Below are 111,894 nucleotides of genomic sequence, written 5' to 3' on the forward strand. Positions count from 1 at the left end.
TCGGGCGCGCCTTCGACCACGGGGACCGGAAGCGGGGAAGGCGGGCTTGTCTCTTGTCTGTTCATTGGTTTTGTCTTGGTCATGTCTTCTTGACGCGGCGGATCGTATCAAGGCATATTGATAATGGAAATTAAACAATACGACATCAATTGATATTCATATTGCAATGTCAGATGCCGACCCTTCTTCCTGGAGACGTTCTGTGAATCCCCCGAAGCTCTCGATCCACCCCAGCCTGCAGGGTCGCACGGTGTTCGTCACCGGTGGCGGCAGCGGCATCGGCGCGGCCATCGTCGCCGCGTTTGCGGCGCAGGGCGCGCGCGTGGCCTTCGTCGACATTGCCGAGGGCGCCAGCGCGGCGCTCGCTCGGCAGATCGTCGAGGCCGGCCATGCGGCGCCGTGGTGGCGTGCCTGCGACGTGCGCGACATCGCCTCGCTGCAGACGGCCATCGCCGATGCGGCCGCCGAACTCGGCGACTTCGCGGTGCTGGTCAACAACGTGGCAAGCGACGACCGCCATACGCTCGAATCGGTCACGCCCGATTACTACGACAACCGCATGGCCATCAACGAACGGCCCGCGCTGTTCGCGATCCAGTCGGTGGTGCCGGGCATGCGGCGCCTCGGCTTCGGCTCGGTGGTCAACCTGGGTTCCACGGGCTGGCAGACCAAGGGCTCGGGCTACCCCTGCTACGCGATTGCCAAGTCGTCGGTCAACGGGCTCACGCGCGGGCTCGCGGTCGACCTGGGCAAGGACCGCATCCGCATCAACACCGTCTCGCCCGGCTGGGTGATGACCGAGCGGCAGGTCAAGTTGTGGCTCGACGACGAAGGCGAGCAGGCGCTCAAGCGCAACCAGTGCTTGCCCGACAAGCTGATGCCGGAAGACATCGCGCGCATGGTGCTGTTCCTTGCGTCGGACGACGCGAAGATGTGCACGGCGCAAGAGTTCACGGTGGACGCCGGTTGGACCTGAAGACGCGCCGGGCGGCTCGTCAGTCGATCTCGAGCTTGCGTCCGTAGACGCTCATGCTGGCCGTCTTCAGCGCCTTCATCATCACCTTCGCGGCCGGCGACAGCAGCCGGTCGGTGCGCGTGATGATGCCGAAGGCGTCCATGTGGCAGGGCATGTCCAGCGGCAGCAGCGACACGATGCCGTGCGATGCGTAGTAGCGCGCCACGTCGGTCGCCAGCACCGCGACCATGTCGCTCTGCTGCAGCATGCGCGTGATGAAGAGCAGGGCCGAGCTCTCGATGGTGTTGGCCGGCGGCGCCAGGCCTTCTTCCTGGAACATCAGCTCGAAGCGGTGGCGCAGCACGCTGCCGGCGGGCGGCACGATCCAGCCGGCGCCCACCACGTCGCGCAACGTGAGCCCGCTCACGCCGAGCAGCGGATGGCCGGGGCGCACCAGCGCGCACACCGGCTCTTCGCTCAGCGCCTCGTAGCGCAGCTGCGACTTGTCGTGCTCGGCGAACAGCCGCGCCACGAGGATGTCGAGCTTGCCCTGCTCGAGCCGCTCGATCAGCACCGGGCTGGTCTCGATCTCCAGCGACACGCGCAGGTCGGGCTGCTCGCGCTTGACCATCGCCACCGCGGGCGGCATCAGCGTGAGGCCGGGCGCGGTGATGGCACCCACGCTCACGTGGCCGAAGCGGCCCGCCTTGAGCGCGGTGAGTTCGTCGTGCGCCTGGTTCAGGCTGGCCAGCGCCACGCGGGCGTGGCGGATCATCGTCTCGCCGTACCAGGTGGGCCGCATGCCGCGCGGCAGGCGGTCGAACAGTGGCACCTCCAGCACATCTTCGAGGTCTTTCAGCAGCTTGGAGGCGGCGGGCTGCGTCATGTTGAGCACCTGCGCCGCGCGGTGGATGTTGCCTTCTTCGGCCAGCGCCACGAGCAGCAGCAGTTGGCGGGTCTTCAGGCGGGCGCGGATGAACCAGTGGTTGTAGTTGGTCATGGCTCTTCTCTTGTTTTTGGAAACCAAGGGCTGATCGGGTTTTCCAGAATCCGGCGATCGATATGCATTTTGTCTAAAAAACGATTGGATCGATATCGATTCTGTTCCTAGACTGCCCGCACCCCACATCCAAGAGACAAGGTCGGCGCCCGGTGATTCATGGCGAGATCCATCAGAACGTGCGGCAGTACATCAACGGCCGCTGGGAGACCAGCGCGACCACCGGTGTGAGCGCCAATCCATCGGACACCAGCGAGGTGGTTGCCGAGTACGCACGTGCCGACCGCCGCCAGGTCGAGACCGCCATCCGCGCCGCCACCGAAGCCTTTCCGCACTGGAGCCACAGCACGCCGCAGCGGCGCGCCGACGTGCTCGACCGCATCGGCGCCGAGCTGCTCGCACGCAAGGACGAGCTGGGCCTGCTGCTGGCGCGCGAGGTCGGCAAGACGCTGCCCGAAGCCGTGGCTGAAGCAGCGCGCGCGGGCCAGATCTTCAAGTTCTTCGCGGGCGAAGCCTTGCGCGGCGGCGGTGGCGAGAACGTGGCCTCGGTGCGCGCCGGCGTGCAGGTCGACGTGACGCGCGAGCCGGTCGGCGTGGTGGGCCTCATCACGCCGTGGAACACGCCCTTCGCGGTGCCGGCGTCGAAGATCGCGGCAGCGCTCGCGCATGGCAACAGCGTGGTCTTCAAGCCGGCCGAGCTGGTGCCGGCCTGCGGCTGGGCGCTGACGGACATCATCAGCCGCGCGGCCCTGCCCGCCGGCGTGTTCAACCTCGTGATGGGCAGCGGGCGCGAAGCGGGGCAGGCGCTGGTCGACAGCGCGCTGGTCGATGCACTGAGCTTCACAGGCTCGGCCGCCAACGGCGAGCGAATTTTGCAGGCGGCCACCGCACGGCGCGCCAAGGTGCAGCTGGAGATGGGCGGCAAGAACGCGCTGGTGGTGCTGGCCGATGCCGACCTCGACCGCGCCGTCGATTGCGCGGTGCAGGGCGCCTACTTTTCGAACGGCCAGCGCTGCACCGCGTCGAGCCGGCTCATCGTCGAGGCCGCCGTGCACGACGCCTTCGTCGCCAAACTTCGCCAGCGCCTGAAGACGCTGAAGATCGGCCACGCGCTGGAGCGCGGCGTCGACATCGGCCCGGTGGCCGACGAAGAACGGCTGGCGCAGAACCTCGCCTGGGTCGGGATTGCGCGCGAAGAAGGCGCCGAGCACGTGTGGGGCGGCGAAGCGCTGCAGCGCGCCACCACCGGCCACTACATGAGCCCCGCGCTCTTTCTCGCGAAGCCCGCGCACCGCATCGCGCGCGAGGAAATCTTCGGCCCGCTGGCCTGCGTGCTGCGCGCCGACGACTACGACGAAGCGCTGGCGCTGTGCAACGACACGCCCTTCGGCCTGTGCGCGGGCCTGTGCACCAACTCGCTGAAGCACGCGATGCATTTCAGGCGGCATGCCGTGGTCGGCATGACGATGGTCAATCTGCCGACCGCGGGGGTGGACTTCCACGTGCCCTTCGGCGGCCGCAAGGGGTCGGGCTACGGGCCGCGCGAACAAGGGCGCCACGCCGCGGAGTTCTACACGACGGTGAAGACCGGCTACATGCTGGCCTGACCGGACGGGGTTTCGTTCACCACACCAACAGCCAACAGCAAAGTCCTCGTGACATCAAGAAGGAGACATCCCATGACCATGAATCGTCGCACCCTTAACACCGCGCTCGCCGCCGCAGCCCTGGGCAGCATGCTGCCCGTGTCCGTCTTCGCGCAGAAGAAGCTCGTGCTGGGCTTTGCGCAGGTGGGCGCCGAGAGCGAATGGCGCACCGCCAACACCGAGTCGATCAAGTCGTCCGCCAAGGATGCCGGCATCGAGCTGAAGTTCTCCGACGCACAGCAGAAGCAGGAGAACCAGATCAAGGCCATCCGCTCCTACATTGCGCAGAAGGTCGACGTGATCGCCTTTTCGCCCGTGGTCGAGTCGGGCTGGGAGACGGTGCTGCGCGAAGCCAAGGCCGCCAAGATCCCGGTCGTGCTGACCGACCGCTCCGTCAACACCAAGGACGACTCGCTCTACGTGACCTTCATGGGCTCCGACTTCATCGAGGAAGGCCGCAAGGCCGGCCGCTGGCTGGTCGAGAAGATGAAGGACCAGAAGGGCGACGTGAACATCGTCGAGCTGCAGGGCACCGTGGGCTCGGCCCCGGCCATCGACCGCAAGAAGGGCTTCGAGGAAATCATCAAGGCCGACCCGAAGTTCAAGATCATCCGCTCGCAGACCGGCGACTTCACGCGCGCCAAGGGCAAGGAGGTGATGGAAGCCTTCCTGAAGGCCGAGGGAAAAAAGATCAACGTGCTCTTCGCGCACAACGACGACATGGCCATCGGCGCCATCCAGGCGATCGAAGAAGCGGGCCTGAAGCCCGCGAAGGACATCACCATCATCTCCATCGACGGGGTGAAGGGCGCCTTCGAAGCCATGATCGCCGGCAAGCTCAACGTGTCGGTGGAATGCAGCCCGCTGCTGGGGCCGCAGCTCATGCAAGCGGTGAAGGACATCAAGGACGGCAAGACGCTGCCCAAGCGCATCGTGACTGTCGAGAGCATCTTCCCCATGGAAGTCGCGGCCAAAGAATTTCCCAATCGCAAGTACTGAGGAGCCCCGTACATGAAACGCAACTTTCTCAAGGCCTCGCTGGTCGGCCTGGCCGTCGTGCTGGTGGGCATCGCGCCGCTGGCCTACGCGCAGGACAAGGGCCTGATCGCCATCTCGATGCCCACCAAGTCGTCGGCGCGCTGGATCGCCGACGGCGCCAACATGGTCAAGTACTTCAAGGACAAGGGCTACAAGACCGACCTGCAGTACGCCGACGACGACATCCCGAACCAGCTCGCGCAGATCGAGAACATGGTGACGAAGGGCTCGAAGGTGCTCGTCATCGCGGCCATCGACGGCACCACGCTTTCGGACGTGCTGCAGAAGGCGGCCGACAAGGGCGTGAAGGTCATCGCGTACGACCGGCTCATCAAGGGCTCGAAGAACGTCGACTACTACGCCACCTTCGACAACTTCCAGGTCGGCGTGCTGCAGGCGCAGTCGATCGAGAAGGCGCTCGACCTGAAGGGCGGCAAGGGGCCGTTCAACATCGAGCTGTTCGGCGGCTCGCCCGACGACAACAACGCCTTCTTCTTCTACAACGGTGCGATGTCGGTGCTCGACCCCTACATCAAGAGCGGCAAGCTCGTGGTGCGCAGCAAGCAGATGGGCATGGACAAGGTCGGCACGCTGCGCTGGGACGGCGCGGTGGCGCAGGCGCGCATGGACAACCTGCTGTCGGCCTACTACACCAAGGACCGCGTCGATGCGGTGCTGTCGCCTTACGACGGCCTGTCCATCGGCATCCTGTCGTCGCTCAAGGGCGTGGGCTACGGCTCGGCCTCGCAGCCGATGCCCATCGTGTCGGGGCAGGACGCCGAGGTGCCGTCGGTCAAGTCGATCCTGCGCAAGGAACAGACCTCCACCGTGTTCAAGGACACGCGCGAGCTGGCCAAGGTGACGGTGGCCATGGTCGACGCCATGCTCTCGGGCAAGACACCCGAGGTGAACGACACCAAGACCTACAACAACGGCATCAAGGTCGTGCCCTCCTACCTGCTCAAGCCGGTGAGCGTGGACGCCTCGAACTGGAAGGTGGTGCTGATCGACAGCGGCTACTACAAGGAAAGCCAGGTCAAGTGAGCGTTGCCATGGGAGCGGAAGACAACAAAGAAGGCGGCAGCGACAGCGGTGGCGGCAAGGCGCGCACGATCCTGGAGATGCGCGGCATCACCAAGACGTTTCCCGGGGTGAAAGCCCTGAGCAACGTCAACCTGGCGGTGCGCGCGGGCGAGATCCACGCGGTGGTCGGCGAGAACGGCGCGGGCAAGTCGACGCTCATGAAGGTGCTGAGCGGCGTCTACCCGTGCGACTCGTACACCGGCGACATCCACTTCGAGGGCGAGGTGCGCCGCTTCAAGGGCATCGCCGACAGCGAGAAGCTCGGCATCATCATCATCCACCAGGAGCTGGCGCTGGTGCCGCTGCTGTCGATTGCCGAGAACATCTTTTTGGGCAACGAGATCGCCAGCGGCGGCGTGATCGACTGGTTTGCCGCCTATGCGAAAACCCGCGAGCTGCTCGCCAAGGTGGGACTGAAAGAGCCGCCCACCATGCTGGTGACCGACCTGGGCGTGGGCAAGCAGCAGCTGGTCGAGATCGCCAAGGCGCTGGCCAAGGAGGTGAAGCTCTTGATCCTCGACGAGCCCACCGCCAGCCTCAACGAGAACGACAGCGACGCATTGCTGATGCTGCTGATCGAACTGCGGCGCCAGGGCATTGCGTCGATCCTCATCTCGCACAAGCTCAACGAGATCGCCAAGGTGGCCGACTCGGTCACCGTGCTGCGCGACGGCGCCACCGTCGAGACCATGGACTGCCGCACGCAGCCCATCAGCGAAGATCGCATCATCCGCGGCATGGTCGGGCGCGACATGGAGCACCGCTACCCGCAGCGCACCCCGAAGATCGGCGAGACGGTGTTCGAGGTGCGCGACTGGCACGTGCACCACGCACTGCATGCCGACCGCGAACAGATCAAGGGCGTGAGCCTGAACATGCGCCAGGGCGAGATCGTCGGCATTGCTGGCCTCATGGGCGCGGGCCGCACCGAGCTGGCGATGAGCGTGTTCGGCCGCTCCTACGGCCAGCGCATCAGCGGCACGGTGCTGATGCACGGCCAGCCGGTGGACGTGAGCACCGTGCGCAAGGCCATCGACCACGGCATCGCCTATGTGACGGAAGACCGCAAGGGCCTGGGGCTGGTGCTGGAGGAAGACATCCGCAAGAACATCAGCCTGGCGAATCTCGATGCGATTGCCGAGCGCATGGTGATCGACGACGGCCGTGAGTTCAAGGTGGCCAGCGACTACCGCAAGGCGCTCAACATCCGCTGCTCGGGCGTCGAGCAACTGGTGGTCAACCTCTCGGGAGGCAACCAGCAGAAGGTGGTGTTGAGCAAGTGGCTCTTCACCAAACCCGAACTATTGATTCTTGACGAGCCCACGCGCGGCATCGACGTGGGCGCCAAATATGAGATCTACACCATCATCGACCAGCTCGCGAGCGAGGGCAAAGGCATTCTCATGATCTCTTCGGAACTGCCGGAACTGCTCGGCATGTGCGACCGCATCTACGTGATGAACGAGGGCCGCTTCGTGGCCGAGTTCCCCGCCGCCGAGGCCTCGCAGGAACGCATCATGCATGCGATCGTGAGCGCAGGGAGCACCGTTCATGTCGCAGCCTGAAGCCAACGCGGTGAAGGCCGCCGTGCCGGTGGCGGAAGGGCCGAAGCTGCACGCGGGGTTCCTCAAGAACAACCTGCGCGAGTACGGCATGCTGATCTCGCTGGTCGCGATCATGGTGCTGTTCCAGGTGCTGACCGGCGGCACGCTGCTGCGGCCGCTGAACCTCACCAACCTGCTGCTGCAGAACAGCTACGTGGTCATCATGGCGCTGGGCATGCTGCTGGTGATCGTGGCGGGGCACATCGACCTGTCGGTGGGCTCGGTCTGCGGCTTCATCGGCGCGCTGGCGGCGGTGCTGATGGTCGAGTACGAGTGGCACTTCGTGCCGACGGCCATCGTCAGCATCGCGGCGGGTGCGCTCATCGGCGCGGCGCAGGGCTGGTTCGTGGCGTTCCGAAAGATCCCGTCGTTCATCGTCACGCTGGCCGGCATGCTGGTGTTCAAGGGGCTCACGCTGGCCTTGCTGGCGGGGCAGTCGGTGGGGCCGTTTCCGGTCGAGTTCCAGCGGCTCAGCTCGGGCTTCATTCCCGATCCGCTGGGTGGCGAGGCACTGCGCACCACTTCGCTGGTCGTCGGCGCGCTGGCCGCCGCGGCGCTGGTGTTCTTCAAGCTGCGCGGCCGCGCCAAGCTGGCGGCGCACGGCATGGAGACCGAGCCCTACGCCTTCTTCCTCGTGAAGAACCTGTTCTTTGCCGCGGTCATCCTGTTCTTCAGCTACCTGCTGTCGACCTACAAGGGCCTGCCCAACGTGCTGATCGTGATGGCGGTGCTGATCGTGGTGTACGACTTCGTCACCAATCGCACCACCATCGGCCGGCGCATCTACGCGCTGGGCGGCAACGAGAAGGCCGCGCGGCTGTCGGGCGTGAAGACGCAGCGGCTGGCCTTCCTCACCTTCGTGAACATGGGCGCGCTGGCCGCGTTGGCCGGCCTCGTGTTCGCGGCGCGGCTCAACACGGCCACGCCCAAGGCGGGCCTGGGCTTCGAGCTGGACGTGATCGCGGCCTGCTTCATCGGCGGCGCCTCGGCCTCGGGCGGCGTGGGCCGCGTGATGGGCGCGGTGATCGGCGCCTTCATCATGGGCGTGATGAACAACGGCATGTCGATCCTGGGCATCGGCATCGACTACCAGCAGGTCATCAAGGGGCTGGTGCTGCTGGCGGCGGTGTTCATCGACGTCTACAACAAGAACAAGTGATGGCTGCTGCGCATGGCTGACGACACTCTTTCGCCCGTACTGGAGCTCAAGGGCATCCACAAGCAGTTCGGCGGCATCCCGGTGCTGAACGACGTGCAGCTGAAGCTGTACCCCGGCGAGATCCATGCGCTGATGGGGCAGAACGGCGCAGGCAAGTCGACGCTCATCAAGGTGCTGACGGGCGTGCTGCCGTCGAGCGGCGGCGAGATGTTTCTCGATGGCCAGGCCATTCGCCCCGCCTCGCCGCTGGAAGCGCAGAAGCTGGGCATCAGCACCGTCTACCAGGAGGTGAACCTGTGCCCGAACCTCTCGGTGGCCGAGAACGTGTTTGCCGGGCGCTATCCACGCTGCGGCGTGGCACAGGGTTTTCGCATCGACTGGGCCGAGGTGAACCGCCGCGCCGCCGAACTGCTGGCGCGCATCGGGCTCGACATCGACGTGACGCGGCTGCTGTCGAGCTACTCGGTGGCGGTGCAGCAGATGGTGGCGATCGCGCGCGCGCTCGGTGTGTCGTCGAAGGTGCTGATCCTCGACGAACCGACATCGAGCCTCGATGACGACGAGGTGGAAAAACTGTTCGAGGTGCTCCGGCGTTTGCGCGGCGAGGGGCTGGCCATCGTCTTCGTGACGCACTTTCTCAACCAGATGTATGCGGTGTCGGACCGCATCACCGTGCTGCGCAATGGCCAGTGGGTGGGCGAGTGGCGCGCGGGCGACCTCGGGCCGCAGGCGCTGATCGCGGCGATGCTGGGGCGCGAGCTTGCGGCGCAGTCGGCACGCCCCGCTGCATTGCCTGCTTTCGATGAAGCTGCACCCGCATTGCTGCAGGCCGATGGGCTGGGGCAGGCGGGGCAGTTGCAGGCGACCGACCTGCGCGTGCGTGCCGGCGAGGTCGTCGGCATCGCGGGCCTGCTGGGTGCGGGCCGCACGGAACTCGCGCGCCTGCTGTTCGGGTTGGAGTCGCCCGACCGGGGCGAGCTCAAGATGGACGGCCGCACGGTGAGCTTCTCGAACCCGGCGGATGCGATCCGCGAGGGGCTGGCGCTGTGCCCCGAGGAACGCAAGACCGATGGCATCGTGTCGGAGCTGTCGGTGCGCGAGAACATCGCGCTCGCCTTGCAGGCGCGTCTGGGCACGCGGCGGTTTCTGTCGCACGTCGAGCAGACCGAGATGGCCGAGCGCTTCGTCAAGTCGCTCGGCATCAAGACGGCGAGTGTCGAAACGCCCATCGGCCTGCTCTCGGGTGGCAACCAGCAGAAGGCCATGATCGCGCGCTGGCTCGCGACCGAGCCGCGTTTGCTGATCCTCGATGAGCCCACGCGCGGCATCGACGTGGCGGCCAAGCAGGAGATCATGGAAGAGATCCTGCGGCTCGCGAAAGCGGGCATGGCGGTGATCTTCATCTCGTCGGAGATGAGCGAAGTGGTGCGCGTGGCGCATCGCATCGTGGTGCTGCGGGACCGGAAGAAGGTGGGCGAGCTGCCGGGTGGTTCGTCCGAGGATGAGGTGTACGAAATGATTGCCGCCGCATGACGTACCTCTTTTCTTTCTCCCTCCCCCTCTGGGGGAGGGCAGGGGTGGGGGCTGGCGGCCGCCACCGCCGCGCGGCATTCGAGGCCGCTTGCCCCCATCCCAGCCTTCCCCCAAAGGGGGAAGGAGCAAGGCAGCACACATGAACCGCCTTTCGTCTCTCATGCGCCATCGCCTCGCGTGGCCACTCATCACGCTGCTGCTTCTGCTCGCGGTCAACACTGCCTTCAACGCCAGCTTCCTCCACCTCGAATGGCGTGACGGCCATCTTTACGGCAGCCTGATCGACATCCTGAACCGCGCCGCCCCGCTGGTGCTCGTGTCGCTCGGCATGACGCTGGTGATCGCGACGCGCGGCATCGACATCTCTGTCGGCGCAGTGGTCGCGATTGCCGCAGCGCTCGCGGCATGGATGATCGGCGGCTCGGTCGCGAGCGACGTGAGCCGTTTCCCGATGTGGCTGGCGATCGTGGCCGCCATCGCCATCGCGCTGGTGTGCGGCCTGTGGAATGGCCTGCTGGTTGCCAAGGTGGGCATGCAGCCGATCATCGCGACGCTGATCCTCATGGTGGCGGGGCGCGGTATCGCGCAGCTCATTGCCGACGGCCAGATCATCACGATCTACTACAAGCCCTTCTTCTTCCTCGGCAGCGGCTACCTGCTGGGCCTGCCGTTCTCGCTGTTCATCGTGGCGGCGGTGTTCGTGCTGCTGTACCTCGCGATCACGCGCACGGCGCTCGGTTTGTTCATCCAGGCCGTGGGCATCAACCCGACGGCGGCACGCGTGGCCGGGGTGCAGGCGCGGCGGTTGGTGGTCGGGGCCTATGCGTTCTGCGGCGCGTGCGCCGGCGTGGCGGGCCTACTGATCAGTTCCAACGTGAAGAGCGCGGACGGCAACAACGCGGGGCAACTGATCGAGCTTGATGCGATCCTTGCCGTCACGCTGGGCGGCACGGCATTGACCGGCGGGCGCTTCAGCCTCGTGGGCAGCGTGATCGGCGCGCTCATCATCCAGACCCTGACCTATGCGATCTATTCGCTGGGCGTGCCGCCGGAGATCAACCTCGTGGTGAAGGCGGGCGTGGTGTTCGCGGTAATGCTGCTGCAGTCGCCGGAGTTCCGGGCGCAGGTGCGCACGCTGGTGAAGCGGCCGGCGCATGAAGGGGGACGGGCATGAGCGCGGTGATGGACGCGGCACCCTCGCCCCAACCCTCTCCCGCGCGCGGGAGAGGGAGCAGGAAGGGGCTCAACCCGAAGTACCTGCCGCTGGTGGCGACGGTCTCACTGTTCGTGCTGGTCGCCACGCTGGGCTCGGTCTTCTACGACGGCTTCTTCTCCGCGCAGGTGTTCCTCAACCTGCTGATCGACAACGCCTTCCTCATCGTCGTGGCCGTGGGCATGACCTTCGTGATCCTTTCGGGCGGCATCGACCTGTCCGTCGGCTCGGTGATCGCGTTGACCACCATGGTCTCGGCCTCGCTGGTCGAAAACCACGGCTGGAGCCCGGCCATCGTGATTCCGCTGGTGCTGCTCATGGGCACGGCCTTCGGCGCGTTCATGGGGCTGCTGATCGAGCGCTTCCGGCTGCAGCCCTTCATCGTCACGCTGGCGGGCATGTTCCTGGCCCGTGGCCTGTGCTATCTCATCAGCATCGATTCGATCAGCATCACCAACGCGTTCTACTCCGAGGTCTCGCAGATCCGCATTCCGATCTGGGGCGAGGCTTCGGTGTCGATCAGCGCGGTGATCGCCGTCGTGGTGCTGCTCGCGGCGGTGTTCATCGCGCACTGCACCCCCTTCGGCCGCGCGGTGTACGCCATCGGCGGCAGCGAGCAGTCGGCGATGCTGATGGGCCTGCCGGTGCGCCGCACGCTCATCGGCGTGTACACGCTGTCGGGCTTCTGCTCGGCGCTGGCGGGCGTGATCTTCACCTTCTACATGCTCTCGGGCTACGGCCTGCATGCGATGGGGCTGGAGCTCGATGCGATTGCGGCAGTGGTGATCGGCGGCACGCTGCTCACGGGCGGCGTGGGCTATGTGGCGGGCACGCTGTTCGGCGTGCTGATGCTCGGGATCATCCAGACGCTGATCTCGTTCGACGGCACGCTCAGTTCGTGGTGGACGCGCATCGTCGTCGGCGCGCTGCTGTTCGTGTTCTGCCTGCTGCAGCGCTTCTTCACTTCGCGCGCACCCCGGCGCTGACTTTCTCTTTTCTTTCCCAGGACACCTCGCATGCCGGATACCCCTCCGAAGAAACTGCGCTCGACCGAATGGTTCGGCTCGGCCGACAAGAACGGCTTCATGTACCGAAGCTGGATGAAGAACCAGGGCATTCCCGACCACGAGTTCGACGGCCGGCCGATCATCGGCATCTGCAACACCTGGTCGGAGCTGACGCCGTGCAACGCGCACTTTCGCAAGATCGCCGAGCACGTCAAGCGCGGCATCTCGGAGGCGGGCGGCTTTCCGGTGGAGTTTCCGGTGTTCTCGAACGGCGAGTCGAACCTGCGGCCCACCGCGATGCTCACGCGCAACCTCGCGAGCATGGACGTGGAAGAGGCCATTCGCGGCAACCCGGTCGATGCGGTGGTGCTGCTCACGGGCTGCGACAAGACCACGCCCGCGCTGCTGATGGGCGCCGCGAGCTGCGACATCCCGGCCATCGTGGTCACGGGCGGGCCGATGCTGAACGGCAAGCTCGACGGCAAGGACATCGGCTCGGGCACGGCCGTGTGGCAACTGCACGAATCGCTGAAGGCGGGCGAGATCAACCTGCACCAGTTCCTCTCGGCCGAAGGCGGCATGTCGCGGTCGGCGGGCACTTGCAACACGATGGGCACGGCCTCGACCATGGCCTGCATGGCCGAGGCGCTGGGCACTTCGCTGCCGCACAACGCGGCGATTCCTGCAGTGGATGCGCGGCGCTACGTGCTCGCGCAGATGTCGGGCATGCGTGCGGTGCAGATGGCAAAAGAAGGGCTCACGCTGTCGAAGATCCTCACGCGCGAGGCTTTCGAGAACGCCATTCGCGTGAACGCGGCCATCGGCGGATCGACCAATGCGGTGATTCACCTGAAGGCGATCGCGGGGCGCATCGGTATCGAGCTCGAGCTGGAAGACTGGACGCGCATCGGCAGCCACACACCCACCATCGTCGACCTGATGCCCTCGGGCCGCTTCCTGATGGAGGAGTTCTATTACGCCGGCGGCCTGCCCGCCGTGCTGCGCCGCCTCGGCGAAAACGGGCTGCTGCCGCACCCCGGTGCACTCACCGTCAACGGCCATTCGATCTGGGACAACGTGCGCGAGGCGCCGAGCCTGAACGACGAGGTGATCCGCCCGTTGAGCAATCCGCTGATCGCAGATGGCGGCATCCGCATCCTGCGCGGCAACCTTTCGCCGCGCGGCGCGGTGCTCAAGCCCTCGGCCGCAACGCCCGCGCTGCTCAAGCACCGTGGCCGTGCGGTGGTGTTCGAGAACCTGGAGCACTACAAGGAGCGCATCGTCGATGAAGACCTCGACATCGATGCGAGCTCGGTGATGGTGCTCAAGAACTGCGGCCCCAAGGGCTACCCCGGCATGGCCGAGGTGGGCAACATGGGGTTGCCGCCGAAGCTGCTGCGCCAGGGCGTGAAGGACATGGTGCGCATCTCGGATGCACGCATGAGCGGCACGGCCTACGGCACGGTGGTGCTGCACGTCGCGCCTGAAGCGGCCGATGGCGGCCCGCTCGCGGCGGTGCGCGACGGCGACTGGATCGAGCTCGATTGCGATGCGGGGCGGCTGCACCTGGACATCAGCGATGAAGAGCTCGCGTCACGCCTGGCATCGCTGAGCGCAAGCGATGCGCAGCCCATGAGCACGCGCGGCGGCGGCTACCAGAAGCTGTACGTCAACCATGTGCTGCAGGCCGACGAAGGCTGTGACTTCGACTTTCTCGTCGGCTGCCGCGGCGCGGCCGTTCCTCGCCATTCCCACTGATGACTGATTCATTGAAGCCATGACTCCCAGATACCGCGGCATCTTCCCGGTGGTGCCGACCACCTTCACCGAACGGGGCGCGCTCGACATCGAGAGCCAGAAGCGTTGTGTCGATTTCATGATCGACGCGGGCTCTGACGGGCTGTGCATCCTCGCGAATTTCTCGGAGCAGTTCGTGCTGTCCGATGATGAACGCGAGGTGCTGACGCGCAGCATCCTCGAACACGTCAAGGGCCGCGTGCCGGTGATCGTGACGACCACGCACTACAGCACCAAGGTCTGCGCCGAACGCAGCCGCCGCGCGCAGGACATGGGCGCGGCAATGCTGATGGTGATGCCGCCGTACCACGGCGCGACCTTTCGCGTACCCGAGCCGCAGATCTACGAGTTCTATGCGCGGCTGTCGGACGCGGTGGGCATCCCCATCATGATCCAGGATGCACCGGCCAGTGGCACGGTGCTGTCGGCGCCATTCCTTGCGCGCATGGCCAGGGAGATCGAGCATGTCGCGTATTTCAAGATCGAAACGGCGGGCGCGGCCGCGAAGCTGCGCGAGCTGATCCGCCTGGGCGGCGATGCCATCGAAGGCCCGTGGGACGGCGAAGAGGCCATCACGCTGATGCCCGACCTCGATGCGGGTGCGACCGGCTCGATGACCGGCGGCGGCTACCCGGATGGCATCCGCCCGATCATCGAAGCGCACCGCGCGGGCGACCGCGACAAGGCCTTTGCGCTCTACCAGCAGTGGCTGCCGCTCATCAACTACGAGAACCGGCAGGCCGGCCTTCTGGCCTGCAAGTCGCTCATGAAGGAGGGCGGCGTGATCGCTTGCGAGGCGCCACGGCATCCGCTGCCGGCGATGCACCCCGAGACGCGCGCCGGCCTGATCGAGACGGCGAAGCGGCTCGACCCGATGGTGTTGCGCTGGGGCCGCTAGCCTTGCCGGCTTTCTCGACGAAGTAGGGCGCGACGATCTCGCCCAGCCAGTCCATCACGGCCAGCACGCGCGGCGCGAGCTGGCGGCGGTTGGCGTACAGCAGCGACACCGGCATCGGGCGTGCGTCGAACTCCGGCATCACGCGCACGAGCGCGCCCGAGGCGAGGCTTGTCGCCATGCCCGCGACCGGCGCCTGGATCAGGCCCAGGCCGGCGAGCGCGGCGGCCTGGTAGGCCTCGGTGCCGTTCACCGTGATGGTGGCGCGCACGGGGTGCATCTTGTAGAGGCCGTCGGCGGGGTCCAGGTATTCCCAGCCGGCGTTGGAAGAAAGCGTTTGCGCGAAGTGCACGACGCGGTGCTGCGCAAGGTCGTCCAGCGTGCGGGGTGTGCCGTGCGCGCGCAGATAGTCGGGGCTCGCGGCGTTGGCCATCTGCATGGCGCCCAGCGGCCGCGCCACCAGGTCCGAGTCGCCGAGCATGCCCACGCGCAGCACGCAGTCGAAGCCCTCGTGCACGAGGTCGACACGGCGGTCGGTGGTGCTGATGCCGATTTCGAGCGCCGGATGCCGCGCAAGAAATTCGGGCAGGCGCGGAATGACGAGGTCGCGCGCCACCACGTTCGGCAGGTCGATGCGCAGCCGTCCCGTGAGGCCGCTGGCGTGCGTGCGGAACATGGTGGCGAGCTGTTCGCCTTCGGCCAGGTAGTCCTTGCAGCGGTCGAGAAAGCGTTCGCCGTCTTCGGTGAGGCGCACGCTGCGCGTGGTGCGCTGCAAGAGCCGTGTGCCGAGCCGTTCTTCGAGTTGCTGCACGGCCACCGACACCCGTGCGCGGGTCAGCCCGAGCTGGTCGGCGGCGCGGCTGAAGCTCGCGAGTTCGGCCACCCTGGAAAAGATGCGGAGTTCATCGGCGTTCATGGCGGTGGATTGTTATTTTTTCAAATAACAGTGTGCAGCGTTTCGAGGGATTTATCTGCATGCCGGTAATTTTTAAAGTCCAGCCATCGATTCACCGATCAACCGATCAACCACCAAGGACTTTGAAATGACCGCTTCCCGCACTCCCCAACCCTCCCGCATCGCACTCATCACCGGCGGTGGCCGCGGCCTCGGCCGCAGCGCCGCGCTGGCGCTTGCCGCCGACGGTGTCGACGTGATCCTGACCTACGTGTCGAACGAAGCCAGCGCGCACGCGGTGGTGTCCGAGATCGAGGCGAAGGGGCGCCGCGCCGTCGCGTTGCGGCTCGACGTGGGCGACAGCAAGACCTTTCCCGCGTTCGCGGATTCAGTGAAGGCGGCGCTGGCGGCCACGTGGCAGCGCGAGCGCTTCGACTTCCTGGTGAACAACGCGGGCGTGGGCCTGCACGTGAATTTCGAGGACACGACCGAAGCGCAGTTCGACACGCTCTTCAACGTCCACTTCAAGGGCCCGTACTTCCTCACGCAGAAGCTGTTGCCGCTGATCAACGACGGCGGGCGCATCGTCAACCTGTCGTCGGGGCTGACCCGCTTCGCGATGACCGGCGCGTCCGCCTATGCCGCGATGAAGGGCGCGGTGGAAACACTCACGCGCTACCTGGCCAAGGAGCTGGGCGCGCGGGGCATTGCAGTGAACACGATTGCGCCGGGTGCGATCGAAACCGACTTCAGCGGTGGCATGGTGCGCGACAACCCGCAAGTGAACGCGATGGTCGCGGGCTTCACCGCGCTCGGTCGCGCGGGCCGGCCCGACGACGTCGGTGGCGCCATCGCGAGTTTGCTCAGGGAGGGCAATGGCTGGGTCAACGCCCAGCGCATCGAGGTGTCGGGCGGGATGTTCGTCTGAACATCCGGTGCGCGCCCGACGGGCGTTCAGCTCTTTTCGAGCTCGGTGACTTGCAGGGACAGGTCGAACAGCTTGGACTTGCTGGCGTAGTAGCGGTCGAGCCGCCATTCCTTCAGGATGTCCATCGCGAGCTGGAAGCTCTTGTAGTCGAGGTTGTAGAGCGTGATCAGCTCGAAGCTGCGTTCGGATTCGAGCGCCAACACGAGCTGGGCCAGGATCTTGGCCGATTCGTTGGCCGGGTCCGTTTCTATGAATCGGCGAGCGACCTTGATGGCATTCATGGGGGAGGGTTCCTCGGTAGGCAGGGAGCGAGAACTATAGCTAGCACCGTCTCACCTTTTATGACAGTCTTGTGACAATCGAGGCTATCAATGCGGGTTTTCCCTGGGCCGCCGCCTGTTTCGGGGGCAGCGGCTTTTTTTCTCGCGGACCGGCCTGGCGAGCGGCCCCGTCCCGTCAGCGCATGGGCGCGGGGGCCCGGCCCGGCGCCGGCACCATGGTCGTGGTGACCGATTCGCGGATCACGCCGCCGCCCATCACGCTGCCGTCGACCCGGCTGTCGGTGTTGCCCATGCTGCCGAGCACGCGGGCCTCGCAGGCGGAGCGGTCCGACGGCGGTTGCAGGTTGCAGCGGGCCAGTGCATTGGCGCGGTAGTCGGGGGCGCTGGTCAGGCCGCCACGGGCCGCGGCCTGACGGGCGGCGCCGGCTTCGCGGATGCAGGCGGCACGGTCTTGCTGGTTGTGGCCGCAGACCGCGAGTTCCCGCTGGTAGGTGCTGTCGGACTCCCCGCGCCGCGGCGTGGCCGCCGAGGCGATGGTGGTGGCCGCCAGCCCGCTGATGGCCAGCAGGGCGAAGATCATCGAACGCGCGTTGCTTGTCATGGATGGCTCCTTGAAGTGACGGGTAAAGACCTGGATGTGTTGGACATGCCGTGCATGGCCGGGTTCATTCAATCAACGTGCGGGCTGCACGGGCTGAGCCGGCAGGGGCGTGACGGTTTCGCGCAGGATGCCGCCGCCCATCACGCTGCCTTCGACGGTGGTGTGCGAGCCGCCCTTGACGCGGGCCTCGCACCCGGCCTGGTCGCCGGCCGGTTGCTCGTGGCAGCGCGTGAGTGCGTTGATGTCTTCGCGCCCGGCGCTGGGGCTGGTGAGGCCGTTGCGGCCTGCTTCCTGGCGCGCCGCGCGGGCTTCACGCAGGCACGAGGCCCGGTCTTGCTGCACGCCGTCGCAACTGGCGCGTTCCTTCTGCATCCGTGCGTCGGGTGCCTGGGCATTGGCCATGGGCGCCCCGAGGACGAAGAACCCTCCGGCCGCAATGAGGGCGGCGGCGGACAGGACGGAACGAACTCTTGTTGTCATGCGGACTCCTTGGTTGGGCCGCGTCCTCCGTGTGGGAAGTGCGCGACCGGAGCCACAGTGTGATGCCGCCGGGAGCGGTGGGCCTGTGGGACAGCCGCACAGAAAGCGCGGGCTGTACGCGCCGTTCCGTGTGGGACTCGTCCCGCAGCACGGGCGCGGCGCGCGCCCTTCAGCCTGCCGCGATGCGCTGCGCGAGGTGAGCGAGCGCTTCCTCGACCTGATCGACCAGGATCAGCGAGAGGTCGCCTGGCTGCAGGCGGGCCAGCGCGGTGTCGATGGCGACGAATTCGCCGCGGATCTCGTCGATGTAGCGCGTGCGCGCCGCACCCTGCAGGCCCTGGCGCAGCAGCGCCATGACTTCGCCGTCGGCACGGCCCCTTTGCGCCGCGTCCTGGTAGAGGATCACGTCGTCGAAGGCTTCGCCGAGGATGGCGGTCTGGTCGCGGATGTCGGAGTCGCGCCGGTCGCCCGCGCCGCTGATGACCACCGAGCGCTTATTGGCCGGCATGGTGTCGACGGCCGAGACCAGCGCGCGCATGGCGTCGGTGTTGTGGCCGTAGTCGGCGATCACGGTGGCGCCGCGGTAGTCCATGACGTTGAAGCGCCCCGGCACGCCGGCCGCGTCGTTCATGAAGCTCGCCAGGCCGCTGCGGATGGTGTCCCAGTCGAGGCCCACGGCCCAGGCCGCGGCCACCGAGGCCATCACGTTGTCGACCTGGAAGCCGATGGTGCCGTTGCGCGTGATCGGCACGTCGCGCAGCGCGATGCGCTCGCGCCACGAGCCTTCGGCGGCGACCAGCGTGTCTTGATCGACGTACACGGTGCGCTTGCCTTGTGCGCGGTGCGTGGCCATGACCGGGTGCATGCGGTCGGCGGTGAAGAAGATCACCTCGCCGGGGCAGCCCGACGCCATGGCCGCGACATTCACGTCGGCCGCGTTGAGCACCGCGTAGCCGTCGGCCGCCACGTTGCGCACGATGACGCGCTTGAGCACCGCGAGGTCTTCGACGGTGGTGATGTAGTTCAGGCCCAGGTGGTCGCCGCTGCCGATGTTGGTGACCACGGCCACCTGGCAGCGGTCGAAGCCGAGGCCTTCGCGCAGCACGCCGCCACGGGCGACTTCGAACACGGCCGCATCGACGTCGGGGTGCATCAGCACGTTGCGCGCGCTCTTGGGGCCGCTGCAGTCGCCGCTGTCGGTCTGCCGGCCGTCGACGTACACGCCGTCGGTGTTGGTCATGCCGGTGCGCAGACCGCTCGATGCAAGCAGGTGGTTGATGAGGCGCGCTGTGGTGGTCTTGCCGTTGGTGCCGGTGACCGCGACCACGGGGATGCGGCCGTCGTCGCCATGGGCGAACAGCGTGTCCATCACCGCTTCGCCCACGGCGCGGCCACGGCCGAACGAGGGCGAGATGTGCATGCGCAGGCCCGGCGCGGCATTGACTTCGACCACGCCGCCGTGTTGTTCTTCGAGCGGGCGCAGCACGTTCTCGCAGACCATGTCGACGCCGCAGATGTGCAGGCCGACCATCTGCGCCGCATCGACCGCGCGCGCGGCCACTTCGGGGTGCACGGTGTCGGTCACGTCGGTGGCGGTGCCGCCGGTGGACAGGTTCGCGTTGTTGCGCAGCACCACGCGCTGGCCGCGCGCGGGCACGCTGTCGGGCGTGAGGCCCTGGGCTTCGAGCCGGCCGATCGCGATGTCGTCCAGGCGGATCTTGGTGAGCGACGTGGCGTGGCCCTCGCCGCGGCGCGGATCGAGGTTGACCGTGTCGACCAGCTGGCGCACGGTGGCGCTGCCATCGCCGATCACCTGCGGCGGATCGCGCCGTGCGGCGGCCACGAGGCGGTCGCCGACCACCAGCAGGCGGAAGTCGAAGCCGGGGAGAAATTTCTCGACCATCACCTCGCCGTACACGGCGGCCGAGTCGTAGGCCGCGAACAGCGCTTCGCGCGTGGTGATGTTGACCGTGACGCCCTTGCCCTGGTTGCCGTCCTGCGGCTTGACCACGACCGGCAGGCCGATTTCTTCGGCGGCGACCCAGCCGTCTTCGGCGCTGCTGACGGGGCGGCCCAGCGGCACCGGCACGCCGGCGGCGTTGAGCAGCTGCTTGGTCAGTTCCTTGTCTTGTGCGATCGACTCGGCCACGCCGCTGGTACTGTCGATTTCGGCGGCCTGGATGCGGCGCTGCTTGGAGCCCCAGCCGAACTGCACAAGGCTGCCGCTCGTGAGGCGGCGATAGGGAATGCCGCGCGCCACGGCCGCATCGACGATGGAGCCGGTGCTCGGGCCCAGGCGCTCGGATTCGTCCAGGTCGCGCAGCTCGGCAATGGCGGCGTCGGCGTCGAAGGGGGTGTCGGCCTGCGCGGCGGCGATCAGCGCTTCGGCCAGCGCCAGCGCGCGGCGGCCCACGGCCTCTTCGCTGTACTGCACGGTGACCTGGTAGACGCCTTCGTCCGTCGTGGGGGCTGTGTGGCCGTAGTTGATGGCACAGCCGGCCTGGGCCTGCAGCGCCACGGCGGCGTTTTCGAGCACATGGGCCAATGCCAGCGGCTGGCCCAGCACCATCGGGTGCAGCTCGCCGATGGTCGGGAAGCGGGCGCGCAGGCGGGCTTCGAAACCGGCCAGCTTGCTGATGGCGTTTTCATCGCCTTCGCAGGCGACGACCGCCTCGACCGCGGTGTGGCGGCTCCAGAGATTGGGCCCGCGAAGGGCGCGGATGCGGGTGACTTTCATGGGGCTACGGCTCGGTTCGCGGATTCTGTGGGGCGGCGGCTGCCTCGGGCGAGGCGGCCGCGCGCGTCATGCAAGTTGGTGTTGAAGGGGGTGCTGCGACATCGGCTGCGTCTGCGACAGCTGTAGCGACGCCAGTGCGGCCTGCAGGTCGGCCTCGAAGGCCTCGACGCCGGCGCCGATCAGGTTCAGCGGAATGCCCATGGCCCAGGCGGCGGCCACGGCGGCCAGCAGGCTTTCGAGGCTCACGCCGGCGTGGGTCGCGCGCCAGACCGTCAGTCGGCCCAGGCCCGGCAGGAAGGATTCGCTGTGGCCGCTGGCCAGTACCACGCGGTCTTGCCGCACCAGCACGGCCTTGCCGCCGGCGGCCTGGTGCGCGGTCAGGGCGGCGGCCTGCGGGTCGGCGCCATACAGGATGACGGCGCCGTCGCACAGCGGCGCAAGGCCGGCCACGCGCGCGTCGTCGGCGTTCAGCACGGCCGTGCCTTCGCTGAGCACCACGTCGACCTGCGTGCGCAGCACCTTCACCATCTGGTCGCTCTCGGTGATGTCGTAGTCGGCCAGCGCTTCGGCGCCTTCGAGGTCGGTCACGACGCCGACTTCGCAGCGGTCGTAGGCCAGGCCGTCGCGCAGGATGGTCTCGGCGCCGTTCTCGATCACCACGGCCTCGACGGCGCGGTTCACCAGCAGGCGATGGCCGGCGTCCCAGTTGGCGCTGTCGCGCGCATCGACGCGGCGGCGTTCCAGGAAGAGGCCGTCGCGGCAGGCCAGGCCGGTGTGGCGGCCGCCCAGGTTGATCAGCCAGGCGATCAGGCGCGCCAGCACGGCGGTGTCGCGCGAGCCGGCCACGCCGACCACGGGAATGCGGCCGGGCGCGTCGTTGGGGAACAGGTGGTCGCAGATGGCGCGGCCCACCGGGCGCGGCGAACCGACGGCCGGCTTCAGGTGCATCAGCAGGCCGGGGCCGGCGTTGACTTCGACGATCGCGCCGCCCTGCGGACCCAGCGGCTTGCTGATGTCGAGCGCCACCATGTCGATGCCGGCGATGTCCAGGCCGACCACGCGGGCGGCCAGCACGGCGGCGTGCGCGACTTCAGGGTGGACCTGGTCGGTGCAGTCGTTGGCCATGTTGCCGTTGCGCTGGATCGTGACCACGCGGCCGGCGGCGGGCACGGCCGCGCCGTCGAGGTCCTGGCGCTTGAGTTCGAGCTGCAGCTTGGCGTCGGTGGCCAGCACGATCAGGTCGAGCGGGAATTCTTCTTCGGCGCCGCGGCGCGGGTCGCTGTTGAGCTGCTTTTCGATGAGCTCGGCCACGGAGCTCTTGCCGTCGCCGGTCACGGTGATGATCTCGCCGCGCGCGGCCGCCACCACTTCGCCGCCCACCACCAGCAGGCGGTGCTCGTGGCCGCGGATGAAGCGCTCGACCATCACGTCGCTGCCTTCGGGCTCGGCGACCGCGAAGGCGGCGATGACTTCCTCGCGCGTGGTCAGTTCGAGCGACACGCCGCGGCCATGGTTGGCGTCCGACGGCTTCACGACCACGGGCAGGCCGATGTCTTCGGCGGCTTCCCAGGCTTCTTCGGCATTGGCCACCACCTGGCCTTCAGGCACCGGCACGCCGCAGCTGGCCAGCAGGGACTTGGTCAGCTCCTTGTCGCTGGCGATCGATTCGCCGATGGCGCTGGTGTAGTCGGTCTCGGCGGTCCAGATGCGCTGCTGGTTGGCGCCGTAGCCCAGTTGCACGAGGTTGCCGCTGTTCAGGCGCATGTGCGGGATGCCGCGGTCGGTGGCGGCGCTCACGATGGCGGCGGTGCTCGGGCCGAGGTAGCAGTCTTCGACCTTGGCCTTGACCGCATCGACCGCCTTCTGCACGTCGGCAGCGGTGAACGGATCGTTGTTGATGGCGGCCATCAGCAGGCGGTGGCCTTCGGCCAGCGCCACGCGGGCCACCTGCTCGTCGCGTGCGCGGAACACCATGCGGTAGACGCCGTGCTCCGAAGTACTGCGGGTTTGCCCGAAGCCGGTCGGCATGCCGGCCAGGTTCAGAAGCTCGATGACGACGTGCTCGAGCACGTGGCCCGACCAGGTGCCTTCGGTCAGGCGCTGGATGAAGCCGCCGCGTTCACCCACGCCGCAGTGGTGCTCGATCAGCGCCGGCAGCAGGCCGGTCAGGCGGTCGGTGAAGCCGTCGATCTTGTTGGAGGGGTAATCCTCCAGCAGGCCCAGGTCGAGCCAGACTTCGAGCACCGGACGGTAGGTCCAGAGGTTGGGGCCGCGCAAATAATTGATGCGCAGCAGGCGGATGTCGTCGAAACGGGTCATGCAAACGTTCGATGTGCTTTGGCCGAGCACCACGGCGCCTTCAAGCGCGCCCATGGCGATCGGTCAGAATCGGCGCCCGACAAAGGGCGCCATGACGCGGTCCATGCGGCCCGCGACGGGCAAGAGTCAGAGAAACACAATGCAACATCACGATCCAGTCGGCACCCGGGAGGGCGGAACAGAGACGGCTTCAGAAGCTCTGAAAAACCGGCTCGCAGTCGCGGAAAACGTTCTGGTAATACTGTCGGTTGACCTCGACGACCAACTTCGCTTCGCTTCCGGCTTAGTCGCGCTGACTGACCAGCGGCTGATCGCCTGCGAACCCGGTGGCGAGTGGCGTGAGTGGCCGCTCACCGATCCGGCTCTCGAACTGCGCCTTTCCGACCACTCCGGGGTCGGAACCCTCGATCTGACGGGGCCTGCCGGCCGGTTGGGCCGCTGGCGCTACACCCTGGCCAGCCAGGTGGCGGCCCTGCGCCTGCTCAAGCTTTTCGGCCAGCGCACCACCGGTGTCGCCAAGGAGACACCCGAGGTCATCGACACCGTGGACGGCGACGACCCGGCCGCCGCCGATGCCGAACGCCAGTCCCCGCCCTCGACCTGGGTTTTGTTACGCCTTGGCCGTTTCGCAAAGCCGTACCGCAAGCAATTGATCGCCGGGTTTGTACTGACCCTGATCTCGACCGCCGCCACGCTGGTGCCGCCGTACCTGACCATCCCGCTGATGGACGACATCCTGATCCCGTTCCAGAACGGGCAGCAGATCGACTCGGGGCGCGTCGGGCTCTACCTGGGCGGCCTGCTGGGCGCCGCGCTGCTGGGCTGGGGGCTCGGCTGGGCCCGCACCTATCTGCTGGCGCTGGTGTCCGAGCGCATCGGCGCCGACCTGCGCACCACCACCTACGAACACCTGCTGACGCTGCCGCTCGACTATTTCGGCGGCAAGCGCACCGGCGACCTGATGGCGCGCATCGGCTCCGAAACCGACCGCATCAACGTCTTCCTGTCGCTGCACGCGCTCGATTTCGCCAACGACGTGTTGATGATCGTGATGACCGCCGGCATCCTGATCTCCATCAACCCGCTGCTGGCCATGGTCACGCTGGTGCCGCTGCCCTTCATCGCCTGGATGATCCACGTCGTGCGCGACCGCCTGCGCACCGGCTTCGAGAAAATCGACCGCGTCTGGTCCGAGGTGACCAACGTGCTGGCCGACACCATCCCCGGCATCCGCGTGGTGAAAGCCTTCGCACAGGAACGCCGCGAAGCCGAGCGCTTCCGCGTCGCCAACGCCTACAACCTGCAGGTCAACGACAAGCTCAACCGCACATGGTCGCTGTTCACGCCGACCGTGTCGCTGCTGACCGAAATCGGCCTGCTCGTGGTCTGGGCCTTCGGCATCTGGCAGGTGGCGCGCGGCAGCATCACCGTGGGTGTGCTCACCGCGTTCATCGCGTACATCGGGCGCTTCTACACGCGGCTCGACTCCATGAGCCGCATCGTGTCGGTCACGCAGAAGGCGGCGGCCGGCGCCAAGCGCATCTTCGACATCCTCGACCACGTGAGCAACGTGCCCGAGCCGGCCAACCCGGTGAAGGTCGAGCGCGTGCAGGGCCGCATCGAGATGAGCGGGCTGGGCTTCCGCTATGGCTCGCGCGCCGTCATCCACAACCTCGACCTCGTGATCGAGCCCGGCGAGATGATCGGCCTTGTGGGCCACAGCGGCTCGGGCAAGAGCACGCTGGTCAACCTGATCTGCCGCTTCTACGACGTGACCGACGGCGCCATCAAGGTCGACGGCACCGACATCCGCCGCTTTGCCGTGGCCGACTACCGGCGCCACGTGGGGCTGGTGCTGCAGGAGCCCTTCCTGTTCTTCGGCACCATCGCGCAGAACATCGCCTACGGCAAGCCCGACGCCACGCGCGAAGAGATCGTGGCGGCCGCGCGCGCCGCGCATGCGCACGACTTCATCCTGCGGCTGCAGCACGGCTACGACTCGCTGGTGGGCGAACGCGGGCAGGGCCTGTCGGGCGGCGAGCGCCAGCGCATCAGCATTGCGCGCGCGCTGCTGATCGACCCGCGCATCCTCATCCTCGACGAGGCCACCTCGGCCGTGGACACCGAGACCGAAAAAGAAATCCAGAAGGCGCTCGACAACCTCGTGCAGGGCCGCACCACCATCGCCATCGCGCACCGCCTGTCGACGCTGCGCAAGGCCGACCGGCTCGTGGTCATGGACCGCGGCGAAGTGGTCGAGGTCGGGCCGCACGACGCCTTGATGGCGAAGCAGGGCGCCTACTGGCGGCTCTACCAGGCGCAATTGCGCCAGGGCGACGACGATGCAAGCGAAGGCGCCGCCGACGAGCGCGCGGGCGCGCAGGCGCCGCTGGTGATCAGCCACGCAGCCCATCCGGCGGGGGACGCATGACCGACATCACCACCACCAACAACACCACACAGGCCTTCGAACTCGACCGCGATGCCTTCGGCCGCCTCGTGCTGACCGACGCGCAGGGCGAGCGCCATGTCGGCGTGACGCCCGTGCGCGCCTTTCCGCTCAGCGCGCCCGGCGAGGGCTTGTCGCTGGTCGGCAGCGATGGACGCGAACTGGTCTGGATCGACCGCGTCGAGCTGCTTGCGGCACCGGCGCGCGCGCTGCTCGAACAGGAGCTGGCGGTGCGCGACTTCGCGCCCACGCTGCTGCGCCTGCATGGCGTGTCGAGCTTCGGCGTGCCCAGCACCTGGACCATCAGCACCGACCGTGGCGACACCACGTTCGTGCTCAAGGCCGAGGAAGACATCCGCCGGCTCGAAGGCGGTGCGCTGCTGATCGCCAGCGCGCATGGCGTGCAGTTCCGCATTCCCGATGTGAAGACGCTCGACCGGGCTTCGCGCAAGCTGCTCGAGCGCTTTCTCTGACCCTCCAACAAAAAAGCCCCGAGCCCTTTCAGGGGCCGGGGCCATGCGCGAAACACCGCGCAACACCATGCAATCGGGGCTGAACCCGGTCAGTCGAGCAGGTCGGAGTAGTCGCCGCGCTCGTAGCCTTCCACGGCCTTCCACGGCAGTGTCTTTGGCGCGGGGATGACCGAGGCGGTCATCACATTGATCGACGTGCCGCGCGCATTGCGCTGCTCGATCTTGCGCGCGTAGCGGCCGGCCGTGTCCCAATCGATGCGCAGCGTGCCCGCGCCCTGCTGCAGCTCGTAGCGCTGCACGCCCTTGCCGGCCGTGCCGAGATTCTTCATGCGCGCCAGGCTGGCCGGATCGACCAGCCAGTACGAGTTGGCCCACGAGCCGCTGTAGCCGACGTTGCCGTAGTTGGCGGCATCGATCTCGATCAGCTTGCGCTGCTCGCGCAGCACCATGCCCACCTCCACCTTGCCGGCGGCATCGCGGCGCACCCACAGCGGGGCGGCCGTGTTGTCCGCGTGCGCATGGCCGATGTGCACCTTGCCCTCGCGGGCTTCGTGGTCGTGGTCTTCGCGCAGCGCGGGCGGCAGCTCGCGCTCGACCCACACCGAGCCGGCGCGGCGGAACATCAGGTCGGCGTAGCGGCTGTCGCGCTGCACGCCGTCCTTGCCGATCGACATCATGTGGTGCTGGATGCGCAGGTTCTGGTCGGGCGCCGCGGCATCGCCCGCGGCGCTGGCCGCCAGCGGGAAGGCCACCAGGGCCGTAGCCGCCAGCAGCGTCTTGAGTGTCATGGATGCCGTCACAGGCCGGCCGCTTCCTTGACCTTGTTGAACACCTTGGTGTTTTCCATGGTGCCCTTGAAGATCTTCGAGCCCGCGCCGCCGGCGAAGAGCATCACGTCGCCGCCGCCGTGGGTTTCCGAGCCGGGCGTGCCGAGGTTGATGCCGACTTCCTGGAGGAAGTTGTCGTCGGTGGTGTCCATGGTGGTCTGGTCGTCGCGGTCGGTGCCGCGCACCGGAGCGATCCACTTTTTGTTGTTGTCTTCGGGGTTGATATCGCTGCCGGCCTTTGCGTTCGGACGTCCGCCATTACCGAACACCAGCGTGGTGTAGGGCTTGCCGTCCGCTGCCTTTGCGGGCTTGCCGTCGGCATAGCCGTTGACCAGGCCGAGGATCGGATTGCCGATCTTCGGATAGCCGTTGAAGGCGATCGCATGGTCATGGTCGGCCGTGACCACCACCAGCGTGTTCTTCAGGCCCGGGTCCTTCTTGTTCATGTAGTCCAGCGCGGTCTGGATGGCCGTGTCGAAGGCCAGCGTGTCTTCCAGCGCGCGCTTGGCATTGGTGCCGTGCAGTGCGTGGTCGATGCGGCCACCTTCCACCATGAGGAAGAAGCCCTTGTCGTTCTTGCTGAGCACGCCCAGCGCTTTCTCCGTCATGTCCGACAGGCTGGGCTGGTCGAGGTTCTGCTTGACGCGGTCCAGTTCGTAGGCCATTTCGCTCGCGGAGAAAAGTCCCAGCAGCTTGCCCGTGGCGGCTGCGTCGACAGCCTTGAGCTTGGTGCCGGAGTCGACGTAGGTGTAGCCCTTGGCCTTCATCGCAGCTACCAGATCGACGCCGTCGGTGCGCTTGGTGCTCCCCGTCGGCAGGTAGTTCTGTTGACCGCCACCCATCAGCACATCGACGCCGTCGAGCAGCTTCGGGTTGTAGTTGGCATGGCCCGGCACGCTCTGCTCTGCAATGTTGTTGTAGCCGTTGCGGTTGCAGATATGCGCATAGGTCGTGGCCGGCGTGGCATGGCCCACGCGCGTGGTCGACACCGCGCCCACTGCGCGGCCCTTGGCCTTGGCGAGTTCGAGCAGCGTTTCGGCGGCCTTGCCGTTGGTCGACGGGCAGGTGGTGTTGTCGCCGTTGTAGTACTGCTTGCCCGTGCTGTCGTAGGCCATGGTGTCGCTCGACATCGAGATCACTTCGTTGCGCATCTTCACGCCGGTCATGTAGGCCGCCATCGAGGGTGCGCTGTCGGTGGTCTGGCCGTCGAGCGAATAGGTCTTGATGCGGGCCGCGTAGGGCAGCGACTGCATGACGAGGTTGGCGCGCTCGGGGCTCACGAGCGAGCCGGGCTTGGCGGCCAGTTGCTTTTCGCCCTTGTAGATGCGTGCGGCGGTCACGGTCACCGGACCCATGCCGTCGCCGAGGAAGAAGATGACGTTCTTGGCTTCGCCAGCGGCGTGTGCGCTGCCGGCCAGGGTGCCGGCGGCGGCGCAGACGAGCGCGGCGGCCAGGCGGGGTTTGCGGGGGATGCGGGTCATGGTCGTGTTCATGTTTGTGTTCGTCGATGTGCGCTCGTGGCTGCTCACAGGCCGACTGCCTTCTTGATCAGGCCGAACACGTCGGTGTTGGTGATGACGCCGGAGAAGTTGTCGGCGCCCAGGCCTTGTGCGCCCAGGAACACGTCGGCACCGCCGTGGGTTTCGGAGTCGCTCGATGCGTCCATTGGCACCACGGCTTCCTGCAGGTAACCCTTGTCTTCCAGCGTCGCGTCGCTGATCGGACCACGGGTGGCGTAACGACGGGGCCCATTGCCGAAACCGATGATGGTGTACGGGTTGCCACCCACGTCCGTGCTGTTCTTGCTGGCATCGGCGTAGTTCTTCACCAGGCCCAGCACGCCCGGCTTGCCCGGCTCGGTCTTGCCGGTGCGCGCGGCATAGCCGTTGAGCTGCAGCGTGTGGTCGTGGTCGGCCGTGACCACCACCAGCGTGTTCTTCAGGCCCGGGTCGATGGCTTGCATCTTGTCGAGCGCGAGCTTGATGGCGTCGTCGAAGGCGCCGGTGTCCTGCAGCGCGCGGCGTGCGTTGGTGGCGTGCAGCGCATGGTCGATGCGGCCGCCTTCCACCATCAGGAAGAAGCCCTTCTTGCGCGCGGCCAGCGCGTCGATGGCCTTGCCGGTCATCTCGGCGATGCTGGGTTCCTTGGTGGGGTCGCGGTCGAGGTCATAGGCCATGTGGCTCTTGGTGAAGAGGCCGGCGATCTTGGTGCTGCCGTCGATGGGCAGCTTGTCGAATTCGCTCTTGCTGGTGGCGTAGCTGTACTTGGCCGTCTTCAGTTCGGCGGTCAGGTCGCGGCCGTCGTTGCGCTTGCCGACCTTTTCCTTGTCGGTCGGGTTGACCTTGGGCAGGAAGTAGTCCGTACCGCCGCCGAAGAACACGTCGATGCCGTCACCCAGCTTGGCGTTGTAGCCCGCGCCGCCCGGCACCAGCGCCGCGGCGATGGTGTTCTCGGCATCGCGGTGGCACACGTGCGAATACGTGGCCGCCGGCGTGGCGTGCGTGATGCGCGTGGTGGTCACCACGCCGGTCGCATAGCCCTTGGCCTTGCTCTGCTCCAGCAGCGTTTCCACGGCCTGGCCGTTGCCCGAGGGGCAGGTGCTGTCGAAGTTGACGTGGTAGGCCTTGCCCGAAGCGTCGGTGGCCTTGGTCTCGGGGCTCATCGAGATGACTTCGTTGTTCATCTTGACGCCGGTCATGTAGGCCGACATCGAAGGCGCGCTGTCGGTCACCTGGGCATCGTTCGAGTAGGTGTGGACGAAGGCCGTCTCGGGCAGCGTGTCCATCGTCAGGTCGCCGTCTTCGCCGACCTTGTAGATGCGTGCAGCGGTCATCGTGGTGATGCCCATGCCATCGCCCAGGAAGAAGATGACGTTCTTCTGCGGCGCCTGCGCCGCGGGCGGCGGCGTGGTGGGCGGCGGAACGAGCGGCAAGAGCGTCGGGCCGTGGCTGCTGCCGCCGCAAGCGGTCAGCAGCAGCGAGAAGCCCAGCAGTGCTGGGGCGATGTAGCGTTGGGTCATGCAAATCCCTCGGATGGTTGTTCGAGCGGTGCGCGCGCTGCGCACCATTTCTGGAGATGCAATCTAAAGACGTCAAATGACCCGTCCGTGACGAGACGAAAGCAGAATGAAAGTTCTGTCTTTTTTTCGAAATAAAGGCGCGGGCTGTCTTCGGCGCGTCATGTGCGCCGGCTAGCGCGTGCGGCTCGGCATGCGCTGATGCGACCTGGCCAGACCCGGCCCGATGTGCCTCAGCGCGACACGAACCAGCGCAGCGTCACCGCGCCCGCCGCGGCCGCCACGCCGCTCACCAGCGTGCCCCAGCCGATGTCGATGAACGTCAGGCCCAGCGGCCAGTTGCGGATCACCGCAAGGTTGGTCAGGTCGTAGGTGCCGTAGCAGAACAGGCCGAACAGGCCGCCCAGCACCGTCGCGCGCATCAGGCTCTGCGCCTCGACGCCCGGCACGACCGCGAAGATCAGCAGCCCGACCGGGTACAGCAGGTAGAACAGCGCCGCGAAGGCCAGCCTGGGCTGCGGCGACATCAGCTCGCCCATGGCCTGCTGGTACATGCCCTTGGCGAAGAAGCCGAGCCAGGCCATGTCGATCACCAGCAGCACCGCGAAGGTGACGGCCCATGCAGCCAGGTGTTTGGTGCTCATCCGCGGGATCGTATCCGTGCCCATGGCGCCGCCTGCGAAAATCGCGCATTTGGACTACAACGGCCCGGCCGTTGACGCACATGCCCCTGCACACCACCGCCCTCGTTCTCTTTTCCGGCGGCCAGGACTCGACCACCTGCCTGGCCGATGCGCTCTCGAAGTACCAGCGCGTCGAAACCCTGGGCTTCGACTATGGGCAGCGCCATCGCGTCGAACTCGACGTGCGCGGCACCATCCTCGCGAAGATGCGCGAGCGCTTTCCCGACTGGGCGCCGCGCCTGGGCGAAGACCATGTGCTCACGCTCGCGGCACTGGCGCAACTCGGCGGCTCCTCGCTCACCGAAGAAGTCGCCTTCGCCATGCAGGCCGACGGCCTGCCCAACACCTTCGTGCCGGGGCGCAACCTGCTGTTCCTGACGTTGGCCGGCGCGCTGGCTTACAGGCGCGGGCTGCAGGTGATCGTCACCGGCGTCTGCGAGACCGACTTCTCTGGCTACCCCGACTGCCGCGACGACACGATGAAGGCCATGCAGCTCGCGCTGTCGCTCGGGCTGGAGCGCCGCCTCGTGATCGAGACGCCGCTCATGTGGATCGACAAGGCCGAGACCTGGCAGATGGCCCACCGCCTGGGCGGCGAGCCGCTGGTCGATCTGATCGTGGAAGAAACCCACACCTGCTACCTCGGCGACCGCGAGCATCGCCAGGCCTGGGGCTACGGCTGCGGCGAATGCCCCGCCTGCGACCTGCGCAAGAAGGGCTGGGAGCGCTACGCCGCGGCGGGCTGAGCCGCCGTGTTCAGGCGGTAGCGCGCACCGCCGTCGCCCGCCGTGCCGCCGGTGCGCGGCACCAGCGTCCACCGCTGGTTGTGGAAATCGCCCACGGCCGCGCGGTGCGCAATCGACACCATCGCACCGCCCGCGGCCTGCACTGTGGCCGCGAGGCGCTTGTACAGCACGCTTTCGGCCTCGGCATCGAGCGCGCTGGTGATCTCGTCGGCGAACAGCCATGCCGGCTTTCGCAGCAGCACGCGGGCAATCGCCAGGCGCTGCTGCTCGCCGCCCGAGAGCTTCTGGCTCCAGGCATCGCTGTCGTCGAGGCGGCCGGCAAGCTCGGGCAGCAGGGCGTCGGCAAGGGCCTGGCGCAACTGGTCGTCGCTGTAGTTCGAGGCCGCATTCGGGTACGTCAGCGCATCGCGCAGCTTGCCGTCGGGCACGTAGGGGCGTTGCGGCATGAACATCGCGTCGCCGGGCACTTGCACATGCCCGCGCGAGAAGGGCCAGATGCCCGCGAAGGAGCGGAACAGCGTCGACTTGCCGCTGCCCGATGGGCCCTGCAGCAGCACGCTGTCGCCGGGTGCCACGGACAGCGCAGCGCCGGCAAGCAGCGGCGTGCCGTTGGGCAGGGCCACCCCGAGGTCGTCGGTGTGCAGGACGGTCGCCGGGTCGCGCTGCAGTTCGTTGTCGCGCGTGGCGTGGGCCTTCATGGCGTCGTCGAAGCTGGTCAGGCGGTCGGTGGTGGCGCGCCACACGGCCACGCTGTCGTAGTTGTCGACGAACCAGCTCAGCGACTCCTGCACCTTGCCGAAGGCCGAGACGATCTGCATCAGGTGGCCGAGCTGGATCGAGCCGCCGAAATACTGCTGCGCCCCGACGATGAACGGAAAGATCACCGCCGCCTGGCCGAAGAACGAGGTGAAGGTCACCAGGTTCTTCTGCTGCTTGATCAGCAGCAGGTAGTTGCGCAGCACGTCGCCGAAGCGCAGGTTGAGCTGGCCGCTCTCGACCTTCTCGCCATGGTCGAGCGCGATGGCTTCGCTGTACTCGCGCACGCGCACCAGGTGATGCCGGAAATCGGCCTCGAAGCGCTGCTGCCTGAAGTTGAGCCCGATCAGCGGACGGCCGATGAAATGGGTGACCACGGTGCCGACGATGGAGTACCCCAGCGCCAGCCAGACCATCGCGCCGACGATCTGGTAGGTGGTGCCGCCGGCTGTGAACGAGAAATTGCCCGACAGCGTCCAGAGCAGGCCGATGAAGCTCAGCAGCGTGACCACGGCATTCAGCAGGCCCATCGACAGCGACATCGTCGCGCTCGTGAACATCTGCATGTCTTCCTGGATACGCTGGTCGGGGTTGTCCGGCGCGGTGCCGTCCTTGCCGGCGTAGCGCGCCAGTTCCAGGTGATAGAAGGTGCGGTCGGCCATCCAGCGCGACAGGTAGCTGCGCGTCATCCAGGTGCGCCAGCGCAGCTGCAGCAACTGCGTCACATAGAACTTGAGCACCTGCACCGCGATGTTGAAGAAGGCGATCCAGCCGAACACCCGCACCTCGCGCCAGAAGGCGACCACGTCCTTGGTCTGCAGCGCGTCGTAGAAGCGCCCGTACCACTCGTTGCCGAGCACGGCCACGTAGACGTAGAAAAGGTTGAGGGCAATGATCCCCGCCAGCATGGCGCGCGCCCGCCATTTCTCCTCGGACCGGAAGTAGGGCGCCGCGAGCGTGAAGACGCGGCGCAGGACCTGGATGAACGAGCTGGCGCGCGCCGTGACGGATGAAGGCATTCGGGTTTCCTCGCAGGCGCGGGTGCGCCGGTCATCGTGAGGAACCCATCGTAGACAAATGTTTCTTAAACGGAACTGAAATGCCGCCGGGGAAACCCCCGGCACCCGGGGCGCCCGTACACCCGCTCAGTGCAGCATGATCCGCGCCGCCGTCGCCAGGAAGTGCGCCAGCGTCGGCGTCTTGAGTCCTTCGACCTTCGCTTCCTCGTCCCACAGCCGCAGCCGCACCGCATCGGCGGCCCAGCGGTGACCGGCAAAGCGTGCTGCGGCTTCCTCGTCCATCACGCCACCCTGCAGCGCCAGGCTGCGCACCGAGTCGGGCGAGAGCTTCGAGAAATAGTCCGGCCGCGTGGCGCACAGGTAGCGCTTGGCGTCCACGTGCAGCCGGATCGGCTCGCGCACCTCGACGTCGAACGCGCCGCGCAGCAAGGGCAGGGCGATGTACTGGTGGCGGTCGTCGATGCCCAGCTCGGTGGGCGAGTGCGACAGCGTCTGGTGCTCGGCGATCAGTAGGTGCCCGAGGTCGTGAAGCAGCGCGGCCGTGACCAGCGCGTCGCTCGCGCCGGCCTGCTCCGCAAGCCACGCGCATTGCAGCGCGTGTTCGAGCTGCGTCACCGGCTCGCCCGCGTACGCAACCCCGCCCCGTTCGGCGAACAGGCGAGCGATCTCGGCGAGGTCGAGTGTCATGGAAGTGAAACGGAGCGAACGAGCGAAGCCAAACCACAGGTGACAGCCCGCCCAGTCTGCCGGGAGGCGGTGACACGCGGATGACGGAATCGCCGCAAAAACCGTCAGCCATGGGCGCCATTTTGGGGATTTGTGTTTTTTTGAGGCGTCTGACAAATCCCTGTCACATGCCGCTGCCAGCATCGCCGCATTCGTCACCACACGGGGCTTGCGTACTTTCGCTTGCCTGTTCGTGTGTCCCGCATTGCGCTCTTCTTTCTTCTTTCCACCTGGGGAATCTCCACCATGCTGCATCGTCAACTCCGCCGCGCCTTCGTGCCGGCCGTCCTGTTCTCGCTGGCCTTTGCCGCATCGGCCCAGGGCCGCACCGAACTGCTGGTCTACACCGCGCTCGAAGCCGACCAGGTGCAGGCCTACAAGGCCGCCTTCGAAAAGGAAAACCCGACCATCGAGCTGAAGTTCGCGCGCGACTCGACCGGCATCGTCACCGCCAAGCTGCTGGCTGAAAAGGCCAACCCGCAGGCCGACGTGGTGTGGGGCCTGGCCGCCACCTCGCTGATGCTGCTCGACAAGGAAGGCATGCTCCAGCCCTACGCCCCCAAGGGCCTGGACGCCATCAAGCCGACCATGCGCGACGCCGCCAACCCGCCCAAGTGGGTCGGCATGGACGTGTGGTCGTCGGCCATCTGCTTCAACACCGCCGAAGCCACCAAGAAGAACCTGCCCAAGCCCACCAGCTGGGCCGACCTGACCAACCCGGTCTACAAGGGCCAGATCACCATGCCCAACCCCGCGGCATCGGGCACCGGCTACCTGATGGTGTCGGGCTGGATCCAGATGATGGGTGAAGAGAAGGCGTGGAAGTACATGGACGCTCTGCACCAGAACATCGGCATCTACAGCCAGTCGGGCAGCAAGCCCTGCCGCCAGGCCGGCGCCGGCGAGTTCGCGCTCGGCATGTCCTTCGAATACCGCGCCAACAAGACCAAGCGCGACGGCGCGCCCATCGACATCGTGCTGCCCAAGGAAGGCCTGGGCTGGGACATGGAAGCCACCGGCATCATCAAGACCAGCAAGAAGCAGGAAGCCGCCAAGGCGCTCGCCGACTGGGCCGTCACCAAGCAGGCCAACGAGCTGTACGCGAAGAACTTCGCCGTGCTCGCGCTGCCGGGCATCCAGGAAAAGCTCGAATTCGTGCCGGGCGACGTCGAGAAGCTGCTCGCCAAGAACGACTTCAACTGGGCTGCCGCCAACCGCGACCGCATCCTGACGGAGTGGTCCAAGCGCTACGAATCGAAGTCGGAAAAGAAGCCACTCTGATCTCCAGGCAAAGCGGTATCCGGCCATGACGAGCAGCAGCTTTCTTTCCCTTCGCGGCATCGGCAAGTCCTTTGGCGCCACCCGCGTGCTCGACGGCATCGACCTCGATATCGAGCCCGGCGAGTTCGTCTGCCTGCTCGGCCCCTCGGGCTGCGGCAAGACCACGCTGCTGCGCATCGTCTGCGGCATCGAGCGCGCCGACAGCGGCCAGATCCTGCTCGGCGGCCAGGACATCGCGGGCCTGCCGCCGGCGGCGCGCGGCTTCGGCGTGGTGTTCCAGTCGTATGCGCTGTTCCCCAACCTGACGGCGGCGCAGAACATCGCCTACGGCCTGCATCCCACGGGCGCACTGGCCCGCGAGATGGCCAAGCGTTCGCGCGAGATGCTCGACCTGGTGGGGCTTGCCGCGCATGCCGACAAGTACCCCGTGCAACTGTCGGGCGGGCAGCAGCAGCGCATTGCGCTGGCCCGCGCGCTTGCGCCCAACCCGCGCCTGCTGCTGCTCGACGAGCCGCTCTCGGCGCTCGACGCGCAGGTGCGCGCCAGCCTGCGCAGCGAAATCCGCGCGCTGCAGAAGCGCCTGGGCATCGTCACCATCATGGTCACGCACGACCAGGAAGAAGCCCTCTCGATGGCCGACCGCGTGGTGCTGATGCACAACGGCCGCATCGAGCAGGCCGGCACGCCCGACGAGCTGTACCGCCAGCCGCGCACGCGTTTCGTGGCCGGCTTCGTCGGCCGCATGAACATGCTGCCCGCGACCGTGCTGGCCGACGGCAAGGTGCGCGTGCGCGACAGCGAACTGTTCTGCGCGCCCGGCAACCTCAGCGTGGGTTCGCAGGCCACCGTGGGCATCCGGCCGGAGCACGTGGTGGTGAAGCGCTTCGGCTCCGAGCTCGGCGCCAACAGCTTCGCGGCACGCCTGCTCGACACCGAGTTCTTCGGCAACCGCACGTCGGCCCGCCTGGCCTGCGAGCCGCTGGGCATCGAGATCGAGGCCGAGCTGCCCGCCGATGCGCGCGGCGGTGGCGGCGAGCCATTGGTGCCCAGCAGCATGGTGCATATCCAGTTGCCGCTCAACGCGCTGTCGGTCCTGGCGCAATGAGCAGTTCTCCCGACGCCATCGCCATCGTGCCGGTGGCCATGGCGCGCGGCAGTGCATTCGACCGCGAGCGCTGGCTGACCGGCGCCGCCGTATTGCTGGTCGTGCTGCTGCTGGTCGTGATCGTCGCGCTGCCCGTGGGCGCGCTGGTCGGCCAGAGCTTCTTCGACCGCGCGGGCGTTTTCGTCGGTGCCGCGAATTTCGCGCGCTACCTCGACAGCCCCGCGCTCGTGCAGTCGGCCTTCAACAGCCTGGGGCTCGCTGCGATCAGCGCGGTCATCTGCACCGCCATCGCGTATGTGTACGCCTACGGGCTCACGCTCTCGTGCATGCCGGCCAAGGGCCTGCTGCGCGCGGTGGCGTTGGTGCCGCTGCTAGCGCCTTCGCTGCTGCCGGCCATCAGCCTCGTGTACCTCTTCGGCAACCAGGGCCTGTTCAAGGGGCTGCTGGGCGACGTGTCGATCTACGGGCCGCTGGGCATCGTGCTCGGCTCGGTGTTCTGGACGCTGCCGCATGCGCTGCTGATCCTCACCACGGCCATGGCCACTTCCGACGGCCGCCTGTATGAAGCCGCGCAGACGCTGGGCGCCTCGCGCTGGCGCATCTTCCGCACCGTCACGCTGCCGTCTTCACGCTACGGGCTGATCGTGGCCGCGATGGTGGTGTTCGTGCTGGTCATCACCGACTTCGGCGTGCCGAAGGTGGTGGGCGGCCAGACCGGCGTGCTGGCCACCGACATCTACAAGCAGGTGGTGGGGCAGCAGAACTTCCAGATGGGCGCGGTGGTCGGCCTCGTGCTGCTCATTCCTGCCGTGCTGTCTTTCCTGGTCGAGCGCCGCGTGCGCAGCAAGCAGGCCGCGGCGTTGTCGGCGCGCGCCACGCCTTACCAGCCCGAACCGGTGAAGGTGCGCGACCGCGCACTGCTGGTGTTCTGCGCGCTCACGGCCTGCGCGATCCTCGTGATGATCGGCATGGCGGTGTTTGCATCGCTGGCCACCTACTGGCCCTACCAGCTCGCACCGTCGTTCAAGAACTACGACTTCAGCAACATGGACGGCGGTGGCTGGGGCAGCTACTTCAATTCGCTGCGGCTGGCCGTGTGCGCCGCGGTGGCGGGCGCGTTCATCACCTTCATCTCGGCCTACCTGGTCGAGAAGCCGCGCCACTTCGGCCTGCTACGCGAACTGCTCAACCTGCTGGCCAACCTGCCGCTGGCGGTGCCGGGGCTGGTGCTGGGCGTGGGCTACATCTTCTTCTTCATCTCGCCGTCGAACCCGCTGCGCGCCATCTACGGCAGCATGACGATCCTTGTGGTGTGCACGGTGGCGCACTTCTTCTCGGTGGCGCACCTCACGTCGCTCACCGCGCTGCGCCAGCTCGACCGCGAGTACGAGCTGGTGTCGGAGTCGATGGGCGTGCCCTTCTGGCACACGCTGTGGCGCGTGCACCTGCCGGTGGCGCTGCCGACCGTGCTCAACGTGGGCGGCTATTTCTTCGTCAACGCGATGACGACCGTGTCGGCCGTCGTGTTCCTTTATTCGCCGCAGACCACGCTGGCGGCCATCGCCGTGCTCAACATGGACGACGCCGGCGACGTGGCGCCCGCCGCCGCCATGGCCTCGCTGATCATGCTCACCGCCGCCATCGGCCGTGGCCTGTTCGCGCTGGCCGGGCACTGGGCGCTCAAGCGCACTCAAACCTGGAGAACCCGCTGATGCCGGGCACCCATCCACAAGACAACTTCGACCTGATCGTGGTCGGCGCCGGCATCGTCGGCCTGGCCCATGCCTACACCGCCGCGCAGCGCGGCCTCAAGGTCTGCGTGGTCGAGCGCGATGCCGCCGCTATCGGCGCCTCGATCCGCAACTTCGGCTTCATCACCATCACCGGGCAGGCGCCCGGCGACACCTGGCGCCGCGCGATGCATTCGCGCGAGGTCTGGCAGGCGGTGGCGCCGCAGGCGGGCATCGACATCGTGCACCGCAACCTCTGGCTCGCGGCCTACCGCCCCGAGGCGCACGCGGTGCTCGAAGCCTTCATGCGCACGCCGATGGGCGAGGCCTGCGAGCTGCTCGAAGCCACCGACGCGCAGGCCAAGGCGCCGGCACTGAGCCTGGCCGACGCCCGCTCGGTGCTGTTCAGCCCGCACGAGCTGCGCGTCGAATCGCGCACGGCCATCGGCCTGCTCACCCGCTGGCTGGCCGAGGTGCATGGCGTGGTGTTCCGTTTCGGCGAGACCGTGCACGAGGTGGAAACGCCGCGCGTGCGCACCTCGCGCGGCATTCTTCGCGGCGAGCGCGTGGTGGTCTGCACCAACACCGACCTGCACGGCCTGTTCGCCGATCGCATCGCCGCGCACAAGCTCACGCTGTGCCGCCTGCAGATGCTGCGCGTGAAGTCCGAGGCCGGTTTTCATCTGCCGGGCTCCGTGATGATGGACCTGAGCCTCGTGCGCTACGAGGGCTACAGCACCTTGCCCGAAGCCGCCGCGCTGCGCGCGCGCCTGCAGCAGGAAGAAGCCGCCTCGCTCGAACACGGCATTCACCTGATCGTGGTGCAAAGCGCCGACGGTTCGCTGGTGGTGGGCGACTCGCACCACTACGGCGATGCGCCCGAGCCCTTCGCGATGGAAGAGGTCGACCAGCTCATCCTGCGGCACCTGCGCAGCACGCTCAACCTCGAGACGGCGCAGATCACCGAGCGCTGGACCGGCGTCTACCCGTCGTCGAAGACCACGCCCTGCGTGATCGATGCGCCCGACGACGCCACGCGCGTGGTGCTGGTCACCAGCGGCAGCGGCGCCAGCACTGGCTTCGGCATTGCGCACGACGTCTTCAACGCCTGGTGATGCGCGCATTGCGCGTGTCTTTCTTTCGTTCCTCTTTCCATCCTTGCAGCCATGAACGCCCATAACCACTCCCAGCTCCAGGCCGTCGTCTTCGACTGGGCCGGCACCATCCTCGACTTCGGCTCCTGCGCGCCCATGGGCGCCTTCGTGAAGCTGTTCGAACAGTTCGGCGTGGACATCACCATCGCCGAGGCGCGCGGCCCGATGGGCATGGCCAAGTGGGACCACATCAAGGCGCTCGGCACGCTGCCGCGCATCGCCGCGCAGTGGGAAGCCAAGCACGGCCACGCCTTCAACGACGCCGACGTCGACAAGCTCTATGAAGTGTTCACGCCCATGAACGCGGCCAGCGCGCGCGACCATGCCGAGTTCATTCCCGGCGCGATCGATGCCGTGAACGCGGCACGCCAGCGCGGCCTGAAGATCGGCTCGACCACCGGCTACAACCGTCCGATCATGGAAGTGGTCGTGCCCATCGCGGCGGCCGGCGGCTACGCGCCCGACAACCTCGTGTGCGGTGGCGACCTTGCCGAAGGCCGCCCGTCGCCGCTCATGATGTACCGCTGCTTTGCCGATCTGGGCGTGTGGCCGCCGCACACCGTGGTGAAGGTCGACGACACCGGCGTGGGCCTGCAGGAAGGCCTGAACGCGGGCACCTGGGCCGTGGGCCTGTCGGTCAGCGGCAACGCCAACGGCCTCACGCTGGCCGAATGGCAGGCGCTCGACGCCGACCGGCAGCAGGAGCGCCGTGCGCGCGCCACCGCTGAACTCGAAGCCGCCGGCGCGCACTACGTGATCGACAGCGTGGCCGACCTTCCGAAGGTGCTGGAAGACATCGAGCGCCGGCTGCAGGCGGGCGAGCGCCCGTCCGCGGCGGCCTGATCCGATCGGATGCCATACGGCGCTGTCCGGCGAAAGCGGCAGCGTCCGACTTGACGCCTGCGCGTGCGGGCCTAGCATGCCCCGCATGCGAAGCACAGCCTTTGTTCTTCTCTTCTGCCTCGGCCTGCTGATGGCCGCGTGCGACGACAAGCCGACCAAGCCCGGCGTGCCGGTGCCCAAGGCAACCGCGGCCGGCACCGTCACCGGGACGGCCGCGCCGCAGCGCTGACCGACCGGCACCGCCCCACGCGGGGCGCGGGCTACTCCAGCGTCATGTGCGACGCGGTGACGATCTGCGCCATGCGCGTGCGTTCTTCGGAAAGAAACTTCTCGAACTCCGCACGCGCCTGCAGCATCGGCTGCGCGCCGCCGCGCTCGGTCTGCGCGATCAGGTCGGTGTCTTCCCTGAAGGCCCGCAGCGTGACATCGGCGATGCGGTCGAGAATCGCGGCCGGCGTGCCCTTCGGCGCGAAGATGCCGCCCCAGTGCTGCATGAGGATCGTGGGGAAGCCTTGCTCCACCGTGGTCGGCACCTGCTTCATCGGCCCCGTGCGCTCGCGCGCCGCCAGGGCCAGCGCGCGCAGACGGCCGGATTGCACGAAGGCCGAGACGCCGATGGGCGCTTCCGAAGCCAGGTCGACCTCGCCGCCGACGATGGCGTTCACCGTCTGCGAACCGCTCTTGTAGTGCACCAGCGTCACCGGCACGCCGAGTGCCGACTCCACCATCTCCGCCACGAAGTGGCCTGTGCTGCCGCTGCCAGCGGTGCCGAAGTTCAGCCGGCCCTTGGCGCGCGCCCAGGCCTGCAGTTCCTTCAGGTTCTTCGCCGGCACGCTCGCGTTGGTGACCAGCACCGAGGGCGCGGTGCTGGTGCCCACGACTGGCACCAGGTCGGTTTCGGCATAGGGCATCTTCGGGCGCAGCAGCGCGTTGGCGATGGCGCCGTTGCCGGCCGACAGCCACGTGTAGCCGTCGGGCGCGCTCTTGGCCACGTACTCGCTGCCGATGATGCCGCCCGCGCCCGGCCGGTTGTCCACGATGATGGTCTGGTTCAATCGCTTGCCCTGCGCCTGCGCCATCGCGCGCACGTTGGTGTCGCCGGGGCCGCCGGCGGAAAACGGCAGCACCAGCCGGATCGGCTTGCCGGCGGGCCACGGGTCTTGCGCGCGGGCGGGCAGGGCGGTGGCGCCCGCGAGCGCCAGCAGGCCCAGCGAGAAGGTGCGGCGGTCGGGGTGCGCCAGTGTGTGCGTCATGGTGTCTTGTCTCCTTTTCTTGGGGCGCGTCAGTCGAAGGCGGCCGCCACTGGCGGCGCCAGCAGCGCGAGCAGTTCGCGCACGTCGGGCAGGTCTTCGATGGAACGGACCATGTCCTCGATGGCCCTCTGCCGCGCGCCGTCGATCAGCCCATCGGTCAGCGTGCGGTACTTGGCGGCCACCTCGTCGCTGCTCTGTGGCGACTCGATGGCACGCGATGAATTGCGCTCGACCTGGATGCGCTGGCCGTCGGTGAAGCTCACCACCAGCCGCACGCGGCCACGCTTGAGCGGGCCACCCGCGTCGAACTCGGGCTGGTGCCGCACCTCGATGCGCGGAATCAGCGCCCACACGTCGTCGGCGTCGATGCGCGCGGGTGCGAACTGCTTCACCATCGCTTCGCCATCGAGCACCGCCACGGCCAGCGCATAGCCGATGTTCATCTGCGCGCCGATGGGCGTCAGCGGCCGCTCGGGCAGCCACCAGCCGTGGTGGTAGACCGCATGGCTCACTTCGACCTCGATGCGCGCGATCTCTTGCGGCACGAGCTTGCGCTGCGCACCGGCGTCGAACAGCGCGTCGAGCGGCGAGTGGATGCCGCCCATCGCGGCATACGGCTTGATGACGATGCGCTCCACCTCCCAACGCTCACCCAGCGCCTCGGTGATCTTCGATGCGTCCGGGTCGTGGCCTTCGCCGAAGGTCGAGAGAAAGCCGCCGTACTCGCGCTCGAACACGCGCTTGATGCCCGTGTAGCCGCCCTCGGCCAGCACCGCCGCATAGAGCCCGTTGCGCGCCGAGAAGCCGTGGTGCATGCGCTTGCACATCGCCTCGTACTGCGCGGCCATGAGGCCGGCCGACTGCGTGCCCGCCAGGCCCAGTGCGTCTTCGAAGCGTGCCGCGTCGAGCCCCAGCAGCTTGCCGACCGATGCGGCCGCCGCGTGCGTGCCGAACACCGAGCCCGAATGCCAACCGCGCGACAGCATCTGCGCACCGTGCAGCGCCATGCCCACGCGCGGGCCGACTTCATAGCCGGCCAGCGCGGCTTCGAGGAACTGCCGGCCACTCACCTTCGCATCGCCTTCCGAAGCGGCCCACAGCGCGGGCAGCACGATCGATGCGCTGTGCAGTGGGCCCAGCGGGTGGTAGTCGTCCAGCTCGAAGCCCTGGATGAAGGTGCCGTTGAGCAGCGCCGCGCCCGGCGCGCTGGTGCGCGCACCCCAGCCGACGATGGTGCGGTCGCCGCGGCCCTCGAACTTCTGCACGATCTGCGCGGCGGTGCGCGACCACGGCAGCTGCGCGCCGACGATGGCGCAGGCAATGCCGTCGAGCGTGAGCGCCTTGGCGCGTTCGCGCGCCGAGGCGGGTGCGTCGTCGAGCCGGAAGCCGGCGAGCCAGTGGGCAAGGCGGCCGGTGGGGCCTGTGGGATCGGTGGCGTCGGTCGCAGTGGTGGCGGGGGCGGTGTGCATGCGGTGGCTCCGGTTTTCTTCAATCGATCTGGACATGGCCGTCGGTCACGGCCTTGCCCCATTTCTTCACTTCGGTCTGCAGGAAGGCCGCGAAGTGGGCGGGCGTGTCGACCTGCACTTCGGAGCCGATGGCGCGCGTGGCCTCCACCAGCTCAGGGCTGGCGGCGGCGCGATGGATGGCCGCGTTCAGCGCATCGACCGTGGCTTGCGGCGTGCCCGCCGGCGCGAGAAAGCCGACCCACGAATTGACCTCGAAGCCTTTGAGGCCCTGTTCGTCCACTGTGGCCAGCGAGGGCAGCTGCGGGTTGCGCTGGAGCCCCGAGATGGCCAGCGCCTTCAGCTTGCCCGACTTCACGTGCGGCAGCGCTGCCGGCACGGCATCGAACATCAGCGACACCTGGCCGCCCATCAGGTCGTTCAGCGCGGCGGGCGAGCCCTTGTAGGGAATGTGGTTGAGCTGGATGCCGGCCTGCGCCTGGAGCAGTTCCATCGCCAGGTGCGCGGTGATGCCGTTGCCGCCCGAGCCGAAGTCGATCTTGCCGGGCCGCGTCTTCGCATAGGCGACCAGCTCCTTCACGTTGTTCGGCGGGAACGACGGGTTGGCCACCAGCAGCAGCGGGCCCATGCTCACCATCGATATCGGCGCGAAGTCTTTCAGCGTGTCGTAGGGCAGCTTCTTGTAGAGCGTGGGGTTGATGGCCATCTGCCCCAGCGTGCCGAGCAGCAGCGTGCTGCCGTCGGGCGCGCTCTTCTTCACTTCCTGTGCGCCGATGCTGCCGTTGGCGCCCGCGCGGTTGTCGACGTAGACGGGCTGGCCCAGCTCCTTGGTGAGCGCGGCGGCGTAGTTGCGCGCGATGATGTCCACCGTCTGCCCTGCCGGGTAGCCAACCACGATGCGCAGCGGCTTGGCCGGCAGCGGGCCTTGGGCCAATGCCGCAGTGGTTGCGGCGGCAATGCAGAACGCGCCGAGCACACGCCGCGAGAGGCTTGCTTTCTTCATGCCTGTTCCTCCACCGGCACATAGACCTCGCCCGCCATCAGCCGGCGCGCCGTGCGCGTGAGGCCGAGCGCGGAGAAGCGGATGCCCGCCGGGTCGGCCGACGCTTCGGCCACCACCTTCACTTCCATCACGCCCAGCGGATGGCCGATGCGAAGCGTGCCGGTGGCCGCGCGTTCCGCGCCGACCGCCTGGTGCACCGCCGAGCCCGGCACGCGCGAGGCGGCCGCCGTGCACATCGAGCCGGTGCCGGCCATGCTGTCGTGGCACTTGCCGAGGAACACGAGCCGCGCGCGCAGGTCCATCGAAGCGGCCCCCTGCGTGTCGCCGTTCACGTCGGCGTAATCCGCTGGCGGCGCGACGATCACCGCCAGCGGCAGGCCGGGCAGGTGCACGTCGCGCCAGTCGGCATAGAGGCCGATGCGCTGGCCCATCTTCGACTGGATCTCGCCCAGCGTCTCGATGAGCGCGCGGTCGGCGCTGATGGCATCGGGCAGCTCGCTGCCGCTCATGCCGAGGGACGACGCCGCGATGAACACGCAGGGGTTGGCGGTGTCGCACAGCGACACCTCGATGCGGCGGCCGTCTTCCAGCGTCACCGTGTCCACCGCGTCGCCCGTGGGCAGCAGGCGGCCGGTCTTGGCGCCCACGGTGCCCGCGTAGTCCATGAGGATCTCCGCGCCCGTGCCGGGCACGCCGGGAATGGCGCAGTCGCCGTGCACGCGGGCCTTGCCGTTCTTCACCTGCACCTTCGAGACCAGCAGCTTGTCGGTGTTGGTGTTGTAGATGCGCACGGTGGTCACCGGCTCCACGGCCTCCACCAGCCCTTCGTCGATGGCGAAGGGCGCGACGGCCGAGGAGACGTTGCCGCAGTTGGCGTCGTGGCCGACGATGTCGCGGTCCACGTCGACCTGCGCGAAGGTGTAGTCGACGTCCGCGTCCTCGCGCGCCGAGCGCTGGATGATCGCGACCTTCGAGGTCACGAGCCGCGAACCGCCCATGCCGTCGATCTGCAGCACGTCGGGCGTGCCCATCGCGCGCTTGAGCAGGCGGTCGCGCGCGGGGCCCGCGGGCGGCACGTCCCGCTCATGAAAGAAAAGCGCCTTGCTGGTGCCGCCGCGCATCAGCACGCAGCGCACGGCGACCTGTTCGGTCCCGGAGGTGGAGGCCATGGTCTTGTTCCTTGTCCTTGAATGGAGATGGAAAACCGCCGGGCGCGGCCGATGCGCGGCGCCCGGCATGGGGAAGGTGGATGGGTGGATCTGCGGATCAGTCGAGCGGATAGAGCTTGACGAGCGCCGCCATGCGCTCGCTGTCTTCGCGCACCTGTGCCGCGAAGGCGGCCGGTGCGTTGACCACCGGCTCGGCGCCGGCCGAGGCAATCGTCTGCTGCACGTCGGCGTCTTTCACGGCCTCGTGCAGCGCCGCGACGATGCCCTGCGTCACGGCCGGCGGCGTGCCCTTGGGTGCGAACAGGCCGAACCACGTGACCGACCGGAACTGCGGATAGCCGGCCTCGGCGGTGGTCGGCACCTCGGGCAGCGCGGCCGCGCGCTTCGCCCCCTGCGTGGCGAGGATCTTCAGCGCGCCCGACTTGTAGTGCGGCAGCGCGGCCGTGATGCCGGTGAACGCCATGTTCACGTTGTTGGCGATCATGTCGGTCACGATCGCGCCCGTGCCGCGGTAGTTGACGACGATCAGGTTCGGCAGGCCCGCCTCGGCGGCGAGCTGCTTCGCGGAGACGCGCGCCGTCGCTTCGCCGGTGCCGAGCGAACAGGGCTGCGCGGCGGTCTTGCAGTAGCGGATGAACTCGCCGAAGGTCTTGACCGGCAGCTTCGCGCTGACGACCACGGCGGCGGGCGATTGCGACACCGCCGTCACCGGCTCCAGGCGCGCGAGCGGGTCAACGCCCTTCAGGCCCGGCGTGTACTTGGTGACCACGATGGACGGCACCTGCAGCAGCAGCGTGTAGCCGTCGGGCTTCGCTTCCATCACGCGGCGCGTGCCGATCAGGCCGTCGGCGCCGGGGACGTTCTCGACCACCACGGGCTGCTTCCAGATCACGCCGAGCTGTTTGGAGACGGCGCGGGCCGTGGCGTCGGTGCCGCCGCCGGCCGAATAGGGAACGATGAGCGTCACGGGGCGGTCGGGGTGCCAGCTCGCCTGGGCGAAGGCCGGTGGTGCCAGCGCGAGCAACACCGCAGCGGGGAGCAGGGCACACGCTGATGGAGGCCGCTTGGGCCTGAAGGGGCTGTCGAACATCTTGTCTCCGTTTTTTGAATGAATGAATGAATCAATGAGCGAGGGGCGGCGCCGTGCCTCAGGGCCGCGAGGGCACGACCGTCCGGCCGCGCCAGTCGCGCTGGTAGAGGCCATCGAGGCGCCCACGCGCCAGGGCGTGGGCATGCAGCCAGGGCAGCAGCTCGCCTTCGCGCGAAAGATCGGGCGGCGGCATGGCGTCGAGCGCGTAGAGCTGGAACACGTAGCGGTGCGGGCCGTGGCCGGGCAAGGGGCGCGGGCCGTCGTAGCCCCTGCGCCCGAGGCCGTTCATCGCCAGCGTCACGCCAGCCGGGGCATGGCCGTTGTTCAGGGCGCCTTGGGGCAATGCGTTCAATGAAGAAGGACCCCAAGCGAGCGCATGCGCGATGGCATGGGCCAGCGGCACGTCGGGGTCTTCGCACAGCAGCAACCAGTGCGTGGCCTGCGGCGGCAGCCCTTGCCACGCCAGCGCGGGCGAACGGTTGTCGCCGACGCCTTCGCCCGCCTGCCGCTGCGCCATCGCCTTGCCATGCGCGAAGTCCGCGCTTCGCAGTTCGACCGTGGCGGGCAGCCGCGCGAGCATCGCATCGCTGCAGGCCAGGCTCGCATCGCCGGCATGGCGTCCGCGCGTGAGCAGCCCGGCCCAGCGCAACACCCAGGGGTGCCGTTGCAGCGGGCTTGCAGCGCTGTGCGTCACGCCGCGGCTCCTTGTGCGGCGGGCCATGCCCAGGGCCGGCGCACGCGATCGGCCTGTTGCCATTCGCGGATGAGCGCGTCGTCCTTCAGCGTGAGGCCGATGTCGTCGAGGCCGTGCAGCAGGGCCTCGCGGCGCAGCGGATCGATCTCGAACGCCGACACGCTGCCGTCCGGCGCCGTGACCGTGCGTGCCTGCAGATCGACCGTCACCGCCGCACCGCTTGCGCATTGCGCCGCCAATGCCTCGACCTGCGCGATGGGCAGCCGCAGCGGTAGCACGCCGTTCTGGAAGCAGTTGTTGAAGAAGATGTCGCCGAAGCTCGGCGCGATCACGCAGCGAACGCCCAGGCCCATCAGTGCCCACACCGCGCCTTCGCGCGACGAGCCGCAGCCGAAGTTCTCGGCAGCCAGCAGCACGGGTGCCTGGCGGAAGGCGGGCTGGTTCAGCACGCAGGCCGGGTCTTCGCTGCCATCGGGGCGCAGGCGCAGCGCCTCGAAGGCAAAGGGGCCGAGCTGGTCGCGCTGGAACGAGGTGAGGCGTTCGATGCGGATGATGACGTCGGTGTCGACGTTGGCGCGCATCAGCGGCACGGCGGGGCCGGTGACGGCGGTGAAGGGGGTCATGGTCATTTCAGCGTCCTCACGTCGGTGATGCGGCCGGTCACTGCCGCGGCCGCGGCCATCGCCGGGCTCGCGAGGTGCGTGCGCGCGCCCGGCCCTTGCCGTCCGACGAAGTTGCGGTTGGAGGTCGACACGCAGCGTGCCTTGGGCGGCACCTGCTCGCCGTTGGCCGCCACGCACATGCTGCAGCCGGGTTCGCGCCACTGGAAGCCGGCGGCCTCGAACACCTCGCGCAGCCCTTCGGCCTCGGCCGCGCGCTTGACGTTCTCGGAGCCGGGCACCACCCATGCAGTGACGCCTTGCGCCACATGGCGGCCGCGCGCCACTTCGGCGGCGGCGCGCAGGTCGGGCAGGCGCGAATTGGCGCACGAGCCGATGAAGACCCAGTCGACCGGCGTGCCGGCGATGGCGGTGCGCGGCGCAAGGCCCATGTAGTCGAGCGCGGCTTCGATGGCGCCGCGGCTGGCAGCATCGGCAGCCACCGATGGATCGGGCACGGTGCCGTCGATGGCGATGGCGTCCTCGGGGCTGGTGCCCCAGGTGATGGTGGGCGCGATGGCACCGGCGTCGATGACCTCTTCGCGGTCGAACACGGCGCTGTCGTCCGACGCCAGCGAGAGCCAGTACGCCGCCGCTGCATCGAAGGCCGTCCCCGTGGGCGCGAAGCTGCGGCCGCGCACCCAATCGACCGTGCGCTGGTCGGGTGCGATCAGGCCGAAGCGCGCGCCCAGCTCCACCGTGAGGTTGCACAGCGTGAGCCGCGCCTCGACATCGAGCGCGCGCACCGCCTCGCCCGCGAACTCGATCGCGTAGCCCACGCCCGCCGCCGCGCCGAGCGTGCCGATGATGTGCAGCGCGAGGTCTTTGGCGGTGACGCCCGTGCCGAGCACGCCGTCGCAGCGGATGCGCATGCGCCTGGGCTTCTGCTGGCGCAGCGTCTGCGTCGCGAGGGCGTGCGTGCTCTCCGAAGAACCCACGCCGAAGGCCAGCGCGCCGAGGCCGCCGTTGGTGCAGGTGTGGCTGTCACCGCAGATCACGGTCAGGCCCGGCAGCACGATGCCCAGTTCGGGGCCCATCACATGCACGATGCCCTGGCCCGGCTGGCCGAGGTCGTAGAAGCGCACGCCCGATTTCGTGCTGAGGTCGCGCAGTGCGCCGTGCAGCCGGCCGCCGAGCGGGAAGGTGCCGGCCGTGCGGCCGGGCTGGCTCGATGCGGCGTGGTCGGGCGTGGCGAACACCAGCGCCGGGTCGTGCAGCGGCAGTCCGCGCGCGGCCACTTCGGCCAGTGCGGGCGGGCCCGAGAGGTCGTGCAGCAGGTGGCGGTCGATGTGCAGCAGGGCCCAGCCATCGCCCAGCTCGCGCACGACATGGGCGTCCCAGAGCTTGTCGAACAGGGTGCGAGCCATGTCAGCGGCTTTCCATGGTGGCGCCCGCGTTGAAGCGCGTGCGCAGGGCATCCCATTCGTCGGCGCCGAAGCGGCGGAAGGTCTGCGCCACGGTGGCGTTCACCGCCGGGGCCTTGAAGGTCGCCTTGAGTTCGGCCAGCGCCGCGTCGCCCGCCTCGATGGCGGCCTTGAGCATCAGCCCCGGCAGGATCGCGAGCTTGTAGCCCATGGCTTCGGCCTCGCGCAGGTCGAACACCGGCGTGCGGCCGCCGGGAACCACGTTGAGCAGGCAGGGGCCGTGCACGCGCTTCGGCACGGCGGCCACTTCCTCGGGCGTCTGCGTGGCTTCGACGAAAGCCATGTCGGCACCGGCCTGCAGCGCGGCATTGGCGCGGTCGATGGCTTCGTCCAGGCCGAGCATGGCGCGCGCGTCGGTGCGGGCGATGACCACGAACTCCTTGCTGCGGCGCGCCTCCACCGCGGCGCGGATCTTCGAGACGAACTCCTCGCGCGACACCACCTCCTTGCCGTCGAGATGGCCGCAGCGCTTGGGCGAGACCTGGTCCTCGATGTGAATGGCGGCCACGCCGCGCGCCTCGTACTCGCGCACGGTGCGCGTCACGTTCAGCTCGTTGCCGTAGCCGGTGTCGGCATCGGCGATGAGCGGAATGGCGATCGAGCGCGCCATCACCGCGGCGTTGTCGACCATCTCGCTCATCGTGAGCAGGCCGAAGTCGGGAAAGCCGCGCGCGGCCGAGGTGCCGGCGCCCGTCATGTAGGCGGCGGCAAAGCCGGCCTGTTCGATCAGGCGCGCGCCGATGGCGTCGTAGGCGCCGGGGGCGATCACCATGCCGGGCGCGTCGAGCAGCTGGCGAAGCGTGAGGGAAGGATTCATGGCGGGCCTTGTTCAGTGGTGCTTGAGTTTATGTGTTTATATTCTAAGTACAACTGAATGAAATCCGCAAGTCACTCACGGGACGCCGCTGGGCGTCTTGCTATGCTCGACCTTCGTTTTTTCTTCTCCCATGGCACGTCCTCCCACATCCGCTCCCTCGCTCGAACGTGGTCCCGGCACCTCGCTGCACCGGCAGTTGTTCGTCGTGCTGCGCGACGAAATCACCCGTGGCGTCTATGCCTCCGGCGCGTTGCCGAAGGAAGAAGCGCTGTGCGAGCGCTTCGGCGTGTCGCGCATCACGGTGCGGCGCGCGCTGGGCGACCTGGCTTCGCTCGGCCTCGTGGAGCGCCGCCACGGGCTCGGCACCTTCGTGCGCGCCGATCTGCCGCAGGTGCGCGCAAGGCCCAGCCTCGGCCTGATCGACGGGCTGCGCAAGGCGGCGCTCGAAACCGATGTCGAGGTACTCGAGGTCGCGCAAGCGGAGACGCCGCCCGACGTGGCCGCGCTGCTGCAGATCGAAGCCGGCGAGAAGGCGGTGCATGCGCTGCGCCTGCGCAGCATCGATGGCGTGCCGGTCATGCTCACCGACGCCTGGGTGCCGGCACAGCTGGGCAAGCGCGTGTCGGCCAGCGCGTTGCGCAAGCACGCGCTCTACGAGATCCTGCTGGCGCAGGGCGTGAAGTTCGGCCGTGTGGTGCAGGAGATCACGGCCGAGGTGGCCGATCCGGCGCGCGCGCGGCTGCTGCAGATCGAGACGGGCGCGCCGCTGCTGAAGATGGTGCGTCTGCTGCACGACCTGGACGCGCGGCCGGTGCTGCACCTGACCGTGTCGCTGACGGCGGAGCGCAGCCGCATCCTCATGGACATCGCGGGCGAAACGATCAACACGCTCACGGCGGGGCAGGTGGTGCACGACGTGCACCCGGCCTCGTCGTCTCCCAGGCGGCGGGCCTAGCGGGCCTGCGGCGGGTCAGGGCAAGAGGTAGGCCAGCACCTCGTCGCCTGCTGCGTCGGTCTCGCCCGTGGGCTTCCAGCCCAGGTGCCTGTAGAAGCCATGCGAGCGGACCTGCGGGTCGGACGAGCAGCCCAGAAAAAGCCGCTTGAAGCCCAGCGTCTTGAACGCCTCGACCATCAGGCCGAGGAGTTCCTTGCCGATGCCCTTGCCTTCGTACGCGGGCAGCAGCGCAAGCACGGCGATCTCGCCGGTCTCGCGGTCGCCGAAGCAATAGCCGGCCAGCTCGCCATCGACCAGTGCCACGCAGCCGGGTAAAGAGCCATCGGCGACGGCGGATTGCCAACTCTCCAGCGTGATGCCGATGGCTTTCAGCGCTTCGACCGAGAAGGCGTTCTCACGGGTCTTGCCTCGCAGGTCGAGGCATGCGGGCGTGTCTTCAGGAACCGCTTTTCTGTAGACGACGTTCATGCGTTCCGTTCATTCACGCGCATCAGTCGTTGCTGTGCAGCGTCGTGTTCAGCCCGCCCCAGCGTTGCGCATTGGTCTCCAGCACTTCGACCGCGCCGCTCTGGCTGTTGCGCCGATAGAGAAGGCCGGACTTGCCCGACAGCGCCCTGGCAGGCACCACGCTGCCATCCGGCAGCTTGACCTTCGTGCCCGCCGTCACATACAGCCCCGCTTCGACGATGCATTCGTCGCCCAGCGAAATGCCGATGCCCGCATTGGCGCCCAACAGGCTGCGCTCGCCGATGGCGTTCTTCGTTTTGCCACCGCCGGAGAGTGTGCCCATGATGGACGCGCCCGCGCCGATGTCGGAGTTCTTGCCGACGGTCACGCCCGGCGTGACGCGCCCTTCGACCATCGATTCGCCCAGCGTCCCCGCATTGAAGTTAACGAAGCCCTCGTGCATGACGGTGGTGCCCGGCGACAGGTGCGCGCCCAGCCGCACGCGGTCGGCGTCGGCAATACGCACGCCGGTCGGCACGACGTAGTCGCTCATGCGCGGGAACTTGTCGATCGAGGGCACCGTGAGGTGGTGGTACTCGGGCGCGACCAGGTGCCGCAGTTCATCGACCTTCGATGGCAGCACCGGGCCTGCCGACGTCCATGCCACGTTCTGCAGCAGGCCGAACAGGCCTTCGAGGTTGATCTCGTTCGGCCGCACCGCCAGTTCGGACAGAAGGTGCAGGCGCAGGTAGGCTTCTTCGGTCGATGCCGGTGGCGCATCGAGCGATTCGATGCGCACTTCGATGGTGTCGCCCGCGATCAGTCCGACCTTCTCGGCAAGGCAGCGCCGTTGGTTGAAGGTGGCGTGCCTGGGAAACCAGACGTCGAGGGTCTTGCCCGTCTCGACGTCGCGATAGCGATGGCCGGTGCGCTGGATGGTCATGGAAAGCTCTTCTACGTTGATGGGATGTGCTGGCTGAAAGGACGGCAGGCACCGCGTCGGCGGCTGTCTTCCGCGAGAATGCCATACGACATGCGCCGGCCATTCCCGGCGCGGAGCAAAAAACAATGACAACACACGAGACGACCGCCCACCAGGCGGATTCGCGCTACGCCATGCTGCGCCTGGCGCTCACGCTGCTGATCATGACGGTCGGCAGCAGCGGCATGTACGTGGTGTCGGTGATGCTGCCCGCGGTGCAGGCCGAGTTCGGCATCGCGCGCGCCGATGCCTCGCTGCCCTACACCTTGCTGATGCTGGGGTTCGGCCTGGGCGGTGTGCTCATGGGGCGCGTGGCCGACCGCGTCGGCGTGATGTGGCCGCTGCTCTTCGGTTCGGTGTTCCTGGGCGTGGGGTACGTTGCGACGGGCATGTCGGGTGGCATCGTGTCGTTCACCATCGCGCAGGCATTGCTGGTCGGCCTGCTCGGCAGCTCGGTGGCCTTCGCGCCGCTGGTGGCCGACACCTCGCTGTGGTTCGTCAAGCGGCGCGGCATCGCGGTCGCGGTGTGCGCGAGCGGCAACTACCTGGCCGGCGCGGTGTGGCCGCCGATCGCGCAGCACTTCGTCGAACTGGTGGGCTGGCGCCAGACCTACATCGGCATGGGCATCTTCTGCGGGATCACGATGGCGCTGCTGGCGCTGTGCTTCAAGGCACGGCCACCGGCCCTTGCGCCGGCGACGGCCAAGGCCAGCGCATCGAGCACCGCGCGGCCGCGCGACCTCACGCGCCCCTTCGGCCTGAGCATGGGCGCGGCGCAAAGCCTGCTGTGCGTGGCGGGCGTGGCCTGCTGCGTGGCGATGGCGATGCCGCAGGTGCACATCGTGGCCTATTGCGGCGACCTGGGTTATGGGCCAGCGCAGGGCGCGATCATGTTGTCGCTGATGCTGGGCTTTGGCATCGTGAGCCGGCTGGTGTCGGGCGTGATCTGCGACCGCATCGGCGGGCTGCGCACGCTGTTGCTGGGCGGCGTGCTGCAGTGCGTGGCGCTGCTGCTGTTTTTGCCCTTCGACGGGCTGGTGCCGCTGTATGTGATCTCGGCGCTGTTCGGGCTGTTTCAGGGCGGCATCGTGCCGTCGTACGCGATCATCGTGCGCGAGCATTTCCCGCCGGCGGAGGCGGGTGCGCGCGTGGGCACGGTGCTGATGTTCACGCTGTTCGGCATGGCGCTGGGCGGCTGGATGTCGGGCAAGGTCTTCGACCTGACCGGCAGCTACCACGCGGCCTTCTTGAACGGCATCGGCTGGAACCTGGTGAACGTGAGCATCGCGAGCTTCCTGCTGTTCCGGCTGCGCCGCGTGCGCACGCTCGCCGTGGCCTGAGGAAGCGCGCCGGACTTTTCAGGCGGCTTCGGCAACGAGTCGGCCGAGTGTCTGCATCGCCTGTTCGCTTTGCGCGTCCCATGCGTGGCCGTAGTTCAGGCGCAGGCAGTTGGTGAAGGCGCGCGTGGCCGAGAAGATCGGGCCGGGCGCGACGCTGATGCCCAGCTCCAATGCCTTGCGGTGGATGTCGAGTGCGTTCACGTGTGCCGGCAGCTCGACCCACAGGAAGTACCCACCCAGCGGCCGCGTCGCGCGCGTGCCCGCCGGAAAGTAATGCCCCACCGCCTGCGCGAAGGTGGCCTGCTGCATTGACAGCGTCTGGCGCAGCTTGCGCAGGTGCTTGTCGAGCCCGCCTTTTTCCAGGTAGGTCGCGAGCGCGAGCTGCGCGGGCGCCGAAGTGCTGAGCGTGGTCGTGAGCTTCTGTCGTGCCACCTTGCGCGCGAAGCGCCCGGCCGATGTCCAGCCGATGCGATACCCCGGCGCCAGGCACTTCGAGAAAGAGGCGCAATGCAGCACCAGGCCCTGCGTGTCGAAGGCCTTGGCCGGAGGCGGGCGCCGGTCGCCGAAGTAGAGCTCGGCGTACACGTCGTCTTCGATCAGCGGCAGTTCATGCCGCGCCAGCAGTTCGACCAGCGCCTTCTTCTTCGCGTCGGGCATCAGGCTGCCGAGCGGGTTCTGGAAGGTGGTCATGAGCCAGCAGGCGCGCGGCTTGTGGGCCGCGATGGCCAGCTCCAGAGCGGCGAGGTCGATGCCTTCGCCCGGGTGCGTCGGCACCTCGATGGCCTGCAGGCCCATGCGCTCCAGCGCCTGCAGCGCGGCATAGAAGGTGGGCGACTCGACGATCACCGCGTCGCCCGGCCGCGTGACCGCCGACAGGCACAGGTTGAGCGCCTCCAGCGCGCCGTTGGTGATGACGATTTCATCGGCCGCGACCGGCATGCCGTCGGCCAGGTAGCGCAGCGCGATCTGGCGCCGCAGCGCCGTGCTGCCGGGCGTGAGGTCGTCCACGGTGCGCCACGGGTCGAGCGACTTGGCGCTGGCGGCCATGAATTGCCCGAGCCGCGCGAGCGGAAACAGCAGCGGGCTCGGAAAGGCCGAGCCGAAGGGCACGACCTTGCGCGACATGCTGGCTTCGAGGATGTCGAACACCCGGTCGCTCACGTCGAGCGACATCGGGCCTTCGGCGGGGCGGGAGGTGAGCGTGGATTCCGGTGGCGCGTCGCGCAGGCCGCCAGCCGCCACGTAGTAGCCCGAGCGGTCGCGTGCGCGCACCAGCCCGCGCGCTTCGAGCAGGTAGTAGGCCTGGAACACGGTGGACGCGCTCACGCCACGGCTCTGGCCGGTGTGCCGCACCGAAGGCAGGCGGTCGCCGGTCTTCAGGGTGCCGTTGCGGATCGAGGTTTCGATGTCGGCGGCCAGGGCTTCGTAACGCTTCATCGCGGGGTGGTTGTCATTCGCGGGGGACTTTATCTGCTCCGGTGAATCGAGGCGGATCTGCATCTGTTTTTTTGGGCCCGCCTGGGCGACACTCGACCCCATGTCGAATCTCATGCGCGCGCTGCGCGCCGTTCTCTGGAGTTTCATCGGGCTGGGTGGCCGTCGCGCCGATGCCGACAAGCGGACCGCGCAGGTCGGCATCCTGCCGTTGATCGGTGTCGCTTTCGTCGTGGTGCTGCTGTTGATCGCGGGCCTGCTGGGCCTGGCGCACTACGCAGCCGGCACATGAGGATGCGCCTTCGATCCGCCGCCGCAGCGCTGCTGCTTCTTGCGTCCGGCATGGCGAGCGTTGCTGGCGCCGCAACGCCCACGACCGTGCCCGACACCATCGAACAGCGCGTGGCCGCCTGCATCGCCTGCCACGGCCGCGAGGGCGCGACCACCAATGCCGGCTACTTTCCGCGCCTGGCGGGCAAGCCGGCCGGCTACCTGTTCAACCAGCTCGTGAGCTTCCGTGACGGCCGTCGCTTCAACAGCGACATGACCTACATGGTGCAGCACCTCTCGGACGACTACCTGCGCGAGATGGCCGAGTACTTCGCCGGGCTCGACCTGCCTTATCCACCGATCTCGCCGCTGAGCGATGCCAAGCCCGAGGTGCTCGAGCGCGGCCGCGTGCTCGCGCTGCAGGGCGATGCGGAGCGCCGTCTGCCGGCCTGCGTGCAGTGCCACGGCGCCGCGTTGACGGGCGTGCAGCCCGCCACCCCCGGCCTGCTGGGCCTGCCGCGGCTGTACGTGGCGTCGCAGCTCGGTGCCTGGCTGACCAACGACCGGCATGCGGTGGCGCCCGACTGCATGGCCGAAGTCGGCCGCCGCATGTGGACCTCGGACGTCAATGCCGTCGCAAGCTGGCTGGCGACGCAGCCGATGCCGGCCAACACGAAGGCCGTCGCGTCGCTGCCCGCGCCCATGCCGATTGCCTGCGGCGGTACCTCGAAGTGACGAAAGAAGCACGCATGAGCCTGTTGCGACGCACCGGATGGGTGGCGCTGGTGCTGGTCGTGCTGGTGGCACTGGCCGCCGGCGCGCTGGTGATGATGAACCTGCGCGGCGAAGATGCCCTGCCCGAGCAGGCCGAGAGCTTCAACGCCTCGCCCCAACTGGTCGAGCGCGGCCGCTACCTGGCGCTGGCCGGCAACTGCGCGGGCTGCCACACCACGCGCGGCGGCCGTCCCTATGCGGGCGGCCTGCCCATCGAGACGCCCTTCGGCACCATCTATTCGAGCAACCTGACGCCCGATGCGCACACCGGCATCGGCAGCTGGAGCAGCGCGCATTTCTGGCGCGCGATGCACAACGGCCGCAGCAAGGACGGGCGCCTGCTGTACCCGGCCTTTCCGTATCCGAACTTCACCAAGGTGACGCGCGAGGATTCGGACGCGATCTACGCCTACCTGCGCAGCCTGGAGCCCGCAACGGAGCAGAACCGCGCGCACCGCCTGCGCTTTCCGTACGACACGCAGGCCGCGCTGGCCGTGTGGCGTGCGCTCTCGTTCAAGCCCGAGGCCTTTGTCGCCAACGCGGGCAAGCCGGCCGAGTGGAACCGCGGTGCCTACCTCGTCGATGGGCTCGGGCATTGCATCGCCTGCCACGGCAGCCGCAATTCGCTGGGCGCCACCAACACCAAGCTCGGCCTCTCGGGCGGCCTGATCGCGGTCGAGAACTGGTATGCCCCGTCGCTCACCGATCCGCATGAAGCGGGCCTGGCCGACTGGCCGGTAGCCGACGTGGTGTCGCTGCTCAAGAGCGGCGTGGCGCCGCGCGGCTCGGTGATGGGGCCGATGGCCGACGTGGTGTTCCGCAGCACGCAGTACCTGAGCGATTCGGACCTGACCGCGATGGCCAGCTACCTGAAGGACCTGCCCGACGTGCCGAAGGCCGAGGCCACAGCCGGCACCAAGGCCCCCATCCGCCGCGACGCCGGCACCATGGCGCGCGGCGCGAAGATCTACGACCAGCGTTGTGCCTACTGCCACGGCGACCAGGGGCAGGGCGCCGTGGGCGCGTACCCGCCGCTCGCGGGCAACCGCGCGGTGAACATGGCGAAGCCCACCAACCTGATCCAGGTGATCGCCCACGGCGGCTTCCTGCCCTCGACGCCGGGCAACCCGCGCCCCTACGGCATGCCGCCCTTCGGGCAGACGCTCGATGCGGACGACGTGGCCTCGGTGCTGACCTACATTCGCGGCTCGTGGGGCAACAACAGCGCGCCCGTCACGCAACTCGACACGATGCGGCGCTGAGCCGCCGCACCGGGTCGCCGGGCTGCCGTTGGCGGTCCGTCAGATGTTGGTGCTCGACGGAATCCGGCTCGGCAGCAGATGCTCGTAAGGCCGCGAGCGCGCGGTGTTGCGCTGGCCGATGGTGTTCTCGATGACGCCGAGCGCATTGCGAAAGCGCTCCAGCGGCCCGCCCGGCCCGGCGATGGCCGGGTCCAGCAGCACCGGCAAGTGCGGGAAGGCGTTGTCCTTGTATTCGCCCAGCGGCCGGTAGTACACGCCGCCGAGGATGTGGAACAGCAAGATCTGCTCTTGCGCCGCCAGCCGCGACGGCAGCATCTGCGACCAGCTCGCCTCGCTCTGGCCCGCGTTGCCCGTGGGGGACGGCGTGCCGCCCGCGCCCGCGCTGAAGGGCGCATAGGTCATCACCGAGTACTGCGGGAAGTTCACCGCCGCGTGCTGCGCGCTGGCGTTGAAGATGATCGCGGTCAGCACGTCGACCAGCTGCGCGCGCGTGGTGATCGCGCGAAAGCCCTTGATCTTTCCGCTGGTCGCCAGCTCGGTGGCCCAGGCATTCAGCTCGTAGTCGCCGGTGACGTCGCTGTCGCTCAGGTAGTAGGTCGCCACGTAGTCGCCGACCCACTGCGCGATGGCGTTCCACACCAGCAGCGCGTCGTCGCGGTACGGGTAGTCGGGGAGGGCGGTGGCGTCGTCCACGCCGCGCGTGCGCAGGTCGTTGGGCAGCATGCTGGCGTAGAAGTCGTAGGCCAGCCGGTCGCGGCCGCACTGCTGCTGCAGCGTCTCGATGGGCGCGGTCAGGATCACGTCGCCCGTGGTCAGCGGTGCCATGATGATGAGCGTCGCGAACTCGTTGATGAACATCGCGCCTTCGAGGTGCGGCGAAAGCAGCCGGCTCAGCGGATGGGCCGTTGCCAGCTGCCGCTGCGTGGCCATCGCGAAGGCCTCGGACATCAGGTGCGTGCGGCCCAGGTGCACGAACATCTCGTGGTAGTTGAAGTCCGCCACCTGCACCGTGGTCTTGGCCGACTGCCAGCCCCAGTAGGCCTCGGCGTTGGTGGTGTCGTCCACACGCAGGAAGATCGGATGCAGCGCCGGGTCTTGCCCGCACTGGATCGCCACCGGCACCAGCGAGCGCCCGTTCTTCGGCCGCGCGAACAGCGCCACCGGCGCGTACACATAGCTCGTGCCCGTGAGCGGCTTGGTCACCGGGCCGGTCGGCGCCATGTCGCCCAGGCCCACGTAGTCGAGCAGATACAGCCGGCCCGATGCGGCCGCATCGGCGAGGCTGTCGTCGTTGCCCATGACCTGCCGGTACTGCGCGTCGGCCAGCGGAAACTTCGTCGGCAGCGACGTCGCGCGCTGCAGCAGCATCGGGTTGGGCCCGCCCACGCGCATGTACGCGAACAGGTCGTTGTCATGCAGGATCTGCGAGATCGCGGGCTTGTCGATGGTGACGAACAGCGCGTCGTACTGCGCGAGCGTCTTCGGCCCGTTGAGCGCGCCCAGCGGGCCTTGCGAGAGCAGGTCCTGGTGGATCTGCTTGAGCTGCGTGGTGATGTCGCCCACGCTGCCGGCGAGCGTGCCCAGCAGCGTCAGCACCGCGGCCGGCAGCGTGAGCAGGCCCGCGTTCTGCGCGGCCAGCTGGTCGAAGCTGGCCTGCAGCCCGGCGATGCGCGTGCGCAGGTTGTCGAGCGTCTGCAGGTTGTTCGACGCCAGCGTGCTGGTGGCGAACGAGGCCGCGAAATTGATCACCGCCTCGACCGCCTTCGCCACCGTCTTCAACTGATGCTCGACCGCCGGCAGCTCGCTCAGCGGCACCACCGCGCCCATCGGCACGCCGGCAAGGTTGATGTGCGATTCGGTCCACAGGTAGGTGGCCTGCCGCCCCACCAGTTCGAGCCGCCGCAGCGTGGCGCTGATCGGATCGATCTTCTGCGGCAACGTGGGCTTGAGCACCGGCAGGGCCGCGGATGCGGTCGAGGGTTTGCCGGCCAGCAGGCCCAGGCCGCCCGCCGAGGCGGACCATTTGAGGATGTCTCTGCGCTTCATCGAAGGGGTCCCTGTTGTTGTGGGTGTGGGGAGCCGAAGACGGGAGGGGGATGGATTCGGCCCACTAAATCGAACGCTCGTTCTATTTAGTGGGCGGATTCTGCGGAGCGGCCCTTGAATTGGCAATGAGGGTCGGTACTGAGGGCGAAGGTACACATCCACACCAGAAACTGCGCTGCCTCGAGAAGAAGTGCCAGGCGGGTGACGTTGGATGACAGTGTGTTCAGCCGCACGGGCCTACAACCGCCTGTCTACAACTGCATAGGGGGCGTTCGGGTGAACACGGCAACACGGCATTCAGCAGCGAAACACGCAGCATCCAAACCGAAGCCCAGGACGGGTTTCGAGATGTGGGAGGACGGCATCGACAAGGCCGACGAGAAATGGGATGCCTACGACCGCGAGATCCGGTCGGCGGTCGATGAATACGATAGGCACCTGTCCCGCACGCCGGGCTACATTCCGCTGGACTGGCGGATCGTGAAGGCGATGGTGTGGGTGGAGACGGGGGCGAAGGTGGCTGAATGGAGAGTCAGGCCCATGCAGATCGGAAACGATGGGGATCCCGGCATGATGGCGTTGCTGGGAGACAGGGAAGGCGGCGAGCTGATCGTTCCACCTTCGCTTCGTGCAAGTCTTTCGGCCAACACCGTACAAACCGTTCCTGCCCACAACATCCGTGCCGGCATCGGCTACATGCTGATGCGCATGGCCAACTTCGCTTTCGCAAACGTGCTGGACCCCGATGCCAGGGTCTATGAGGTGACGGTCCAGGCCGGCGACAGCATCGAGAAGATCGCAGGAATGCAGAGAAGCACGCCAGAGGTGATGAAGAAGCTCAATCCCTCGATTCATATGCTCAAGCCCGGCCAGGTACTGAAGTACCAGAAGGCGTCTGTCCTGAAGGTCATCGTTGGCTGGAAGCCGGTCACACCGTCCGGCATCGCGACGTACTACAACGCTGGCGGAGATTCGATGTACTCCCAAAAATTGAACCACGCACTGGGCTCGATGCGCAAAAGAACGGAGCGCACATGCAAGTAACCAAGGCGATGGGATTGGCTCTGTGGGTCCTTGCTGGCACCAGCATCGCTGCTGATGCTCCCTTCACTGGCACTTTCAGTGGTACAGGGCGCGCCTGTTCCGGCGGGCTCTACCTGCGTGCCAAGACGGTTGAATGGATCTCGACCTACAGCATCTGCAAGCCAAGCCGCTATGAGCTTTTGGCGAAAGACCTGGCTGTCGACCATCAGCGGATAGCCGTGCGCATCAAGACGCGCAGCAGCCAGTGTCGCTACGAGGTGTTCGAAGCAGAACAAGTCAGCACGTACAGCTGGGATGTACGCGGCTACCAGTCGCTGGAGGCATATCGGAAGCAGGACCAGCCAGAGTGGCGAAATTCTGCGCTGCCTGAGCGACTGTCCTTGTCGTGCCCGATGGTCCGGCTGAATTGACCGCCGTGAATGTGCTCAGCGTCCTGTCATATGCGGATGCCGTGCACTCTCGTACAGCGAGCGAGCCAGGTCCCGGTGCCTTGCAAGCAGCGGAGCGAGTTCAAGCCCGGTGAAGCGGCCATCGCGAATCTTCACGAGGCCGTTGACCATGCTCAGTGAAGCAGTTCCCGGCGTACAGAACACCAGCGCCGCCACCAGGTCATGCCCCGCACCCGCATGCGCCACGTCGCGCATGTCGAAGGCCACGACGTCCGCCGACATGCCCGGTGCCAGCGCCCCGATGTCGTCGCGCCCCAGCACGCGCGCGCCGCCGAGCGTGGCGATCTCCAGCGCCTCGCGTGCCGTCATCGCGGCCGGGCCGTAGCCCACGCGCTGCAGCAGCATGGCCTGCCGTGCTTCGCCCAGCATGTGGGCACCGTCGTTCGATGCACTGCCATCCACGCCCAGGCCCACGGGCACGCCCGCGCGACGCATCGCACCGATGGGCGCAATGCCCGAGGCGAGCCGCATGTTGGAGCAGGGGCAGTGCGCCACGCCGGTGCCGGTGCGGCCGAACAGCGCGATGCCGGCTTCGTCGAGCTTCACGCAGTGCGCGTGCCACACGTCGCGGCCGACCCAGCCCAGGTCTTCGGCGTACTCGGCCGGCGTCATGCCGAACTTCTCGCGCGAGTAGGCGACGTCGTTGTCGTTCTCGGCCAGGTGCGTGTGCAGCGACACGCCGCGCTCACGCGCGAGTTCTGCCGACAGCCGCATCAGGTCGCGCGAGACAGAGAACGGCGAGCAGGGCGCGAGCACGATGCGGCGCATCGAGTGGCGCGAGGCGTCGTGCCAGCGGCCGATGAGCCGCTCGCTGTCGCGCAGGATGGCTTCTTCGGTCTCGACCACCTCGTCGGGCGGCAGGCCACCGGCGCTGCGGCCCACGCTCATGCTGCCGCGCGCGGCGTGGAAGCGCATGCCCATCGCATCGGCCGCCTCGATCGAATAGTCGAGCTTCGAGCCGTTGGGAAACAGGTAGAGGTGATCGCTGGTGGTGGTGCAGCCCGAGAGCATCAGCTCGGCCATCGCGGTCTGCGTCGACACGCGGATCATCTCGGGCGTGATGCGCGCCCACAGCAGGTAGAGGTTGGTGAGCCAGCCGAACAGCTCCGCGTCTTGCGCTTCGGGCACGGCGCGCGTAAGGCTCTGGTACATGTGGTGGTGCGTGTTGACCAGGCCCGGCATCACGACGTGGCCGTGCATGTCAATGGCTTCGGCGCCGCCGTTGCGCAGCGCGTCGAGGTACACCGTGGGCAGCTCCGCCGTGGGCCCCACCCAGGCCACGGCGGGCCCGTCGCACACCACGGCGCCGTCGGCGATTTCGCGCCGGGCGGCGTCCATGGTGACCAGAACGTCGGCATGTCGAAGGATCAGCATGCCGGCATTCTTGCCCGCGCTCAGAGGTCGGGCAACCCCATGGCCGGATCGCTCACGGTGTGCTTGCCGGTTTCCACGCGGCCCGCAAAGCGACGGTAGTAGGCGGGGTCGGCATCGCAGGTGACGGCGAAGTCGTACCACTGGCCGCTGTCCGCAAGCGCCCAGTGCTGGTCCACGTTGGCGCCACCGTTCACCGTTGCGGTCCACGGGCCGTCGGTGCGGTAGGCCTTGGCGGTAATGGTGAACTTGCATGCGGCCTTGCCGTCGTTGCGCATGTTCAGGTAGACGTTGCCGTTGGCGATGTCGTAGCACACGCGCACCTCGGGCAGCGCCACACCGCCTGCGCGCAGGGTGTTGAGGTTGCCCTTGAAGTGGCGGTGAAAGCCGTTGGGGCCCAGCACCCACAGATCGTAGGCGCCGGCATCGTCGGCCATGGCGGCCCAGGTGTCGTCCAGCGTCTTGCCGGCCTCGACGACGTAGCGGCGCGGCAGGCGGTCCAGGTGCAGCTTGTCGTACACATGGAACACGGCAGCCGCCTTGCCGCTGTTGGCGAACAGCAGCTTGAGCTTGCCGCCGGTCGAATCGGCCAGCGCGCTGGTGTGCAGCTCGTAGGGGAGCGCGCGGGAGGGCCGCGAGCCGGTGGGCTGGCGCGGCAGTTGCGGGTCGAGCGGCAGCGGCACCTGCTTCAGCGCTTCCTGGTCGATGCGCAACTGGTCGGCCTCGGGCCTGTTCTTGCGTCCGGTCAACGTGGGCGGCGCCTCGCTGTTCGGCGTCGCGAAGTTGAAGGCGCTCGTGAGGTCGCCGCACACGGTGCGGCGGTAGGGCGAGATGTTCGGCTCCTTCACACCGAAGCGGGCCTCGATGAAGCGCAGCACCGAGGTGTGGTCGAACACCTGCGAATTGACCCAGCCGCCGCGGCTCCATGGCGAGAGTACATACAGCGGCACGCGCGGACCGGGGCCGAACACGCGGCCGTCGGGTGCGGGTTGGTTGCTGCTGCCCTGCGGCGGTTGCTGGGTGAAGTATTCGTGCGCCATGTCGGCGTCGGCGAGCGTCGTCTTGCCCGCGATGGGGCTCTGGGGGTTGGTGGGGTCGATCCGCGAGGGCGCGGACGGCGACGGCACGTGGTCGAAGTAGCCGTCGTTCTCGTCGAAGTTGACGAGCAGCACGGTCTTGCTCCAGACCTCGGGCACGGCCGTCAGCGCATCCAGTATTTCCTGCAGGAACCATGCGCCCTGCACCGGGCTGGACGGATCGGGGTGTTCGCAATAGATCGAGGGCGCGTTGATCCAGCTCACCTTGGGCAAGCGGCCGGCCTTGATGTCGCGCCGGAAGGCATCGAGGTATTCCTCGGGCTTGTCCCCCGGCAAGGTGTTGGCGATGCCCTTGTAGAGTGGGTTGCCCGGGTTGTCGCTGACGGGGTCGTAGGCGTGGAAGGTCACCGGCTGGCTGCTGTCGATATAGGTCGTCCTGGGGGCTGGACCGCTGGAGACCGGAAAGGGCGAGGCCCGGTTGGCGCGCCTGTACTGGCGAAAGGCGCCGAGCATGTTGTCGCCCCATTCGTCGGGCATGTTCTGGTAGCAGATCCAGCTCACGCCGGCCTCTTCGAGCCGCTCGGCGTAGGTCTTCCATGTGTAGCCGGTGTCCACCGCCGGGGCGCGGCCGTCGAGCCAGTCCCATTCGTTGTTGACGAAGGCCACGCCCTGCGCGGCAGGCCCGTTGGAGCCGGTCAGGTGGAAGGAGCGGTTGGCATCGGTGCCGGTGTGCATGGCGCAGTGATAGCTGTCGCACAGCGTGAAGGCGTTGGCCAGCGAGAACTGGAACGGTATCTCCGCTTCCTTGAAATAGCCCATGCCGGCGGTGGTCTTGTGGCGTGCCCATTGGGACAGGCGGCCGCCGTCCCAGGCATCCTGGCTGTCGACCCACGTGTGCGGCGTGCCGGTCGTTCGCTGCGCGTTGCCCTTGGTCTGGTCCAGGTGGTAGGGCAGCACGATCTTGCCGCCGGCATCGCTCTGCTGCCAGACGTTGCGCCCGCCCGGCAACGGAACGGTGAAGCGGTCGCCAAAGCCACGTACGCCCGGCAGCGTGCCGAAGTAGTGGTCGAAGGAGCGGTTCTCCTGCATCAGGATGACGATGTGTTCGACGTCCTCGATGGTGCCGGTCTTGTTGTTGGCCGGAATGGCGAGCGCGCGGCGGATGCTCGGCGGAAAGGCCGAGAGGGCAAGCGCGGCGGCGCCCGTGGTGGCCGTGCCCGTGAGGAATTTGCGGCGTGAATTCATGGACTTCTCGTTGTGGTTCTTCGGGCGCTCAGGGGGCGCAGCGCTTTTCGGGCTTGACGCCGGTGTCCGGTGCGGGGGGCGTGGGGTCTGGCGTGCCCGCGACGGGCGGGTTGGGGAGGCCGACACTGTTGCTGCTGCCGCCGCACGCGGAAAGCGCGCAGGCAATGAAGAACAGCGCGCACGCGTGATGCGTGCGCGACGTGATGAGTCGCATGGGAAATCCTCTCTCGATGTTGTGGCGCCGAGGCTAGTCAGCCCGGGTGACATCGAGATGACCCCTTCAATGTGGAGGTGTAAGCGCACGCTGTGTGCGCTTTCCGCTCCGTCAGCGATGCATGGTGAGGCTCAGAGGTCGGTCATGCCCATGGCCGGATCGCTCACCGTGTGCCTGCCGGTTTCCATGCGGCCCGCAAAGCGGCGGTAGTAGGCGGGGTCGGCATCGCAGGTCACGGCAAAGTCGTACCACTGGCCGCTGTCCGCCAGGCTCCAGTGCCGCTCGATGGTCGCGCCGCCGTTCACCGTCGCGGTCCACGGGCCATCGGTGCGGTAGGCCTTGGCCGCGATGGTGAAGGTGCAGGCCTTCCTGCCGTCGTTGCGCATGCGCAGGTGGACATTGCCGTTCGCGATGTCGTAGCGCACATGGACTTCGGGGCGAGCTGCACTGGCCTTGTTCAGCGTGGCGAGGTCGCCTTTGAAGTGGCGGTGAAAGCCGTTCGGCCCCAACACCCACAGGTCGTAGGCGCCGGCGTCATCGGCCATCGCGGCCCAGGTGTCGTCGAGCGACTTGCCCGCTTCCACCATGTAGCGGCGCGGCAGCCGGTCGAGGTGCAGCTTGTCGTACACATGGAACACGGCGGCCGCCTTGCCGGTGTTGGCGAACAGCAGTTGCAGCGTGCCGCCGGCCGCATCGGCCCTGGCGCTCGCATGCAGCTCGTAGGGCAGGGCGCGCGAAGGCCGCGTGCCTGTGGCCTGCACTGGCAGCTTGCCATCGGCGGGTGGCGTGACCTGCGGCAGGGCGTCCTGCTCGGCGCGCAACCGGTCGGCCTCGGCCTTGGTCTTGCGGCCTGCGAGCGTGGGCAGCAGTTCTTCGTTCGGCGTGGCGAAGTTGAAGGCGCTCGTGAGGTCGCCGTTGACCGCGCGGCGGAACGGGCCGATGTTGGTCTCCTTGACGCCGAAGCGCGCTTCGAGAAAGCGCAGCACCGAGGTGTGGTCGAAGGTCTGCGAGTTGACCCAGCCGCCGCGGCTCCAGGGCGAGATCACGTACATCGGCACGCGCATGCCGGGGCCGTAGACATTGCCGTCGGCCTTGGGCTGGGCGGTGGGCACGCCCGGCGGCGGCGGGTGGTTGAAATACTCGAAGCCCAGGTCCGCGTCGGACATCGTGGTCTTGCCCGCGAAGGCCTTCACGGCGGGGTCGGCCGATGGAATGGGCGAAGGCGCCGAGGCCGATGGCATGTGGTCGAAGTAGCCGTCGTTCTCGTCGAAGTTGACGAACAGCACGGTCTTGCTCCACACCTCGGGCACCGCGGTGAGAGCATCGAGCGCCTGCTGGATGAACCATGCGCCCTGCACCGGGCTCGACGGGCCGGGGTGCTCGGAGTACACGTCGGGCGGAATGATCCACGACACCTGCGGCAGCCGGCCCGCCTTCACGTCGGCGCGGAAGGCATCGAAGATCGCGCCCGCGTCGAAGGCGGCCTGGTCGGCCACCGGCAGCGTGTTGGCGGTGCCCTTGTAGAGCGGGTTGCCGGCATCGTCGCCGGGTGCATAGGCGTGCGCGGTTCCTTGGGCGTCGGTGGAATTAACGGGCTTGGCGGATGCTTCGTTCGCCTTGCGGTAGGGCTTGAAGCCCAGCAGCGGATTGCAGCCGTAGTTGTTGGAGATGTTCTGGTAGACCAGCCAGCTGACGTTCGCCTCCTGCAGGCGCTCCGCATAGGTCTTCCACTCGTAGCCCTCGGTCGAGGGGCCGGTCATCGCCCAGCTGTTGACGTTGTTCACGTAGGCCACGTTGGCGCCCGTCGGGCCGTTCGTGCCGGTCCAGTGGAAGGCGCGGTTGGCGTGCGTGCCGGTGTGCATCGCGCAGTGGTAGCCGTCGCAGATCGTGAAGGCGTTGGCCAGCGCGAACTGGAACGGAAGCTCCGCCTCCGTCAGGTAGCCCATCGACTGCGTGAAGGGCGCCGTCTTGCTCACCTTCTTGAAGCGCGGCCACTGGGACAGGCGGCCACCGTCCCAGGCCTTGTGCGAGTCGATCCAGGTGTGCGGCGTGCCGCTCACGCGTTGCGCGTTGCCCTTGGTGCCATCGAGGTGGTAGGGCACCACCTGCCGGCCCGCGTCGTCGAGCTGCTGCCACACGCTCAGGCCGTTGGGCAGGGGAATGGTGAAGCGGTCGCCGAAGCCGCGCACGCCCTTCAGCGTGCCGAAGTAGTGGTCGAAGGCGCGGTTTTCCTGCATGAGGATCACGACGTGCTCGACGTCCATGATCGTGCCGGTCTTGTTGTTGGCGGGAATGGCGAGCGCGCGGCGGATGCTTGGCGGAAAGGCCGAGAGCGCCAGCGCGGCGGCACCCGTGGTGGCGGTGCCTGTGAGGAATTGGCGGCGTGAGGTCATGGTCGTGCTCCGTCGGTTCGTGGCGTGCAGGGCGCCCAGGGCATTCCGGGTTCTACGCCACAAGCGTGACAGCGCCATGCCCATCGACGGACCGGAACAACAGCTGGGGCGAAGACATGGCGCGGCATCGCGCCGCGTTCAGGGCTCGTTGCTGATGCCGCTGGACACATGGCCGGCGGGCACGTGCAGCGATGCCGCGTCGACGTGGCCGGTCTGGTCGTCGAAGAAGAAGTCGGGCTCGAACTCGCGCAGGAACTCGCCCTTGGGCAGGCCGCCGAGGAACATGGCCTCGTCGACGCGGATGTTCCACTTCATCAGCGTGCGGATCGCGCGCTCGTGCGCCGGCGCGCTGCGTGCGGTGACCAGCGCGGTGCGGATGCGCATCTGCGCATTGCCGGCCAGCTGCAGGCGGTGCAGCGCGGCCAGCAGCGGCTTGAACGGGCCTTCGGGCAGCGGCAGGTCGGCCTTGCTGAGTTCATGCGCCTGGAAAGCGTCGAGACCTTCGGCCTGGAACACGCGCTCGGCCTCGTCCGAGAACAGCACCGCGTCGCCGTCGAAGGCAATGCGCACTTCGTTCGGCCACGCGTCGCTGGCCTTCACCGATTCGACCAGCACCCGCGCGGCGGGGAAGCCCGCGGCCAGCGCCTCGCGCACGTCTTGCGCGTTGACCGACAGGAACAGGTGCGCGCGCAACGGGCGCAGGTAGCCGAAGGGCGGGCGGCCCTGCGTGAACACGCCGCGCTGCAGCTTGATGTCGGCCGCAGCGCTCGACTTGAAGATGCGCATGCCCGAGACCGGGTCGTTGCGCGAAAGGATCACCACTTCGACGCGCTGCACGCCGTCTTCATTGAAGCGCAGCAGCTTGCGGATCAGCGAGGAGGCGATGCCGGGTGCGGCCGGCACGTCGATGCGGTCGAGCTGCAGCCGCATGTAGCCCTCGTTGTCGCCGGCCTCGAAGATGCGGTTTTCTTCTTCGAGGTTGAACAGCGCCCGCGAGGAGATCGCGACCACGAGCTTGTCTTCGAGCGTTACCGGCATGCGTTCTGCTTCCTGGCCGTTGTCACTTGACGAACTGGTTGAGTTGAATGATCGGCAGCATCACGGCCAGCACGATCAGCATCACCACGCCGCCCATCGCCACGATCAGCAGCGGCTCGAGGATGGTGGCCAGGTGCATCGCGCGGCGTTGCACCTCGGCGCCCAGCTGGTTGGCCGCGCGCTGCAGCATCAGCGGCAGCGTGCCGGTCTGCTCGCCCAGTCGCGCGAACATCGAGACCAGGCCCGGAAAGCGTTTCTTCTGCGCCAGTGCCGAGGCCAGTGGCGCGCCTTCGCGCACCAGCACCAGCGCGTCGAGCGCGTCGGCGCGCATCGCGCGGTTGCCCAGCGTTTCGGACGCAGCCTGCAGCGCCCGCAGGATCGGCACGCCGGCCGTGGCCAGCATGGCGAGCGTGCTCGCGAAGCGCGCCGCGTTGTAGCCGCGCGCAAGCTTGCCGACCAGCGGCAGCTTGAGCCACGCGGCATCGAACTTCATGCGGAAGGCTTCCTGCGCGAGTGCCAAGCGCGCGCCAATGGCCATCAGCACCACGGCGCCCAGCATCCACCAGCCGTAGTTGCGTACGCCCGCGCTCAGCGACAGCATCACGGTGGTAAGGAAGGGCAGCGAGCGCTTGGTGCCCGCGAACACCTGCGCCACCTGCGGCACCACGTAGCTCACGAGGAAGATCACGATGACGATGGCCACCAGCGTGACGATGGCCGGGTACAGCGCCGCGCCGATCAGCTTCTGCTGCAGCGCCTGGCGTTCTTCGAGGTCGTCGGCGAGGCGGTCGAGCACCAGCCCGAGGTTGCCGCTCTGTTCGCCGGCGCCGATCACGGCCGTGTAGATGGGCGAGAACTCGCGCGAGTGCGCCGACAGCGCACGCGCAAAAGGCGAGCCCGCATTGACCTCGGCGCGCAGCGACGCAACCAGGTTGCGTTGCGGCTCGGATTCGGCTTCGTCGGTGAGCGCGGTCAGCGCGCGTTCGAGCGGCAGGCCCGAAGACACGAGGCCCGCGAGCTGACGCGTCCACACCGCAAGCCCGGTGGAATTGAAGACGCGCTTGCCGCCGCCGAGCCATCGGCCGAGGCCGCTGCGTTCGCCGGTGCCGTTGATGTGGTCGCTGCCGACCGGCGTGACCGACAGCGGAATCAGCGCCTGCGCGCGCAGCAGGCTGCGGGCGCTGCGCGCGGTGTCGGCCTCGAGCACGCCTTCGCGCGACTGGCCGCTGGCATCGATGGCTTCGAATGAATAAGCGGGCATGGGAAGAAGGCCGCAGCGTCAGTCGCGCGTGACGCGCAACAGCTCGGCGCGCGAGGTGATGCCGGCCTGCACCAGCCGCTCGCCGTCTTCGCGCATCAGGCGCAGGCCGCCGCGTGCGCCGGCTTGCAGCAGTTCGCTCTCGGCCGCCTTGCTGTGGATCAGGCCCTGCACGGTTTCGTCGGCCACCAGCAGCTCGAAGATGCCGGTGCGGCCCTGGTAGCCGGTCTGGCCGCAGGCATCGCAGCCGGCACCGCCGCAGCTCGTGCAGACCTTGCGCACGAGGCGCTGCGCGAGCACGCCCAGCAGCGACGAACTCAGCAGGAAGGGCTCCACGCCCATGTCGGTCAGGCGCGTGACGGCGCTGACCGAATCGTTGGTGTGCAGCGTGGCCAGCACCAGGTGGCCCGTGAGCGACGCCTGGATGGCGATCTGCGCGGTTTCGAAGTCGCGGATTTCGCCGATCATGATCACGTCGGGGTCTTGCCGCAGGATCGCGCGCAGGGCCTTGGCGAAGGTGAGTTCGATCTTGGCGTTGATCTGCGTCTGGCCCACGCCCGGCAGCTCGTACTCGATGGGGTCTTCCACCGTCATGATGTTGCTGCGCGTCGCGTCGAGCCGGGCCAGCGCGGCATACAGCGTGGTGGTCTTGCCCGAGCCGGTCGGGCCGGTCACGAGAATGATGCCGTGTGGCTGCGTGATGAGTTTTTCGAAGCGCTGCAGCGTGTCGCCCTGCATGCCCACCGATTCGAGCGTGAGCTTCGATTCGCTCTTGTCCAGCAGGCGCAGCACGGCGCGTTCGCCATGCGCGCTGGGCAGCGTCGACACCCGCACGTCGACCGCGCGCGTGCCGATGCGCAGCGAGATGCGTCCGTCCTGCGGCAACCGCTTCTCGGAGATGTCGAGGTCGGCCATGATCTTCAGGCGCGAGATCAGCGCGGCGTGCAGTGCGCGGTTGGGCTGCACCACCTCGCGCAGCGTGCCGTCGATGCGAAAGCGCACGGACGATGTGCGCTCGTAGGGCTCGATGTGGATGTCGCTGGCGCCGTCGCGCGCGGCCTGCGTGAGCAGCGCGTTCAGCATGCGGATGATGGGCGCGTCGCCCGCGCTGGCCAGCAGGTCTTCGACCGCCGGCAGCTCCTGCATCATGCGCGAGAGGTCGGCGTCGTTCTGCACCTCGCTCACCACCGCGGCGGCGCTCGATTCGCCCTGCGCGTAGGCCGCGCTGATGCGCTGCGCCAGCGCGCCGTCGGCCAGCACCTCGAAGGCCTGCACGCCGTATTTGCGCGACACCTCGCCGACCGCGCTGCGCGCGGGCTGGGCCGACATCCACAGCGTGTAGCGGCCGTCGTCGGCCTCTTCGAGCAGCAATTGCTGGCTGCGAGCGAAGGCATAGGGCAGGGGATAGCGCATGGGCAGGGTCGGCGGGGCGTGTGCGTGGATGGCGTCGTTGAAACGGAGGATAGAACGATCGGGGCGATCAGGGCAGCTCGCGCGCGCTCACCGGGTCGCCCGTGGGCGGCAGCGCGCCGCGCAGGGGGCTCGGGGCCAGCTTGCGGTTGTCGACCGGCGCGGACGGCTGCGGAATCAGCTGGGTGCCTTGCTCGCGCAGGGTGCCGGTGCGGTTGTCGGAGGTGCCTAGCGGCGGCAGCACCGGCGCGGCATCGACGGCGCGCAGCATCACGTTGTCGGCATTGGGTTGCGCCACTTGTTGCAGGGCGCGGATCTGGTCGTAGCGGTCGTAGGCGAAAGCCTCGGTCGACGCGTTGTCGCGCATCACGACCGGGCGCAGGAACATCATCAGGTTCTTCTTGCTGCGTGAGCGGTTCTCGCTCTTGAACAGATTGCCGAACACCGGGATGTCGCCAGCGAGCGGCACCTTGTCGATGCTGGTGCCGTAGGTGTCGGACAGCAAGCCGCCGAGCATCACGAGGCCGCCGTCGTCCACGAGCACGCTCGACTCGAGCGAGCGCTTGTCCGTGGTCGGACCGTTCGGATCGGTGAGGGTGCCGGCCGTCACGTTGGAGGTCTCCTGGAAGATCGTCATCTTCACGGTGCCGTTTTCGTTGATGGTCGGACGCACGCGCAGGGTGAGGCCGACGTCCTTGCGCTCGACGGTGGTGAACGGGTTCACGCCCACCGAGCCCGAAGTGCTGGCGTAGGAGCCCGTGGGGAAGGGGACGTTCTGGCCGATCACGATCTTGGCTTCTTCGTTGTCCAGCGTCAGCAGGTTGGGCGTGGACAGCACGTTGGCGTCGTTGTCGTTGCTGAAGAAGTTCGCCACCGCGCCCAGGATGTACTGGCCACCGATCTTGCCCGCGATGCCGATGTTCAGCCCCGGCTGGATCGACCCCGCCAGGTTGGCGGGGTTGCGGGTGGCCAGTGCCTGCGTCAGTGCCAGGATGTTGGACTTGTTGAGGCTGGAGTTGGTGCCGATGACGCCGTTGCTGCCGAGCGCGCTTTGCCATTGCACGCCGAACTGGGCCGCCTTGGTGGCGTTGACCTCGACGATCAGCGCTTCGATCATGACCTGCGCACGGCGGCCATCGAGCTTGTCGATCACCGCGCGGATCTGGCGGTACTGCGGCTCGGGCGCGGTGATGATCAGCGAGTTGGTCGTCGGGTCGGCCTGGATCTGGCCGCCGGTCGAGGGCTGGTTGTTGTTGTTCAGCGGCGCATTGGCGGCAGCCGAGCCACCGCCGCTGCTTCCGCTCATGCTGGTCTGCATGGCCTGCGGCGCGCTGCTTTGCTGCGGCACCGGGCTGCTGCCGCCACCGCCCACGGCGCCTTGCGCACCCGACTGCTGGTTGGCCGCCATCGCGGCGCGCAGCGTGGCTGCCAGCCGCACCGCGTCGGCGTTCTTCAGGTAGACCACGTAGATGTTGCCGGCCGCGCCGTTGCCGCTGTCCGTGGGTGCGCGGTCGAGTTTTTCGACCAGCGTGCGAACGAGCTGCACGCGCGCCGGATTGGCCGCGCGCAAGATCAGCGAGTTGCTGCGCGGATCGGCCAGCAGCGTGGTGCGGAACGACGCATCGGCCGCGCCCGGCGCGGCGGCGGCGCCCGGTGCGCCCGAGCCGCTGCCGTCGACCAGCCGCTGGACCAACGGCAGCAGGTCGGTGGCGACCGAGTGCTTGAGCTGGATCACTTCGATGTCCGACGCATTGGGCACGTCGAGCGACGCGATGATGCGGGCCAGCCGGCGCATGTTGTCGGCGTAGTCGGTGATCACGAGCGAGTTGTTGCCCGGGTTCACGTTGATGGTGTTGTTCGGCGGGATCAGCGGGCGCAGCACCGGCAGCAGGCTGTTGGGCGACTCGTAGTTGAGCCTGAAGATCTGCGTGACGATCTGGTTGCTGCCGCTCGACGCGGTCGCGCCGATGGAGGTGTTGACCGTGCTGCTCTGCAGCTTGGCGTCGGCTTCGGGCACGACCTTGTAGAGCCCGTCGGCCTCGACCACCGTGAAGCCCTGCAGCCGCAGCGCCGAGGCGAACTGGTTGAACGCGGCGGCCGGTGCGATGGCGCGGTCGGTGACGAGGTTCATCGTGCCCTTGACGCGCGGATCGACCACCACATCGCGCCCGGTCACCACGGCCATGGTGCGGGCCACGGCCTCGATGTCGGCGTTGGCGAAGTTCAGCGTGATCGGTTCGCCGCGCCGCGGTGCGTCGCCGGCCTGTGCGAAGGCAGGCGAGACGGCCTGCAGGAGCGACGCCGCGATCAGCATGCGCGCCGCGATGGCGACGATGCCGAGGCGGGCGCCGGGCGAAGACAGTGGCTTCATCATGATCGGATCAACCCAGGGTGATGATCGAACGCGCGTTGTCGCGTCGTCCGATGATGTTCAACAAATTGGAAAGCGCGTCTTCGCGGCCGGGCGCGGCACTGGCTTCGCCATTGAAGCGGAAGGTGGTGCCGTTCCAGCTGCCGCTGCCGTTCAACTCGAGGCTGCCCTCGCGCGTGCTGAGCAGCAGCGTGGGACGGTTGCCGCCTTCGAGCGTGAGCCGGTAGCTGCCCATCGGCCGCAGGGTCGACAGGCTGGAAGAAACATCGGTGGCGTCGAGCGTCGCCTGCCCCGCGATGTGCAGCGTGGGGCCGTCCCACTGCATCGCGAAGGCCTTGGTGGAGAGGTCGAGCGCGCCGTCGAGCTTGAGCGTGTTCCAGGGCGCGCCCAAGCCGGTGAGCATGGTCGCGGGCCAGCGCGAGCGCGCGTCCTGCCATTCGAGCTGCATGCCCTTGGCGCGCGGGCTGGCCTTGAGCTCGAGCGGCGTGGCCGCGCAGCAGGGCAGGTCGAGGCTGGCGGACATGCCGCTCCAGCTCGGCCGCATGCGCCAGTGCAGCAGGCCCGGCAACGAGATGGCTTCGGCGCCGCCGGCACCGCTGGCGAACACCACGGCGGCCGTGCCGTTCCAGACGGTGCCGCGCGGGTTGGCCAGCACCAGCCGGCCCTGGCTCCAGCTCGACAGCGCGGCCGAGAGCCAGCGCGCGGGCGCGAACAGCACCACCGTGAGCACGGCACCGATCACGACGCCGAGCAGGGCCCAGCGCCAGCCGCCGCGCGGCCTGGTTTCGGGGAGAAGGGGGCGCGTCACCATGCCGGGTTGCCGTGGCTCATCGCGCCGCGGGCAGCGCCATGACGAGCGTGCCTTCCCAGCGGACCTGCGGCGCTTGCGCCGATGCGTCCTTGCTGCCTGCTGCGGGTGTCGTGGGCGTCGTCGGCGTTGCGGCGGGGGCGCGGGTCAGGTGGGCTTCGCGAGGCACCGCGTGGGCGTTGCCGCGTGCCTGCGCCAGCCATTGGGCGACCGCCTGCGCGGGCGCCGCGCGCAGCGTGACGGTGGCACCGTCGCCGCCGGCGTTCATGAGCTGGGCGTTGTGGGTGCCCAGGCCCTCGCGCACCGAGGTTTCGAGCGCACGCATGGCGTCGTCGCGGTTCAGCCGGGGCTGCGACTGCATCGCCTTCGCGCGGTTCTGCAAGGTGGCCATCTGCTGCAGCTGGGCATCGAGCTTCGCGTGTTCGGCCGGGGCCGCGGCCAGCGTGCGCAACGCGGGTGCGAGCGCAATCCACCAAAGCAAGGCGAGTGCCACGAGCGCGACCGCGGCGGCGACCAGGCGGCGCTCGCGCGCTTCAAGGGTGGCCCAGCGGGCCTTGAGCTGTTCGCTGAAATTCATCGGGTGGCCTCGGCCTGTACCAGCAGCAGATCGCCTTCGGTGCGCACGTTGTAGCCACGCGGCGCGAGCGCACCGGTGAGCTGGGAGACCTCGGACGGTTGCAGCCCGAGGCCGCGCAGGCGCAACTGGCCGGCGCTGTAGTCGACGGCGGCCGGCACCTTGCCCGGCGGCAGGTTGGTGGCGAGCGCGCCGACCATCGGTTCGAAGTCGCTGCTGGCCACGTCGCCCACGGCCTGCTGCAGTGCCGCGACCTCGCGCGCCATCTGCAGCGGCGCGTCGACCACGATCTTCACCGAGGGGAAGGTCTGGGTGAGGATGGCGTCTGCAGCTTTGCGCTTGGCTTCGAGCGCATTGCGCTCTTTCCAGGCCCAGGCATTGAGGCCGATCAGTTGGGTCAGCAGCAGCGCGACGGCGCCCCAGCGCGCGGCGCGCCACTCGGGTGCGTAGCGCAGGGTCTGGAGCACCGAGGCGAAACGCTTGCCGGCACGCGCACGGCCGGTTGCGGCAAGGTCGAACTGCGCCAGCTCCCAGGGCGTGCGCGCGGCCTGCAGCCAGCGCTGCGGCGTCTGCACGATGGGCACGCGGCGCCCGAGCAGGTGCTCGGCCGTTTCGGCCACGGCGGGCTCGGTGGTGATGACGGCGGTGTCGAGCGGCAGGCCGCCCGACAGGGCCAGCCCGGCACCGGCCAGCGGCAGCGAGACGACGCCATCGGCATCGCAGACGGTGAGCTGCGGCGCCTCGGGTTCGCCCGTGATCTGCAACAGCGGCGGGCCGTCGGCCGGCTGCGGCGCGAACTCGGGGACGATGCGCACCACGCGCCGCCCCGCCGCTTCGAGCCCCTGCACGACGCTGCGCAGCCAGATGCGGTTGCAGGCCGCGACCCACACCGGCGTGCCGGCAGCCTTGGCGTCGGGTTCGAGCGCGAAGTGCAATGCTTCGGGGTCGTCGAGCAGGTGCTCTTCGAGCAGGCCGTCGAGCACGGCGCGCAGCTTGGAGGCGCTGCCCGTGCTGCCCTTGGGCAGCGTGACGCGGTGCCACGACAACGCGGCCGAAGGAATGCCGAGCGTGACTTCTGTGCTCGATGGCAGGAGCGCCAGCAGCGCGCGGCCTTGGTTGCGCAACGCAATGCCGTCGTCGCCTGCCTGGGCCCAGTCGTACTCACCCGCGGCGTCGGCCGGAGGGAGGGGGGCAATGAGCAGCAGGGGAGTCATGTCGATCTTGGAAAAGCCGGTGATTGTAGGTGGGCGTCTTACAGCAGAACGCTCTTATTTCGATAGCGTAACTCGCAGATATGACGCTTCTGGAACGGCCTTTTTGAGGAGGAAGATTACTTTCGACATCAGGGTTTGACCGGAGTGTTCGTCGCACCGGCGCCGCGCGTGCGCCAGACCGTCGTCACCGTGATGCCGTTGCGCTGCAGGAGCGAATGTTCCTCGACCCAGGTGCGGTCCAGGCGCAGGCGGCCGTACACCTCGAAGAACTGGGTGCCCACGCCATGCTGCGTCGCGTTGAAGGGCGAGCTGCCGTTGGGCAATGCGGCATTGGCGGCGGCGAGATCCTTGAAGAAGGCGCGCGTGCGGCGGTCGACCAGCTGCCGCGCGTTGGCGATGCTGAGCGACTCCATGCTGGCGCTGATCGCCTCGGCGCTGGCGGTGTTGATGTTGAGCGTGGTGCGCACCGGAAGGATCGTCACGTAGGGTTGCAGCGCCGCGGCGGTCGAGGGCGAGAGGCCCAGCCACACCAGCTGCGAGACCTCTTGCGGCAGCAGCGGCGCGGCACCGGCATCGACGTCGGCGCTGCCATCGGCTGTGGTGCCGTTCGACAGTGCGCTGGCCAGGCCGGCGGTCATCCGGTTGAGTTCCGACACCGGCAGCCCCAGCAGGTTGAACAGCCGGGTGAAGGTGGCGACAGCGGCCGGCGCCGGCTTGCCGCCATCGACCAGCGACAGCACGTTGAGCTTGGACTGCGCATCGACGATGCGGCCCGAGAGAAACGCGTCGGGCAGGCCGTCGAGGCTGTCGCTCGACACGTTCTTGTCGGCCGCCAGGAAGCTGGTGAGGCGCGCTTCTTCGAGCGGCACCGCCCAGGGCTCGCCCAGGTAATCGGCGCCGCCGGCGCGGCCGTCTTCGGCAAGGATCAGGCGCGACCAGTCGAGCGCGCCGATCAACACCCAGGCGGCCTGCACGCGTGCGCGCTCGGCGCCTTCGACTTCCGATGCGCGCCATTGCTGCCACAGCGCCGCAGCGGAGAAGGTGGCGACCAGCATCACCGTCAGCATGGCGGCGAGCAGCGCGGCACCGGCCTGGCGGCGCGCGCGTTGCATCGGCTGGGTGGTGCGCGGCGTCGTCATGATTTCGGCGCTCCGACCGTCGGCCGGACCCAGTCGCGGGTGAGGACGCCCGACAGTCCGTCGCCGGGCGGCAGGCTCAGCACCAGGCGCACGCCATCGGGCATGTTGACGATGGGGGTGGTGGGGCTGGCTGGGTTGCCCGGCGTGGGCGGATTGGTCGGCGGAGGCGTGGCGGCGGGCAACTCGCCGGCCGGCACCCAGGTGTTGTCGCGGAAGAAGAAGAGCTGCCAGCTGTCGGCGGCCATCAAGGCGACGTCGCCGTAGCCGCCCGGTTGCGCGCCACCGTCTTGCGCCCAACTGGCGGCGAGGTTCCAGGCCTGCTGCCATTCGCCGCGCGTGGTGAAGGTGGGCGATTGCCAGCGTCGCCAGCGCACGCCGTCGGGGCCGCCGCGCAGTGTCCATGCCACCACCTGCACCGCCGGTGCGGCCGCGTCGCTGTTGCGGCGGGTGAGGCGCAGCACGCGGCCATCCCAGTCGATCGGACGGGTCTGGGCGAGCGCGGTCGTGGCGTCGAGGTCGGCGCCCCACTGGGCGAGCGTGGCTTGCAGCGTCAGCACGGCGTCGGCGCGTTGCTGGTTCTGCGTGGTGGCGCGCGACATGCTGTCGAGCCCGCGCCAGCTCACGAGCGACAGGAGCGCCATCACGGAGATGGCGACCAGCAACTCGATCAGAGTGAAGCCGCGCGCCCGATGTCGCGAGGCCCGCTGCTGGAGCATCGGGGAGCGGGCTTCGTCCGGCCGTGGGTGTTGCGCCCGGCAAGGAGAAGAAGGAGAAGCGACGCGAGGCGCGTGCAGCCTGGGGCCGGTCATCAGTACCTCCCCACGATGGTCGAGATGCGCAGGATCGGCGCGTTGCCTTCGTCGCGCACCTGCACGTCGACGCGGCGGAAGTTGGGATTGAGCGTGGGCACCGTCGAGGTCGTCACGTTGAACGACGCGCCCGCCTGCACGCAGATCGAACCCGAATCGCCCACCGCCGGCATCTGCCGCGACAGGCGGGCCTTGGCGAGTTCGTTCTCGGCGCACAGGTCGGCCAGCACCAAGTCGGACTGGCGCTGCGCATTGCGCGTGAGCGACATCGTGGCCTGCGAGCCGGCGGCGAGCGCCAGTGCGACGATGCCCAGGGCGATCAGCACCTCGATCAGCGTGAAGCCGCCGTCGCTGCGCGAGGAAGAAGAAAAGGGCCGGCGGCTCATGGCACGGCGGAGACGGTGAAGGGGCGCAGCCCGTCGGTGGCGATACGCAGCGCGCGCGCGGGCGGGCCGGCGGAATACAGCGTGACCTGTTGCGCCGCAATGATCGGGTCGGGCCCGAGCTGCAAGGCGGGAACCAGCACGCCACTGGCGAGCGAGACCTGGGCCGTGATGCCTTCGGCGACCCAGCCGCCAGGCAGCGCGTCGGCCGGCAGGCCATCGAACACGAAGCTGCCTTCGACCGGCCGCCAACGCACCGCGACGCCACTGGCCCGCGATTGGGCGCGGGCCGATTCGAGAAGGGCGGCGAGCCGGTCGGCCTCGCGGTCGAGCTTGGCGGCGTTGGTGTCGCGCATCGCGAAGCTCACGCTGGCGGTGGCGATCGCGATGATCGCGATCACGACGATCAACTCCAGCAGGGTGAAGCCGCCGAGGGCGCGGCGCTGCTGCTTGGGGTGGCGGCGGGCGCCGGTGCCGCTACTGCCAGCTGCCGATGTCGGCATTCTTGCCTTCGCCGCCGCTCACGCCGTCCGCGCCGAACGAGAGCACGTCGATTTCGCCCTTGATGCCCGGGTTCAGGTACTGGTAGGGATGGCCCCAGGGGTCGTTGGGCAGCTTCTCGACGTAGGGCTTCCAGTTGGGGGCGGCCGGGCCGGTGGTCGGGCGCGTGAGCAGCGCCTGCAGGCCCTGCTCGGCGGTCGGGTAGCGCTGGTTGTCCAGGCGGTAGAGCTTGAGCGCCTGCATCAGGTTGTTGATGTCGGTGCGGGCGGCCGTCACGCGGGCGTCGTCGGCGCGCTCGATCACGTTCGGCACGATCAGCGCTGCCAGCACGCCGATGATGACCAGCACCACCATCAGCTCGATCAGCGTGAAGCCGCGTTGGGCGGTGCGGGAAGCGGCACGAAGGAATTTGGTCATAGGTTGGGCGACATGGTTCGGAAAGCGCGCTGCATGATAATCCGCGGCCATGACAAGTCCTTACTCCGCAGCCCGCTGGCATGCCCCACTTGCAACGACCGGTCTTTGGGCACTGGCCGCCGGCGCCGCGGTGTTCTGGGGGCTGCGCCTGGCCTCGCCGGCCGACGCTGTGGCGGCCGCGGCGACGATGCCGCGCCCTTCGGTGTCTGCCGATTCCGATGCGGTCGCGCGGTTGCTCGGCGTGCTGCCTTCGACGAGCACGGCACCCGTGGCCCCCGAGGCGGCCAGTCGCTTCGCGCTGTCGGGTGTGGTGGCGGACCCCTCGAAGCAAGGGGCCGCGCTGATTTCCATCGATGGCAAGCCGCCCCGGCCGTTCCGCGTCGGCTCGAAGGTGGGCGACAACTACGTGCTGCAGTCGGTGGGTGTGCGTGCGGCGACGCTGGGTGCGCAGGTCGATGGACCGGCCGCGTTCACGCTGCAGTTGCCCGTGCGCGCGCCGATCAGCGTCAGCAGCAGCGTGCCGCCGCCTCCGCTGGCAACGCCTGCGCCCCAGGCCGCGCCGGCAGGGCTTCTGCCCGCGACCATGCCGGCTGTCGCGGCGCCGCCGCAGATGGGCGGCGGGGCCCTGCAACAGCAGCCGGCGATGACGCCGCCGCCCCAGGGGGGCGCCGCTCAGTAGCAGCGCCGTTGTTGCGCGAGCGAATGAACGAAAAAGCCGGCCTTGCGCCGGCTTTTTCTTTTCCGCCGTGCGTCAGGCCTGCAGGAACAGCCGGTAGGCGGGGTTGGCCGTTTCCTCGACGTAGGGATAGCCCAGCGTTTCGAGGAAGGCATCGAACGCGGCGGCCTCACCGGCCGGCACTTGCAGCCCGACCAGGATGCGGCCGTAGTCGGCGCCCTGATTGCGGTAGTGGAACAGGCTGATGTTCCAGTTCGGCCGCATCAGGCTGAGGAACTTGAGCAGCGCACCCGGGCGCTCGGGGAACACGAAACGCAGCAGCCGCTCGTCGTGCGCCAGGCCCGTGCGCCCGCCGACCAGGTGCCGCAGATGCTCCTTGGCGAGTTCGTCGTGCGTGAGGTCGAGTGCGTCGAAGCCGTGGTCGATGAAGGTCTTCGCGATGGTGGCCGATTCGCCGCGCGCCGACGTCGTGAGGCCGACGAACACATGGGCCTTGGCGGCATCGCTGATGCGGTAGTTGAACTCGGTCACGTTGCGCGGCGCGCCGCCACCCGAAGGCGCGGCGGTGTTCGCGGGCATCTCGCTGATCAGCTCGCAGAAGCGGCGGAAGCTGCCGCGCTCCTCGGGAATCGTGACCGCGAACAGCGCCTCGCGTTCTTCGCCGACTTCGGCGCGCTCGGCAACGAAACGCAGGCGATCGAAGTTCATGTTGGCGCCGCACAGGATGGCCGCGTAAGTCTCGCCGTGGCGACCGTGCTGCGCCACGTATTCCTTGATGGCCGCCACCGCCAGCGCGCCCGCCGGTTCGACGATGCTGCGCGTGTCGACGAAGATGTCCTTGATGGCGGCGCACACGGCGTCGGTGTCGACGGCGATGTAGTCGTCCACCAGCTCGCTGGCGATGCGGAAGGTTTCTTCGCCCACGAGCTTGACGGCGGTGCCGTCGGAGAACAGGCCCACGTCGGGCAGGTTCACGCGCTCGTGCGCGGCAACCGATTGCATCATCGCGTCGGAGTCGTTCATCTGGACGCCGATCACCTTGATCTCGGGGCGTACCGCCTTGATGTAGTTGGCCACACCGGAGATCAGACCGCCGCCGCCGATCGCGACAAACACGGCATCGAGCGGCCCCTGGTGTTGCCGCAGAATTTCCATGGCGATGGTGCCTTGGCCCGCAATCACATCGGGGTCATCGAAGGGATGAACGAAGGTCAGGCTTTGCTGCGCCTGCAATTCGAGCGCGTGCAAGTAAGCGTCTGAATAGCTGTCGCCGTGCAAGACGATTTCGCCACCGAAGCCGCGCACCGCATCGATCTTCAATTGGGGTGTTGTCACCGGCATGACGACGACTGCGCGCGTGCCGAGCTTGCGCGCACCCAATGCGACGCCTTGCGCATGATTGCCGGCTGACGCGCAAATCACACCGCTTGCCAATTGCTCGGCACTCAGGTGCGCCATCTTGTTGTACGCGCCGCGCAATTTGAAGCTGAAGACCGGTTGCTGGTCCTCGCGCTTGAGCAGCACGGTATTGCCGAGCCTCTCGCTGAGTGCTCGCGACTTCTCGAGCGCGGACTCGACCGCAACGTCGTAAACCCGGGCGTTGAGAATTTTTCTGAGATAGTCAGCGGGCGTCAGCGCCGAATGAACAGGCGCACCGCGCATGATTTTTTTCAAGGGAGTTTTCATTTGCTAACTGACGATGATAAGAGGCATCGGGATTGCTTGCGGATATGACATGGACACAAATGTCATAAACCTCTTCAACAAAGCCCCAGCTGCAAATGATTCGGGATTTTTTGAACGCACTTATCCCACGGTTCACGCGACCGTCAATCAATTCAAGACAGAGCAAAATTTGTTATCAATTTCTGTCAGCGACCTTTCCAAAGGGCTGATGCAGGCAGAGGCCGCGCGCATCCAGCGAAAGGAAATTGGGCGTGCCACGTGGCAAGTGATGGGCAACAGGTTGCGTGCGCACATCGTTCCGCTGCTGGGCGATGTGCCAGCGCAGTCGTTTGCAACCACCGACGCGCAACGCTTGATAGATCGCCTCGGAGAGCAGGGCTTTACCAGTACGACGATTGCCCAGTACCTGGTGCTGTTGCGCAAGGTGGTGATGCACGGCGTGCACATCGGGGTGCTTCGCGATGCGCCTGCATTTCCGAAGGTCAAGGTGAGAAGCCAGCCGCGCGGCAGCTTCAGCGTTGCCGAGTACCGGACGATCATCGAGACCGCGCGCAGCTTGCGCGGACACTCGCATCCGGTGCTCGATCAACTCGCTCCCGGCGAACGCTTCTGGATTGCGCGCGAACTGCTCGTCATGCCGGACGAGTTGCCCTGGCTGATCCGCTGGATGGTGAACACCTTCGTGCGTCCGAGCGACATCAAGCTCATGAAGCACAAGCACATCGAGGTCGTGCGCGGCAAGCATGTCTACCTGCGAATGAACCTGCCGGAGACCAAGCGGCACAGCCAGCCCATCGTGAGCTTGCGTCCGGCCGTGCGGGTTCATGAATGTTTGCTCACTTATCGTCGCGAGCATGGCTTTGGCGGGGCGGAAGACTACATCTTCATGCCGCAGTTGAAGAACCGCGAGCACGCGCTCGCGGTGCTCAACTTCTTCTTTCACTGGGTGCTCGAAAAAGCGGGGCTCGAAAAGGGACCGTTGGGTCAGTCGAGGACGCTGTATTGCCTGCGTCATACCGCGATCACGTTGCGGCTGTTGTATGGGCAGGGCATCGACATGCTGACCTTGGCGCGCAATGCGCGAACGAGCGTCAACATGGTCGAGCGTTTCTACGCATCGGTGCTGAGCGGAGAAATGAATGTGGGGTTGCTGCAAAGCAGGCGTGGACGAATGAGCTGAGAAAGAGCAAAAAGTCGCCCAACGTGAGCTGGGCGACTTGAGGCTTTGTCGATTCGAACTGGCGCGAGCCAGCATGGGAATCAAGACCTGCGGATCAGAACGCGTGGCGGATGCCGAAGTCGTAGCCAGTCGATGTCTTCGGGGTGAAGGTCGTGTTGTTGCTGAAGAGCAGGTTGCTGGTCGACAGCGCAGCGCCGTTCTTGTTGCTGACGCGCGCGACCGTGGCGTACAGGGCCGTGCGCTTCGACAGGTTGTGTACGTAGCCGATGGCTAGCTTGTTGGCTTTCTCATCACCCTTGTTGAACGCGAACTGATTGAACGCGAACTGTTGATTGCGGTCGTACTTGACCGCCGAGTACGAAGCGCGAATCAGGCCAACGCCCACGGGGACGGTCACGCCGAGCAGGTAGCCGGTCAGATCGGTGCCGTTGTCACGGTCAACAATGTTGAACTGTTGGCTTGCGTAGTCGATCTTGTTCTTCGCCTTCGAGTACTCGCCAAAGAGCTTCACGGGGCCGAAGTCGTACGAGGCGCCGAGGTTGAGCGTGTTCACCTTGCTGGTGATGCCAGCTTGGTATTGATCGCCTGTGATGCTGCTGCCGTAGGCGATTGCAACGTCCAGGGGACCATTGGCGTAACCGAAGCGACCACCGACGTAGCGACCAGCGCGTGCCGTGTTGTCCTTATAGAACGCATTGGTCAGCGCGGCCGAGTTGGACTTGAACTTCGTCTGCTCGTTGAAGGCGTACATCACCTGACCGTAGAAACCCCCAAGGTTCGGTGGGAGGAAGTACCCGATCGAATTGCTCGCGCGGTCGTAATTCGTATTGCCACCGAAGCCACCAGTGGCCGTGGGGTCGAACCTGCTCTTCGGGTTGTACCCGTTGGCAGTGTTGATCAGGTTGCTGCCCACACCATTGGTGCCGAACGGATCGAACACGGTGTCGTTCCAGAAGGTGGGGGTGTAGTCACGGCCCAGGCGGACTTCACCGAAACCGCCGGACAGGCTCACGGTCGAGCGGCGCTTGAAAGATGAAACACCAGTGGCGCCATCGTCATTGCTGATCGGGGCTTCGAGCCAGAAGCTGGCGGCCAGGCCACCACCGAGGTCTTCCGTGCCACGGAAACCCAGGCGGCTGGAGTTGTAGCCCGAATTGGCCAGCGCGCGCTTGCTGACCTTGACGCTACCCTGGTTCACATAGAACGGGTTGACGACCGGCAGACCGTTGGCGCCGATAGAGATGCCGTTGTGCGTATCACGCGAGCTGTTCGAATAGCTACTGATCGACGCGTCGACCACACCGAACAGCGTGACGGACGACTGGGCCGAGGCAACACCGGCAACAGCCAGGGCAGCCAGAGCAGCTGCCCTTTTTGTGTGGCGCGCTAGAGTGGCGCCATGGGGCGTGGAACCTCTTGGACCGCAGAAAAGAAAAAAGCCCCGAGCTTTGCAGCTCGGGGCTAAATCCACCAATTGGAAGGGTGGAGGAGACAACTGGGTGCGCACAGCTTGGTGCGCAATGAAATAAAGTATATCGACTGTTTGTTGCGTTGCAACAAGCGAGTGATGCTTTTCCCACACATTAATGGATGTTGCCGTGCATTTGTGCCCGACATCCTCGACTGGAACCTTCAAAAACCATGGAATGCACAGTAAGTTGGACCGGTGACGCAGGCACCCGATCGGCCATGGGCTTCGTTGCCGAGACGGGCAGCGGCCACGTTCTGATGATGGACGGCGCTCCCGATGCTGCAAAACCCGAGAACGGCGGACAAAACCTCGCGGCACGACCGATGGAAACCGTGCTGGCCGGCACGGGGGGCTGCACCGCCTATGACGTCGTGCTCATCCTGAAGCGCGGGCGGCATCGTGTCGAGCGCTGCAGTGTCAAGCTGACCAGCGAGCGCGCGGAAAAAGATCCCAAGGTGTTCACGAAGATCCACATGCATTTCACCGTGGCCGGGAAGGGAATCCCGGCCTCTGCCGTGGAGCGTGCGATCGCGCTGAGCCACGAAATCTATTGCTCGGCCAGCATCATGCTGGCGAAGACCGCCGAGATCACTACAAGTTTCGATCTGATCGAAACCTGACGCCGACGCGCTAGATGCGGTGCGCCAGCGTGGTCATCACGCGGGAGGCCATGCGCATCAGGGCTTTCGCAGGCGCCGGGAGCTCTGCCGCGCCTGCATGGACGGCCTGCGCTGCGTGGCGCGCTTCATCGAGCTTCATCTGCTCGACGACCGCTCTAGATGCGCTGTCTATAAGGGGGAGACGATCCAGATGGCTGTCGAGGTGAGCTTCTACTTGGCGCTCGGTTTCGGCGACGAAGCCCAAGCTCAGCGGGTCGCCGAGGCGTCCCGCGAGAAGACCGAGGCCGAATGCGCCCGCGTACCAGAGTGGGTTGAGGATCGAAGGCCGGGCGCCGAGCTCATCGAGGCGCTGGCGTGTCCAGGCCAGATGATCGGTTTCCTCATGCGAAGCCTCGAGGAATTGGGCGCGCAGAGCCGGGTCGCGTGCGACGGCTGCCTGGGCCGTGTAAAGCGCCTGGGCACAGACTTCACCTACGTGATTCACGCGCATCAACGCGCCGGCATCCCGGCGTTCGTTGTCGCTCATCTCTCCAGGTGCGTGGGAGGGGGGGGGCATGAGCCGGGTGGCATGAGGACGGGCAAAGAGCGTACGCAATGCCGCATCTGCGGCGGTCAGGACGGGGTCGAGCAAGAGCGTCATGCGGCTATTTGAACGCACATGCCAAAGGCCACACTGGCGCGCCGTTCGATTTCATATCGTGGTGCGGCGGGCGACCTAAGTCCTTTGTTGCAGGACTGCAACGAAACGCGCAGGCCATCCAAGATTTCGGGCGAATTGTTTTGCCCTGCCGCAGCGGCTCTGGTGCAATAGCAACAACTTCCCAAAAGGAGGTTGGCCCGGGGTCCGGTGGGAGCACAAAAGTGCCAGTCACGGTGAGCCCTTCGCACCGGAGCCCTATGTTTAACCTTGGAGAAACTTGCAATGAAAAAATCTCTAGTTGCTCTGGCTGCCCTGGCTGTTGCCGGTGTTGCCTCGGCCCAGTCGTCCGTCACGCTGTTCGGTGTGGTCGACGCGTCGATCAGTAACTACTCGACCAAGAGCACCTGGCAGCCGTCGACCCCGTTCGCGATCCAGCCTTTCGCTGTTCCCGCTGGCCGCAAGCAAAGCCAAACCGCACTGGCTAACTCGGGTTACAACTCGAGTCGCCTGGGCTTCCGTGGTACGGAAGACCTCGGTGGTGGCTTGGCTGCAAGCTTCTGGCTCGAAGCTGGTCTGAACAACGACACCGGTCTCGGTGGTCTGTCGGGTACCCCTGGCGTTACGACCGATCGCAACGGTGGCTTGGCTTTCAACCGTCGTTCGACGGTGAGCCTGTCGGGTCCGTTCGGTGAAGTCCGCCTCGGCCGTGACTACACCCCGACGTTCTGGAACGACACCGTGTTCGATCCGTTCGGCACCAACGGCGTTGGCACCAACCTGATCTCGACTATCAACAATCGTTTGTCTAGCTTTGCGGGCCCCGGCTCTGCAGTTTCCGCTGGCGACAACTATGTTCGTTCGAGCAACTCGATCGGCTACTTCCTGCCGCCGAACCTGGGCGGTTTCTACGGCCAGTTCATGTACGCGCTGCATGAGAACACCAAGTCGAGCGACACCGGCTTCAGCAGCCCGTCGTCGAAGGGGCGTTACGTTGGTGGCCGTTTCGGCTACGCCAACGGCCCGTTGGATGTTGCCGCTTCGTACGGTCAAAGCACGGCGGCTGACACTGCCTCCGCGGCAGGTAGCCTGAAGGACAAGATCAACACCTTCAATCTGGGTGCTTCTTACGACTTCGGCCCCGCCAAGCTGTTCGGCGAGTACTCGCAAGTCAAGAACAAGTCCGACACCGGCGTGCCTCTTAACGTTGGCGGTTTCCCGTTCCTGTGGAATACGACGCAGAGCGACAAGTACAACGGCTATCTGCTGGGTGTGACGGTTCCAGTCGGTGCTGGCCTGATCCGCGCTTCGTATTCGTCGGTGAAGTTCAAGAGCGGTGCACCGCAGACGTTCAACTTCTTCAACACGAACAACAACGCGCGTGCTAACCAGTTCGCCATCGGCTACGTGCACAACCTGTCGAAGCGCACTGCCCTGTACGCTACGCTGTCGCGCATCAACCTGAAGCGCACTTACAACGACACCACGGGCGCGATGAACGCTACGACCGGTGGTTCGCCTGGCTACCTGACCGGTGGCGGCTACGCTCCGAAGAGCGCAACCGGCTACGACTTCGGTATCCGTCACGCTTTCTAATTTGACGCTGGCGTAAGCCAGCTTCGAATCGAAAAGCTCAAAAGCCACTCGACGAAAGTCGAGTGGCTTTTTTTCGTTCTGCAACCCGGAAAAGCATGCAGCGCACCCCCGGGGAACCACCGTGCGGGCACGCACCTTGCACTGCTAGCATGCCCGATCACTTCGTTTGCTGAATGACTGCCTTTGTACTGCGCCGCCTGATCCAGGCCGTGATCGTGATGATCGCGGTCGCGTTCATCGCCTTCCTCTTGTTCCAGTATGTCGGCGATCCCGTCGTGTTCCTGTTGGGACAAGACGCCAAGCCCGACCAGATCCGTGAGCTGCGCTCCGCCTTGGGGCTCGACAAGCCCTTCTTCGTGCAGTTCTGGCACTTCCTCGTCAATGCCGCGCAAGGCGAGTTCGGCCTGAGCTTGCGCCAGGGCGCGAAAGTGTCGCGCCTGATCGGCGAGCGTTTTCCGGCCACGCTCGAGCTCGCGCTCGTGGCCGCTGCGCTGGCGCTGTTCATCGGCATTCCGATGGGCGTGTACACCGCATTGCGCCGCGGCACTTTCATGAGCCAGGTGTTCATGACCGTGTCGCTGCTCGGCGTGTCCCTACCCACTTTCCTGATCGGCATCCTGCTGATCCTTGTCTTCGCGGTGACGCTGGGCTGGTTCCCGAGCTTCGGCCGAGGCGATACCGTAAAGTTCGGCTGGTGGACCAGCGGCCTCTTCAGTGCCGACGGCTGGCACCACATCGTGCTGCCGGCGGTGACGCTGGCGATCTTCCAGCTCACGCTCATCATGCGATTGGTGCGTGCCGAGATGCTCGAGGTGCTGCGCACCGACTACATCAAGTTCGCGCGCGCACGCGGCCTCTCGAACCGGGCCATCCACTTCGGCCACGCGCTCAAGAACACGCTGGTGCCCGTGATGACCATCACTGGCCTGCAGCTCGGCGGCCTGATCGCCTTCGCCATCATCACCGAGTCGGTGTTCCAGTGGCCCGGCATGGGCCTGCTGTTCATCCAGGCCGTGACCTTCGCCGACATTCCCGTGATGGCCGCCTACCTGTGCCTCATCGCCTTGATCTTCGTGGTGATCAACCTCGTGGTCGACCTGCTGTACTTCGTGGTCGATCCGCGCCTGCGCGTGGGCAAGGCAGGAGGGCATTGAAATGACGACAGCCACCGCGCCGCGCCTGCAAGCCTCCGGCAGGGCGTTTGCGCACATCGCGAACTTCTATCCCGAGATCACGGCCTTCCGCCGCGACCTGCACGCCCATCCCGAGCTCGGCTTCGAAGAGGTCTACACCTCGGGCCGTGTGCGCGAGGCGCTGCGTGCCTGCGGCGTGGACGAGATCCACGAGGGCATCGGCAAGACCGGCGTGGTCGGCGTCATCCGTGGCAAGTCCACCGCCAGCGGCCGCATGATCGGCCTGCGCGCCGACATGGATGCGCTCCCCATGCGCGAGGACAACGACTTCGGCTGGCGCTCCGCCAGCGACGGCCTCATGCACGGTTGCGGCCATGACGGCCACACCGCCATGTTGGTCGGTGCCGCCCGCTACCTTGCCGAAACCCGAGACTTCGACGGCACCGCCGTGCTGATCTTCCAGCCCGGCGAGGAAGGCTTTGCCGGCGCCCGCGTGATGATCGAGGACGGCCTCTTCGACCGCTTCCCCGTGCAATCCGTCTACGCGATGCACAACTGGCCCGCCATGCCGGCCGGCACCGTCGGCATCAACCGCGGCGCGATGATGGCCGCGGCCGACCGCATCACCATCAGCATCAAGGGCAAGGGCGGCCATGGGGCGCATGCGTACCTCACCGTCGACCCGGTGATCGTTGCGGCGCACATCATCACCGCGGTGCAGAGCATCGTCTCGCGCAACGTGCGTCCGATCGACGCCGCCGTCATCAGCGTCTGCGCGATGCAGGCTGGCGACCTCGGCGCCATGAGCGTGGTGCCCGGAGAAGCCACGCTGGTGGGCACCGTGCGCACCTTCAGCGCGCGCGTGCAGGCGCAGGTCGAGCAGCGCCTGACCGAGCTGTGCACTGCCGTGGCCGGGGGCTTCGGTGCCACCGCCACCATCAAGTACGAGCGCATCTACCCGGCCACCATCAACACCGCGCCCGAGGCGATGTTTGCCGCCGACGTGGCCGAGTCGCTGGTCGGTGCGAAGAACGTCGACCGCAGCATGGAGCCCAGCATGGGCGCCGAAGACTTCTCCTTCATGCTGCAGAAAAAGGCGGGCGCCTACCTGCGCATTGGCCAGGACGTGCGCGAGGGCGCCTTCCTGCACAACAGCCGCTACGACTTCAACGACGAGATCCTGCCGCTTGGCGCCGCGCTGCATGCGGGGCTGATCGAGCAGGGCATGCCGCTTGCCGCTACCCGCGGCGCGCAGCCAGGGAAAGCCGCCGCCACCGCGGCGTCGTGATGTGTCCGATTTCAACCCGAGGAGTGTTCCCATGAGTTTCAAGAAGAAAGCGGCTGCGGTCGCCGTCCTGTGCGCACTGGGCGCCGCCAGCCTGGTCGCCAATGCGCAGACCATCCGGATCGCGAACCAGGGCGACGCGCTGTCGCTCGACCCGCATTCGCTCAACGAATCGCTGCAGTTGAGCGTGACCGCCAACGTCTATGAAACCCTCGTGGGGCGCAACAAGGACCTGAGCCTTGCGCCGCTGCTCGCCACCAGCTGGAAGCAGACCTCGCCGAACGTCTGGCGCTTCGAACTGCGCAAGGGCGTCGTGTTCCATGACGGCACGCCCTTCACCGCCGACGACGTGGTCTTCAGCTTCGCGCGCGCCCAGGGCGACGGCTCCGATATGCGCGCCACGCTGAGCGACATCAAGGCCGTGCGCAAGGTCGGCGACCTTGCCGTCGAGATCGAGACCAACGGCCCGTTCCCCATCCTGCCCGACGTCATTTCGCTCACCATGATCATGAGCAAGAAGTGGTGCGAGGAAAACCAGGCCACCAAGCCCGTCGACCGACGAAAGGGCATCGAAAACACCGCCTCCTTCAAGGCCAACGGCACCGGCCCGTTCCGCGTGCGCGAACGCCAGCCCAACGTGCGCACCGTGTTCACGCGCAACGGCACCTACTGGGGCAAGATCGAAGGCAACGCGCAAGAGATCATCTTCACGCCCATCGCCAACCCCGCCACCCGCGTGGCCGCGCTGGTCTCCGGCGAAGTCGACGTGATGGAGCCGGTGCCCGTGCAGGACATCGCCCGCATCAACGCCGCGCCCAATGCGCGTGTCATCACCGGCCCCGAGATGCGCACCATCTTCCTGGGCATGGATCAGAAGCGCGACGAGCTGCAGTACTCGAACATCAAGGGCAAGAACCCGTTCAAGGACAAGCGCGTTCGCCAGGCCTTCTATCAGGCCATCGACATCGTCGGCATCCAGAAGACCGTCATGCGCGGCGCCTCGCGTCCCACCGGTCTGCTGGTCGGCCCTGGCATCAACGGCTGGACCGCCGAGCAGGACAAGCGCCTGCCCTACGACGTCGAAGCCGCCAAGAAGCTGCTGACCGAAGCCGGTTACCCGAACGGCTTCGAGGTGTCGCTCAACTGCCCGAACGACCGCTACGTGAATGACGGCCAGATCTGCCAGAGCGTCGCGTCCAACCTCGCGAAGATCGGCGTCAAGATCAACCTTGTGGCCGAGACCAAGGGCACCTACTTCCCGAAGGTGCTGCGCCGCGACACCAGCTTCTACATGCTGGGCTGGACGCCGACCACCTACGACTCGCACAACGCGCTGAGCTCGCTCACCTCCTGCCCCGACGACAAGGGCACCGGCCAGTTCAACCTGGGTGCGTACTGCAATCCCAAGCTCGACGAGCTGACCAAGAAGATCCAGTCCGAGTCCGACAAGGCCAAGCGCAACGAGATGATCAAGGAAGCCTTCAAGATCCATGCGGACGACGTGGGCCACCTGCCGCTGCACCAGCAATCGCTGGCATGGGGCGTGAGCAAGAAGGTCGAGCTGGTGCAACTGGCCGACAACTTCATGTACTTCAAGTGGATGAGCATCAAGTAACTCGACCGTGGGCCGCCGCCTGAGCGGCCCGACCATGGGCCCGCTTCTTGCGGGCCCATTCCTTTTTGCCTCACGATGAAAAATAACCCCCACGCTTCCCTTGCTGTGCAAGGTCCGCTGCCCTACGAGGGGGCCGCCTTCCTTCTTGGGGTGGCCCGGCGATGAAAAAAACCCTTGCCCGTTGGCTCGACAGCGATGTCGGCTACAGCTTTCGCACGTCGCCGGTCGCGATGGCCGCCGCGCTCATCGCGCTGGTGTGTGTCTTCTGCTCGGTGTTCGCCGGCTGGGTGTCGCCGCACAACCCCTTCGACCTCGCCACGCTCGAACTGGGCGACGCGCGGCTGCCGCCCGCGTGGAGCGCCGAAGGCTCCTCCAAGTACCTGCTCGGCACCGACGACCAGGGCCGCGACATTCTCTCGGCCGTCATTTATGGCGCACGCATTTCGCTGATCGTCGGCCTGGTGTCGGTGGTGCTGTCGGTCGTCGTCGGTGTCGTGTTCGGCCTGCTGGCGGGCTTCCTCGGCGGCTGGCTCGATTCGTTCCTCATGCGCGTGTGCGACGTGATGCTGTCGTTTCCGCCCATCCTCGTCGCACTGCTCATCGCCGGCGTCGGCCGCGCGCTGTTCCCGGGCGCGCACGAATCGCTGGCCTTCGGCGTGCTGATCATTTCCATTTCGCTCACCGGGTGGGTGCAGTACGCCCGCACGGTGCGCGGCTCCACGCTGGTGGAGCGCAACAAGGAATACGTGCAGGCCGCGCGCGTCACCGGCGTCGCGCCGCTGCGCATCATGCTGCGCCATGTGCTGCCCAACGTGATGGGGCCGGTGATGGTGCTGGCCACGATCCAGGTCGCGACCGCGATCATCACCGAGGCCACGCTGTCGTTTCTCGGCGTCGGCGTGCCGCCGACCTCGCCCTCGCTGGGCACGCTCATCAGCATCGGCAACCAGTACCTGTTTTCGGGCGAATGGTGGATCACGGTGTTTCCGGGCCTGATGCTGGTGCTGATCGCCCTGAGCGTGAACCTGCTCGGCGACTGGCTGCGCGACGCGCTCAATCCGCGCCTGCGCTGAAGACAAGAAGGACAACGCCACCATGACGCTGCTCCAGGTCAAAGACCTCGTCGTCGAATTTCCCCACCGCCGCGGCACCTTGCGCGCGCTCGACCAGATCTCGTTCGACATCGCACCGGGAGAAATCCTCGGCGTGGTGGGTGAATCGGGCGCGGGCAAGTCGCTCACCGGTGCGGCCATCATCGGCCTGCTCGAACCGCCAGGCCGCGTGGCCGGCGGCCAGATCGTGCTCGAGGGCCAGCGCATCGACAACCTCGGCTTCGATGCCATGCGCCCGATTCGCGGCCGCAAGATCGGCGCGATCTTCCAGGACCCGCTGACCTCGCTGAACCCGCTCTACACCGTGGGCCAGCAGCTGGTCGAAACCATCCGCACCCACTTGCCGGTGAACGAGGCCGAAGCCCGCCGCCGGGCCATCGGCCTGCTGCAGGACACCGGCATTCCCGCTGCCGAGCAGCGCATCGACCACTTTCCGCACCAGTTCTCGGGCGGCATGCGGCAGCGCGTGGTGATCGCGCTGGCGCTCGCGGCCGAGCCCAAGCTGATCGTGGCCGACGAGCCGACCACCGCGCTCGACGTGTCGATCCAGGCGCAGATCATTCAGCTGCTCAAGCGCATCTGCAAGGAGCGCGGCGCGGCCGTCATGCTCATCACGCACGACATGGGCGTGATCGCCGAGACCTGCGACCGCGTGGCCGTGATGTATGCCGGCCGCATCGCCGAGATCGGCCCCGTGCACGAAGTGATTCACCAGCCCGCGCACCCCTACACCTCGGGCCTGATGGCTTCGATTCCCGACATGACGAGCGACCGCGAGCGGCTCAACCAGATCGACGGCGCCATGCCGCGGCTCAATGCCATTCCGACCGGTTGTGCGTACAACCCGCGCTGCCCGCGCACCTTCGCGCGCTGCCTGACCGACCGGCCCGAACTGATGCACGCCGGTGCCACGCGCGCCGCCTGCTGGCTGCACGATGCCGCCGACCCGCACGCGGGCCAGGCCGAGATCGCGGCCCGGCACCACGACGCGCTGGCGGCCGGCGAACGCGCCACGCCCGAAGCGGCCGAACCGCTCGCCGAGGTGACGCGATGAGCGCCGTGATCGAACCCCGCAAAGAAGCCGCAGCAGGCGCGCCGCTCGTGGTGGCCCACGACCTGGCGCGCACCTTTGACGTTTCGCCGCCCTGGCTCAATCGCGTGCTGGAGCGCAAGCCGCGCGTGCTGCTGCATGCGGTCGACGGCGTGAGTTTTTCCATCGAGCGCGGCAAGACGCTCGCGCTGGTGGGCGAATCGGGCTGCGGCAAGAGCACCGTGGCGCGCCTGCTGGTGGGCCTCTATGCGCCCACGCGCGGCGGGCTGCAGTTCGACGGGCAGGACGCGCACGCCGCGTTCAAGACCCCCGAGGGCCGCAAGCTGCGCCGCCGCATCCAGATGATCTTCCAGGACCCGTATGCGAGCCTCAACCCGCGCTGGATCGTCGAAGACATCATCGGCGAGCCGCTGCGCGAGCACGACATCCTCAGCGACAAGGCCGCGCTGCGCGAGCGCGTGGGCGAACTGCTCAAGTCGGTCGGCCTCTCGCCGCTGGACATGAGCAAGTACCCGCACCAGTTCTCGGGCGGCCAGCGCCAGCGCATCTCGATCGCGCGCGCGCTCGCCACGCAGCCCGAGTTCCTGGTGTGCGACGAGCCGACCTCGGCGCTCGACGTGAGCGTGCAGGCGCAGGTGCTCAACATCATGAAGGACCTGCAGCGCGAGCAGGGCCTGACCTATCTCTTCATCTCGCACAACCTCGCCGTGGTGCGCCATGTGGCCGACCAGGTCGGCGTGATGTACCTCGGCCGGCTCGTCGAGGTGGCCGACAAGCAGAAGCTCTTTGCCGAGCCCCGGCATCCGTACACGCGCATGTTGCTCGATGCGATTCCGCAGATGAAGCACACCGGGCGCGCGCGCACGGCGGTGCAGGGCGAGGTGCCGAACCCGCTGAACCCGCCCACGGGTTGTGCCTTTCATCCGCGCTGCCCGCATGCCAATGCGCGCTGTTCGTCGGAGCGGCCCAAGCTGCTGGGCATTGCGGGCGTGCAGGTGGCCTGCCACGCGGTGGAGGAAGGGCGGCTGTGAGCGCGCAACCGGCCGGTTGGCCGGAGGGGTTGCCGTACCGGCCGCATCTGCGATTCTGTTCACTCGGCAACGAGAACGTCGCCGAGGTGATGGAGAGCTTCCGGCTCGCGTGCGAGCGGATCGGCTACGCCACCAGCGTCGATGCGGCGCCGAGCATCGACAACGCCGACATCAACATCTTCTTCTTCGCGATGGGCCTCGGCCTGCCGTCCGATGCGGACCTGCCTCCCAATGCCATCGTCGTCAACTTCGAGCCGGCCTTGCCCGAACTGCTGGCGGAGCAGCCCGGCTACCAACGGCTGCTGCAGCGCGCCCACGTGTGGGAGTACAGCCTCGAGAACCTGATGCAGCACCAGGCCCTGGGCATCTTCAGGTCCGACTACGTGCCGCTGACCTTCGAGCCACGGGCCACCCCCGTCGTGCCCGAGTCGCAGGTGCTCGACGACGCCGGGCAGGACATTGACGTCATCTTCTTCGGCGAAACCACGACCCAGCGCGTGCAGGTGCTGGAGGCGCTGAGCGCCTGCGGGCTGCGCGTGGTCTATCCCACCGGGCAGGCCTGGACGCCGGCACAACGCGATGCCTTGCTGCCGCGCGCCAAGGTCGGGTTGAACATGCGCAAGGCGGGGCAGGCGGCTACGGCTGAAATGCCGCGCCTGTCCATCCTGCTGAGGCATCGCAAGGCCGTCGTGTCCGAGCTTTATCCCCATTCCGAAGTGCCGCCTGCGGTGCGCGATGCCGTGGAAGGCTGTTCGAGGGACGAGCTCGTGGACCGCGTGCGCGCCCTGGTGGCCGACGCGCCGCGCCGTCGTGCCCTCGAAAAGGCGGGGCCGGCGGCGCTGCTGGGGCTGCAGCCGCAGCACGAGGTGCTCGCCACGGCGATGCAGCGCTATCTCGCGGCGGCCCGACAACGCCTGGCGTGCCAGCAGGCGCTGGGCACGAGCGACACCGACTTCAAGGTGTCGACGCTGACGGTCACCCGGAACGACGAGGCGCACATCGCCGACGCACTGGCGTCGATGGCGGTGCAAACCCTCGCCCCGCACCGGATCATCGTGGTGGACGACGCATCGACCGATGGCACCGTGGCCGTGATCCGCGAGCGGATGAAGGCCGACCCGCGTCTTTCCAGGCTCCTGCTGCTGCAGGCGCCGGTCCCGATGGGATGGGCGACAGCGGCCCAGTGGGGGCTGTCGCAGGCACACGGCGACGGGCTGGCCCTGTGGCCGGCTTCCGTGCGCAGCGACGCGACCCGGCTGCAGGTGCAAGCCGCGTTCCTGCGGCTCTTGCCGACCGTCGGCGCGGTCGGGTCCTGGTACACCGTTGCCGGCCCAGGCGATGACGGCGAGCCCGCCATCCAGCGCCTGCCCGAGACGCACCCGCAGATCCTCGCCGGGCTGCTGGCCCACATGCCGCGCGAACAGCCGCTGCTGATGGGCAGCCTGATGCTCGCATTGCCGCGGGTCCGGCAGAGTGGCCTCGGCTTCGATGCCACCTTGGGAGAGTTCGCCTGGCTCGGCTTGCTGCTGGAGCTCGTCAAGGACCACGCCCTGCTCGCAAACTTGCACATGGGGCTGAGCCATTGCACGGGCAGCCGTGCGACCGCTGCCCCGATGCCCAGGGAAGTGACCGCACTGGCCCATCTTCGCGAACGTCTGCTCCCGCTGGTTTTCCCCGATCTGCCATCGGCCGATGCCCAGCGCCTGGCGCGGCTCTATGGATTGCAATGGGCGCCCGATGCGCCCGATGCCACGGCGCTGTTGCGGGAGATCGCGCACGCCTGCCAGCAGCAGGACGACGCCCATGCTGCCACCGTGCTGCGCGGCGAGTGCCTGCGCGTGCTGGCCGTGTATGCACAAGGCGGCCGCCTTGCGCCCGGCTACGTGCAGGCGTTGATGCAAGAGCCCTTGCTGCGCGACTTCCTGGCGCCTCTGGGTGAGCGCATGTATGCCTTCAGCGGAGGCAGCACTCCCTAGTCCAACGACCCGGTCGCCGCCGCGTGTTCGGCTTTTGATCTATAAGCCTTGGGTGCTTTCGTAAAAATCACACCAAGGAGAACAGCACATGTGGGCCCTGCTCTTGTTGCCCTTCGTGGGGTTGTTGTGGCCGCCGTTCTACAACAGCGAGTTGCCGGCACTGTTCGGCTTTCCCTTCTTCTATTGGTACCAGCTGCTGTGGGTGCCTGTCACGGCCCTGCTGATCTGGGTCGTCTACCGCAGCAACTATGACGAGGGAGACGAATGATGGCCGGCCAGATCAACTGGACCGCGCTGGCGGTCTTCGTCTTCTTTTTCCTCCTGGTCACCGTGATGGGCTTCTGGGCCTCGCGCTGGCAAAGCGGCGGCGCCAAGGGCAAGGGCGCCCATCTCGACGAATGGGGCCTGGGCGGCCGCAACTTCGGCACCTGGATCACCTGGTTCCTGGTGGGCGGCGACTTCTACACCGCCTACACCGTGATCGCCGTGCCCGCGCTGGTCTACGCCGTGGGCGCCTACGGCTTCTTCGCGCTGCCGTACACCATCCTCGTCTACCCGATCGTCTTCATCATCATGCCCAGGCTCTGGCATGCCGCGCACCGCGCCGGCCATGTGACGGCGGCTGACGTGGTCTATGGCCGCTACGGCTCGCGCGCGCTGGAGCTGGCCATCGCGGTCACCGGCGTGGTCGCGACCATGCCCTACATCGCGCTGCAACTCGTGGGCATGGAGGTCGTCATCAAGGCGCTGGGCCTCACGGGCGAGCTGCCGCTGGCGGCCGCCTTCGTGATTCTTGCGCTCTACACCTACTCGGCCGGGCTGCGCGCGCCAGCGCTCATCGCCTTCGTCAAGGACCTGATGATCTACATCGTGGTGCTGGTGGCGGTGGTGCTGGTGCCCATGAAGCTCGGCGGCTACGGCCACGTGTTCCAGGTGGCCGGCGATGCCTTCACGGTCAAGGGCGGGGCGACCGGGCTCACGCTCAAGCCCGCGCAGTACCTGCCGTACGCGAGCCTGGCGCTGGGCTCGGCGCTGGCGGCCTTCATGTACCCGCACACGCTGACCGGCATCTTCGCGGCCAAGAGCGCCAACACCATCCGCAAGAACGCCGTCTTCCTGCCGGCCTACACGGTGCTGCTGGGGCTGATCGCGCTGCTGGGCTACATGGCCTATGCGGCCCATCTCTCGGTGAAGAGCAACAACGACGTGGTGCCGGCGCTCTTCAATGCGCTGTTTCCGTCGTGGTTCGCGGGCTTCGCGTTCGCGGCCATTGCCATCGGTGCGCTGGTGCCGGCGGCGGTGATGTCGATCGGCGCGGCCAACCTGTTCACCCGCAACTTCTGGAAGGCCTACGTGCGGCCCGACGTCACGCCGGCGGGCGAGGCCAAGGTCGCGAAGATCGTGTCGCTGGTGGTCAAGCTGGGCGCGCTGGTGTTCATCCTGTTCCTGCCCACGCAGTTCGCGCTCGACCTGCAACTGCTGGGCGGCCTGTGGATCTTGCAGACCTTCCCCTCGGTGGTGTTCGGCCTGTTCTTCGGTTGGTTCCGTGCGCCCGCGCTGCTCACCGGATGGGCGGTGGGGCTGGTCGGTGGCAGCTGGCTGGCCTTCTCGGATGGCATCAAGCCGGTCCACACCTTCGTGATCGGTGACGGCAGCTACACGCTCTACACCGGGCTGGCGGCGTTGGTGCTCAACATCGTCGTGGCGGTGGTGGTGCAGCTGGTGGTCAAGGGCAGCCCGCTGCGCGAAGCGCCTGTGCTCGCGAGGAAGTAAGCCAAGCCGCCGACCTGCTTGCCTGTTCGTTGCTGGAAAGTGTGCGCAAAGGCACCGCCTTGCGCCGAAAACTGTTGCAGAGTGCCGCCATGCCAATGACGACGACTCTCGCAACCTCCGAACTGGGCCGCCGCGGCTTCCTCATGGGCACGGCCCTGGGCGCGACCGCAGTGCTGGCTTCCCTGGCCTGCAGTGTGCAGGCGGCCGGTGCGCCTTCGCGGCGGATGCCGGTGATCTTCATCGGCCACGGCACGCCCATGAATGCGATCACCGACAACGCATTCACGCGGCGCCTGTCGGCGTGGGGCAAAGAGCTTCCCCGGCCGTCGGCCATCCTCAGCGTGTCGGCGCACTGGTTGAGCCGGGGCGCCACCGGCGTTGGCGTGCAGGAGCGGCCGAAGACGATCCACGATTTCGGCGGCTTCCCGCAGGCGCTTTTCGACATCGAGTACCCGGCGCCCGGCCATCCTGCGCTTGCGCGCGAAGCCATCGGCGTGGTCAAGCAGGCACCGGTGATCGGCACCGACCAATGGGGCCTGGACCACGGCACGTGGTCGGTGCTCAAGCACCTCTATCCGAAGGCCGATGTGCCCGTGTTCCAGCTCAGCATCGACTACGACAAGCCGGCTGCCTTCCACTACGCCGTGGGCCGCGATCTGGCGGCGCTGCGCGATCAGGGCGTGCTCGTGATGGGCAGCGGCAACGTGGTGCACAACCTGCGGGCGACCGATCGCGGCACCGTCGATGGGCCGAAGGCCAGCCGCCCGTGGGCGCAGTCCTTCGACGATGCCGTGAAGGCTGCGCTGGCAGGCCGTGATGACCGTGCCCTGATCGGCTATGAAAAGCTGGAAGGTGCGTCAACCGCCGTGGCCACGCCGGACCACTACTTTCCCTTCCTCTACGCCCTCGGCGCGGCCGGGGCGGGCGAGCGCGCGAAGACGACCTACGAAGGGTTTCAGTCGGGCACGCTCAGCATGCGCTGCATCCAGTTCGGTTGAACGAAGCGCACGCCGCGGCGGCTTGTTACTGCTCTTCGCCCCAGGAGAAACCGTCGCGGGCGATCATCGCGCTCGATGCGCTCGGACCCCACGTACCCGCCGCATAAGGGCGCGGGCCGCCATCCGATTCCCAGCTGTCGATCAGCGGCTCGACCCAGCGCCATGCTTCTTCCTGCTCGTCGCTGCGCACGAACAGGTTGAGGCGCCCGTCGATCACGTCCAGCAGCAGGCGTTCATAGGCACCCACGCGTTCGGCGCCGAAGCGCTTGTCGAAGTCCAGGTCGAGCTGCACCGGCGCCAGTTGCGCGGCCGCGCTCTGGTTGCCGTTGGTGCGCTGGCGGTTGTCCTGGGCCTGCGCGAGCATGTGCAGCTCCAGGCCGTCCTTGGGCTGCAGGTTGATCACCAGCTTGTTCACGTTGCCGGCGGGTGCACGGTAGATCGCGTGTGGCGTCGGCCTGAAGTTGACCTCGATGCGCGCATCGCGCGAGGCCAGCCGCTTGCCGGTGCGGATGTAGAAGGGCACGCCGGCCCAGCGCCAGTTGGCGATCTCGGTGCGCAGGGCCACGAAGGTCTCGGTGCGGCTGTCGGGGTTCACGCCCGGCTCGTCGCGGTAGCCCGGCACCCGTTCGCCGTAGGCCGTGCCCGCCGTGTATTGGCCACGCACCGTGTGCAGGCCCAGCGTCTCGGGCGTCCAGGGCTTGAGCGCGCGCAGCACCTTGAGCTTTTCGTCGCGGATCGCATCGGCGTGCGAGTTGATGGGCGGTTCCATGCCGATCGCGCACAGCAGCTGCAGCGCATGGTTTTGCACCATGTCGCGCAACGCGCCGGTCTGGTCGTAGAAGGCGCCGCGCTTCTCGACGCCCAGGTCTTCGGCGATGGTGATCTGGATGTTGGCGATGTGCTCGCGGCGCCAGATGGGCTCGAACAGCGCATTGCCGAAGCGCATCGCAAACAGGTTCTGCACCGAGGGCTTGCCCAGGTAGTGGTCGATGCGAAAGACCTGCTTTTCTTCGAGCACCTTGCCGACCGCGGCGTTGATCGCGCGGTTCGATGCCAGGTCGTGGCCCAGCGGCTTCTCGAGCACGATGCGGGTCTTGGGGCCGTTCAGGCCGGCCGCGGCGATCTGCTCGACCACCTGCGTGAACAGCGCCGGCGCCGTGGCCACGTACATCACGACCGTCTTGGCATCGCGCTGCTTGAGCAGGTCGGCCAGCCGCGTGTAGTCGTCGGGCTTCGACAGGTCCATGCGCAGGTAGTGCAGCATGGACGCGAACTTCTTGAACTCTTCCGGCGAGGGCCGCTTGGCGCCTTCGACCGCGCTGAAGCGCGACTGGATCAGCTCGCGGTACTGGTCGTCCGACAGGTCGTCCCGCGCCACGCCGACGATGCGGCCGTCTTGCGGCAGGCTGCCATGCCGGAACGCCTGGAACAGCGCGGGCATGAGCTTGCGCCACGCGAGATCGCCAGTACCGCCGAACAGAACGAGATCGAAGCTCATGAGAAGACTTTCCTTTGTCTGAGTGCCGAGCAGGCAATGTGCCAGTCGCGATGGTACTTGTACCGATTCGGGAAAACTGTACTAAAGCTACGCTCGCTCGTGGCCGCAAGGCCTTTTTTTATTGCTGAGGCGGAGATACCCGATATGAAGAACAAGATTTTTACCGCAGCCGCGTTGCTGGGCCTGTCGGCCGCCGCGTCGGCCCAGACCGTCAACGTGATCTGCTCGGTGCAGGCCGAGTGGTGCAACGTGATCTCGACCGTCTATGCCCGCACGACCGGCGTGCGCATCAACATGGCGCTCAAGGGTTCGGGCGAGGCGCTGGCCCAGCTCATCGCCGAGAAGGACAACCCCAAGACCGACGTCTGGTTCGGCGGCACCGGCGACCCGCACCTGCAGGCGGCCGAACAGGGCCTCACGCTCGAATACAAGTCGCCCACGCTGTCGCAGTTGCACCCGTGGGCCCAGCAGCAGGCCAAGCAGTCGGGCTACAAGACGGTCGGCATCTACTCGGGGCCGCTGGGCTTCGGCTACAACCCCGAGCTGCTCGCCAAGAAGAAGCTGCCGGTGCCCAAGACCTGGGCCGACCTGCTCAAGCCCGAGTACAAGGGCGACATCCAGGTGGCCAACCCCGCATCGAGCGGCACGGCCTACACCATGATCGCCACGCTGGTGCAGATGATGGGCGAGGACAAGGCCTTCGACTACCTCAAGGCGCTGCACAAGAACGTGGGCCAGTACACCCGCTCGGGCACCGGTCCGATCAAGGCGGTGGCACGCGGTGAAACCGCCGTGTCCATCAGCTTCGTGCACGACGGCCCGGGCGAAAAGATGCAGGGCTTCCCGGTCGAGACCATCACGCCCGCCGACGGCACCGGTGCCGAGATCGGCTCCATGAGCATCATCAAGGGCGCGCGCAACCTCGACGCCGCCAAGAAGTTCTACGAATGGGCGCTGACCCCGGCTGCGCAGGAACTGGGCGCCGCCAACAAGCAGTTCCAGCTGCCGAGCAACGTGAACGCCAAGCTCGACCCGCGGATTCCCGACTTCAAGAAGATCAAGTTCATCAACTACGACTACGCGAAGTACGGCGCCAGCGCCGAGCGCCGCCGCCTGATCGCGCGCTGGGAAAAAGACGTCAACTCGCTGCCGCGCTAAGTGGAAGCGCGTTCCATCGAAGGGGCGCCCATCAATCCGGCGTCCCTGGCTGCGGCCCGGCGCTCGCAGCGCTGGATCTGGGCGTGGGTCGCGCTGGGCTTCGCGGCGTACCTGCTGCTGCCCTGGTATGCGATCCAGGACGCGACCTGGTACGAAGCCGTTCCGCAGGTCTTCGGGCAGGCAGAGGGCGCCAATGGCCTGATGCAGGCGGCCACGCAGGGCCGTGGCTGGCTCTTCATCGGGCTGGCGGGCCTGCTGATGTGCGCCGTCGGCGCGTGGCTGCCGGCGGGCCGGGCGCAGGGGCGCTGGCTGCTGGCGGGCGGCGCGATCGGCGCCGTCGGCCTCGCGGTCGCGGGCTTCACCATCGGCGCGCGGGGCTGGAGCTTCGCGGCGCTCAATACGCAGTTCGGCGAACTGGCCACCAACCAGTTCGGCATCGGCGCGGGTGGCTTCGTGGCGCTCACCGCGCTCGTGCTGCTGATGGCCTTCGGCATTGCGCGGCTCGGCCTGTTCAAGGGCGACCTGTTCGTGGCGGCCTCGGTCGTCGGCTGCGGCGTGCTGATGGCGCTCTTCATCGCCTACCCGGTGAGCAAGGCACTGGCCGGTGCCTTCTTCAATGAAGACGGCCAGTGGTCGATCAACGCCTTCGTTGCACGCGTGTTTACCGAGCGCATCTGGGGCGTGGGTTGCCTCTCGGGCGGCGTGCGCTGCGGCGTGGCCTGGAACACGCTGGTGCTGGCGCTGCTCACGGCGGCCGGCACTACTTTCCTCGGCACGCTGATGGCGCTGATGGCCGAACGCGGCAGCAAGCGCGGGCAGGGCGCGTTGCGGGTGCTGGCGCTGCTGCCGATCATCACGCCGCCTTTCGTGGTGGGCCTGGGCCTGATCCTGCTGTTCGGCCGTGCCGGCATCGTCAATCAGGTGCTGGAGAACGTGTTCGGCATCGAGCCCACGCGCTGGTTCTACGGCATGCCGGGCGTGCTGGTGGCGCAGCTCTTCGCCTTCACGCCCATCGCCTTCATGATCATGCGCGGCGTGGTGCAGGGCATCGCGCCCAGCCTCGAAGAAGCTGCGCAGATGCTGCGTGCCGACCGTCGCCGCACCTTCTTCACGATCACGCTGCCGCTGCTCAAGCCGGGGCTGGCCAACGCCTTCCTGGTGGGCTTCATCGAGAGCATTGCCGACTTCGGCAACCCGGTGGTGGTGGGCGGCCAGTTCTCGGTGCTGTCGACCGACATCTTCTTTGCCATCGTCGGCGCGCAGTACGACCAGGGCCGTGACGCGTCGCTGGCCTGGGTGCTCACGATCTTCGCGCTCGGCGTGTTCGCGCTGCAGCGTGGCCTGCTGGGCAAGCAGAACTACACCACCGTCAGCGGCAAGGGCGACGCCGGCATTGCGATGGCGCTGCCCGACGGCGTGCGCCGCACCATCTACTGCATCGCGCTGCCGTGGATCGCGTTCACCGTGGTGGTCTACCTGTTCGCCTTCGCGGGCGGCTTCGTGCAGACCTGGGGACGCGACTACACCTTCACGCTGAACCACTTCAAGAGTGCGTTCGCGCTCGAATGGGGGCAGTTCGGGCTGGTGTGGGCCGGCACGGCCTGGAACTCGCTGATCACCACGCTCAAGCTCGCGGGCATCTCGGCACCGATCACCGCGGCGCTGGGCCTGCTGATCGCGTGGCTGCTGGCGCGCAACGAGTTCAGGGGGCAGGGCGCCTTCGAGTTCGGCGCGCTGCTGGCCTTCGCCATTCCGGGCACGGTGCTCGGCGTGAGCTACATCCTGGCCTTCAACGTGCCGCCGTTCGAGCTCACGGGCACCGGGCTCATCATCGTGCTGTGCTTCATGTTCCGCAATTTGCCGGTGGGCGTGCGGGCCGGCACGGCGGCCTTCAAGCAGCTCGACCGCTCGCTCGACGAAGCCTCGCTGATGCTGCGCGCCTCGACCTCGCAGACGCTCTTCAAGGTGGTGCTGCCGCTGCTCAAGCCGGCGCTGGTGGCCGCGCTGGTCTACAGCTTCGTGCGCGCCATGACGACGGTGAGCGCGGTGATCTTTCTGGTCACCGCCGAGAACGAGCTGGCCACCACCTACATCATCGGCCGCGTCGGCAACGGCGACTACGGCATTGCATTGGCCTATTGCACGGTGCTCATGATCCTGATGTCGCTGGCGATCGCGCTGGTGCAGTTCGTGGTCGGGGAGCGCAAGCTGGGCAGACGCGGGGCCGCGCCCAAACACCAAGGGCATCACAAAATGGAAAGCCTCTCTGTATGAACGGCATCGAATTCCGCAACATCACCAAGCGCTACGGCACCGACAAGAACGGGCCGATGGCCGTCAAGGGCATCAGCTTCGAGGTGCCCGTGGGCACGCTCACCACCATCCTTGGCCCCTCGGGCTGCGGCAAAACGACCACGCTGCGCATGATCGCGGGGCTCGAGTCGCCAACCTCGGGCTCGATCTTCATGGGCGGGCGCGACGTCACCACGCTGGGGCCGGCCGAACGCAACGTCAGCATGATGTTCCAGAGCTACGCGCTGTTCCCGCACATGAACGTGATCGAGAACGTGGCCTACGGCCTGCGCATGAGTGGCGTGAAGAAGGACGAGGCCACCTCGCGTGCGCGCGATGCGCTCAAAGGCGTGGGCCTGGTCGGCTTCGACGAGCGCCTGCCCAGTGAGCTGTCGGGCGGCCAGCAGCAGCGCGTGGCGCTGGCGCGCGCGCTGGTGCTTGAACCGGCGGTGCTGCTGTTCGACGAGCCGCTATCCAACCTCGACGCCCGCCTGCGGCGCGAGATGCGCGAGGAAATCCGCGCGCTGCAGCAGCGGCTGAAACTCACGGTCGCCTATGTCACGCACGACCAGAGCGAGGCACTCGCAGTGAGCGACCAGATCATCGTGATGGACCACGGCGTGATCGCCCAGCGCGGCACGCCCGAGCAGCTCTACGGCCGGCCCGAGAGCGAGTTCGTCGCCGGCTTCATGGGCGAGGCCATGGTGTTCCCCGCCGTCGCCGAAGCGGACGGCAGCGTGGCGCTGGGCCCGCTGCGCCTGCAGCCGCGCCATGCGGTCGCGCCCGGCACGGTGAAGGTCGCGGTGCGGCCCGAGGCCTGGCTGATCGGCGCGGCAGGGGGCTTGCCGGCGACTTTGCGCAAGGCGGCCTACCTCGGCAGTTTCTACGAATATGGCTTCGACACCACGCTGGGGCCGGTCTTCGTGGTGTCGGCCGACTTGTCGCTGCCGCTGGCCGCGGGTGCGCAGACCACGCTGTCGCTCGGAGCCCATGGCGTGAGCGTGGTGCCCGGCGCATGAAACAATGGCGCCATGAACGTGGTTTTCGATCTTGGCGCCGTGCTGTTCGCATGGGAGCCCACACGGCTGGTACAGGCCCATCTCGCCCCGCATGCGCCCACCGAGGCCGCCGCCGCGGCCATGGGGCGGGCGCTTTTCCATCACGACGACTGGACCAGCTTCGACTGCGGCACCCGCACGCTGGGTGATGCCATCGCGCGCATGTCGGCCCGGCTGGCGCTGCCGGCGGAGCCGCTTCACGCCATGCTCGACGGGCTGGGCGAGCGGCTGGAGCCCATCGGCGTGACGGTGGCGATGCTCGAAGAGCTGATCGCCCACCGCGAGGCCGGTCAGCCGCTGCGGCTGTACTACCTCTCGAACATGCCTTCGCCCTATGCCCGCGCCATCGAGCGCCGGCACGCGTTCATGCGGCGCTTCGACGGCGGCGTGTTCTCGGGCGACGTGAAGTTCATCAAACCGGATCGTGAAATCTACGAGGTGCTGGCGATGCGTTATGCGCTCGATCCGGCGCAGACCGTGTTCATCGACGATTCGGCCGCCAACGTCGAGGCGGCGCGTGCCTTCGGCTGGCACGCCATCCACTGCACCGCGCCGGCCATGCTGCCGTCGCAGCTGCAGCGCTACCTGCCGGTCAGCACGACCTTGTCGGTGTCGAACCCCAGGCTGCGGGCGTAGTCGAGTTCGGCCAGCAGCACCGCGTCGTCCAGGCGCGGCGCGCGCGACAGCACCCAGAGGTATTCGCGGTCGGGCGTGCCCACCAGCGACACCTGGTACTCGCGGTCGAGCTTCAGGATCCAGTAGTCGCCCCAGACCATCGGCAACCAGCCGAGCCATGCCGGGGCAAAGCGCACTTGGAGCCTTCCCGCGCCGGGCTGGCCCGCCACGGGCACCACGCGGGCGGTGCCGGTCGCTTCTTCGAAATTGCCATCGGCCCGCACGCAGCGGTTGAGCACCTGCACGGTGCCATCGCGCCGGGGCGTGTATTCGGCGGTCACGGGGCCGCCGCACTGTTTCTGGAAGCGGTTCGGCAGGCGGGCCTGCTCGTGCCAGATGCCCGCATAGCGCTGCAGATCGACCGGCGCCACCACCTGCAGAGGTGCGCGCATCAGCGGTGCGCCATCGGCCGGCCCGGCCACCTGGGCGCGGGCATTGCGCGCGGCGCCCAGTGCCAGCCAGGTCGCGACACCTCCCACGACGAAAGCAGTGGCCATGGCGCCGATCGCTGCGCTGGTGCGGCGGTCGTCGAAAGGCGCGATGGCGGCGGGCGTGGTGGTCGTGGCAGACGCGACGGGGCGTTGGCGAAGGGACATTGGGGGCACTCCTGGGCGGTAAGAAATTCGCCGTAAGGTGCAGGCTAGCCCGCGGCGCTTGCCGCGCCTCGTCAGCCGCGGACCACAGCCCTTGTAGGGCAGGGCGGCCGGACAACCACACGGGCAGCAGGCCGATGCCGCCGCGTGAAAACCCGTGCTACGGTGCGCATGAAAACATCGGCCGACGCGCAACTGCGTGCAGGACTTGTCACAACCCGCACAGGATAATGATTTCATGAACCAACTCGATGCCCTCCGCCAGTGGACCACCGTGGTTGCCGACACCGGTGACTTCAAGCAACTCAGCGCCTCCAAGCCGCAAGACGCGACCACCAATCCGTCGCTGATCCTCAAGGCCGTGCAGAAGCCCGAATACCGGCCGCTGCTCGACGAGACTGTGAAGAAGCATGCCGGCAAGCCGCTCGACGAGGTCATCGACCGCCTGCTGGTGCGCTTCGGCACCGAAATCCTCTCGATCATTCCGGGCCGCGTGTCGACCGAAGTCGATGCGCGCCTGTCGTTCGACACCGCGGCCACCGTGGCGCGCGGCGAGCGCATCGTGGCGCTCTACAAGGCCGAAGGCATCGACACCGAAAAGCGCCTGCTCATCAAGGTCGCCTCCACCTGGGAAGGCATCGAGGCCGCACGGGCACTGCAGCAGAAGGGCATCCGCACCAACCTCACGCTGCTGTTCTCGTTCGCGCAGGCCGTGGCCTGCGGCGCAGCGGGCGTGCAGCTCATCTCGCCCTTCGTGGGCCGCATCTACGACTGGTACAAGAAGTCGGCCGGCGCCAAGTGGGACGAGGCCGCCAATGCCGGCGCCAACGACCCCGGCGTGAAGTCGGTGCGCGAGATCTTCAACTACTACAAGCAGCAGGGCATCAAGACCGAAGTGATGGGCGCGAGCTTCCGCAACGTCGGGCAGATCCAGGCACTGGCCGGCTGCGACCTGCTGACCATCAGCCCCGAGTTGCTGGCCGAGCTGGCCGCGAGCAACGCGCCGCTCGAGCACGCGCTCGACGCCAAGGCCGCTGCCAGCGGCGACGCGAAGAAGGTGAGCTACGACGAGGCCGGCTTCCGCTTCGCGCTCAACGAAGACGCAATGGCCACCGAGAAGCTCGCAGAAGGCATCCGCGCCTTCGCGGCCGACGCGGTGAAGCTCGAAAAGCTCATGCTGGAAAGCGGCAAGTAAACATGGCCATGACCCTTCGCTGCGACCGTGCGCCGGCTTGGGCGCAACTGCAGGCTTACTTCGAGACGGCGGGCCGCCAGTTCGATGTGCGCCACGCCTTTGTCGACGACGCAGGGCGCTACGAGCGCTTCAGCCAGGAGGCGCCGTACGTGTTCGCCGACCTGTCGAAGAACCTGATCGACACGCGCATCGAAGAGCTGCTACTGACGCTGGCGCGCGAATGCGGCCTCGAAGCGCATCGCGACGCCATGTTCGCGGGCGAGCACATCAACAACACCGAAGACCGCGCCGTGCTGCACACGCTGCTGCGCGCGCCGGCGAATGCGCCGACCGGTCCGAAGACGGTGAACGAGCTGCGCGAAGTGCACACCACGCTCGACGCCATGCTGGCCTATGCCGAGAAGGTGCGCGCCGACCACACGATCACCGACGTGGTCAACATCGGCATCGGCGGCTCCGACCTCGGCCCGCAGATGGCGGTGCTGGCGCTCGCGGAGTTCGCGGCGCCGGGCAAGCGCTTTCACTTCGTCTCGAACGTCGACGGCCACGAGCTGGCGGGCGTGCTGCAGGGGCTGGCACCCGAGCACACGCTCTTCCTCATTGCCTCGAAGACCTTCACCACCGCCGAGACGATGACCAACGCGCTCTCGGCCAAGCGCTGGTACGAGCAATCGGGCGGCACCGACATCGCGGGCCACTTCGCCGCGCTCACCACCAACGTCGAGGCCGCGAAGAAGTTCGGCATCGACATCACCTTCGGCTTCTGGGACTGGGTGGGCGGCCGCTATTCGCTGTGGTCGGCCATCGGCCTGCCGATTGCGCTGGCCATCGGCGCGGACGGTTTCCGCCGGCTGCTCGCGGGCGCGCATGCGATGGACGAGCACTTCCGCACCGCACCGCTGGCGCGGAACCTGCCGGTGCGCCTGGGCCTGCTCGACGTCTGGTATCGCAACTTCCACAAGTTCACCAGCCGCAGCATCGCGCCGTACCACAGCGCGCTCAAGCGCGTGCCGGCCTACCTGCAGCAACTGGAGATGGAAAGCAACGGCAAGCAGGTCGATGCGAGCGGCAAGCCCGTGGCCTCCGGCACTTCGCCGGTGCTCTGGGGCGAGCCCGGCACCAACGGCCAGCACGCCTACTTCCAGATGTTGCACCAGGGCACCGACGTGATCCCGCTCGAATTCGTGGCGGTGCGCGACGCGGCGCACGACCTCGAAGGCCATCACCCCAAGCTGCTGGCCAATGCGCTCGCGCAGGCGCAGGCGCTGATGGTGGGCAAGCTCGATGCGGGCGGGCACAAGAACTTTCCGGGCAACCGGCCGAGCACCTTCTTCGTGTTCGAGAAGCTCACGCCCGAATCGCTCGGTGCCTTCCTGGCGCTGTACGAGCACCGCGTGTTCACCAGCGGCGCGCTGTGGGGCATCAACAGCTTCGACCAATGGGGGGTGGAGCTGGGCAAGGTGCTGGCGCGCGACATCGAGCCGCGCCTCGCATCGGGCGACATCACGGGGCTCGATGCCTCGACGGCGGGCCTGCTGAAGCGCCTCAGCCCGCAGCAGTAGCCGCCGCTTCGGCGGGTGCCCGCACGGGCGCCCCGCTGGCCATGCGCACGCACAGGTCGAAGGCCTGCTGGAGCCCTTCGATCTGCGCCACGCCTTTTCCGGCAATGTCGAAGGCACTGCCGCTGGCCGAGGTGGCCACCGGCACTGGCAGGCCGCCATGCAGCGTGACACCCTGCTCGAAGCCCATGAGCTTCATCGCGATCTGGCCCTGGTCGTGGTACATCGACACCACCGCATCCACGTCGCCGCGCCGCGCGCCGATGAACACCGTGTCGGGCGAGAACGGGCCGCGCGCATCGAAGCCTTCGGCGCGCAGCTGCTCGATGGCCGGCGCGATGATCTCGATTTCTTCCATGCCGATGGAGCCGCCGTCGCCCGCATGCGGGTTGAGCCCCGTCACCGCGATGCGCGGCTGCGCCACCCCCGCGCGGCGCAGGGCCGAGGCGATGATCTTCACGGCGTCGCGCACGCCCTCGACGGTGATGTGGCTCGCCACGTCCTTCAGCGGAATGTGCGAGGTCACGCGCGAAGTCCACAGCGAGCCCGTGAGGTTGAACTCGCAGACGAAGCCGGTGACGGCAAAGCGCTCCTGCATGTAGCGCAGTTCGTCCTCGTGCGTGAGGCCGCCCAGGCGCAGCGAATGCTTGTTGAGCGGCGCGAAGAGAATCGCCTCGGCCTGCCCGCGCCGAACAGTGGCCGTCGCCAGTTCCAGTGCCTCGAAAGACGCGCGGCCGGACTGCACGTTCGACTCGCCGAGCACCGGCTCCTGCCCCTGCATCCAGTCGCGTGCGAGCAGGGTGGGACGGCCGTCCTCGAATCGCAGCGCATCGAGATGCTCGATGGGCAGCACGTCGAGCCTGGCGCCCGCCACGCGCTCGCCCGCGGCCAGCACGGCCGGGTCGGCAATCAGCAGCACGCGCGCGGCATCGAGATTGCGCTGGCGCGCCAGCAGCTTCACGGCCATTTCGGGGCCGATGCCGCTGGGGTCGCCGAGCAGCACGACGATGCGGGGTTTGGCGGAGATCACGCCGGAGGGGCTTGAAGGGGTGGACATGTCGGTCGGATGCGGTTGAAAAAAAAGAAGAAGGGGGCGGCTTCATTCGGCCTTGATGTTGGCGTCGCGCACGAGCTGGCCGTAGTGGTCGAACTCCTGCTTGTTCATGGCGGCAAAGGGCTCGCCAGTGAGCGCGCCGGGCTCGCCGCCCAAGGCCTTGATGCGCGTCTGCACATCGGGCAGCTTCAGCGTGCGGACGAGTTCGGCGCTCAGGCGTTCGACGACGGGGCGCGGCGTGCCGGCCGTCACGTAGAGGCCATACCAGGTGGACACGTCGGCGCCCTTGATGCCCTGCTCGGCCAGCGTCGGCACGTCGGGCAGCTCTGGCGAGCGCTGCGGCGCGCTCACGGCCAGCGCGCGGAACTTGCCGGCCCGGATCTGGCCCATGGCCGAGGAGGTGCTGTCGAACATCATGTCGACCTCGCCCGAGATGATGTCGATGTGGGCCTGCGAACTGCCCTTGTAGGGCACGTGGATCGACTTCATGCCCGTGGCCAGGTTGAAGGCCTCGCCGCCCACGTGCTGCGTGCTGCCGATGCCCGACGAGGCGTACTTGAAGCCGCCGGGCTTTGCCGCCATCGCCGCCACCAGGTCCTTGACCGACTTGTAGGGCGAGTTGGCCGACACCACCAGCACGTTAGGCATGACGGCCACGAGGCCGATGGGCTGCAGGTCCTTGAGCGGGTCGTACTTGAGCTTGAGGATGTGCGGCGCCACCGCCTGCGCCGTGTTGGTGGCCAGCAGCAGGGTGGCGCCGTCGGCCGGTGCGCGGGCCGTGAGCTCGCCGGCGATGGTGTTGGAGGCACCGGGCCGGTTCTCCACGGTCACCGGTTGCTTGAGCACCGGCGAGAACTTGTCGGCCAGCACACGCGCCAGGATGTCGGTGCCGCCGCCGGGCGGGGCGCCGACCATGATGCGCATCGGCTTGTCGGGGTAAACCGGCTCCGCGCCGGCCAGCGACGCGGCGAGCATCGCCAGCGCCAGTCCCGCCCCGCGGGCCAGGGAAGAAAGCTTCATCGGTTTGTCTCCTGCTTGTTGTGGGCCCGAGCCTACGGAGCTTCGTTCGTCCGATCCAATCGAAAAAGGCCGAAGCTCCATATACTTTTGTGCATGACAAACGGTCTGGCCGATGCCTCGCTGATGCTCCATGTCCGGCCACGCCAACTGCTCCTGCTGGCCCGGCTCGACACCCACCGGCACCTCGGCCGCGCGGCGGAAGCCATGAACATCAGCCAGCCCGCGGCCACCAAGCTGCTGCAGCAACTGGAAGATTCGCTGGGCGAAAAGCTGTTCGAGCGCCTGGCGCGCGGCATGGAGCCCACGCCCTATGGCGAGATCCTGATCCGCTATGCCCGCCGCGTGCTGAGCGACTTCGGCTCGGCCCGCGAGGAAATGCTCGCGCTGCGCTCGGGCCTGAGCGGCGCGTTGCGCGTGGGCAGCGTGCCGGGCGCGGTGCCCGAACTGCTGGCGCCGGCGCTGGTCGAGTACCACCGGCGCCATCCGCAGGTGGCGGTGTCGGTGGTGGTCGAAACCAGCGACGTGATCCAGTCGCTGTTGGAGCGGGGCGATGTCGACCTCGTGCTGGGCCGGCTCACCGACAGCCACGACGAGGCGAAATACGCCAGCGTGCCGCTGCTGGGCGAGTCGCAGGTGGTCGTGGTGCGCGCGGCCCATCCGGTGTTCGAGCGCGCCACCGTCGTCACGCTGGCCGACATGGCGAACTGGTCGTGGGTGCTGCAGCCGCCCGGCTCGCCGCAGCGCGGGCGCTTCGAGGCGGCGATGCGCGAAGCCGGCATCCGGGAGCGGCTGGACATCATCGAAACGGCATCGCCCATCGCCACCACGGCCCTGCTCGAAAACTCCGACATGGCGGCCGTGATGCCGGCCTCGCAGGCCGGCCACTACACGCGGCTGGGCGTGCTGCGCACCGTGCCCGTGGAGCTGCCGGTGCGGGTGCCGCCGATCTGCCTCGTCACCCGCGAAGACCGGGCGCTGTCGCCGGCGGCCGCGCAGTTCCGCCGCCAGCTGCTGGGCGCTGCCTGAGGCCTTTGGACCACCACTCATCCATGCTGTATTGCATCGATTAGGGAATCTCCCAGTCAACTGGTGCATGAAAGTACCACTGCCGACGATCGAAGTACCAAACCCGCAAGCGCGTTTCTCCAGAATCCGGCCACGGCGACCCGACAGGCACCCCAGGGCGTCGCTCACCTCTAGGAGACAACATGAA

The 111,894-nt window shown here is 67.5% G+C and carries 99 protein-coding genes and 1 pseudogene (2 of these 100 running past the window's edge); 50 read left to right on the top strand and 50 right to left on the bottom strand.

Translation table 11 applies throughout. From position 1 onward, the window contains the following. Positions 1–65, bottom strand: partial view of an SMP-30/gluconolactonase/LRE family protein gene (locus BLQ28_RS23560; protein WP_176801207.1) — the 5' portion only. The gene continues 880 nt to the left of window position 1, outside the view; the window shows 65 of its 945 coding nt (coding positions 1–65); it begins with the start codon at positions 63–65; the stop codon falls past the left edge of the window. A gap of 101 nt (positions 66–166) precedes the next feature. Between BLQ28_RS23560 and BLQ28_RS23565 the strand changes: the two genes are divergently transcribed. Continuing rightward, positions 167–976, top strand: coding sequence for an SDR family NAD(P)-dependent oxidoreductase (locus BLQ28_RS23565; protein ID WP_093245191.1), 810 nt, complete (start codon positions 167–169; stop codon positions 974–976). A 19-nt stretch (positions 977–995) separates the two neighbouring features. On the opposite strand, the gene BLQ28_RS23570 is transcribed toward BLQ28_RS23565, so the two are convergent. After that, positions 996–1,955: a LysR family transcriptional regulator gene (locus BLQ28_RS23570; RefSeq protein ID WP_093245194.1), complete on the bottom strand. Its 960-nt coding sequence runs from the start codon at positions 1,953–1,955 to the stop codon at positions 996–998. 152 nt (positions 1,956–2,107) lie between these two features. Between BLQ28_RS23570 and BLQ28_RS23575 the strand changes: the two genes are divergently transcribed. From BLQ28_RS23575 to BLQ28_RS23620, 10 genes are all read left to right on the top strand, one after another. Beyond that, a complete protein-coding gene (locus BLQ28_RS23575; protein WP_093245196.1) occupies positions 2,108–3,562 on the top strand; it encodes an aldehyde dehydrogenase family protein in 1,455 nt (484 codons plus the stop codon). Positions 3,563–3,634: 72 nt separating this feature from the next. After that, positions 3,635–4,600, top strand: coding sequence for an ABC transporter substrate-binding protein (locus BLQ28_RS23580; RefSeq protein WP_093245199.1), 966 nt, complete (start codon positions 3,635–3,637; stop codon positions 4,598–4,600). A gap of 12 nt (positions 4,601–4,612) precedes the next feature. Then, entirely contained in the window at positions 4,613–5,683 is a 1,071-nt protein-coding gene (gene chvE, locus BLQ28_RS23585) for a multiple monosaccharide ABC transporter substrate-binding protein (protein ID WP_093245202.1), read from the top strand. Between the two features lie 8 nt (positions 5,684–5,691). Beyond that, positions 5,692–7,287 carry a multiple monosaccharide ABC transporter ATP-binding protein gene (gene mmsA / locus BLQ28_RS23590; RefSeq protein WP_093245205.1) on the top strand — a complete coding sequence of 532 codons (1,596 nt, stop codon included), beginning with the start codon at positions 5,692–5,694 and terminating at the stop codon, positions 7,285–7,287. Then, positions 7,274–8,485: a multiple monosaccharide ABC transporter permease gene (mmsB, locus tag BLQ28_RS23595; protein ID WP_093245208.1), complete on the top strand. Its 1,212-nt coding sequence runs from the start codon at positions 7,274–7,276 to the stop codon at positions 8,483–8,485. Before mmsA ends, mmsB begins: the two co-directional genes overlap by 14 nt. Before the next feature lie 12 nt (positions 8,486–8,497). Further along, positions 8,498–10,018: a sugar ABC transporter ATP-binding protein gene (locus BLQ28_RS23600; protein WP_093245211.1), complete on the top strand. Its 1,521-nt coding sequence runs from the start codon at positions 8,498–8,500 to the stop codon at positions 10,016–10,018. Positions 10,019–10,157: 139 nt separating this feature from the next. Continuing rightward, a complete protein-coding gene (locus tag BLQ28_RS23605; RefSeq protein ID WP_093245214.1) occupies positions 10,158–11,192 on the top strand; it encodes an ABC transporter permease in 1,035 nt (344 codons plus the stop codon). Then, positions 11,189–12,217: a galactofuranose ABC transporter, permease protein YjfF gene (yjfF, locus tag BLQ28_RS23610; protein WP_093245216.1), complete on the top strand. Its 1,029-nt coding sequence runs from the start codon at positions 11,189–11,191 to the stop codon at positions 12,215–12,217. The genes BLQ28_RS23605 and yjfF overlap by 4 nt, the downstream gene beginning before the upstream one ends. A 30-nt stretch (positions 12,218–12,247) precedes the next feature. Then, positions 12,248–13,996 (top strand): IlvD/Edd family dehydratase, encoded by a 1,749-nt coding sequence (locus BLQ28_RS23615; RefSeq protein ID WP_093245219.1) that lies wholly within the window; start codon positions 12,248–12,250, stop codon positions 13,994–13,996. 19 nt (positions 13,997–14,015) lie between these two features. Beyond that, positions 14,016–14,933 carry a dihydrodipicolinate synthase family protein gene (locus tag BLQ28_RS23620; RefSeq protein ID WP_093245222.1) on the top strand — a complete coding sequence of 306 codons (918 nt, stop codon included), beginning with the start codon at positions 14,016–14,018 and terminating at the stop codon, positions 14,931–14,933. Positions 14,934–14,982: 49 nt separating this feature from the next. On the opposite strand, the pseudogene BLQ28_RS23625 reads toward BLQ28_RS23620, so the two are convergent. Beyond that, a pseudogene (locus BLQ28_RS23625) lies at positions 14,983–15,846 on the bottom strand (LysR family transcriptional regulator); the annotation flags it as partial. A 127-nt stretch (positions 15,847–15,973) separates the two neighbouring features. Here BLQ28_RS23625 and BLQ28_RS23630 point away from each other — a divergent pair. Next, positions 15,974–16,753, top strand: a complete 780-nt coding sequence (locus BLQ28_RS23630; RefSeq protein WP_093245225.1) for an SDR family NAD(P)-dependent oxidoreductase — start codon at positions 15,974–15,976, stop codon at positions 16,751–16,753. Positions 16,754–16,779: 26 nt separating this feature from the next. On the opposite strand, the gene BLQ28_RS23635 is transcribed toward BLQ28_RS23630, so the two are convergent. The 5 genes from BLQ28_RS23635 to cphA (BLQ28_RS23655) all read right to left on the bottom strand — a co-directional run bounded on the left by BLQ28_RS23635 (position 16,780) and on the right by cphA (BLQ28_RS23655) (position 23,225). Beyond that, on the bottom strand, positions 16,780–17,034 hold the full coding sequence (locus tag BLQ28_RS23635) for a hypothetical protein (RefSeq protein ID WP_093245227.1): 255 nt from the start codon (positions 17,032–17,034) through the stop codon (positions 16,780–16,782). Positions 17,035–17,209: 175 nt separating this feature from the next. Continuing rightward, positions 17,210–17,635 carry a hypothetical protein gene (locus tag BLQ28_RS23640; protein WP_093245230.1) on the bottom strand — a complete coding sequence of 142 codons (426 nt, stop codon included), beginning with the start codon at positions 17,633–17,635 and terminating at the stop codon, positions 17,210–17,212. A 72-nt stretch (positions 17,636–17,707) separates the two neighbouring features. Next, complete coding sequence (locus BLQ28_RS23645; RefSeq protein ID WP_093245233.1) at positions 17,708–18,115, bottom strand: hypothetical protein; 408 nt, start codon at positions 18,113–18,115, stop codon at positions 17,708–17,710. A 169-nt stretch (positions 18,116–18,284) separates the two neighbouring features. Beyond that, complete coding sequence (cphA, locus tag BLQ28_RS23650) at positions 18,285–20,852, bottom strand: cyanophycin synthetase (protein WP_093245236.1); 2,568 nt, start codon at positions 20,850–20,852, stop codon at positions 18,285–18,287. A gap of 66 nt (positions 20,853–20,918) precedes the next feature. Then, positions 20,919–23,225 carry a cyanophycin synthetase gene (gene cphA, locus BLQ28_RS23655; RefSeq protein ID WP_093245238.1) on the bottom strand — a complete coding sequence of 769 codons (2,307 nt, stop codon included), beginning with the start codon at positions 23,223–23,225 and terminating at the stop codon, positions 20,919–20,921. An 85-nt stretch (positions 23,226–23,310) separates the two neighbouring features. Between cphA (BLQ28_RS23655) and BLQ28_RS23660 the strand changes: the two genes are divergently transcribed. Beyond that, on the top strand, positions 23,311–25,602 hold the full coding sequence (locus tag BLQ28_RS23660) for a cyanophycin metabolism-associated ABC transporter (RefSeq protein WP_093245241.1): 2,292 nt from the start codon (positions 23,311–23,313) through the stop codon (positions 25,600–25,602). Next, positions 25,599–26,093: a cyanophycin metabolism-associated DUF1854 family protein gene (locus BLQ28_RS23665; RefSeq protein ID WP_093245244.1), complete on the top strand. Its 495-nt coding sequence runs from the start codon at positions 25,599–25,601 to the stop codon at positions 26,091–26,093. Before BLQ28_RS23660 ends, BLQ28_RS23665 begins: the two co-directional genes overlap by 4 nt. A gap of 89 nt (positions 26,094–26,182) precedes the next feature. Here BLQ28_RS23665 and BLQ28_RS23670 read toward each other — a convergent pair whose 3' ends face one another. The 4 genes from BLQ28_RS23670 to BLQ28_RS23685 form a co-directional block, all read right to left on the bottom strand. Next, entirely contained in the window at positions 26,183–26,881 is a 699-nt protein-coding gene (locus BLQ28_RS23670) for a hypothetical protein (RefSeq protein WP_256327426.1), read from the bottom strand. 8 nt (positions 26,882–26,889) lie between these two features. Further along, a complete protein-coding gene (locus tag BLQ28_RS23675) occupies positions 26,890–28,413 on the bottom strand; it encodes an alkaline phosphatase (protein WP_176801208.1) in 1,524 nt (507 codons plus the stop codon). Between the two features lie 32 nt (positions 28,414–28,445). Continuing rightward, positions 28,446–29,939 carry an alkaline phosphatase gene (locus BLQ28_RS23680; protein ID WP_093245250.1) on the bottom strand — a complete coding sequence of 498 codons (1,494 nt, stop codon included), beginning with the start codon at positions 29,937–29,939 and terminating at the stop codon, positions 28,446–28,448. A gap of 230 nt (positions 29,940–30,169) precedes the next feature. Next, positions 30,170–30,580: a DUF2177 family protein gene (locus BLQ28_RS23685; RefSeq protein ID WP_093245253.1), complete on the bottom strand. Its 411-nt coding sequence runs from the start codon at positions 30,578–30,580 to the stop codon at positions 30,170–30,172. Between the two features lie 80 nt (positions 30,581–30,660). Between BLQ28_RS23685 and queC the strand changes: the two genes are divergently transcribed. Continuing rightward, positions 30,661–31,365 (top strand): 7-cyano-7-deazaguanine synthase QueC, encoded by a 705-nt coding sequence (gene queC, locus BLQ28_RS23690; protein WP_093245555.1) that lies wholly within the window; start codon positions 30,661–30,663, stop codon positions 31,363–31,365. Here queC and BLQ28_RS23695 read toward each other — a convergent pair. After that, positions 31,347–33,140, bottom strand: a complete 1,794-nt coding sequence (locus BLQ28_RS23695; protein ID WP_093245256.1) for an ABC transporter ATP-binding protein/permease — start codon at positions 33,138–33,140, stop codon at positions 31,347–31,349. The two genes, queC and BLQ28_RS23695, sit on opposite strands and share 19 nt — an antisense overlap. A 126-nt stretch (positions 33,141–33,266) precedes the next feature. Beyond that, complete coding sequence (locus BLQ28_RS23700; RefSeq protein WP_093245259.1) at positions 33,267–33,827, bottom strand: phosphonate degradation HD-domain oxygenase; 561 nt, start codon at positions 33,825–33,827, stop codon at positions 33,267–33,269. Positions 33,828–34,112: 285 nt separating this feature from the next. Between BLQ28_RS23700 and BLQ28_RS23705 the strand changes: the two genes are divergently transcribed. From BLQ28_RS23705 to BLQ28_RS33070, 6 genes are all read left to right on the top strand, one after another. Beyond that, complete coding sequence (locus tag BLQ28_RS23705; protein ID WP_093245262.1) at positions 34,113–35,147, top strand: putative 2-aminoethylphosphonate ABC transporter substrate-binding protein; 1,035 nt, start codon at positions 34,113–34,115, stop codon at positions 35,145–35,147. 25 nt (positions 35,148–35,172) lie between these two features. Further along, entirely contained in the window at positions 35,173–36,252 is a 1,080-nt protein-coding gene (locus BLQ28_RS23710) for an ABC transporter ATP-binding protein (RefSeq protein ID WP_093245265.1), read from the top strand. Then, positions 36,249–37,964 (top strand): putative 2-aminoethylphosphonate ABC transporter permease subunit, encoded by a 1,716-nt coding sequence (locus BLQ28_RS23715; RefSeq protein ID WP_093245268.1) that lies wholly within the window; start codon positions 36,249–36,251, stop codon positions 37,962–37,964. The genes BLQ28_RS23710 and BLQ28_RS23715 overlap by 4 nt, the downstream gene beginning before the upstream one ends. Beyond that, a complete protein-coding gene (locus BLQ28_RS23720) occupies positions 37,964–39,097 on the top strand; it encodes a TIGR03364 family FAD-dependent oxidoreductase (protein ID WP_093245271.1) in 1,134 nt (377 codons plus the stop codon). The genes BLQ28_RS23715 and BLQ28_RS23720 overlap by 1 nt, the downstream gene beginning before the upstream one ends. Positions 39,098–39,148: 51 nt before the next feature. After that, positions 39,149–39,979: a phosphonoacetaldehyde hydrolase gene (gene phnX / locus BLQ28_RS23725; protein WP_093245274.1), complete on the top strand. Its 831-nt coding sequence runs from the start codon at positions 39,149–39,151 to the stop codon at positions 39,977–39,979. 85 nt (positions 39,980–40,064) lie between these two features. Then, entirely contained in the window at positions 40,065–40,208 is a 144-nt protein-coding gene (locus BLQ28_RS33070) for a hypothetical protein (RefSeq protein WP_176801209.1), read from the top strand. Positions 40,209–40,239: 31 nt separating this feature from the next. On the opposite strand, the gene BLQ28_RS23730 is transcribed toward BLQ28_RS33070, so the two are convergent. From BLQ28_RS23730 to BLQ28_RS23770, 9 genes are all read right to left on the bottom strand, one after another. Continuing rightward, positions 40,240–41,232 carry a tripartite tricarboxylate transporter substrate binding protein gene (locus BLQ28_RS23730; RefSeq protein ID WP_093245276.1) on the bottom strand — a complete coding sequence of 331 codons (993 nt, stop codon included), beginning with the start codon at positions 41,230–41,232 and terminating at the stop codon, positions 40,240–40,242. Between the two features lie 29 nt (positions 41,233–41,261). Further along, the gene (locus tag BLQ28_RS23735) at positions 41,262–42,701 is read right to left on the bottom strand and encodes an MmgE/PrpD family protein (protein ID WP_093245279.1); all 1,440 of its coding nucleotides are present in this window, start codon (positions 42,699–42,701) and stop codon (positions 41,262–41,264) included. Positions 42,702–42,720: 19 nt separating this feature from the next. Continuing rightward, positions 42,721–43,701: a tripartite tricarboxylate transporter substrate binding protein gene (locus tag BLQ28_RS23740; RefSeq protein WP_093245282.1), complete on the bottom strand. Its 981-nt coding sequence runs from the start codon at positions 43,699–43,701 to the stop codon at positions 42,721–42,723. Beyond that, positions 43,698–44,870: a 2-methylaconitate cis-trans isomerase PrpF family protein gene (locus BLQ28_RS23745; RefSeq protein ID WP_093245285.1), complete on the bottom strand. Its 1,173-nt coding sequence runs from the start codon at positions 44,868–44,870 to the stop codon at positions 43,698–43,700. Before BLQ28_RS23745 ends, BLQ28_RS23740 begins: the two co-directional genes overlap by 4 nt. 97 nt (positions 44,871–44,967) lie before the next feature. After that, entirely contained in the window at positions 44,968–45,960 is a 993-nt protein-coding gene (locus BLQ28_RS23750; RefSeq protein ID WP_093245288.1) for a Bug family tripartite tricarboxylate transporter substrate binding protein, read from the bottom strand. A 58-nt stretch (positions 45,961–46,018) separates the two neighbouring features. Further along, a complete protein-coding gene (locus tag BLQ28_RS23755; RefSeq protein ID WP_176801210.1) occupies positions 46,019–46,654 on the bottom strand; it encodes a YbhB/YbcL family Raf kinase inhibitor-like protein in 636 nt (211 codons plus the stop codon). Next, entirely contained in the window at positions 46,651–47,277 is a 627-nt protein-coding gene (gene leuD, locus BLQ28_RS23760) for a 3-isopropylmalate dehydratase small subunit (protein ID WP_093245293.1), read from the bottom strand. The genes BLQ28_RS23755 and leuD overlap by 4 nt, the downstream gene beginning before the upstream one ends. A gap of 2 nt (positions 47,278–47,279) precedes the next feature. After that, the gene (leuC, locus tag BLQ28_RS23765) at positions 47,280–48,680 is read right to left on the bottom strand and encodes a 3-isopropylmalate dehydratase large subunit (protein ID WP_093245296.1); all 1,401 of its coding nucleotides are present in this window, start codon (positions 48,678–48,680) and stop codon (positions 47,280–47,282) included. 1 nt (position 48,681) lies between these two features. Then, complete coding sequence (locus tag BLQ28_RS23770; protein WP_093245299.1) at positions 48,682–49,554, bottom strand: isocitrate lyase/PEP mutase family protein; 873 nt, start codon at positions 49,552–49,554, stop codon at positions 48,682–48,684. 130 nt (positions 49,555–49,684) lie between these two features. Between BLQ28_RS23770 and BLQ28_RS23775 the strand changes: the two genes are divergently transcribed. Then, positions 49,685–50,509 (top strand): GntR family transcriptional regulator, encoded by an 825-nt coding sequence (locus BLQ28_RS23775; protein WP_093245302.1) that lies wholly within the window; start codon positions 49,685–49,687, stop codon positions 50,507–50,509. Positions 50,510–50,524: 15 nt separating this feature from the next. On the opposite strand, the gene BLQ28_RS23780 is transcribed toward BLQ28_RS23775, so the two are convergent. Continuing rightward, a complete protein-coding gene (locus BLQ28_RS23780) occupies positions 50,525–50,977 on the bottom strand; it encodes a GNAT family N-acetyltransferase (RefSeq protein ID WP_093245305.1) in 453 nt (150 codons plus the stop codon). Positions 50,978–50,999: 22 nt separating this feature from the next. Next, on the bottom strand, positions 51,000–51,899 hold the full coding sequence (locus BLQ28_RS23785) for a DapH/DapD/GlmU-related protein (protein WP_093245308.1): 900 nt from the start codon (positions 51,897–51,899) through the stop codon (positions 51,000–51,002). A 125-nt stretch (positions 51,900–52,024) separates the two neighbouring features. On the opposite strand from BLQ28_RS23785, the gene BLQ28_RS23790 reads away from it, so the two are divergent. After that, positions 52,025–53,278, top strand: coding sequence for an MFS transporter (locus tag BLQ28_RS23790; RefSeq protein ID WP_093245311.1), 1,254 nt, complete (start codon positions 52,025–52,027; stop codon positions 53,276–53,278). Between the two features lie 18 nt (positions 53,279–53,296). On the opposite strand, the gene BLQ28_RS23795 is transcribed toward BLQ28_RS23790, so the two are convergent. Continuing rightward, positions 53,297–54,715 (bottom strand): aminotransferase-like domain-containing protein, encoded by a 1,419-nt coding sequence (locus BLQ28_RS23795; RefSeq protein WP_093245313.1) that lies wholly within the window; start codon positions 54,713–54,715, stop codon positions 53,297–53,299. 100 nt (positions 54,716–54,815) lie between these two features. On the opposite strand from BLQ28_RS23795, the gene BLQ28_RS23800 reads away from it, so the two are divergent. From BLQ28_RS23800 to BLQ28_RS23810, 3 genes are read left to right on the top strand one after another with little or no spacing between them, the layout of a single operon-like run. Next, a complete protein-coding gene (locus BLQ28_RS23800) occupies positions 54,816–55,004 on the top strand; it encodes a DUF2970 domain-containing protein (protein ID WP_093245316.1) in 189 nt (62 codons plus the stop codon). Continuing rightward, complete coding sequence (locus tag BLQ28_RS23805; protein ID WP_093245319.1) at positions 55,001–55,717, top strand: c-type cytochrome; 717 nt, start codon at positions 55,001–55,003, stop codon at positions 55,715–55,717. Before BLQ28_RS23800 ends, BLQ28_RS23805 begins: the two co-directional genes overlap by 4 nt. Before the next feature lie 14 nt (positions 55,718–55,731). Beyond that, entirely contained in the window at positions 55,732–57,018 is a 1,287-nt protein-coding gene (locus BLQ28_RS23810; protein WP_093245321.1) for a c-type cytochrome, read from the top strand. 39 nt (positions 57,019–57,057) lie between these two features. Here BLQ28_RS23810 and BLQ28_RS23815 read toward each other — a convergent pair whose 3' ends face one another. Beyond that, positions 57,058–59,064, bottom strand: a complete 2,007-nt coding sequence (locus tag BLQ28_RS23815) for a lipoxygenase family protein (protein ID WP_093245324.1) — start codon at positions 59,062–59,064, stop codon at positions 57,058–57,060. Between the two features lie 348 nt (positions 59,065–59,412). Between BLQ28_RS23815 and BLQ28_RS23820 the strand changes: the two genes are divergently transcribed. Together BLQ28_RS23820 and BLQ28_RS23825 are read left to right on the top strand one after the other, a co-directional pair. Beyond that, complete coding sequence (locus BLQ28_RS23820; protein WP_093245327.1) at positions 59,413–60,108, top strand: LysM peptidoglycan-binding domain-containing protein; 696 nt, start codon at positions 59,413–59,415, stop codon at positions 60,106–60,108. Then, the gene (locus BLQ28_RS23825; RefSeq protein WP_093245330.1) at positions 60,099–60,518 is read left to right on the top strand and encodes a hypothetical protein; all 420 of its coding nucleotides are present in this window, start codon (positions 60,099–60,101) and stop codon (positions 60,516–60,518) included. Before BLQ28_RS23820 ends, BLQ28_RS23825 begins: the two co-directional genes overlap by 10 nt. A gap of 15 nt (positions 60,519–60,533) precedes the next feature. Here BLQ28_RS23825 and BLQ28_RS23830 read toward each other — a convergent pair whose 3' ends face one another. From BLQ28_RS23830 to gspG, 16 genes are all read right to left on the bottom strand, one after another. Further along, positions 60,534–61,931: an 8-oxoguanine deaminase gene (locus BLQ28_RS23830; protein WP_093245333.1), complete on the bottom strand. Its 1,398-nt coding sequence runs from the start codon at positions 61,929–61,931 to the stop codon at positions 60,534–60,536. 20 nt (positions 61,932–61,951) lie between these two features. Further along, the gene (locus BLQ28_RS23835; RefSeq protein WP_093245336.1) at positions 61,952–64,210 is read right to left on the bottom strand and encodes a phosphocholine-specific phospholipase C; all 2,259 of its coding nucleotides are present in this window, start codon (positions 64,208–64,210) and stop codon (positions 61,952–61,954) included. Positions 64,211–64,238: 28 nt separating this feature from the next. Further along, entirely contained in the window at positions 64,239–64,424 is a 186-nt protein-coding gene (locus BLQ28_RS23840) for a hypothetical protein (RefSeq protein WP_093245339.1), read from the bottom strand. A 131-nt stretch (positions 64,425–64,555) separates the two neighbouring features. Then, a complete protein-coding gene (locus BLQ28_RS23845) occupies positions 64,556–66,817 on the bottom strand; it encodes a phosphocholine-specific phospholipase C (protein WP_093245341.1) in 2,262 nt (753 codons plus the stop codon). A gap of 138 nt (positions 66,818–66,955) precedes the next feature. Next, positions 66,956–67,855: a 5'-nucleotidase gene (locus BLQ28_RS23850; RefSeq protein ID WP_093245344.1), complete on the bottom strand. Its 900-nt coding sequence runs from the start codon at positions 67,853–67,855 to the stop codon at positions 66,956–66,958. A 22-nt stretch (positions 67,856–67,877) separates the two neighbouring features. Further along, positions 67,878–69,116, bottom strand: coding sequence for a type II secretion system inner membrane protein GspF (gspF, locus tag BLQ28_RS23855; protein WP_093245347.1), 1,239 nt, complete (start codon positions 69,114–69,116; stop codon positions 67,878–67,880). Between the two features lie 18 nt (positions 69,117–69,134). Continuing rightward, the gene (locus BLQ28_RS23860; protein ID WP_093245350.1) at positions 69,135–70,526 is read right to left on the bottom strand and encodes a GspE/PulE family protein; all 1,392 of its coding nucleotides are present in this window, start codon (positions 70,524–70,526) and stop codon (positions 69,135–69,137) included. Between the two features lie 67 nt (positions 70,527–70,593). Beyond that, positions 70,594–72,897 (bottom strand): type II secretion system secretin GspD, encoded by a 2,304-nt coding sequence (gene gspD / locus BLQ28_RS23865; RefSeq protein ID WP_093245353.1) that lies wholly within the window; start codon positions 72,895–72,897, stop codon positions 70,594–70,596. Between the two features lie 7 nt (positions 72,898–72,904). Next, the gene (gene gspN / locus BLQ28_RS23870; RefSeq protein WP_093245356.1) at positions 72,905–73,705 is read right to left on the bottom strand and encodes a type II secretion system protein N; all 801 of its coding nucleotides are present in this window, start codon (positions 73,703–73,705) and stop codon (positions 72,905–72,907) included. 16 nt (positions 73,706–73,721) lie between these two features. Then, the gene (gene gspM / locus BLQ28_RS23875; protein ID WP_093245359.1) at positions 73,722–74,279 is read right to left on the bottom strand and encodes a type II secretion system protein GspM; all 558 of its coding nucleotides are present in this window, start codon (positions 74,277–74,279) and stop codon (positions 73,722–73,724) included. Next, positions 74,276–75,490 carry a type II secretion system protein GspL gene (gene gspL, locus BLQ28_RS23880; protein WP_093245361.1) on the bottom strand — a complete coding sequence of 405 codons (1,215 nt, stop codon included), beginning with the start codon at positions 75,488–75,490 and terminating at the stop codon, positions 74,276–74,278. Before gspL ends, gspM begins: the two co-directional genes overlap by 4 nt. Before the next feature lie 128 nt (positions 75,491–75,618). Next, positions 75,619–76,629 (bottom strand): type II secretion system minor pseudopilin GspK, encoded by a 1,011-nt coding sequence (gene gspK, locus BLQ28_RS23885; protein WP_256327428.1) that lies wholly within the window; start codon positions 76,627–76,629, stop codon positions 75,619–75,621. Then, positions 76,626–77,345 carry a PulJ/GspJ family protein gene (locus BLQ28_RS23890; RefSeq protein WP_093245363.1) on the bottom strand — a complete coding sequence of 240 codons (720 nt, stop codon included), beginning with the start codon at positions 77,343–77,345 and terminating at the stop codon, positions 76,626–76,628. The genes gspK and BLQ28_RS23890 overlap by 4 nt, the downstream gene beginning before the upstream one ends. 92 nt (positions 77,346–77,437) lie before the next feature. Continuing rightward, positions 77,438–77,824: a type II secretion system minor pseudopilin GspI gene (gspI, locus tag BLQ28_RS23895; protein ID WP_093245365.1), complete on the bottom strand. Its 387-nt coding sequence runs from the start codon at positions 77,822–77,824 to the stop codon at positions 77,438–77,440. Next, on the bottom strand, positions 77,821–78,324 hold the full coding sequence (locus BLQ28_RS23900) for a prepilin-type N-terminal cleavage/methylation domain-containing protein (RefSeq protein WP_176801211.1): 504 nt from the start codon (positions 78,322–78,324) through the stop codon (positions 77,821–77,823). Before BLQ28_RS23900 ends, gspI begins: the two co-directional genes overlap by 4 nt. After that, entirely contained in the window at positions 78,299–78,739 is a 441-nt protein-coding gene (gene gspG / locus BLQ28_RS23905) for a type II secretion system major pseudopilin GspG (protein ID WP_093245367.1), read from the bottom strand. The genes BLQ28_RS23900 and gspG overlap by 26 nt, the downstream gene beginning before the upstream one ends. Before the next feature lie 49 nt (positions 78,740–78,788). Here gspG and BLQ28_RS23910 point away from each other — a divergent pair, with 49 nt between their 5' ends. Further along, positions 78,789–79,418: a type II secretion system protein N gene (locus BLQ28_RS23910; protein WP_093245370.1), complete on the top strand. Its 630-nt coding sequence runs from the start codon at positions 78,789–78,791 to the stop codon at positions 79,416–79,418. A 72-nt stretch (positions 79,419–79,490) separates the two neighbouring features. Here the strand turns inward: BLQ28_RS23910 and ilvA are convergent, their stop codons facing one another. Beyond that, the gene (ilvA, locus tag BLQ28_RS23915; protein ID WP_093245373.1) at positions 79,491–81,101 is read right to left on the bottom strand and encodes a threonine ammonia-lyase, biosynthetic; all 1,611 of its coding nucleotides are present in this window, start codon (positions 81,099–81,101) and stop codon (positions 79,491–79,493) included. Positions 81,102–81,150: 49 nt separating this feature from the next. Here ilvA and BLQ28_RS23920 point away from each other — a divergent pair, with 49 nt between their 5' ends. Beyond that, positions 81,151–82,281: a hypothetical protein gene (locus BLQ28_RS23920; RefSeq protein ID WP_093245376.1), complete on the top strand. Its 1,131-nt coding sequence runs from the start codon at positions 81,151–81,153 to the stop codon at positions 82,279–82,281. Positions 82,282–82,375: 94 nt separating this feature from the next. On the opposite strand, the gene BLQ28_RS23925 is transcribed toward BLQ28_RS23920, so the two are convergent. Beyond that, positions 82,376–83,641, bottom strand: coding sequence for a porin (locus BLQ28_RS23925; protein ID WP_093245563.1), 1,266 nt, complete (start codon positions 83,639–83,641; stop codon positions 82,376–82,378). Between the two features lie 281 nt (positions 83,642–83,922). On the opposite strand from BLQ28_RS23925, the gene BLQ28_RS23930 reads away from it, so the two are divergent. Continuing rightward, the gene (locus tag BLQ28_RS23930; RefSeq protein WP_093245378.1) at positions 83,923–84,372 is read left to right on the top strand and encodes an OsmC family protein; all 450 of its coding nucleotides are present in this window, start codon (positions 83,923–83,925) and stop codon (positions 84,370–84,372) included. A 10-nt stretch (positions 84,373–84,382) separates the two neighbouring features. On the opposite strand, the gene coq7 is transcribed toward BLQ28_RS23930, so the two are convergent. Continuing rightward, positions 84,383–85,012, bottom strand: a complete 630-nt coding sequence (coq7, locus tag BLQ28_RS23935) for a 2-polyprenyl-3-methyl-6-methoxy-1,4-benzoquinone monooxygenase (RefSeq protein WP_093245380.1) — start codon at positions 85,010–85,012, stop codon at positions 84,383–84,385. Positions 85,013–85,294: 282 nt separating this feature from the next. Between coq7 and BLQ28_RS23940 the strand changes: the two genes are divergently transcribed. The 11 genes from BLQ28_RS23940 (at position 85,295) to ygiD (ending at position 98,579) form a co-directional block, all read left to right on the top strand. Continuing rightward, positions 85,295–86,605 carry a porin gene (locus BLQ28_RS23940; protein ID WP_093245383.1) on the top strand — a complete coding sequence of 437 codons (1,311 nt, stop codon included), beginning with the start codon at positions 85,295–85,297 and terminating at the stop codon, positions 86,603–86,605. Positions 86,606–86,778: 173 nt separating this feature from the next. Further along, complete coding sequence (locus BLQ28_RS23945) at positions 86,779–87,759, top strand: ABC transporter permease (RefSeq protein WP_093245385.1); 981 nt, start codon at positions 86,779–86,781, stop codon at positions 87,757–87,759. 1 nt (position 87,760) lies between these two features. After that, on the top strand, positions 87,761–89,026 hold the full coding sequence (locus BLQ28_RS23950; protein WP_093245387.1) for a M20 aminoacylase family protein: 1,266 nt from the start codon (positions 87,761–87,763) through the stop codon (positions 89,024–89,026). Between the two features lie 31 nt (positions 89,027–89,057). Beyond that, the gene (locus BLQ28_RS23955; RefSeq protein ID WP_093245390.1) at positions 89,058–90,638 is read left to right on the top strand and encodes an ABC transporter substrate-binding protein; all 1,581 of its coding nucleotides are present in this window, start codon (positions 89,058–89,060) and stop codon (positions 90,636–90,638) included. 161 nt (positions 90,639–90,799) lie between these two features. Next, positions 90,800–91,711 (top strand): ABC transporter permease, encoded by a 912-nt coding sequence (locus BLQ28_RS23960; protein WP_093245392.1) that lies wholly within the window; start codon positions 90,800–90,802, stop codon positions 91,709–91,711. Positions 91,712–91,733: 22 nt separating this feature from the next. Next, positions 91,734–92,804: an ABC transporter ATP-binding protein gene (locus BLQ28_RS23965; RefSeq protein WP_093245395.1), complete on the top strand. Its 1,071-nt coding sequence runs from the start codon at positions 91,734–91,736 to the stop codon at positions 92,802–92,804. Beyond that, complete coding sequence (locus tag BLQ28_RS23970; RefSeq protein ID WP_093245397.1) at positions 92,801–93,832, top strand: ABC transporter ATP-binding protein; 1,032 nt, start codon at positions 92,801–92,803, stop codon at positions 93,830–93,832. The genes BLQ28_RS23965 and BLQ28_RS23970 overlap by 4 nt, the downstream gene beginning before the upstream one ends. Then, the gene (locus BLQ28_RS23975; RefSeq protein ID WP_143012561.1) at positions 93,829–95,808 is read left to right on the top strand and encodes a glycosyltransferase family A protein; all 1,980 of its coding nucleotides are present in this window, start codon (positions 93,829–93,831) and stop codon (positions 95,806–95,808) included. Before BLQ28_RS23970 ends, BLQ28_RS23975 begins: the two co-directional genes overlap by 4 nt. 88 nt (positions 95,809–95,896) lie before the next feature. Further along, positions 95,897–96,076, top strand: a complete 180-nt coding sequence (locus BLQ28_RS23980) for a DUF3311 domain-containing protein (protein WP_093245403.1) — start codon at positions 95,897–95,899, stop codon at positions 96,074–96,076. Then, positions 96,076–97,581 (top strand): monocarboxylate uptake permease MctP, encoded by a 1,506-nt coding sequence (mctP, locus tag BLQ28_RS23985; RefSeq protein WP_093245406.1) that lies wholly within the window; start codon positions 96,076–96,078, stop codon positions 97,579–97,581. The genes BLQ28_RS23980 and mctP overlap by 1 nt, the downstream gene beginning before the upstream one ends. Before the next feature lie 95 nt (positions 97,582–97,676). Beyond that, positions 97,677–98,579 carry a 4,5-DOPA-extradiol-dioxygenase gene (ygiD, locus tag BLQ28_RS23990; RefSeq protein WP_256327430.1) on the top strand — a complete coding sequence of 301 codons (903 nt, stop codon included), beginning with the start codon at positions 97,677–97,679 and terminating at the stop codon, positions 98,577–98,579. Positions 98,580–98,604: 25 nt separating this feature from the next. Here the strand turns inward: ygiD and zwf are convergent, their stop codons facing one another. Further along, positions 98,605–100,077, bottom strand: coding sequence for a glucose-6-phosphate dehydrogenase (zwf, locus tag BLQ28_RS23995; protein WP_093245408.1), 1,473 nt, complete (start codon positions 100,075–100,077; stop codon positions 98,605–98,607). Between the two features lie 144 nt (positions 100,078–100,221). Here zwf and BLQ28_RS24000 point away from each other — a divergent pair, with 144 nt between their 5' ends. Genes BLQ28_RS24000 through BLQ28_RS24015 form a run of 4 tightly spaced genes read left to right on the top strand, consistent with a single transcriptional unit; the run spans position 100,222 to position 105,221 of the window. Beyond that, the gene (locus BLQ28_RS24000) at positions 100,222–101,235 is read left to right on the top strand and encodes an ABC transporter substrate-binding protein (protein ID WP_093245411.1); all 1,014 of its coding nucleotides are present in this window, start codon (positions 100,222–100,224) and stop codon (positions 101,233–101,235) included. Next, positions 101,236–103,509: an ABC transporter permease gene (locus tag BLQ28_RS24005; protein ID WP_093245414.1), complete on the top strand. Its 2,274-nt coding sequence runs from the start codon at positions 101,236–101,238 to the stop codon at positions 103,507–103,509. Then, the gene (locus BLQ28_RS24010; protein WP_093245416.1) at positions 103,506–104,546 is read left to right on the top strand and encodes an ABC transporter ATP-binding protein; all 1,041 of its coding nucleotides are present in this window, start codon (positions 103,506–103,508) and stop codon (positions 104,544–104,546) included. Before BLQ28_RS24005 ends, BLQ28_RS24010 begins: the two co-directional genes overlap by 4 nt. Positions 104,547–104,558: 12 nt before the next feature. Then, a complete protein-coding gene (locus BLQ28_RS24015) occupies positions 104,559–105,221 on the top strand; it encodes an HAD family hydrolase (RefSeq protein ID WP_093245419.1) in 663 nt (220 codons plus the stop codon). Here the strand turns inward: BLQ28_RS24015 and BLQ28_RS24020 are convergent. Continuing rightward, positions 105,167–105,856: a lipocalin family protein gene (locus BLQ28_RS24020; RefSeq protein WP_093245422.1), complete on the bottom strand. Its 690-nt coding sequence runs from the start codon at positions 105,854–105,856 to the stop codon at positions 105,167–105,169. The two genes, BLQ28_RS24015 and BLQ28_RS24020, sit on opposite strands and share 55 nt — an antisense overlap. Positions 105,857–106,091: 235 nt before the next feature. Here BLQ28_RS24020 and tal point away from each other — a divergent pair, with 235 nt between their 5' ends. Both tal and pgi read left to right on the top strand, forming a co-directional pair. Next, positions 106,092–107,048, top strand: a complete 957-nt coding sequence (gene tal / locus BLQ28_RS24025; protein WP_093245424.1) for a transaldolase — start codon at positions 106,092–106,094, stop codon at positions 107,046–107,048. 2 nt (positions 107,049–107,050) lie between these two features. Continuing rightward, complete coding sequence (gene pgi, locus BLQ28_RS24030; protein WP_093245427.1) at positions 107,051–108,610, top strand: glucose-6-phosphate isomerase; 1,560 nt, start codon at positions 107,051–107,053, stop codon at positions 108,608–108,610. On the opposite strand, the gene BLQ28_RS24035 is transcribed toward pgi, so the two are convergent. Together BLQ28_RS24035 and BLQ28_RS24040 are read right to left on the bottom strand one after the other, a co-directional pair. Beyond that, positions 108,594–109,664: a 4-hydroxythreonine-4-phosphate dehydrogenase PdxA gene (locus BLQ28_RS24035; RefSeq protein ID WP_093245429.1), complete on the bottom strand. Its 1,071-nt coding sequence runs from the start codon at positions 109,662–109,664 to the stop codon at positions 108,594–108,596. The genes pgi and BLQ28_RS24035 overlap by 17 nt on opposite strands. Positions 109,665–109,706: 42 nt before the next feature. Further along, positions 109,707–110,681, bottom strand: a complete 975-nt coding sequence (locus tag BLQ28_RS24040) for a Bug family tripartite tricarboxylate transporter substrate binding protein (RefSeq protein WP_093245432.1) — start codon at positions 110,679–110,681, stop codon at positions 109,707–109,709. 93 nt (positions 110,682–110,774) lie between these two features. Here BLQ28_RS24040 and BLQ28_RS24045 point away from each other — a divergent pair, with 93 nt between their 5' ends. Next, on the top strand, positions 110,775–111,707 hold the full coding sequence (locus BLQ28_RS24045) for a LysR family transcriptional regulator (RefSeq protein WP_176801212.1): 933 nt from the start codon (positions 110,775–110,777) through the stop codon (positions 111,705–111,707). A 182-nt stretch (positions 111,708–111,889) separates the two neighbouring features. Then, a protein-coding gene (locus tag BLQ28_RS24050) for an ABC transporter substrate-binding protein (RefSeq protein WP_093245434.1) crosses the window boundary here: on the top strand, positions 111,890–111,894 show its beginning. The gene runs 1,309 nt beyond the window's last position; the window shows 5 of its 1,314 coding nt (coding positions 1–5); it begins with the start codon at positions 111,890–111,892; the stop codon falls past the right edge of the window.

This window comes from Variovorax sp. EL159 (assembly GCF_900100965.1).
Lineage (GTDB): Bacteria > Pseudomonadota > Gammaproteobacteria > Burkholderiales > Burkholderiaceae_C > Variovorax.

What these genes read in the sequence shown, in the direction of transcription:
- BLQ28_RS23565 (WP_093245191.1), top strand. Translation starts at nt 167, where the DNA reads ATGTCAGATGCCGACCCTTCTTCCTGGAGACGTTCTGTGAATCCCCCG.
- BLQ28_RS23570 (WP_093245194.1), bottom strand. Translation starts at nt 1,955, where the DNA reads ATGACCAACTACAACCACTGGTTCATCCGCGCCCGCCTGAAGACCCGC.
- BLQ28_RS23580 (WP_093245199.1), top strand. Translation starts at nt 3,635, where the DNA reads ATGACCATGAATCGTCGCACCCTTAACACCGCGCTCGCCGCCGCAGCC.
- chvE (WP_093245202.1), top strand. Translation starts at nt 4,613, where the DNA reads ATGAAACGCAACTTTCTCAAGGCCTCGCTGGTCGGCCTGGCCGTCGTG.
- mmsA (WP_093245205.1), top strand. Translation starts at nt 5,692, where the DNA reads ATGGGAGCGGAAGACAACAAAGAAGGCGGCAGCGACAGCGGTGGCGGC.
- mmsB (WP_093245208.1), top strand. Translation starts at nt 7,274, where the DNA reads ATGTCGCAGCCTGAAGCCAACGCGGTGAAGGCCGCCGTGCCGGTGGCG.
- BLQ28_RS23600 (WP_093245211.1), top strand. Translation starts at nt 8,498, where the DNA reads ATGGCTGACGACACTCTTTCGCCCGTACTGGAGCTCAAGGGCATCCAC.
- BLQ28_RS23605 (WP_093245214.1), top strand. Translation starts at nt 10,158, where the DNA reads ATGAACCGCCTTTCGTCTCTCATGCGCCATCGCCTCGCGTGGCCACTC.
- yjfF (WP_093245216.1), top strand. Translation starts at nt 11,189, where the DNA reads ATGAGCGCGGTGATGGACGCGGCACCCTCGCCCCAACCCTCTCCCGCG.
- BLQ28_RS23615 (WP_093245219.1), top strand. Translation starts at nt 12,248, where the DNA reads ATGCCGGATACCCCTCCGAAGAAACTGCGCTCGACCGAATGGTTCGGC.
- BLQ28_RS23620 (WP_093245222.1), top strand. Translation starts at nt 14,016, where the DNA reads ATGACTCCCAGATACCGCGGCATCTTCCCGGTGGTGCCGACCACCTTC.
- BLQ28_RS23630 (WP_093245225.1), top strand. Translation starts at nt 15,974, where the DNA reads ATGACCGCTTCCCGCACTCCCCAACCCTCCCGCATCGCACTCATCACC.
- BLQ28_RS23635 (WP_093245227.1), bottom strand. Translation starts at nt 17,034, where the DNA reads ATGAATGCCATCAAGGTCGCTCGCCGATTCATAGAAACGGACCCGGCC.
- BLQ28_RS23640 (WP_093245230.1), bottom strand. Translation starts at nt 17,635, where the DNA reads ATGACAAGCAACGCGCGTTCGATGATCTTCGCCCTGCTGGCCATCAGC.
- BLQ28_RS23645 (WP_093245233.1), bottom strand. Translation starts at nt 18,115, where the DNA reads ATGACAACAAGAGTTCGTTCCGTCCTGTCCGCCGCCGCCCTCATTGCG.
- cphA (WP_093245236.1), bottom strand. Translation starts at nt 20,852, where the DNA reads ATGAAAGTCACCCGCATCCGCGCCCTTCGCGGGCCCAATCTCTGGAGC.
- cphA (WP_093245238.1), bottom strand. Translation starts at nt 23,225, where the DNA reads ATGGGCGCGCTTGAAGGCGCCGTGGTGCTCGGCCAAAGCACATCGAAC.
- BLQ28_RS23660 (WP_093245241.1), top strand. Translation starts at nt 23,311, where the DNA reads ATGCAACATCACGATCCAGTCGGCACCCGGGAGGGCGGAACAGAGACG.
- BLQ28_RS23665 (WP_093245244.1), top strand. Translation starts at nt 25,599, where the DNA reads ATGACCGACATCACCACCACCAACAACACCACACAGGCCTTCGAACTC.
- BLQ28_RS23670 (WP_256327426.1), bottom strand. Translation starts at nt 26,881, where the DNA reads ATGACACTCAAGACGCTGCTGGCGGCTACGGCCCTGGTGGCCTTCCCG.
- BLQ28_RS23675 (WP_176801208.1), bottom strand. Translation starts at nt 28,413, where the DNA reads ATGAACACGACCATGACCCGCATCCCCCGCAAACCCCGCCTGGCCGCC.
- BLQ28_RS23680 (WP_093245250.1), bottom strand. Translation starts at nt 29,939, where the DNA reads ATGACCCAACGCTACATCGCCCCAGCACTGCTGGGCTTCTCGCTGCTG.
- BLQ28_RS23685 (WP_093245253.1), bottom strand. Translation starts at nt 30,580, where the DNA reads ATGAGCACCAAACACCTGGCTGCATGGGCCGTCACCTTCGCGGTGCTG.
- queC (WP_093245555.1), top strand. Translation starts at nt 30,661, where the DNA reads ATGCCCCTGCACACCACCGCCCTCGTTCTCTTTTCCGGCGGCCAGGAC.
- BLQ28_RS23695 (WP_093245256.1), bottom strand. Translation starts at nt 33,140, where the DNA reads ATGCCTTCATCCGTCACGGCGCGCGCCAGCTCGTTCATCCAGGTCCTG.
- BLQ28_RS23700 (WP_093245259.1), bottom strand. Translation starts at nt 33,827, where the DNA reads ATGACACTCGACCTCGCCGAGATCGCTCGCCTGTTCGCCGAACGGGGC.
- BLQ28_RS23705 (WP_093245262.1), top strand. Translation starts at nt 34,113, where the DNA reads ATGCTGCATCGTCAACTCCGCCGCGCCTTCGTGCCGGCCGTCCTGTTC.
- BLQ28_RS23710 (WP_093245265.1), top strand. Translation starts at nt 35,173, where the DNA reads ATGACGAGCAGCAGCTTTCTTTCCCTTCGCGGCATCGGCAAGTCCTTT.
- BLQ28_RS23715 (WP_093245268.1), top strand. Translation starts at nt 36,249, where the DNA reads ATGAGCAGTTCTCCCGACGCCATCGCCATCGTGCCGGTGGCCATGGCG.
- BLQ28_RS23720 (WP_093245271.1), top strand. Translation starts at nt 37,964, where the DNA reads ATGCCGGGCACCCATCCACAAGACAACTTCGACCTGATCGTGGTCGGC.
- phnX (WP_093245274.1), top strand. Translation starts at nt 39,149, where the DNA reads ATGAACGCCCATAACCACTCCCAGCTCCAGGCCGTCGTCTTCGACTGG.
- BLQ28_RS33070 (WP_176801209.1), top strand. Translation starts at nt 40,065, where the DNA reads ATGCGAAGCACAGCCTTTGTTCTTCTCTTCTGCCTCGGCCTGCTGATG.
- BLQ28_RS23730 (WP_093245276.1), bottom strand. Translation starts at nt 41,232, where the DNA reads ATGACGCACACACTGGCGCACCCCGACCGCCGCACCTTCTCGCTGGGC.
- BLQ28_RS23735 (WP_093245279.1), bottom strand. Translation starts at nt 42,701, where the DNA reads ATGCACACCGCCCCCGCCACCACTGCGACCGACGCCACCGATCCCACA.
- BLQ28_RS23740 (WP_093245282.1), bottom strand. Translation starts at nt 43,701, where the DNA reads ATGAAGAAAGCAAGCCTCTCGCGGCGTGTGCTCGGCGCGTTCTGCATT.
- BLQ28_RS23745 (WP_093245285.1), bottom strand. Translation starts at nt 44,870, where the DNA reads ATGGCCTCCACCTCCGGGACCGAACAGGTCGCCGTGCGCTGCGTGCTG.
- BLQ28_RS23750 (WP_093245288.1), bottom strand. Translation starts at nt 45,960, where the DNA reads ATGTTCGACAGCCCCTTCAGGCCCAAGCGGCCTCCATCAGCGTGTGCC.
- leuD (WP_093245293.1), bottom strand. Translation starts at nt 47,277, where the DNA reads ATGACCCCCTTCACCGCCGTCACCGGCCCCGCCGTGCCGCTGATGCGC.
- leuC (WP_093245296.1), bottom strand. Translation starts at nt 48,680, where the DNA reads ATGGCTCGCACCCTGTTCGACAAGCTCTGGGACGCCCATGTCGTGCGC.
- BLQ28_RS23770 (WP_093245299.1), bottom strand. Translation starts at nt 49,554, where the DNA reads ATGAATCCTTCCCTCACGCTTCGCCAGCTGCTCGACGCGCCCGGCATG.
- BLQ28_RS23775 (WP_093245302.1), top strand. Translation starts at nt 49,685, where the DNA reads ATGGCACGTCCTCCCACATCCGCTCCCTCGCTCGAACGTGGTCCCGGC.
- BLQ28_RS23780 (WP_093245305.1), bottom strand. Translation starts at nt 50,977, where the DNA reads ATGAACGTCGTCTACAGAAAAGCGGTTCCTGAAGACACGCCCGCATGC.
- BLQ28_RS23785 (WP_093245308.1), bottom strand. Translation starts at nt 51,899, where the DNA reads ATGACCATCCAGCGCACCGGCCATCGCTATCGCGACGTCGAGACGGGC.
- BLQ28_RS23790 (WP_093245311.1), top strand. Translation starts at nt 52,025, where the DNA reads ATGACAACACACGAGACGACCGCCCACCAGGCGGATTCGCGCTACGCC.
- BLQ28_RS23795 (WP_093245313.1), bottom strand. Translation starts at nt 54,715, where the DNA reads ATGAAGCGTTACGAAGCCCTGGCCGCCGACATCGAAACCTCGATCCGC.
- BLQ28_RS23800 (WP_093245316.1), top strand. Translation starts at nt 54,816, where the DNA reads ATGTCGAATCTCATGCGCGCGCTGCGCGCCGTTCTCTGGAGTTTCATC.
- BLQ28_RS23805 (WP_093245319.1), top strand. Translation starts at nt 55,001, where the DNA reads ATGAGGATGCGCCTTCGATCCGCCGCCGCAGCGCTGCTGCTTCTTGCG.
- BLQ28_RS23810 (WP_093245321.1), top strand. Translation starts at nt 55,732, where the DNA reads ATGAGCCTGTTGCGACGCACCGGATGGGTGGCGCTGGTGCTGGTCGTG.
- BLQ28_RS23815 (WP_093245324.1), bottom strand. Translation starts at nt 59,064, where the DNA reads ATGAAGCGCAGAGACATCCTCAAATGGTCCGCCTCGGCGGGCGGCCTG.
- BLQ28_RS23820 (WP_093245327.1), top strand. Translation starts at nt 59,413, where the DNA reads ATGTGGGAGGACGGCATCGACAAGGCCGACGAGAAATGGGATGCCTAC.
- BLQ28_RS23825 (WP_093245330.1), top strand. Translation starts at nt 60,099, where the DNA reads ATGCAAGTAACCAAGGCGATGGGATTGGCTCTGTGGGTCCTTGCTGGC.
- BLQ28_RS23830 (WP_093245333.1), bottom strand. Translation starts at nt 61,931, where the DNA reads ATGCTGATCCTTCGACATGCCGACGTTCTGGTCACCATGGACGCCGCC.
- BLQ28_RS23835 (WP_093245336.1), bottom strand. Translation starts at nt 64,210, where the DNA reads ATGAATTCACGCCGCAAATTCCTCACGGGCACGGCCACCACGGGCGCC.
- BLQ28_RS23840 (WP_093245339.1), bottom strand. Translation starts at nt 64,424, where the DNA reads ATGCGACTCATCACGTCGCGCACGCATCACGCGTGCGCGCTGTTCTTC.
- BLQ28_RS23845 (WP_093245341.1), bottom strand. Translation starts at nt 66,817, where the DNA reads ATGACCTCACGCCGCCAATTCCTCACAGGCACCGCCACCACGGGTGCC.
- BLQ28_RS23850 (WP_093245344.1), bottom strand. Translation starts at nt 67,855, where the DNA reads ATGCCGGTAACGCTCGAAGACAAGCTCGTGGTCGCGATCTCCTCGCGG.
- gspF (WP_093245347.1), bottom strand. Translation starts at nt 69,116, where the DNA reads ATGCCCGCTTATTCATTCGAAGCCATCGATGCCAGCGGCCAGTCGCGC.
- BLQ28_RS23860 (WP_093245350.1), bottom strand. Translation starts at nt 70,526, where the DNA reads ATGCGCTATCCCCTGCCCTATGCCTTCGCTCGCAGCCAGCAATTGCTG.
- gspD (WP_093245353.1), bottom strand. Translation starts at nt 72,897, where the DNA reads ATGATGAAGCCACTGTCTTCGCCCGGCGCCCGCCTCGGCATCGTCGCC.
- gspN (WP_093245356.1), bottom strand. Translation starts at nt 73,705, where the DNA reads ATGGTGACGCGCCCCCTTCTCCCCGAAACCAGGCCGCGCGGCGGCTGG.
- gspM (WP_093245359.1), bottom strand. Translation starts at nt 74,279, where the DNA reads ATGAATTTCAGCGAACAGCTCAAGGCCCGCTGGGCCACCCTTGAAGCG.
- gspL (WP_093245361.1), bottom strand. Translation starts at nt 75,490, where the DNA reads ATGACTCCCCTGCTGCTCATTGCCCCCCTCCCTCCGGCCGACGCCGCG.
- gspK (WP_256327428.1), bottom strand. Translation starts at nt 76,629, where the DNA reads ATGACGACGCCGCGCACCACCCAGCCGATGCAACGCGCGCGCCGCCAG.
- BLQ28_RS23890 (WP_093245363.1), bottom strand. Translation starts at nt 77,345, where the DNA reads ATGCTCCAGCAGCGGGCCTCGCGACATCGGGCGCGCGGCTTCACTCTG.
- gspI (WP_093245365.1), bottom strand. Translation starts at nt 77,824, where the DNA reads ATGAGCCGCCGGCCCTTTTCTTCTTCCTCGCGCAGCGACGGCGGCTTC.
- BLQ28_RS23900 (WP_176801211.1), bottom strand. Translation starts at nt 78,324, where the DNA reads ATGCCGACATCGGCAGCTGGCAGTAGCGGCACCGGCGCCCGCCGCCAC.
- gspG (WP_093245367.1), bottom strand. Translation starts at nt 78,739, where the DNA reads ATGACCAAATTCCTTCGTGCCGCTTCCCGCACCGCCCAACGCGGCTTC.
- BLQ28_RS23910 (WP_093245370.1), top strand. Translation starts at nt 78,789, where the DNA reads ATGACAAGTCCTTACTCCGCAGCCCGCTGGCATGCCCCACTTGCAACG.
- ilvA (WP_093245373.1), bottom strand. Translation starts at nt 81,101, where the DNA reads ATGAAAACTCCCTTGAAAAAAATCATGCGCGGTGCGCCTGTTCATTCG.
- BLQ28_RS23920 (WP_093245376.1), top strand. Translation starts at nt 81,151, where the DNA reads ATGGACACAAATGTCATAAACCTCTTCAACAAAGCCCCAGCTGCAAAT.
- BLQ28_RS23930 (WP_093245378.1), top strand. Translation starts at nt 83,923, where the DNA reads ATGGAATGCACAGTAAGTTGGACCGGTGACGCAGGCACCCGATCGGCC.
- coq7 (WP_093245380.1), bottom strand. Translation starts at nt 85,012, where the DNA reads ATGACGCTCTTGCTCGACCCCGTCCTGACCGCCGCAGATGCGGCATTG.
- BLQ28_RS23940 (WP_093245383.1), top strand. Translation starts at nt 85,295, where the DNA reads ATGAAAAAATCTCTAGTTGCTCTGGCTGCCCTGGCTGTTGCCGGTGTT.
- BLQ28_RS23945 (WP_093245385.1), top strand. Translation starts at nt 86,779, where the DNA reads ATGACTGCCTTTGTACTGCGCCGCCTGATCCAGGCCGTGATCGTGATG.
- BLQ28_RS23950 (WP_093245387.1), top strand. Translation starts at nt 87,761, where the DNA reads ATGACGACAGCCACCGCGCCGCGCCTGCAAGCCTCCGGCAGGGCGTTT.
- BLQ28_RS23955 (WP_093245390.1), top strand. Translation starts at nt 89,058, where the DNA reads ATGAGTTTCAAGAAGAAAGCGGCTGCGGTCGCCGTCCTGTGCGCACTG.
- BLQ28_RS23960 (WP_093245392.1), top strand. Translation starts at nt 90,800, where the DNA reads ATGAAAAAAACCCTTGCCCGTTGGCTCGACAGCGATGTCGGCTACAGC.
- BLQ28_RS23965 (WP_093245395.1), top strand. Translation starts at nt 91,734, where the DNA reads ATGACGCTGCTCCAGGTCAAAGACCTCGTCGTCGAATTTCCCCACCGC.
- BLQ28_RS23970 (WP_093245397.1), top strand. Translation starts at nt 92,801, where the DNA reads ATGAGCGCCGTGATCGAACCCCGCAAAGAAGCCGCAGCAGGCGCGCCG.
- BLQ28_RS23980 (WP_093245403.1), top strand. Translation starts at nt 95,897, where the DNA reads ATGTGGGCCCTGCTCTTGTTGCCCTTCGTGGGGTTGTTGTGGCCGCCG.
- mctP (WP_093245406.1), top strand. Translation starts at nt 96,076, where the DNA reads ATGGCCGGCCAGATCAACTGGACCGCGCTGGCGGTCTTCGTCTTCTTT.
- ygiD (WP_256327430.1), top strand. Translation starts at nt 97,677, where the DNA reads ATGACGACGACTCTCGCAACCTCCGAACTGGGCCGCCGCGGCTTCCTC.
- zwf (WP_093245408.1), bottom strand. Translation starts at nt 100,077, where the DNA reads ATGAGCTTCGATCTCGTTCTGTTCGGCGGTACTGGCGATCTCGCGTGG.
- BLQ28_RS24000 (WP_093245411.1), top strand. Translation starts at nt 100,222, where the DNA reads ATGAAGAACAAGATTTTTACCGCAGCCGCGTTGCTGGGCCTGTCGGCC.
- BLQ28_RS24010 (WP_093245416.1), top strand. Translation starts at nt 103,506, where the DNA reads ATGAACGGCATCGAATTCCGCAACATCACCAAGCGCTACGGCACCGAC.
- BLQ28_RS24015 (WP_093245419.1), top strand. Translation starts at nt 104,559, where the DNA reads ATGAACGTGGTTTTCGATCTTGGCGCCGTGCTGTTCGCATGGGAGCCC.
- BLQ28_RS24020 (WP_093245422.1), bottom strand. Translation starts at nt 105,856, where the DNA reads ATGTCCCTTCGCCAACGCCCCGTCGCGTCTGCCACGACCACCACGCCC.
- tal (WP_093245424.1), top strand. Translation starts at nt 106,092, where the DNA reads ATGAACCAACTCGATGCCCTCCGCCAGTGGACCACCGTGGTTGCCGAC.
- pgi (WP_093245427.1), top strand. Translation starts at nt 107,051, where the DNA reads ATGGCCATGACCCTTCGCTGCGACCGTGCGCCGGCTTGGGCGCAACTG.
- BLQ28_RS24035 (WP_093245429.1), bottom strand. Translation starts at nt 109,664, where the DNA reads ATGTCCACCCCTTCAAGCCCCTCCGGCGTGATCTCCGCCAAACCCCGC.
- BLQ28_RS24040 (WP_093245432.1), bottom strand. Translation starts at nt 110,681, where the DNA reads ATGAAGCTTTCTTCCCTGGCCCGCGGGGCGGGACTGGCGCTGGCGATG.
- BLQ28_RS24045 (WP_176801212.1), top strand. Translation starts at nt 110,775, where the DNA reads ATGACAAACGGTCTGGCCGATGCCTCGCTGATGCTCCATGTCCGGCCA.